Below are 112,970 nucleotides of genomic sequence, written 5' to 3'. Positions count from 1 at the left end.
ATCGTATCCTGGTGATGGAGCACGGCCGCGTCGCGCAACTGGCCAGCCCACGGGAGATCTACCAGAAACCGGCCAATGCGTTCGTCGCCGGTTTTGTCGGCAACCTCAATGCCTTTGCTGTTACCTCGCGAACAGCCCATGGCCTGAAAGTCTGCGGCGGCGAGTTGCCGTGGCAGGCCGCCGACGTGCCCAACACGGTGTACTGCCGCCCCGAACACTTGCGGGTGATGGAGAGCGAAGGGCACTTGCACGGCCATCTACTGGCGCAGTTTTTCCAGGGCGCCCAAAGCCGCTTGCTGGTAGACGTGGGCGGCCCGCAACCGCTGCTGGTGGACAGCAGCGACAACCACTTGTACGCCGTCGGCGCGCCGATCGCCCTGGCGATTGCGCCGCACATGTTGTTCACCCTGAATGCGTGAGAGTTTGCTTGTGAATCGTCCGTTTCTTGTTGCGCAAATCAGCGACCTGCACCTTAAAGCCGGCCAGCGCCTGACGTATGGGGTGGTCGATACCTTGGGCGCGCTGCGCCGTGCCGTCGACCATTTGAACGCCAGCCAACCCCGGCCCGATATCGTGGTGGTCAGCGGTGACCTGGTGGACTTCGGTCGCGCCGATGAATACGCCGTGCTGCACCCCGAGCTCGCGCGCCTGCACATGCCGTGCTACCTGGTGCCCGGCAACCACGACACACGCGGTCCGTTGCTTGAGGCATTCCGTGATCACGCTTATTTGCCGTCGTCGGCAGAGGGGCCGTTGGACTGGGTGGTGGACGAGCATCCGCTGCGCTTGATCGGCCTGGACTCGACTATCCCCGGTGGGCATGGCGGCCAGCTAATGGACAGCCAATTGCACTGGTTGGACGAGCAACTGGTACGCCGCCCGGACGCGCCGACGTTGCTGATCCTGCACCATCCGCCGTTTATCAGCGGCATCGGCCATATGGACCGCGAACCCTTTATCAATGCCGCCGCACTGGAGCGCGTCGTGGCGCGCCACCCGCAAGTGGAACGCCTGCTGTGCGGGCACCTGCACCGGCCGATGCAACGACGCTTTGGCGGCAGCTTGAGTTGTGTGTGCCCCGGCACCTCCCATCAGATTGTGCTGGACCTGCAAGACGCCGCGCCCGCGCATTTCAACCTGGAACCGGCGGGGTACTTGTTGCACCGCTGGGATGCGCAACACGGCTTGATCAGCCACAACGGCGTGTTCGGGGATTACCCGGGGCCGTATCCGTTTTATGACGCTCATGGATTGATTGACTGAGGTTTACGGAGGTTTCACTTCACTCAACCAGCTGACTAAGCAACTGAGTAATCGAGCAACTAGGCAACTGAATAACCGTTAACGCCGCGGCCAACTTCACATTTGGCCGACGGCATCCTGCTGCCCATTTTTTGCGCCCGGAACTTGGATTCCGCGCCGGAGTTCGTCCTGATGAAAGCCACGTTGAATGTATTAAGTGTATTGACCGGCAGCCTGGGTATTGCTCTGAGCCCCTTGGCGTCTGCTGACTTTTTGAGCGACAGCAAAGCCAACTTGAGCATGCGTAACTTCTACTTCAATAACGACAACCGCGACGGCACGGCGGCACCGTCGAAGACCGAAGAGTGGGGCCAGGCCTTTATCCTCAACTACCAGTCGGGCTTCACCGACGGCACCGTCGGCTTTGGCCTGGACGCCATCGGCATGCTCGGCGTGACCCTCGACAGCAGCGCCGCGCGCCATGTCGGCAGCTCGATGATCCCCACCGAAGACGGCAAGGCCACGGATAACTGGGCCCGTGGCGGCGCGACCGCCAAGGCACGCTTTGCCAAGACCGAAGCGCGCTACGGCTACCTGCGCCCGAACCTGCCGATCCTGGTGAGCAACGACGGCCGCCTGTTGCCGCAGTCGTTCGAAGGCGGGCAAGTCACCAGCAAGGACATCGACAACCTGACCCTGGTCGGCGGTCAGCTTGAGCACACCACCGGTCGCGGTTCCAGCGACCGCAGTGGCCTGGCCGCGGCGGGCGGTACCCAGGAAAGCAATAAATTCACCTACGCCGGCGCGGACTACCAACTGACCAAGGACCTGATGGTCCAGTACTACTACGCCAATCTCGAAGACTATTACCAGCAACACTTCGCCGGGTTGATCCACGTATTGCCGTTGGGCGAATACGGCTCATTGAAAACCGACCTGCGCTACTTCAAGACCAGCTCCGACGGCAAAAACAGCAGTGCTGCCGGCCGTGCCGAGGGCTACAAGCTGGGCGGCTATACCAAGAACGGCAACGGTGAAATCGACAACAACACCTGGAGCGCCGCGTTCATCTACTCCCTGGGCCCGCACGCGATCACCGCCGGCTACCAGCAAGTTTCGGACGACAGCAACTTCGCCCAACTCAACCAGGGCGGCCTGGTGAACAAAGGGGAGGGCGGTGCCAGCCTGTACCTCTACACCGACCGTACCGTGCAGACCTTCATCCAGGCCGGCGAACGCACTGCCTTTGCCCAGTACGCCTACGACTTCGCGTCGCTGGGTGTACCCGGCCTGAAGGCCTCGGTGATGTACCTGAAGGGCGACCACATTCTTACCGCCAGCGGCAACGACGCCAGCGAGTGGGAGCGGGACATCTCGTTGGATTACGTGGTGCAGAGCGGCACGTTCAAGAACGTCGGGTTCGGCTGGCGTAACGGCGTGTCACGCAGTGAAGTGGCGCGGGACCAGGACCAGAATCGGGTGTTTGTGAGTTATTCGATTCCGTTGATGTAGTACAGCTGAGCGCCTCACCTCTGTAGACGCGAGTGGGCGCTCAGTGATCGTGCATGCGTTGCGGTGTCATCGCTGATCTGATGAAAACCGCAGCGCAGATAAAATGCTGCGGCTTCGGGTGTATCGGTAGATAAGCGCACATCGTGGAATTTCAGCGTGGCGTAATCCAGCAGTGCTTGAACCAAGGCCTTACCCACGTCTCGCCCTCGCATTTGGGGAGTCACGTATACCCGGCGCAGCCGGCCCACGGTTGAGCCGGCGTAGGGATCACGGGAAACGCCGCCGACTGCAATCAGTTGCTCCTGGTAAAACACGCCCAAAAGGTACTCGCCCGGTTGTTCGAACCGATTGGCGCCTGTTTCCCACTCTGTGATCAGGCGCGTGAGGAACTTGAACCCTTCGGCAATGGCTTGCGCTTCCAGCGTGTGGATCTCGTCTGGGAGTTCTTCCAGTCTACGTATCGAAGGGGCTTCGCTGGAGGGCTTCATAGGGACTCTTTGTGTGGGCACTGAGCGTTCGACCTCATAGCTGATTGCGCCCCAAAGACAACAGCCTTGGGTAATGACATCCCTGTAGGGACCTATCCGAAATAGCGTGGCGGGCACTGTACCTGTGGCGAGGGAGGCGTGCTCAAACCACCCGGTTCCTGCCCGCGGCCTTGGCCTCATACAAACACATGTCCGCGCGTTTGAGCAGTGCCAGGGAGTCACGGTCCGAAGGCTCGGCCACGCCCACGCCGATGCTCACGGTCAGACGGCCCACGGCTGGAAACACTGCCGCCTCGACGGCCGCGCGGATTTTTTCGGCGACCACGTCGGGGCTGTCCGGCGCTTCGACTTCCGGCAGCAGCACGGCGAATTCTTCCCCGCCATAACGCGCCACAAAGTCAGTGGCGCGCGTCGTACTTTCTATCAGCGCGGCGAGTTGGCACAGCACATCATCGCCAATGGCGTGGCCGTAGGTGTCGTTGACGCGCTTGAAGTAATCGGCATCGATCAGCAGCAGGGCGAAGGTGCGGCTGGTGCGTTGGAACAGCAGGCTGTTCTCGGCGAGTTTTTCATCGAAGCGGCGACGGTTGAACACGCCGGTGAGGGCATCGTGGGTGGCCAGTTTCAGCAGTTCGGCGTTGGCCTGGGTGAGGTCGGCGGTGCGTTGGGCGACAGTGGCTTCCAGGGAGGCGTTGGCTTCCTGCAGCTGGCGTTCCTTGGCCAGCAGCGCTTGGGTCATGCCGGTGAGCGAACGGCCCAGTTGGGCGATTTCCAGTACCGAGTGCTCCTGGGGAAACACTGCGCCGGGCTGGTGCTCCTGGACTTGCTTGGCGGATTTGGCCAGTTGTTCGATAGGGCGACTGAGGGAGGAGGCCAGGTAATACGCCGCGACCATAAACGCCACGGCGGCGAGTACACCGAGTATCAGCAGTTTGTAGAGCAGCGTGCGCGCCGGTTGCAGGGCCACATCCAACGGCTGGCGCACCATGATGTACCAAGTCATTTTTGCGTTGGAGGGGCTGGGCACCGCGACCGAAGCGGTCACAAAACCGTCCGCCGTGGACCAGCCGGAAGGCGTGACCAGCTTGTCTTTAGGCATCTGCTCGCCGGCCAGCAGTTCGGGATAAAGCACCTTGCCGTCGAAGTCGACAATCAGCGCCTCGATATCAGGGATGGCGTCCTTCTGCATCACTGCCGAATCGACGATTTGCGTCACCCAGCGCCAGTGCGCATGGGCCCCCAGCACGCCGATGGTCTCGCCCTTGGCGTTACGGATAGGCTCGGCGAAATCAATAAAACGCAACAGCTCGCCGTTGGCCGCCCCTGGCAGCAACTTGGCCAGCAGCACCGCCTCATGGGGATCGCCGGTGTACTCGCCAAGCAGACCGGCCTGGAACCATGGGCGCTGGCTGACAGATTGATTCACCAGCAGCCCATTCACCGCCTGGCGCACACGGCCGTCGGCATCGGCGACGCCCATCCACGCGTACTCGGCGCGAGACTGGGTACGCAGCTCCATCAGCGTGAGGATGTCCGGCTCGTTCAAGTCACCCTTGCGAAACAGCGGCGCTTTGCTGAGCAGGGTCACTTCCAGCTGACGCTCGCGCAGTTGCACGGCCAACAGCGCAGCGGTGGAGCGCGCTGTGCTCAACAAAGCAACGCCGCTGGCCTGCTTCATCTGCCCAGTTGCGATGTGCCCCACATAAAAGCCCACGCTCAGCAAGGTGAGCAGGGATAAACCGGCAAACCATAAGGTCAGGTGACTGCGCAGGCTGGCTTTGATCATGGGTGCTCATTTGAATGTATTGTTTGCGAGCATAGTACCCGCAATGAATGAGTGCCGTGTCGGCTAAAGGCAAGCTTCAACATGAGCGAAACTTGTGCTGATCTAAAATAGAATGAGTTTGTCTCACCATGATCAATTCCCGACAATGACTGCCATACATAACGACATTGGAGTTGTAAGTCATGGCTGTCGCTCATTCCCTGGGATTTCCGCGCATTGGACGCGATCGTGAACTGAAAAAAGCGCAGGAAGCGTTCTGGAAGGGTGAGCTCGACGAGGACGGCCTGCGCGCCGTTGGCCGTGACCTGCGCAAGACCCATTGGGCGTTGCAGAAACAGGCCGGTATTGAGTTGCTGCCCGCTGGCGATTTCGCCTGGTACGACCAGGTGCTGACTCACTCGCTGATGTTCGGCGTGATCCCTGAGCGCTTTCGCCCGGCGGATGGCAAGGCCACCCTGCAAACCCTGTTCGGTATGGCGCGGGGTGTCAGCGACAACTGCTGCGGCGGTGCCCACGCCCAGGAAATGACCAAGTGGTTCGATACCAACTACCACTACTTGGTGCCTGAATTCAGCGTCGACCAGCAGTTCCATCTGGGCTGGGATCAACTCTTCGAAGAAGTGCAGGAAGCTCTCGAGCTGGGCCACAACGTCAAGCCGGTGGTGATTGGCCCGTTGACGTACCTGTGGCTGGGCAAGGCCAAGGGCGGCGACTTCGACAAGCTTGATCTGCTGGAGCGCCTGCTGCCGTTGTATGGCCAGATCTTCCAACGCCTGGCGGACCTGGGCGTGGAATGGGTACAGATCGACGAGCCGATCCTGGTGCTCGACCTGCCACAAGAGTGGAAAAACGCTTTCGAACGCGCCTATAACCTGATCCAGCGCGACCCACTGAAAAAGCTAGTGGCGACCTACTTCGGTGGTCTGGAAGAGAACCTCGGCCTGGCCGCGAACCTGCCAGTGGATGGCCTGCACATCGACCTGATACGGGCGCCGGAACAGTACCCGACCATCCTCGACCGGCTGCCGGCGTACAAGGTGCTGTCCCTGGGGGTAGTGAACGGACGCAACGTCTGGCGCTGCGACCTGGAAAACGCCCTGGCGATCTTGCAGCATGCTCATGAAAAACTCGGTGATCGCCTTTGGGTGGCGCCGTCCTGCTCGCTGCTGCACAGCCCGGTGGACCTGGGCCGTGAAGACAAGCTGGATGCCGAGTTGAAAAGCTGGCTGGCCTTCGCTGTGCAGAAGTGCGCCGAAGTAGCGGTGCTGGCCCAGGCGGTCAACCAACCTGAAGCGCCCAACGTGCTTGCTGCTCTGACGCACAGCCGCACCGTGCAGGCCGCACGCGCTGCTTCGCCAAGAATCCACAAACCGGCCGTCCAGGCACGTGTTGCCGCTATTACTGCCAAGGACAGCCAGCGCCACTCGCTGTTTGCCCAGCGTATCGAGCAACAGCGCGCTGGCCTCAAACTGCCGTTGTTCCCGACCACCACCATCGGTTCGTTCCCGCAAACAGCCTCGATTCGCCTGGCGCGCCAGTCATACAAGGCTGGCAAGTTGAGCGAGGCCGAATACGTCGAAGCGATGCACAGCGAAATCAGGCACGCCGTCGAAGTGCAGGAAAACCTCGGCCTGGATGTGCTGGTGCATGGTGAAGCTGAACGTAACGACATGGTCGAGTACTTCGCCGAGCAACTGGATGGCTACGTGTTCACGCGCTTCGGCTGGGTCCAGAGCTACGGTTCGCGTTGCGTGAAACCAGCCGTCATTTTCGGCGACCTGAGCCGTCCGAAGGCGATGACCGTGGAGTGGATCCGCTATGCCCAAGGCCTGACCCACAAGGTCATGAAAGGCATGCTGACCGGTCCGGTGACCATGCTGATGTGGTCGTTCCCCCGCGAAGACGTGAGCCGTGAAGTGCAGGCCCGCCAATTGGCCTTGGCGATTCGTGATGAAGTGCTGGATTTGGAAACCGCTGGCATCAAGATCGTGCAGATCGACGAAGCCGCGTTTCGCGAAGGCCTGCCGTTGCGCCAGGCACAGTGGCAGCACTACCTGGATTGGGCCACCGAAGTGTTCCGCCTGTGCGCCTCTGGCGTGCGTGACGACACCCAGATCCATACCCACATGTGCTACAGCGAGTTCAACGATGTGATCGAGTCCATCGCAGCGATGGATGCCGATGTGATCACCATCGAAACCTCACGTTCGGACATGGAGTTGCTGGACGCGTTTGAAGCCTTCGCCTACCCGAATGACATCGGCCCGGGAGTCTACGATATCCACTCGCCACGGGTGCCCGATGCATCGGAAATGGCTAACCTGCTGCGCAAGGCAGCCAAGCGGATCCCGGCCGAGCGGTTGTGGGTGAACCCGGATTGCGGTTTGAAGACGCGTGGCTGGCCGGAGACTGAGGCGGCGCTGATTCATATGGTCACTGCGGCGCGTCAACTGCGAGCGGAATTGGCGTAACGCGGTTAAAAATGTGGGGCGAGGTTTGCTTTCGATGGCGGTTTGTTGGTGTGCGTATCCGTTTCTGCGGTAACGGCGGCTATGGGTTCCGCTCTTACAGCGGGTCACTTTTTGAAGAGCGCAAAAAGTAACCAAAAACGCTTCGCCCCAACACTCGGCACCTCGCCTAGGCTCGGTGTGCCCTCACTCCGGCTTGAATCCGTGGGCCGCCGCGATGGGCCATCCATGGCCCAGCGCGGCTAACCCGGCGTCCTGCCGGGTTACCCACGGATTCAAGCCTGCGTTCGGCCAGCGTGTTTGACGGGGCGCCTAAGATCAAGATCACAATCAAAAGCGCAGATCAAAAGACCGCTGACTTCGTCAGCGAAAAGGATGTAAGGGCCAGAGCAAAAGCAGAGCAAAAGCAGGACAGCAGGCTAGGACCTATCTGCCTGATCTATGGAGATCAAACTGTGGGAGGGGGCTTGCTCCCGATGGCAGTGGAACAGTCACAGCTGCATCAACTGACACACCCTCATCGGGAGCAAGCCCCCTCCCACAGTTGGACGGAGTTCGGCTTAAGAATCCGGTCGCCGTAAGGGCGAAAGCATAAGCCGCCGTTATCGCAGCAACGGATATGTGCTCAGCCAGCATCCTGACTCGGAGATATCGAAGTCAGGGCCTGTAGCATCGCCACAATGCCCCTCCCACAATTGAATCTACGCTCAGAGGTATTTGAGCCACGCCAGATCCCGTCGACGCGCCTTCAGCCCGGCAAACCAGCGCACTGGCACGTAAAGCACCAGCGGCAGCAACAGAGCCGCCAGCCATATGGCACCGATGCTATCGAACCCGAAGTAGTTGCCATGGTTGAGGCCGAACGCCGCCACACACGCTAAATACAGCACTTTCAGCACGTACAGGTGCAGCAGGTAAAAGAACATCGGCGCTGCACCAAACACGGCCAATACTCCGATCCAACGTTTATGCCCCGCGCGCTCAAACGCCAACAGCAACAACAGTCCAATCCCCAAGGTCAACGCCAGGAACAACAACGAAGGCGGGTACTTGGTCACGTTGAAAAAGCTCATCACCGTTTGCACGCCGCTCTCGTACGTCTGCCAAGGCTTCTCGCCGTAGCTGTTGACCGCACGCAACATCACAAACCCCATCAACGAACCCGCACCGGCCAGCAACAGTTGGCGCTGGCGCGCTGCAGGCACGGTGGCATTGGCGAACCACGGACCGATGCTGTAGCCCAGTGCAATCACACCGATCCACGGCAACACCGGATAGGTAGTGCGCAAGCGCAGGTCGGCGGACACGTCGATCCAACTGCGTTCATGCAGGATTGCCCACAGATTCCGCAGCGCCGAACCTGGAGCAAAGTGCACGCCATCCAGCAGGTTGTGCCCGCCGATGATCACCAGCGCCACGATGATCAGCAGCGGGCGCGGCAGCCACACGAGGGCGGCGAGGGCGATCATGCTGATGCCAATCGCCCAGATTACTTGCATGTAGATCACGCTCGGTGGGAGCTGGAAGGTCCAGGCAAAGTTGACCAGGGTGAATTCCAGCACCACCAGGAACAACCCGCGCTTGAACAGGAACGCCGACACATCGCGGCGGCCCTGGTATTTCTGGCCGTACAAAAACGCGGATAACCCCGTGAGCAAGACAAACACCGGCGCACACAGGTGGGCGAGGGTGCGGCTGATAAACAGCGCAGGTTCGGTGTTGTCGATGCTCATCGGGTCGCCGACCTGACGGTGCAGCAGGAAGGTTTCGCGAACGTGGTCGAGCAGCATGAACAGGATCACCAGGCCGCGCAGGGCGTCGATGGAGAGCAGGCGTTGACGGAGGGGAACAGCATCGGTCATGGGTGTGGTCGCAGGGCTGGGTGGAAAGTGGATGTTATCCTATAACATTAAATTGCACATTGCTGAGGTCCGTCGCCCAGACTAGAATGCGATCAATTCTTAATTACTCCGTGGCCTTGATGCCGGTGACTCGCATGTCGTCCCCCCTCAACCTGCCTATTCAGGCGCTGTACTGCGAACACCACGGATGGTTGTACCGCTGGCTCGACCGCAAACTGGGCAATGCCAGCGATGCGGCCGACCTGGCTCACGACACCTTCGTGCGGTTGCTGAGTCGCCAGAGCTGCGCCGGTTTTGGCAGCGAGCCACGGGCGTTGCTCACTCATATTGCTAAGGGCCTGATGATCGACAGTTGGCGTCGTCAGGAGGTCGAACGCGCCTACCTGGAAACCATCGCCCACTTGCCCGAGCAGCAAGTGCCATCGCCGGAAACCCGCTGGCTGATTCTCGAAGCGCTGTACCGTATCGAAGCCATGCTGCGCGACTTGCCCGAGATAACCCGCCAGGCGTTCCTGATGTCGCAGCTCGATGGCCTGACGTACCAGCAGATTGCCGATGAGTTGAAGGTGTCGCTGGTGTCGGTCAAACGCTATATGCGCGATGCTTTCCTCGCCTGCCTGAGCGTGGCATGAAACCGTCGATTGACCCGCTGATCCTGGGCGAAGCCGCCGACTGGATGGTGCAGTTGCAGTCCGGCAGCGCGACTGACGAAGACCACCGCGCCATCGCCCAATGGCAAGGCCGCAGCGCCCAGCACGCGCAGGCCTGGCAGCGTGCGCAGGCGATTCTGGGGGACTTCAACAGCGTGCCGAGTGCGATTGCCGGCGACACCCTCAAGCGTATCGGCCGCAAAAAATCCCTTGGCCGGCGCCAGGCATTGGGGTTGTTGCTGCTGGCAGGTCCGGCGACGTGGCTGGCCTTGCAGCAAAAGCCCTGGGAGTCGTGGGCGGCCGACCAGCGCACCGCCATCGGCGAGCAACGCACTTTGACCTTGCCTGACGGTACGCGCCTGCTGATCAACACCGCCAGCTCGTTGAATATCGGCTTCACCGATCAGGTACGGCGCATTGAACTGCTGCAAGGCGAAGTGATGATCACCACCGCCAAGGACCCTGCACCAAGCCATCGTCCGTTTATCGTACAAACCCGCCACGGCACCGCCCGTGCGCTGGGCACGCACTTCAGCGTGCGTGTCGGTGAGCACATTAGCCGCGTGGCCGTGATCGAAGGCGCGGTGGAGATGCTGCCTACCCACGCCGAGCGTGGGTTGATCCTCAAGGCCGGTGAGCAGAGCGCATTTGGCAACGACAGCGTGGCGGCGGTTGGGCCGCTGGATGTCAGCGCCATGACCTGGGAGAACGGCATGCTGCTGGCCCAGCATATGCGCCTGGCGGATTTGCTCGACGAACTGGGGCGCTACCGTGCCGGCGTGTTGCGTTGCCACCCCGGCGTGGCGGGGTTGACCGTTTCCGGCGCATTCCCCCTGCGTGATACCGATGCCAGCCTGCGCCTGTTGCAGGAAACCCTGCCGGTGACCGTCAGCCGCTTGACCGGCTACTGGGTCACCGTCGAGCCGCGTTGAAATTTCTTTCAGATTCGCTGATACCTTTTTCGTTGTCGTCCGGTGTAGGGGAGAACCCTCAACGTTGCACCGCGCCGACAGGAACGCCCATGAACGCCAGACTGCACCTCTTTTGCCCCCGTCCCCTCAAGGCGCTGAGCCTGGCTGTTGCGCTTGCCACTCTCGCACCGCTGCACAGCGCCATGGCAGCAGAGACAGTCGCGGGCGCCGCGCGCAGCTATGCCCTCGCGCCGGGGCCCTTGGGCAATGTGTTGGCGCAGTTCGCGGCGTTATCCGGTGTGCCGCTGTCGTTTGATTCCGCGCTGCTCAATGACCAACAGAGTCCGGGCCTGCAAGGCAGCTACACTGCGCAATCGGGTTTCATGCAACTGCTCCAGGGCAGCGGCTACACCGTGCAAAGCACCGGCAGCGGCGGTTACACCGTGGTGCCCGAGGCCACTGGCGACGTGCTGCAACTGGGCGCCACCACCATCAGCGCCGAAACGAGTGGGGCAGAGGTGGACACCTATGGCGGTGGCCAGGTAGCGCGTTCGGCGCGCCTGGGGGTGTTGGGCAATCGCTCGATCAATGACGTGCCGTTCAGCGTGGTCAGCTACACCTCCAAAACCATCGCCGACCAGCAGGCGCGCACCGTGGGTGACGTGTTGCTCAACGACGCGTCGGTGCGCCAGTCCTCCGGGTTCGGTAACTTCTCCCAAGTGTTTACCATCCGCGGCCTGCCACTGAACACCGATGACATTGCTTTCAACGGCCTCTATGGCGTGCTGCCCCGGCAGATCGTCACCACCGAGGCCCTGGAGCGTGTGGAGTTGTTCAAAGGCCCCAACGCCTTCGTCAACGGCGTATCGCCGGCGGGCAGCGGGATTGGCGGCAGCGTCAACCTGGTGCCCAAGCGCGCCGAAGACACCGCGACCCGCAGCATCAGCCTCGACACCACCACCGACGGCCAGGCCGGTGGGCACCTCGACCTGGGCCAGCGCTTTGGCGAAGACAACCGTTTCGGTGCGCGGGTCAACCTGGCCAAACACGGCGGTGACACGGCCATCGAGGATGAATTCAAAAGCTCACAACTGATCGCCATCGCCCTGGATTACCGTGGCGAGCGCCTGCGCATGTCGACCGATTTCGGCTACCAGAAAGAGCGCATCAACAGCGGCCGCTCGGTGGTCTACCCCACAGGTACCCAAGTGCCGAAGGCGCCATCGGCGAAGCATAACTACGCCCAGGATTGGAGCTGGTCGGAGTTGGAAGACACCTACGGCATGTTCAATGCCGAGTACGACCTCAATGACAACTGGACGGCTTACGTGGGCGGCGGCGCCAAGCACACGCGGGAGAATGGTCAGTATTCGTCGTTGTATGTGGGCAACAACGGTGCCGGGCAAGTGGGCTTTTTGTATTCGCCCCATGATGAGGACAACAAGAGTGCCATGGCCGGTTTGAACGGGCACTTCAGCACTGGGCCGGTGACCCATCAGATGAACGTCGGTCTGTCGGGAGTCTGGGGCGAACAGCGTTCGGCGTTTGAAGCGATCCTTCGGGGCAATCGCAAGCCCGGCGATCTGTACAACCCGACCCAGATAGCGCGCCCGACCGTCACCTATTTCGGCAGCGATGTGCACGACCCACGCATCGTTGGCAAAAACCGCATCAAGAGTGCTGCGGTGTCCGACACCTTTGGCTTTATCGACGATCGCGTATTGCTGACGTTGGGCGTGCGCCGCCAGACCATCGAAGTGGACGCCTGGAACACCACCACCGGCGTGCGCAGTGCCAACTATGCCGAGTCGATCACCACGCCGGTTTATGGCCTGGTGGTCAAGCCTTGGGAGCATGTGGCGTTCTACGCCAACCGTATCGAAGGCTTGGCCCAAGGTCCGACGGCGCCGCTGACCAACGTCACCAACCCCGGCGAAGTCTTTGCGCCCAACCGCAGCAAACAGACCGAAGCCGGGGTCAAGTTCGATTGGGACAGCTATGGCGCTACCCTCGGTGTCTACCGCATCGAACAGCCGAACAGTGCGACCAACACCAACGCCAATGGCACCAATACCTTCAGCGTCGACGGTCAGCAGATCAACAAAGGTGTGGAACTCAACGTCTTCGGCGAACCCCTCGACGGCCTGCGCGTGCTGGCCGGTGCGACCTGGATGAACACCGAGTTGAAGAACACCGCCAACGGCCTCACCGACGGCAACCGCGCCGCCGGTGTGCCGCGTTTTCAGTTCAACGTGGGCGCCGATTGGGACATTCCGGGCATCCAGGGCGCTGCGGTTAACGCACGGCTGCTGCGCACCGGCGGCGAGTACGTCAACGCTGACAACACACTCAGCATTCCGGCCTGGACCCGTGTTGACCTCGGTGCGCGTTATGGCTTCAAGGCCGACGACAAGTTCATCACCTTGCGCGCCAACGTCGAGAATATCGCGAACAAGGCGTACTGGGCGTCGGCGTCGACCGCCAATAACTACCTGACCCAGGGCGAGCCACGGACGGTGAAGCTATCGGCAACGGTGGACTTCTAAAGGGTAAACACGGTCCACTGTCGAGCGTGTTGGGGGGGCGCCAGACGCCAGGCGCCCACCCAAAACCGATCTATAAAGGACGTGTAGGCACCCACCGGCAGCCCTACACGGGCGAGGTCGATATTCAGGCGTTTTAAGCAGTATTCCCGCCAGGAATGCCCCCATAAAAACCCTGCATTGTCTTTATCCGCGCACATCTCGTAGCGTGAGGGCTCATTCAAGGAGATTGCCCATGAGCCAGAGCCCGTTGCGCCTTTACGTTGATTCGCTGTTCACCAGCCCCTACGCGATGTCGGTGTTCGTCACCCTGCGGGAAAAGGGCCTGGCCTTCGACCTGGTTACCCTGGACCTGGATGCCGCGCAAAACCAGACCGCCGATTTCGCCCGGCTGTCTGTGACCCAACGGGTGCCAACCCTGGTGGAAGGTGACTTTGCGTTGTCGGAATCTTCGGCGATCACCGAGTATCTGGAAGAGGCCTACCCTGGGACAGCGGTGTACCCCGCCGATCCAAAGCAGCGGGCGAGGGCGCGGCAGGTACAGGCGTGGTTGCGCAGTGATTTGCTGCCAATTCGTCAGGAGCGTTCCACGCTGGTGGTGTTCTACGGCCAGCAGATGCCGCCGTTGTCACCCGTGGCCGAAGCGGCCGCCAAGCGGTTGATCACTGGGGCGCAGGCGTTGTTGGCGGGTAACCCGACGAACCTGTTCGGTGAGTGGTCGATTGCTGATGTGGATCTGGCGATCATGCTCAACCGCCTGATCCTCAACGGCGACCGCGTACCGGCTGAGTTGGTGGCGTATGCCCAGCGTCAGTGGCAGCGGCCGTCGGTGCAGGAATGGGTCAATCAGCAACGTCCTGCGCTGTAGCGTTTGCGGTGATGTGTTCCACACGCCGATCCAGGTCTTCCCAATCGGCCATGCCCAGCACCCGCGTGGTGTTCAAGCCGCGCAGGTAACCGCGCAGTTGTTGGGCGCTGGCACAGACTTGGTCGGTGTCGGCGTTGATGTCCTGCAGCACGGTTTCATAGTCGACCAGGTAATCGGCGACCCGCTCGCGAAATTCCGGCAAGACGGCTTCACGGATGCGGTCGAAGGTTTTCTGGTGGGGCTTCATGGCGGCTCCTTATCGGTTTTATCGCAACACTATCGCTTCAGATAATAGTCACCATCACGCAACGCAAGTTCTGTTTTCGCACGGAAAGCGCAAAATCCCTTCATCGAGACGCTGTTCAAGGAAATGCGCGATGAGGACGATTATTCAGCTTGGTCTAATGATTCTGATGCTGGGTACGGTGGCAGTGAGCAGCGCGGCCATCGCCGGCGAACTGCGTACAGGCCATTTGCTACCCATCGCCGGTAGCGTAAACTCCCTGCAGCACACGCAGTCAGTAGGTGTGTTGTTGAGCGACAATACTCGCGACAACCTCAGCTATCTGGAACGCTACCACGATATGGCCTTGAATGGCGCCAAGGATGCCCTCGACGGGCGTATACGCCAGGCGTTCGTCAACAGCTCCGACCCGGAGTTGGCCATTGATTGGTTGATGAGTTCGCTGCAGGGCGCCTTTTTGTCGGTGACCGTCTACGACAACCTGGATGCCTTGGTGCAGGCTCATCCCGATGTAGTGGTGATGCTCGATACCCATAATCAACTGCTCACCCAGCGTAACGATCAGGTCGAGGCGCGCTTTATTGCGCGGTTCTATGACGCCGACCTGCAATACATCGCCAAGGCCGAAGGCTCGGTGCACAAACAGGTGCCGTCGGTGTGGGTCCGTGACAAGGACGCGCCGGAAATTGCCGCGCAGATCGAGCAGCAGCGGGATGTGCAGTTGGATGCTTTGAAGCAGTTTGATGCGTCGCTCAAGGCGCTGGTACGTGCCGGTTGATGTGAACGTTTATATTCAATATCAGGATTTTTTCATGCGCTCTTTTTTTGTACCGGCTACGGCTCTGTTGATGGCCGGCTGTGTCTCTGCCCCAAACACTCCAACCTTGACCCTGCAAACCAGCAAAGGCACTGACGCCTATTTCCAATGCGTCTTGCCCAAGCTGGAAAAACACGGGATTACGTCGACCGTGACCCAGAACTCGCGCCACGCCCGCGCGGTGTTGACCAGCAAGATTGCGGCCGACGATGTGCTGGAAGCGTACAAGGCTGGAGAGGGCGCCAAGGTGTTCCTGTATGAGCGCAAGCCGCTGGCGTCGGCGTTAACGCCGTCGCGACTGGAGTTGGCGGCGCAGGAATGTAAGTAGCACACACATCCAATGTGGGAGGGCGCTTTCTGTGGTGAGCAGGCTTGCCCTGCGCTGGTCTGCGAAGCAGCCCCTCCCCACAGGTTGATGTGTACTCGACCTAGGCTTTGGCTTCGTTGCTGAAACTGTTGACGGTCTTGACCAGCCCTTGAGCCGCCAACTCCACCAATTCACCGCCTTTCTCCACCGTCGCCAGCGCCGGGTCCGAGCCCATGCGTCCATCGGGGAAGCGTGCACGGAAGTCCAGGGCTTCGCGGATCGGACCAATGTTGGCGATCTGCGGCGAATAGTCGGCCGACTTGATCGAGTCCGGATACGCCCACTGCGTCACCGCGATCTCTGACGGCGTGGCATGACTGCCGTGGCCTACCGGGAATTGGCGGTGGGCCAGGTCACTGACGCCTTCCAGGTCCCACCAGTTCACCAGCTTCAGGGCGAAGCCGGCGGGTCGACGGGCAAAACTGGCTTCGGCGTACAGCTCGGAAAACGCCGCCTCGATGGTTGCGATATTCCCGCCATGGCCGTTGAGGAACAGGATCTTGTCGAAACCATGCCCGGCCAGCGAACGCACCCAATCGCCAATCGCGGCGATAAAGGTGGAAGGGCGCAAGGAAATGGTGCCGGGGAAACCCAGGTGATGCTGGGCCATACCGATATTGAAGGTCGGCCCGATCAGGATGTCGGCGTTTTTTTGCGCCTCAACGGCGATGATTTCCGGACACATCCAGTCGGTGCCCAGCAGACCGGTCGGGCCGTGCTGCTCGTTGGAGCCGATGGGGATCACCACCGTGCGACTGCGCTCCAGAAACTGCCCGATCTCGATCCAGGTCGATTGGTGTAGAAGCATTGAACGCTCTCTTTTATCTGTGGGGACAGGCTAACCGCCACGGATTGTACGACTACTTGCCACCTGTTGGGGTTTGCAATTGAGGTACGTCGAGGACTTCAACCAGCGCTGGTCGGGGTACCACGAAAACATAAACTGCCCGTCCTTGAGTTTATCCACCACCTGGCGCGCCACCTGCGGGCGCACCGCCGGGCAACCCTGGCTGCGGCCGATACGGCCTTCGCGCTTGCTCCACAGCGGGCTTACGTAGTCGGCGGCGTGAATCACGATGGCGCGATCACGGGCCTGGTCATTGAACCCCGGCTCCAAGCCATCCATGCGCAGCGAGTAACCGTGGGTGCCCAGGTAACTTTCCTGGGTGCGGAACAGGCCCAGGCTGGATTGATGGCTACCTTCGGTGTTGGAGAACTGGGTGGCGAAGTTCTCCCCGGACTTTGCGCCGTGGGCCACCAGATCGCGCAGCACCAGGGTTTTCTTGCGCAGGTCGAAGATCCACAGCCGACGGGCGGTCGACGGCTGAGAATAGTCAATCACGGCCAGGCGCTCGGAGCGTTCCTCGCCATTGCTGACTGCGCACTGCATCGCGCTCAGGGCACTTTTCAGCACAGTGGGATTGAGTTCTGGAGCCGAGCGCGCCAGGCTGCTATACAAGGAAGGAGGGTTGCCATTGGCGGCGAGCGCAGAATTGCTCAATACAGCCAAACTCAAGGCGATCCCCAGGCGATACATAAAAGTCAGCATCTACAGTACATCTCCCCCACTGTGGATTGGAGCCAAGCCATTGTTCAAAAAACACGCATGTTACTTGAGCATTTGCCTGCTCGTTGCACCATTGGTCGCCACAGCGGATGCGCTGCCGGTGGAACCGCTGCCGGTCACGACCCCCGCGCCGGTGGACCTGGCCCCGTTGCAACAAGCCCTGGCGCAGTTGCCCAGTGTTTGCCCAGGCCTGGCGCCGCAGATCGACGCGCCAGCCCTTGCGCGCCTGCAAGCGTTCTATCAGCAGCAAGGCGATGCACCGTTATGGTCGGACGAGACGCGCCGCCAAGCACTCCAAACGCAATTGCTGATGCTCGCCGACGATGGCCTGGATCCCACCCACTATAGTCTGCCCGCGCCGCACGCCACGCAAAACGTACTGTGCAGCGATATCGACAGCAGCCAACACTACCTGCAAGCCCTCCAGGACTTGCACTTCGGCCGGCTGCAGCAATCGCGCTTCGAACCGCTGTGGCATTCCCAGCCTCCCACCCGCGATCCCAACACCGACGTGCTGGCCTTTGCCGCCATCGGCTTGAATGACATGGCGCAAGCGTTCGACCAGGCCCGCCCCAGCGCAGATTTGTACCGCAGCCTGCGCAATGCCTATTCCACGGTGCGCCAGCAGCCATTGCCCCATTGGGAGGCGGTTGGCAGCGGCCCGTTGTTGCGTCCCGGCATGGAAGACCCACGCGTTCCGGAACTGGCGCGCCGGCTCTACAGCGGTGGTTATCTGCCCAGCGAACCGAAGGGCGTCGGCAAGCAATACCGTCCTGAGTTAGTCACGGCGGTGAAGGCTTTCCAGGTCAGCCACTCCTTGCAATCGGACGGTGTGATCGGCGCCGGCACCGTGGCCGAACTCAACATCAGCCCGGCCATGCGCCGCGAGCAACTGCGCATCAACCTTGAACGCTTCCGCTGGCTGGCCCAGGACCTGGAGCCCGAAGGCGTGCTGGTCAACGTCGCCGCCGCGCAATTGAGCGTGTACCAGAGCGGCATCCCGGTGTGGCAAACCCGCCTGCAAGTGGGCCGCGCCGAACGCCAGACGCCGCTGCTCAAATCCCGCATTACCCGGCTGACGCTCAACCCCACCTGGACAATCCCGCCGACCATCATGCGCGAGGATAAACTCCCGGCCATCCGCCTGAACCCTGAATACCTGCGCCAGCAAAACCTGCAAGTGCTCGACGCCGAAGGCCACCCGCTGGCGCCCGAGCAGATCGACTGGGCGCGCCCCGGCAATATCCTGCTGCGCCAGGAAGCTGGGCCGCGCAACCCGTTGGGCAAGATCGTGATGCGCTTTCCCAACCCGTATTCGGTATACCTGCACGACACCCCGAGCCAGCCGCTGTTCACCAAAGGCCCTCGCGCATTCAGCTCCGGTTGCGTGCGGGTGGAACAACCGTTGTTGCTGCGCGATCTGCTGGTCAGCCCGGCCGAACGGGCGCGCACCGATGAACTGCTGGCCACTGGCGTGACCCATGAATTCAGGCTGTCCACACCGGTGCCAGTGTTGCTCGGTTACTGGACGGTTGAAGTCGACCGCCAGGGTGGGTTGGTCTACGCGCCGGATATTTACGCGCGGGACCTGGTGTTGATGAAGGCGATGGGCAGCGTGCTCTAGACCCCGCTCAGTGCTCTTTCTGTGGTGAGCGGGCTTGTCCCGCGCTGGGCTGCGCAGCAGCCTCAAAACCTGCCACAACCCCAGCGTTTTGTGCCGTTTCAGGGGACCAGGTGCGATCAAACAGTGGCGCCAGCGCCACCTGATGACTGATGCCAATCACTGTGCATTCAGGCAATTGCTCACGCACCAGCACCAATAGGGCATGCGCACTGGCCTCGTCGAGCTGATTGGTCGCTTCATCCAGGTACAACGTGTCCGGCGCATACAGCAGCGCGCGCGCCAGACCGATGCGCTGTTGTTCACCGCCCGACAGTTCCCGCGCCCATTCACGTTGTTCGTCCAGGCGATTTACCAACCCTGGCAACCCCACCTGTAGCAGCACGGCAACCAAGCGCACGCCACTCGGCACTTCAACCGCAGGGTAAGCCAGCAACTGACGCAGCGGCATGCTCGGCAGATAAGGCTTCTGCGGCAGCAAAAGGCTGCGCCCTGGCGGCAATTGCCAGCCGCCCCGGCAATACGGCCAGATGCCCTGCAAGGTGCGCAGCAACGTGGATTTGCCGATACCACTGCGGCCGGCAATCAACAGCCACTCCCCCTGAGCCACTTGTACTGACACATCGCCCAGCAGCAGGCCCGCGTCAGGGCGCAGTACATCCAGGCCGCTGACGCACAGGCAGTCGCCAATCACCGGTGCCTGGGCCTGGCAGCGGCTGGCGGCGATGGCGTGTTCAAACTGCCCCAGCCGTTCCACCGCCGAACTCCAGCGCATCAACTTCGGGTACAGCTTGATAAACCAACTGAGGGAGCCTTGCACCGCGCCAAACGCGCTGCGGATCTGCATCAACCCGCCTAACGTGATGGTCTTGGCCAGAAACGCGGGCAGGGCGGCAAACACCGGAATGATCAGGCTGACCCGTTCATAGCTGACGGTAAACAGGCTGAGGTTACGCTCGCGGCCCATCAGTTGCCGCCAGTTGTGCGCAATCGCCTGGAAACGCTCAGCCAGGTGCGCGCGCTCCACCGCCTCGCCCCGGTACAGGGCGATCTGTTCGGCGTGTTCACGCTTGCGCAGCAGGCTGGCACGAAAGTCAGCTTCATAGTGCTGGCGGTCCACGTTCAGGCGGTGCAGCGGACGGCCGACCCAGTGGGTGATCAAGCTGCCGGCCAGGGTGTAAAGCACCACAATCCACACCAGGTAGCCCGACAGTGTGATGCTGTATTCGCCGACGCTGAACGTCTGCACCCCCGACAGTTGCCAGAGAATGCTCATGAAAGCACCGACCTGGGCCATGTTGATGATGAACGAAGCCACCAACTCCACACTCAGGTCGGCAACGATATCCACGTCCTCGCTGATGCGCTGGTCGGGGTTGTCCGGCTCGCCGTTCAGGCCCAGGCGGTAGAAGGCCTGGTCAGCGAGCCAGGCATGGGTGAACTGCTCGGTCATGGCCTGGCGCCAACGCAGCACCAAGGCTTTGCGCACCCAGTCCAGGGCGACGACGATCAGCACATAGGCGCCGAGGTAAATCACGTAGCGGCCCATCAGCGCGTACAGCGCAGGCGTGTCGAATGCGCCGAGGGTGTCGTAGAAGCTTTTGCTCCAGGCGTTGATCAAGACATTGATCTGTACGATCAACAGGCCCATGCCGATGATGCTGACCAGCATCAGCCAGCCCAGCCACTGCGAGCCCTGGCGCCAGAACGGCGCGGCCAGGCGGTAGAACGTACGCAGGCTCTTCAAGGGGCATCCACCTTTGGCAGGACGCGCAGCAGCACTTGGTTATTCGCCGGGAACAACTGGCTGGCCAAGGGTTTGAGCAATTCCAGGCGCAGGCCGTCCGGCAAACGGGTCTGGCGGCTCAGGTAGCGCGGGTCTTGCCATTGGCGTTCGCTGAGCAACAGGCGGCGCCATTGGGTGGTGGGATCGAGCAAGCGCTTTCGCTCCTGACGGCGCAGTTCCATGCGTTCGTCAGTGACCCATTTCGCATCCACCGAACGGCCTAACTGCGCCAGAGTCTGCTGGGCCAGCGCCCACAGTTCGTCGGCGCGTTGGGGGTCGCAGGTGAAGCTCAACTGGCTTTCGATGCGCTGGGTGTCGGGGTTCAGTTCGCTGTCGAAGCGCAGGCGGTAGACGCCGGACGCCTCGCCACGCAGGCGTTGCTTGAGCTGCTGGTTGGCCAGTTCACGCAGGGCTGCGACACGGGCCGCCGCTTCGGGCGTCCATGGCTGTTCGCTGAAGCTGTTGGCTTCGAGTACCACGCGAGGTTCCAGGGCTACGGCGATGTCGGCGCGGCGTTGACCGGGTTTTTGCAGGGCAGGGCTGCTGGGTTGGGCAACGCCGCGCGGGATATTGGCCAGTTGCTCGACCACGGCTTTTGCCAGGTGCGCCGGATCCATGTCCGCCATCAGGTAGTAGGTGACCGGGGCCTGCTTGAGCTGCTGCCAGTCCTCATTCAGGGTGCTTGATTGCAATGCCTCCAAGGCGTGTTGATCCGGGGCTTGCCAGGTGTCGACGCCGTAGCGCAGTTCACGTCGGGCGGCGGCGATGGCGTCGGGTCGGGTGCTCACGCGGGTCAGCAGATCATCGCGAGCAGCGCTGAACAGTTCGTCATCGATCGGCGCGCCCACCTGGCTCTGGCGATAGCTTTGCAGCAGTGTGGTCAGGGCGACAATCGAGGCGTTTGAGCGGGCGCTTAATTGCAGGCGCGTAGCACTTTGTTCAAGGCTCAAGGTTGCCTTGTGCTGTTTACGCCACGCCTCCAATCCTGGCGCGCCACTCTGGTTGCCCAGTTGCGCCGCCATTTGCAGGCGCCAGGCGGGTACGTCGCGGCGCTCGTAACCGGCGGACGATTCGGCTTGCAGTCGCCATTGGCCGTCTTCGGCATTGCGGCGCAGCCAGACCAGGCGATCACCGTTGCTCAGTTGCCAGTGCTCGACCTGTTCAGCGGTAAAGCTGCGTTTGCCCAGCACCGAACCGGGTGCACCAGCCGATGGCAGTGTGAAGGTGGCAGCAGGCGGTGCCACCGGCGGGGCCGACTGCGGCGCTGCCAGTGATGAGTGGGCAATGGACGCGCGCAACTGTTGCACATCGTCCACCGTCGGCAGGCGCACCACACGGTTGCCCGGCGCGGTGAATTGCAGCACTTGGTCGGGGCTGTTCAGCCAACGGTTCAGGCGGGCATTGAGGGCTGCGAGGTCGATGGTGTCCAGCGCGTTAAGCGTGCGCTGGGCGATCTGATGCGGCGCGACGACGGGGCGGTTCTGCACGGCGGCATCGTTGAGCGAGGTCACCCATTGCTCGAAGGTGCGCGACTCATCCTTGGCCAGCATGGCGTCTGCCAATAAGCGGATTTTGCTCCGTTCCCGGTCCAGATCCTGCGCAGTCAACCCGTGTTGGCGCACACGCTCCAACTCGGTCAGCAGCTGCCTCAGGGCATCGTCATGATGAGCACCGTCAACACCGGCCGCGACGCCCAGTACGCTGGAATACTCGCCGATCAAGGTCTTCTGCGCCGTAAGGCTGCGCACGCCGGTTTGCAGGGGTTGGCGGCGTAACTGGGTCAACAGCGCCGACAGGGCCATGCGGTCGACCAAACGCTCGCGGCTGGCCTCGGCCGTGATGCCACGGCTGTCCGGTTCGTGCAGGCGAAACAGCAGGGACACTTGGTTGCTGCCGGTTTGCGGGTCTTGCAGGCGGAAGATTTTGAGCTGGTTATCGAGAGGCAGTTCGCGGTGTTCACGTTCCGGTAGTGCCTTGGCGGCCGGGGCGCCGAAGGCCTGTTGGATCTGCTGCGTCAACTGCTGTGGCTCGAAGTCGCCGACCACCGACAACACCATGTTATTGGGTACGTACCAACGCTGTTGAAAGCGCTGCAAGGCACCGAGCGACGCTTCGCGGATCGCCGTTTCATTGCCGATGGTGCGGTGTTGTGGGTAACGCGAACCCACCCGTTGAGTGGCCGCGCGTTGGTCATTCATGCGTTGGGCCACGCCAAGGCCGCCGCGCCATTCTTCGATGACGATGGGGCGTTCGCGCTCAAGGTCTGCGGCGTTGTAATCACCCGCGAACACCAGTTGCGCAAGCTTTTCCAAGGCTATCGGTGTTTGCGTGGTACCGGCCATGGGGCTGAGCAGGTACTGGGTGCGGTCATAGCTGGTCATGGCGTTGTAGTTGCGGCCCTGCACCCAACCCAACGCGGTCATCTGCGCACGCAGGTCGCTGGCTTGGCCCGCGCGGCTGCGGAAGGTCAGGTGTTCGAGCATATGGGCCACGCCCACCTGGTCGTCGTCTTCATCCACCGAGCCGGCGCGCACGGTCAGGCGCAGGTCCAGGCGGCCGGTTTGGGTGCTGTCCTGCACCAAGCGGTATTCCAAGCCATTGGCCAGTTGGCCGCGCACCACCTGGGGCGCCCACGGCAGCGGTTCTTGGGTGACGGGCGATGCGCAGGCGCACAGCAGCAGTGGGCCGAGCAGGCCTGCAAGTAACTTATTCATCAAGGGTTCCAGGCTAATCAGGTGGCTGGTTAGAAGCGGTAGCCGACTTCGAGCCAATATTGGCGGCCGACTTCATAGGTGACGGTCGAGCTGCCACTGCCGACGATCTCGTTGACGTGGTCGGTGACGTTGGTGATGTCCACCGCGGCGAACAGCGCCTGCTCCTTGCCCGTGGGGATTTCCCAACTGATGCGCATGTCCCACGTGGGGGCGGCCTTGACAGTCGCGGCGTCGTACACCGCCAGGTCATCGCCGTCGACGGTCACGGTTTTACTGGTGCTGACGATCTGTTCGTAGGGGCCGCGATAGCGCAGGAAGTTACTGACGGTGAGGTTCCACTGCGGGATCTCGGTGATGGTGGTCAGGCGGGCTGTCCAGGGGCGATTGAAGTCGCTGGCAGGCAGGTCGCTATAGGCCATGCGCTTGCCGTCGTAGATCACGTCAGCATCGGCGAATTCATCGGCGTCGATACCTGACTCGTAAGTGCCGTAGGCGTCTTTGGTGCGTGACCAGTCAAAGGCTGCTTGCACGCTGGTGCGGGTGCCTTGCCAATTGAATTCCCCTTTGGGGGTGATGGTCAGGCTGATGTTATCGCTCTCGCTGGAAGCTTGGTTGGTGTAGGTGTAGTAGATGCTGTCATAGCCGGCTTGTGCTCCCAGGCCCAGCACGCGAGAGGAGGCCTTGACGATTTTGTCCTTGCCTTCGCGGTGCACGTACTTGAGGCGAAAGTCGGTGTCGAGCCAAACCTGATCAAGCCCCAGGGTCCATTCGTCATCGTAGGGCACCTTGAGGTCGGTCAGCTTGTTCAGGTTTTCCACTTGAGTGGAACGCCACGCGCCGTCTTGGGTGGTGCGGGTGTAGAGCGTGTTAAAACCCTGGCGACCGTCGGCCAGGCGGTATTTGAAGAGGTTGCGGCCGTAGTAGCGGTTGACGCCGAATACCAGCACGGTACTGCGGTCACCGAAGAAGTCGTAGTCACCGGCAAAACGTGGGGCCAGGTTCTGTTGTTGCATGTAGTCGTCGCCTTCCAGGCGTAACCCCGGACGCAGGCCGAGCTTGCCGATCTGCATCGCGTCTTCGACGAACACTGCGTATTTGTTTTCCGTCAGGTCGATCTTGCCGGCGCCGTACTCCAGGCGCGTACCCGCCCACTGGCGGGTGGACCCGTTGAGCAGCGTACCGATGGAACACAGGTTGTCGTTGTTGGCGCAGGTGGCAATGCTGTCGCGCTTGTTGATGGTGGCGGAGGTGGCCATTTTTTCCCGCTCCCAGGTCGCTTGGGTGCGGGTCAGTTGCAGACCGGTGACCACTTTGTGTTCGGTGCCCGCCCAGTTGAAGGCCTGCCAGTCAGCCTTGAGTTTGTAGTCGATGCTGCTCTGGGTCTGGTCCAGGTTGCCATAGGCACCCTCGCCACTACGGGAGTTGGTAGTTTCCGGGCGACCCCAGTCTTTGGTCGTGGAGTAGAACCAGGCGATCGCGTCATTGGATTCGGAGCGGCGCGAGCTGTTGAGGTCGCTGACCGCCAGCGTGTGCGACCAGCGCGCCGTGTCGCCTTCCCATACGGCTTTGACCGAGCCCTGCCAGCCGCCGTTGATGTTGGTGAAATCAGCGTTGCGGTAGTTTTCGCGGAAATAGGTGTTTTCCTGGGGCGCCTGGATAAATGAACCGTCGAGGCTGAGCCTGTCGTTGACGTTCCAGTAGGACTTGACCATGTAGTTGTCGAGTTGACGCGTCTGGTCCCGAGTGTTCTCGCCGGTGGGGCTGTTGTAGCCCCCGGTGTAGGTGTTCAACGGAATGACCGAGCGCTTTTGCGAGAAGCTCAGGATGCCGCCGAAGTCTTCGGTCAGGTGGCCTTCGAGTCTGCCGCGCAGCGTCGTCTTCTCGAACTCGGGCTGGTATTGCTCGTTGGATGCGTTGTCGAAGTTAGCTTGGTCTTTTTCGGTGATGTGGTAACTCGTCCACGCCGACCGGCTCATGGAATAGGAGAATTTACCGTGCAGCGCCTGCGTGGGCCGACGGGTGATAGCGTCGACTACACCACCGTTGAATCCCCCATATTCGGCGGGCACGTTGCTGTCGTAGACCGTCACTTCCTGCAGCAGGTCGGCGTCCAGGGCGATGCCGTGGGAGCGACTCGGTGCTGCATCGAACTGACGGGTTTCGCCGTAGCCGTGGGCGCCGGGGTCGAGGTCGTTGTTGATCGAGATACCGTCGATCATGAAGTTGTTCTGGTAGAACTTGGCACCGTTGATGCTGATGTCCGCCGGGTCGATTTCTCCGGGGGTCTTGGAACTCTGCTGCGCACCGCTGAACTGCACGCTGGGGTGCATTTGCAGCAGCGTGGTGATGTCGCCATTGGCGCCGGGGAAGGCCTGGATCGCCTTTTGATCAATAACGGTGGCGCCCTGGAACGAGTTTTCCTGGGTGAAACCCAGCACCACCGTGCTGTCCAGCATTAAGGGTTCACCGGCAGCGGCATTGGGCAGGCGATGGAATACCAGCGCGCCATCCTGATAGCCCCAGCCGATGCCGGTCCCTTGTAACAGGTAAGCGAGGGCAGCGTCGTTGCTCATGTCGCCATTCACACCGGGGGAACTCACGCCCTTGAGCAGCTGCGGGTCAACGCTCACTTGCTTGCCGCTCTGTAGGCCGAAGGCGATCAAGGCGCCGGCCAGCGGCTGCGGCGGGATGTTGAACACGTGGCCCGAGGCGGGCGCATCGGGTTGCGCCAGGGCCAGCGGCAGCGGGCCAAATGCGCAGCAAAGCCCGAGCACGCTGGCGGCAGCACCTTTTTTCAGGCGCAGCGGCCACGTGCCCGGCGTACCGAACGGGTGAAGGGTGTGTGTCATGCAAAGATCCCCGCGCCGGCACAAAAAACCGGCCAGTCAATGAATACGAATAAATCTCAATTGCTGCGCGCGGGACAGAAGACGGGACAGCGCGGGGGATTTTCAGAAAAAAGCTGAATTATTTTTAAATGCCGGGAAATTACTTGCTCAACACCAGCAGCCACGGGCTGTAGGCGCTGACTTTTGCGCCGTAGGGTTGCAGCACGGCCTGCAGCGCCGCCTTGGGTTTGCGCAGGTCGTAAACCCCCGTGACCCGCTGCGCACCCAGTTGCTTATCGCGCAGCACAATGATGGCGGGTGTATAGCGGCGCAGTTGTTCCAGTACCTCGTTGATCGGCAGGTCATCGGCAATCAACTGGCCCTGACGCCAGGAAGCAGCCTGGCTGGGGGAAAAACTGCCGAGTTCGGCGCGCCCGGCGCGCAAGGTGAGGCGTTGCCCCGGCACCAGGCTGGCGAGGGTGCGGCGGGCTTGCGCATCGGTGACATTGACCGAGCCTTGTTGCACGGCGACGCTCGGATCATCCGGCGTGGCATTGACGTTGAACGCGGTGCCGGTCACGGTCACGCGCAATGTCGTGGTCAATACATGAAAGGGTTTGCTCTTGTCCGGCGTCACCTTGAAAAACGCCTGGCCGGTCAGCAATCGCACATCGCGGTGATTGTCGGCGATGTCGACGGCAATCGCCGAATGGCTGTCGAGTTGCACCACGCTGCCGTCACTGAGGGTGATGTCGCGGGTTTCCCCAGCGCCGGTGCGGTAATCGGCTTGCCAGCGCAGCAGCAGGCTCGGCGCCAACGCCACCACCAGACACGCCGCGATGGCAGCGGCGACCCAGCGTCGAACCCGGCGCGGGCGGGCGGTGTAACGCTGCAGTGGCGCTGCGGGCTGTGGCCAATGTTCTGCGCTGACCGGCGCTACATGCCCAGTCAACTGCCATACGCGTTCAGCCTTGCGATAGGCCTTGGCATTGGCCTCGCTGGCTGCGCACCAATCGGCCACTTGCCCACGCAGGTCCGCATCCAGCGGGGCCTGTTGCACGCGCATCAGCCAGTCCAGGGCCTGGTCGCGGCGGGCGTTGGCGCTATCCTCGGTGGGCATGAATGGCGTATCTCCGCAGGCAAAAAACGGCGGGCAGGATCCCATGGATTCGCCCTTCACCGCAAAAGACGCATCAGCAGAGTTTTTTTTCAGAAAAGTGTCGGTGCGCTCAGTCATCGTCCACCTCCAGGCAGTCCATGCAGTGGCGCAGCGCGTCGTGAACCAGTTGATGCACCAATGCAGTCGACACCCCCAAAGCGGCGGCTACCTGTTGCAACGTGAACCCGCCCAGCCGATGCATTTCAAAAGCGCGGCGGGTTCGCTCGGGCAATTGGGCCAAGGCGCGGGAGATGGCTTCCAGTTCATTCTGGCTGCTCACTTCACGCTCAGGGGAGGCGCTGCTGGAGGGCAAGTCGTTGAGCAATTCGTCGCCACCGGGCTGCACCCGCTCGGTGGCGGTGCGGCGCGTCAGGTCCAGGGCAAGGTTGCGCACGATGCGGTACAGGTAGCTGGCCGGGTGGCGGATATCGGCCTGCTCATCCTGGCCGCTGAAACGCAACCAGGCTTCCTGCACCACGTCCTCGGCGCGCGCGCGGCAGCCCACGATGGGCGTGGCATAGTCCAGCAGCGCGGCCCGGTGGGTCAGGTAAAGCTGGAGTTTTTCATCCGCCAAGAGAGTCAGCTGCCTGCGCGCGACTGTGCCGCGTGGCACAGACTGGGAAGTGAGAGGGCGCGGAGTTTAGCGGTGGTTGATAATGGTTATCAACAACTTGATCGCTTTTGTTGCGCGGCAATCAACGGCGCAAGTGCTTGAGGAGCTTTTCAACAGCCTGTGCCGCATCGATCTGGGCGGTGTCGACCGTCAATGGCGCGTCATCCCAAGGTTCGTATTCATGAACCAAGACCGACTGCCAGCTCGGCGCAATTAGCCCTGGAATATCGCTCTCACGGCTTTCGACGCGGCGTTGGTGCTCGCGTGTATCAGAGCAAACGATTTGGATATCGACCAACGCCACCCCCGCCTTTGCGGCAGTTGCTCGCCACGCCGCGCGGCTTTCCTGCACCGGGTTCACGCAGTCGGCGACCACCGTATGCCTCAACTGCAAGTTGCTCAAGCCCAGAGCGTTCGCCACGCCATAGCCGCTGGCGCCCGGCACCACAGCTGCATCGCGAAGCGCTTGCTCGATGACATCGATGCGCAGGTAAACCGCATTGAACCGGCGTGCCAGTTCGCGGGCAATCGTGGTCTTGCCGGTGCCGGGCAAGCCGCTGAAGACGATAAGCATGGTTCGGTCCTTCGATAGGTCACAGGGGCGGGTTCAGGGTATCCTCCACTTCCTCCACAGGTCGACCCCAGGACACTCCATGCCCTTGCAGTTCGTAAAAATGCACGCCCATGGCGATGACTTCATCATCGTCGACCGCCGTGGCCTGGACGACCCGATCACCCCACAGATCGCCCGCCGCCTGGGTAATCGCCACACTGGCATCGGCTTCAATCAACTGGCCGTGGTGCTTGATTGCGAAGATGCCGTCGCGCGTATCAAGTTCTGGAACCCCAACGGCACAGCGCTGCAAACCTGCGGGAGCGCCACCCGAGGCGTGGCCGACCGTTTGATGCATGAAATCGGCGGCGATTCGGTTGTGCTGCGCACTGACCGTGGCCTGCTGACCTGCGTGCGCGAGTCGGGGCGGCGGGTGTCGGTGAACATGGGCGAGCCGTCGTTGGACTGGGCATCAGTGCCGCTGGCCGAGGCCATGGATACGGGCACCTTGCCGATCGACGGCAGCCCGGCGGCGTGCAGCATGGGCAATCCCCATTGCACGTTTTTTGTCGACGACATCAACGCCATCGATGTGGCGGCAATAGGCCCGGCGTTGGAACTTCATCCGATGTTCCCGGCCAGGACCAATGTGCATTTTGTGCAGGTGCTGGACCGTGGGCATATCCGCCTGCGCATCTGGGAGCGTGGCGGTGGCGTGCCGTTGGGTTCCGGTTCGTGCTGTTGCGGGGCGGTGGTCAATGGCATCCGGCGCGGCTTGCTGGATGCCACGGTGCAGGTGCAGTGCGATGGCGGCACGGTCACCGTGCACTGGGCGGGTGAGGGCGGCGTGGTGTTGACCGGCAGTGTCGAGCCGATCATGCAGGGCAGTGTCTATCTGTCCTGAAACTTCACCGTAAACGTGGTGCCGGCGTTGGCGCAGGAACTCACCGCCACATCGCCGCCATGCACTTTGGCCAGCTCGCGCACGATATACAGCCCCAGGCCCACACTGCGTACGTCACTGCCCTGGTCGGTGCCGCGGGTCATGGGCTCGAACAGCCCGGTTAGCAAGGCTTCGGGAATCGCCGGGCCGTGGTTGTGCACAGCGACTTCACACGCGCCATCACCCAGGTTCGAGGTGATGGTGATGGGCAGCAGCGGATCGCCATAAGCCACGCTGTTGGCCACCAGATTACCGATGATCTGCTGCACACGGTCTGCGTCCAGACACGCGCCGCCACTGCCTTTGGCCTGATGCTCCAACGTCGCTTTGGGGAATGCCACACGCAGCTCGTCCACCGTGCGATGAATCACGTCATGCAGGTCCAGCGGCGCCGCCTTGATGCTGATGCCCTGGCCGACCCGGGCCTGGGTGAAGTCCAACAGGTCGGCAATCATGCGTTGGGCGCGTTCGGATGATTGGCCGATATGCCCAAGTAGCTGGCGTTCTTTGGCGGTGCGCTCGCCACGGTTGAGAAAGTCCGACGCCATGCGGATCGCCGTAAGGGGGTTTTTCAGGTCATGGCTGACAATCGCAACCATCTGCTCGGCAAACAGTGCGCGGCGCTGGGCAATGGCGTAGGCCTCGCTCAGTTCGGCCTGTGCCTGGTGCAGCGCCAGTTCGGTAGCGGTCTTTTCCTGCAGTAGCGCTTCGGCCAGGTTGCGGGCGTTGAGCAACTCGCGCTCGTACTTGTCCCGGTCGGTGGTGCCGAACAACGCCAGGTCGTGCACTACAGCGCCGGCCTGTTCGCGTTTGTTGCCGTTGAGCAGCACGGTCACCTTGTGCCCGTCGTGGTGCAGCATGTCCAACTTCACTTCGGTGACGCTGCCGTGCATGCGCAGCATCGGCGCCAGGTGGGTCTGGTGGAAGATCCGCCCGCCTATGGTCAGCAGGTCCTGGAAGCGATGGCCGCACAACTCGGCATTGCTGAACCCCAACCAATCACTGAAGCGCGCGTTGGCTTGCAGGATCGTGCCGTCTTCCGAGGTGACGGCCAGGGCGCAGGCGGCGCTGTCGAACAGCTCAGTGGGCACGGGAAACCGCCCAAGGCGCGAGGAATGTGTCCATGGCCGCCGCGCAGGCTTGCGGCGCGCTCATGTGGGGGCAGTGGCCGACGTTAGCCACCAGGCAATAGGTGCTGTTGGGCAACACGCGGTGCAGGTATTCGCCCACGGCCACGGGGGCAATCAGGTCGTCGCTCGATTGCAGGATCAACACCGGGGTGGTCAGGCCGATCACGTCCTGGCGGTTGTCGGACATGAAGGTGACGCGCGCGAATTGCTTGGCGATGTCCGGTTCGGTGCGGCAGAAACTGTCGGTCAGTTCGTCACTCAGCGCTGGTTGCCCAGGCGCGCCCATGATCACCGGAGCCATGGCGCTGGACCAACCGAGGTAGTTGCTGTCGAGGGTGTCGAGCAGGTCGTCGATATCACTGCGCTTGAAGCCGCCTACGTAGTCATCGATATCGATATAGCGCGGTGAGGGACCGATCATCACATGGGCAGCGACACGGCCGGGGCTCAGGCGATCGGCGAGGGTGCCGATCATCGCGCTGACCGAGTGCCCCACCAGAATCACCGGGCCTTCGGCATAGGCGTCGATGATCTCGTTGAGGTCGCGGGCGTAGCCTTCCAGCACGTTGTATTTGGTCTTGTCGAAGGCGCTCAGGTCAGACAGACCCGCGCCCACCAAGTCATACATCACCACGCGAAAGCGGTCTTCAAACTGCGGTGCCAAGTATTTCCACATGGCCTGGTTGCAGCCGAATCCATGGGAAAACACCAGGGTCGAAGCCCCACGGCCCATCACAGTAACGTTGTTGCGGTGGCGTAGGTCCATGTGGGTCCCGAAATTATGGCGTATTGCTATATACGCGGCAGTTTAGATAGTCATCGGCGTGGGGTCACGCGTTATAGCGCTGATAAGGTAAAGTCGGCGCCTTCAGGAAGAAACTTCAGGTAACAAACATGATGCGGTGGTTACGGCAATCTCTCTCGATTCTGCTGGTAGTGGTGTTCACCAGCCCGTTAATCAGCGCCCAGGCTGACACCTCGCCGATTGGCATCGCCCTTGACCAGCGGGTGATCGACCTCACCAACACCCTCGACACCAGCACCACCACTCGTCTGAAAGAGCAGCTCGCCGCCCTCGAACAACGCAAAGGCGCCCAGGTGGCCGTGTTGCTGGTGCCCTCAACTGGCGAGGCGAGCATCGAGGATTACGCCAACCAACTGTTCCGCGCCTGGAAACTGGGGCGCAAGGACGTCAACGACGGCATCCTGCTGGTGGTGGCCAAGGCTGATCGCAAGGTGCGTATCGAAGTGGGCTACGGCCTGGAAGGCACCGTCACCGACCTGTTGGCCCACCGCATCATTGAGGAGCACATCACGCCGGCGTTTCGTCGGGGCGACTACGCGGGCGGCATCAGCCAAGGCGTGGACGATCTGGTCGTGCTGGTGGACGGCGGAGAGTTGCCTCAGGTGACAGGCCCCGGCGTTGCGCCCGAGGCCATCGCGGTGTTGCTCGCGTTTATCGTTGGTGCGATTGGCGGCGTGCTGATGGCCGCGCGCAAGCTGGGTTGGCGTGGGGCGTTAATCGCCACGGCAGCCGTCACCGTGTTGCTGGCGGTGTTCACCGGTGGTCGGGAATGGCCGGTGTATCTGCTGGTATTGCCGCTGAGCATCCTGATTGGCGGCGCCACCTTCGGCGCATTGTGGCTGGCGCGCACGGCGTTCTACTGCGTGATGGGGGTGCTGGCCTATGTCGTCGGTGTGGTGATAGCCAACCGGTTTGTAGAAGTCAGTTATGTCCATTGGCTGGTGTGGCCGTTTGGCGGGGCGTTAGTGCTGGGCTTATACCTTGGGTTGTACTTCGTCATCAAAGCATCCTGGAAAAAGAGCCCGCGCTTTTTCCTCCTGCGTGCGTTGGCGGTCACGGCTGTCTACGTTGCCGCAGGGATGCTGCTGGGGCACGGTTACCAGGGCTGGATCGTGGCGATCCCCGTGGCCTCCTTCGTGGCGTTTATTGTGTTTGTGCAGAGCATTGCCAGTTCCGGGGCGGGTTCGAGCCGGAGCTCCGGTTCAAGCTCCAGCTCTAGTGGCTCCAGCTCTAGCTCCAGCTCCAGTGGCTCCGGCTCCAGCAATTCCTCGGGGGGCGGCGGTTCCAGTGGCGGCGGCGGGGCTTCGGGGAGTTGGTAAGCCTGACGAGGCCCTGACCGTTACAGCTGTTTAGAGAGAAAAACGCGGCTGCTGCCTTGGGGCGCGCAGGGTATTTCCCCAAACCGCACCCATCCATTTTTCTCGTAAAACCCCGGCGCCTGAAAGCTGATGGTGTACAGCACCGCATTCAGGCAGCCCCGACGCCGAGCTTCGTCTTCAAAAGCTTTCAGCAACTGGCTGCCGAGGCCCGTGCCACGCAGGGAGTCGGGCAGGTGAAACAGGTCAAGGAAGGCCATGCCGAACGCTGTTCTACCCGTAATGCCTCCCAAGACTTCCTGGGTGTGCGGGTCTCTGATCAACACCGTCAAAGGGCGCCGGTCATGGTAACCGGCGGCCTGTTCGTTGAAGGCGGCCAGGCCGCTACTCAGGATACGCTCGGCGTCGGGGTTGGGTTGGTCGCTGATTTCAATCTGAGCATGCTGCATCGCGATGGCGTCCTTGTTGTGCCTAACCTTGGCGCTGGCCCGTGGTTCAGTTGGGCGAGGCGTCTGATGAGTGTTCGGGTGATGCTTGTCCTGTTTTGTTTCCAGAGGGCGTTGCAGTGTCTGTTGCCGGCGCCGACTTCCTGGGTGTGCGAATCGCGTTGCTGCTTTGAGTGAGCACACAGTAGTCGGAATGTTCCGGCCACTCCTTGAGCGTTTTGTTGATCAGGCGGGTTGGGCACAAAAGCAGCACATCGCCGAAGGAAAACAGTGGGAATGCCGATACCACCGGTTGTCCACGCAAGGTCTCGACATTGCCCCACACTGCGCTGTCGAAATCTTCCTTGGCGTAGGTTTTCGTCAGCAGGAACCTGGCCTCGACCACGGTGTGCGCGTCCATGACACGTGCTGCCGCGTAAACGATTGTCGCAGGGCTCCCCGGCGAAATACCAATCACCATGCTCCCGGTAATGAGCACTGCCAGCAGGCACAGGCCCAGGCGCTTGAACAGGTCAGCCTTGCTGACATAGAACACCACCACGGGCGTTAGCGTGACGCTGGCGGCGAACATCGAGATGAACATCAACTGCCTGACGGCTTCAGGCGTGTCCTCGCCCGTATAGGCTTTCAGTACAAGGCTGGCAGGAAACACCGCGGAAATCACTGTACTGACCAGCAACAATGCCACCATCAACATGAACCAGCAGCGTAGGGACCAGCTATTGGCATTGCTGGGGCTCGCCATGGTTGCGCATGTGTCGACCGCGACCCTGAATGTCTTGGTTGCCAGCAGGGTGCCTAGTGACACAACGAGCCAGAGCAGTGTCCAGCCGAGTTTTTCCCCGTCACTCAATGCAGGTCCTTCAAAGATCTGCCACAGCAATAGCAGGATGCCTGTCAGCACAGGCAGCAGAAGCAGCCCCACCAACCGGTTCTGCAGAGAGGTGATGTCATTGAACAAGGACACCGTGAGCCCGAACAGTACTGTGGTTGAGAGCAGAATCAGCAGATATACCCCAAGCATGCCGATCACTGTTGCCAACCAGGGGATCAGCGCGGACTTTGCCTCAATCGCGGCAGCCATCACATCCGGCCGGCCAATCGCAGTGGCATAGGTCGACAGCGTATAAAACCCCAGCAAGGTGCCCAGCCCGGCGAAAATAACGCTAAGGGGCGCCCAGTAGGTCAGGACCCGTTTGAGGTTTTTTTTCAGGGCTTGTTGAAAGGTCAGCGGTCTTGCGTGAATCACGTCGTGGTTCCTTCACGGGTGGTCGATGGGCAGGGTTCAAGGATGGCTGAGGCGCATCACCATCTCATGCCACGCCATCCCGCCGTGATCCGAAGGCGAAGGCCGAACATAGGTGTAACCCAGTCGCGCATACAACGGCACATGCCGCTCTTTGCACATCAGGTGAATGGTTCGTTTGCCTAGCGTCTTCATGCGCTGCACAAACTCGCTCATCAACACCGTGGAATAGCCGTTGCCCTGATGCGCTGGGTCGACCACCACCGACATGATCACCACATTCGGCGCCTCGGGTGCATGCCCCACCAACTCCTTGAATGCCTCGTCCGACATCACCACTTCATGGGCGCAGCCACTGTTGATAAATCCCACCACCTCGCCATCGGCTTCAAGAATCAGGAAGCCTTGCGGGTACAACGCAATGCGCGTGGCGATCTTCTCCAGGGTCGCGGCTTCGTCGCCTTCGTAGGCAGTGATTTCTATCTCAAAGCAACGGGCAGCGTCGGCGGGGAGGGCGTTGCGCAGGGTGAGGGCGGGCATGCAGGTTCCTGGGGCATTGATTGAAAGGCCACATGATAGATACAAACCCGCCAAGTGGCACAGTCTACGGTGTATGTCGCGACATCCTGACTGTTGCACTGCCCCCAGCATCGCGCCACTTGATCGCGCTAATATAAAAAACCACGTCTGGCTCCAAGGTATCGATCAGGTCTTGAAGTCACCAACACGCATGAAGGAAGGACCCTGTGCTGGAAATAAAACGCGCCACCCCCGAAGACGCCAACGCCGCTTTTGACATCCGCCGCGAAGCCATCTGCAGCCAATGCATCGGTGCCTACACCGCTGAGCAAATGGCGCTCTGGACTCGCGGCAGTGCCGACGATGGTTACAGCACGTTGATGGAAAAACCGTTTTACCTCGGCTGGGTAAACGATGAACCGGTCGCCACCGGCATGCTCGACCTCGACAACAATGAAGTGGGCGCGTTGTTTGTACTGCCGCAGTTCACCGGGCGTGGGTACGGCAAGGCGATGCTGGATCATCTTGAGGCGCTTGCGCGGGAACTGGAGTTAGCAGAGGTGGTGCTGGATGCGACGTTGAATGCGGCGAGTTTCTATCGGGCATGCGGCTACGTGGGGGAGCAGCCGGCGATCTACCGCTCGCCGTCGGGGCTGGAGTTGGCGTGTATACCGATGACTAAGCGGATTGAATGAGCAGCGCTGCCCAATGAGGGGCTTACTGGCGATAGCGGTGGTTCAGGCAACAAGGCTCTCGACACTGTCCTTGCCCCTCATCAGGTACGGAAGGCCGCGCGCAGCCGCTCTATAACCGCGTCAACCGAATCCCCATGAACCTGCGGCGGCACCCGACTTTCCCCAAATTCGCGCCACACAAACAGCGTCAACTCGGCGCCGTCGGTCTGCGCCTGCGCATGGCCGGGCGCGGCAAAGCTATGCAGCAATCGATAACGCTCATCCCGCCAGAACGCATCTTCCACCCAGTCATACACCGGGATGAAATGAAAATGCAGCGGGAACCCTGGCATATGCCCGTAGCGGCTGATGTACAGCCACTTGGGTTCGAGTTGCGCCTCCATGACCCGCTGGGTCCTGGCCAGTAACCCACCCAGTTCGGCCAGTGCGGCTTCCGGCATGTCGGCCAGGGAATGAATACGCGCCTTGGCGCCCAGCATCAGGTAGCCCGGCAGTTTTGACGCCAGGTGATGGTTGAGCTGCCAGTGCTCGGTCTCAAGCAGGATGTAAGCAGGGTCGATCTGCATCAGCGTGCATCCACGGGAACAAGACCGGCAGGATAACAAGCGTCGCCGCCTGTATCCCACAAAAGCATGGGATCTGTGTCTGTCGCCTACCGTTGCAGGCCGATAGCCTCCCTCCACCATCACTCACGACTGAGCCCCCCATGAACCTCACCGCTGTCCCCTTTGGCACCACCGACTGGTCCGCCATCGACCCCGTCGTTTACCCCGGCGTTACCGGCCATGCGCTGTGGCGCACCTGCCATTTCGGAAACACTCGTGTACGCATGGTGGAGTACACCCCCGGCTACCTGGCCGATCACTGGTGCAAACGCGGGCATGTGTTGTTGTGCCTGGAAGGCGAGTTGGACACAGAGTTGGAAGACGGCCGTCAGTTCACGCTGACGGCCGGGATGAGTTACCAGGTAGGTAATGACATGGAAGCGCATCGCTCATCGACGAGCGTTGGGGCGAAGCTGTTTATCGTGGATTGATGCAGCACGGTCAGTGCATCTTGCTGTGGTCCATATGGCTATGGTCCACACCATCCAAACCACGTGCTGGCGCGGTCACTTCGACGGTCTGCTGTTCACCCTTGGCGTTTTCCACCGTCAGGGTCAGCGGTACTTGGTCGCCTTCCTTGATCTGCCCGGTCAGGCCCATCAGCATCACGTGGTAGCCATTCGGGTCGAGTGTGACGGCCTTGCCTGCGGGCAAGGCCACTGCGTCTACCGGGCCCATGCGCATGACGTCGTCTTTCATGCTCATTTCATGGATCTGCACGTCCTTTGCCACCGGCGATGCCACACGCAGTAACTTGCTGTCGCTGTCGGCCGTGACGGTCATGAACGCGCCGCTGGACGGCTGGCCCTGCACCGTGGCGCGCACCCAGGCGTCGGTCACTTGCACTTGGGCGCTGGCGTGGGCGGCGAAACCCAAGAGGGCGAGGCCGAAGGTGAAGCGCTTGAGGTGTTGAACGGCAGTCATTAGCAGACCTCCATGACGGTGAGCAGGTCTTCTGCGCACTCTTTTGCGGTAAGGGATGCTTGCAGGCCCAGGCGCAGGTTGCCGCGCGTGTCGAAGACGAAACTGGTGGCCGTGTGGGACAGCGTGTAGGTGTCGCCGGCGGGGATCTTTTCATAAAAGATCCCGAACTCCTTGGCGGCCACGGCGATTTCTTCGGGGGTGCCGTACAGCGCTTCGAAGCTCGGATCGAAGGCCTTGACGTACTTGTCGAGAATCTCCGGTGTGTCGCGTTCCGGGTCGAGGGTGATAAAGATCACCTGCATGATCTCGCCGTCGCGGCCCATCAGCTTCTTGGCTTGGGCGGCGCGGGCGAGGGTGGTCGGGCACACGGCCGGGCACTGGGTGAAGCCGAAGAACACCACCGGCATCAGGCCACGGTAGGAGCTGAGGGTGACGGTGTCGCCCTCGGTGTTCTTGAGCTTGAAGGTGCGGCCCATGATCTTGTCGCTCAAGTCCTTGCCGTACTTGAAGTTCAACCTGGGGCTGTTGTCACAACCGGTCAGCAGGCCCAGACCCAGCAGGCCCATGCCGGTCAGGACCTTGCGGCGGGTGAATAACGTACTCATCAACTGTGCATCCTGTGAAACGCCTGCATTGCTCTGGATCTACACATCAGGCTTTGAAAAGGAGTAAACGAGGAGGGCGCCAAGTCTACCAACCCTGGCGATGGCACGTAATCTGCGACGTTCTGCCACAGGGGGCCGCCGTATTTCATCCCTGTGCGGCTTCGGTGGTAGAGTCGCCGCCATGAAATCGAGCCACCCCGACCGTTCGCCAATTGTCTGGACCCTGTACTTCTGCGTACTGATGAACCTGTTCGTGTGCGGTTTGGGCCATGGCCAGATGATGGGCCAGCAGCTCAACGGGATCGGCGGCGCGTTCTGTTCGGTGGACGCTAAGCAGGCGCCACTTTCCGACAAAGGGTTGGGCACCCCGTCTTCCAGCAACATCTCGAACTACTTTGCCTGCCCGGTGTGCGCCTCGCTGACGGTCGCCCTGGTGTTCCTGATTGGACTGGCGTGGCTGTTGGGCCTCGGACAAACCCCGCGCCCGGCCCGTGAACAACGCAACAAGGCGCCGCCGCGCCATGCCTGGCCCTCGGCCAATCCCCGCGCTTCCCCCGCATTCTGACGTGTGCCTTGGGCTTCCTGTGACCAGGAGGCGTTCTATCGTCACGACTGTGAGTGCATTTCATGAACCAACAATTGCCTGCAGGCGCCAGTCGCCTGGTCAGCAAGGTGTCCCGTCGCCTGCGCGCGGAACCGGCGCGGGCTGAATACCCGAGTAACTCCCGCTGCTTCGTGCACCTGGATGCACGCCTTTTGCCCTACTGGCACACCCTGTTCGATATCTGCCCAGCCCTGCTCAAGCTCGACCCGCCCGAGGGCTTGAACCTGTTCCGCAGCTTTATGACCTGGGCCTATCGCAACCAGCCCGCGCAGGATTGGACCTACCACCTGAATGTGTGCCGCTGGTTGCTGAGCTCGACGTATCGCCAGCACATCGACGATGAGCCCATCGAAGCGTTCATGGCGGCCGCCGCAGCGTGTTGGGTCAACACCGATACCAGCCACGCGCAGGGGGTAGTCCTGGCCTGGCAATCGATGACGGTGTTCGATTGCAAGCAAGCGATGTTCGCCGACGCTGCACCCTCAGCCTTGCCACCCTCGCCATGGGATTTCGCCTGGTGCCCGTTGAATGCCCAAGGACGCTTCAACGACTGGTTGCCTGTGCCTTGATCGGTATCAAGGCGCGTGCGTATTGCGTTGGCACCAAATGGTGCAGCACATCGCAGCGTCGGTGGCGTGGCCCGGAACAGCGCTCGCTGACTGACAGGCTGCGCTGCCGATTACGGTTGAGCTGTCAGCTGCCGGTGCGCGGTTTTTGCTGACGGTCTTTGTCTCTATCGTCGCGGTCATCAGCCTTGGGAGTTTTGTCCGGCTGTTTGACGGTGTCCTGGCTTTTTTTGCCGCTGTCGGCCGGGCTGCTCGGGTACGTGCCGGGTGGCAGCGCGGAGCCTGCAGCCCCATCACCTGCAACAGCATTGGCTGCAGGTGTCGGGTTGTCGCCGAAAGCGGCGAGGGCGGGTTGGCCTGAAAGAGCCGTCAGGCAGAGTGCAAGCACGATCCTTTGTCTATTCGTCATGATTCAATCCTCTTGATTCATCGAACACACCCGTGGACTTGTCCACGGGTCGACGGGTGCGTCACGCAGCCATTGGCTTGTCCGCCATCGCCTTCTTATGCGCGGCCTTCATGGCTTGCATTTGTTCACCCAGTTCTTCCAGTAGAGCTTTGCCCAGCAGTTTCTTCGCTTGAGGAAACATCTCGGTTTCCTCTTCTTCAATGTGGTGTTCCAGCAGTTCCTTGACCACCTTCACCCGACCGGAAAACTCGGTGGTGGACGGCTCCGTCTGCTTCAGGTCAGGCAGCACCAGCGAGTCGACGGTGCGATGCTCTTCCTTGGCTTCGTGGTACATGATGTCCTGCTCCTTGCCGCCGGCTTTTCGGAACGCCGGGTACAGAATCTCTTCTTCAAGCTTGGTGTGCAGGCTGATTTCCATTTCGAGTTTAGCCAGCAACTCTGTGCGCTTTTTAACCCCGCGTTCGGTGGATTCGCTCAGTTGGGTCAACAATGCTTTAACACGTTCATGGTCGGCTTTGAGCAGGTCGATGGCATTCATGATGAAACCTCACAGTCAGGGTACGGGCGCGTCGAGGTGCGCGCGTTGTCTGGTAGGAAATTGCATAAGTCAGACCATCCTGGATGATCGGTTAAACGTCATTCGAATCAATAAGTTGAGATTGATTTTAGAAAACCTGTGTCGTGCAGCTTGCATGGTCGGTCCCCAACCAGGTTGCATTAAACCCGCTTCTACCTGCGCACTGGACAGACGGAGGTGGCTCGGCATGTGCCGCAACCATTGGGCGAGAGCGCCCTGGCGTAATTTCGATGGAACCCTTGGGGGGAATGCTTGACCTAACCCATAGACCTCAGGAGGTGAATCATGGAAATAAATTATGTCTGGATCGGTTTGGCGGTGGTTCTGCTGCTCTTGGAATTGTGGGCAATTAACGTCGTATTGCGCAGTACCGGTGGCTGGGAGACCAAGGGGCTGTGGCTGGTGATCCTGATCTTTGTGCCGTTGCTGGGCCTGATTGCGTGGGCGATGTTCGGGCCCAAACGCGAGATGCCGGAACACCGCAAGAGCTGACGCCTAAGGCCGTTAGCAAACAGGCGCCCTATGGGCGCCTGTTTACGTTCAGGTGCCGGATATCAGCCAGCCAGCGCCTTGGCAATCGCCTCATTGAATGCCGGCAAATCGTCGGGTGTACGGGAGGTGATCAAGGTCCAGCCATTGGCGTTGCATTGCTTGACCTCGGCGTCGACCCAACCGGCAGCGCCGGCGTTTTCCAGGTCGATGCGGACGCTTTTGTAGGAGGTCAACGTCTTGCCTTTGATTACGCCCGCGTCGATCAGCGTCCACGGCCCATGACAAATGGCCGCAATGGTTTTGCCGTCGGCGGCGAAGTCCTTGATCAAGCGCAGCGCCGCTGCGTCCTGGCGCAGGGTGTCGGCGTTCACGGTACCGCCGGGGATCACCAGCGCATCAAAATCGCTGCTCTGCACATCCGACAGTTGCACCTCGGATTCCACGGTCCTGTCCTTTTCGGTATCACCGACAAACGTTTGGGTGCTGCCGCCCTTGCTGGAAGCGTGGGTCACCGTCGCGCCAAAACCGCGCAGCGCTTCCAGGGGCTTGAGCAACTCGTCGCGCTCGATGCCGGTGTTGGAGGTGATGATGAGGATTTTCTTTCCGTTGAGTTGCGAGGTCATGGTCGAGTGTCTCCTGGGTGAAGGGGGTTAATGGTCGTGTCTGGCCTGTCGCTTCCTGGCCATTTCAGCTTCGCCGATACCTGACTGTTGAGGGCGCGCGTGGGCAAAAGGTTTAAATTTTTTTGCGCCGATTTCTACGCTGAAATTTCCTTGAACTATCGAAATACCCAGGGCTCTGCTTCACACAGGACGCGATTTTTTGTGCTCCCTTAATTGCTTGGAGAGATACCGTGGCCGCTCCCATAACTGCCGTTAAAACACCTGACCGTATGAGCTCGCAAGAGGCACGGAAAAGTGCAGACTCAGCCGCCACGGCTGATCGCAAGCGGGGTCAATAAGCATGGCGCGCGCGATTACCGCTGCTGAATTGGGGATCGAACTCAAGCCTGAGGACGACAGCGGTTTGTTCAAGTGGTTTATCGCCAGTTTCCTGATGGGCAAGCGAATCCAGGCACCCATTGCCGCACAGGCATACAGGGTGATTGTGGAGCAGCAGGGGCGCGACACTGCCCGCAAGTTGCAGCACTGTACGTCGCGAGAGTTGGTGGCAATGCTGGGGCGTGCCCATTACGTTCGCTACGACGAATCTACTGCGCAGCGGCTGCTGGACCTCAGCGCGAAGCTGAACGCCGATTACGGGGGAAAGATCACTCACGTACGTCGCGCCAGTGCAGACCGCAAGGCGTTTGAGAACCGCTTGGCCGAGTTCGATGGCGTAGGCCCCAAGACCATCGAGATTTTCATGCGCGATGCGGCGGCGGTGCTTTTTTGACGGGATTGTTGTACGTCGGCTGTGCGGGCTGGAGCTTGCCGCGTGAGCACTGGCCGGCGTTCAGCGACGCGGGCACGCATTTGCAGCGCTACGCGTCGCGCTTTAACGCGGTGGAGATCAACAGCTCGTTCTATCGTCCATACCTGCCGAAAACGTACGCACGTTGGGGCAAATCCGTGCCGTCTGCGTTTCGTTTTTCGGTGAAAGTGCCCAAGCGTATTACCCACGAGTTGGGCCTGCAGCGTTGTGAAGCTGCGCTGGATGAGTTTCTCGAACAGTGCGCGCCACTGCGTGAACACTTGGGCTGCCTGCTGGTGCAACTGCCTCCCTCATTGAGCTATGAGCCCTCCAGTGCCAGCGCCTTTTTCATGGCTGTTCGCCGATGTTTTGCCGGCAATGTGGTGCTTGAGCCGCGCCACGCCAGTTGGCTGGCAGCTGAGGCGATGTTGCAGGATTTGCACATAGGACGGGTGGCAGTCGACCCACCCGTGATCGACGCCACGCCCACCTGCGCGGGATGGCAAGGCGTGCGCTATTGGCGCCTGCACGGATCACCGCGCATCTATCACAGCGCCTATGGCCCGGAGCGTGTACTCGGGTTCGCAAGGCACCTGAGCCGGTCTGCTGCAGATGGCATTCCTACCTGGTGCATTTTCGACAACACCGCCAGCGGCCATGCGGTGGCTGATGCCTTGTACCTACTCGACCTCAACCCGCAACACTTCCAACCCTAGCTGCTCGTACGCCTCCACACTCGGCACATGCCACTCGGTAATCAACGTGTGAATCCGGCTGCACGGCGCCACCACAAACGGCTCCACCGCGCCGAGTTTGTCCGCCATGGTCACCGCGACCACCTGGGAAGCGCTGTCGAGCAAGGCTTGCTTGACCGCGACTTCATCAAAGTGCAGCGAGCTGATGCCTACTTGCGGATGCAATGCGCATACGCCGGTAAACAACAGGTCGGCCTTGATGCTCTGGATCAGGCGTACGGCTTCGTGGCCGCCGGTGGACAGCGTGGCCGGGTTGAGTTGGCCGCCGGCCAGAATCACGGTCACATTGGGATGGTCGGCCAAGGCAATGGCGATCATCGGTGAGGTTGTGACCACCGTCAGCCGGATTGCGCGCGGCAATGACTGGGCGATCTGCAGCGTGGTCGAGCCGGAATCGAACAGCACAATCTGGCCGTCTTCCACCCTCTGTGCGGCCAACTGCGCGAGTTGGCGTTTGGCGTCATTGGTCTCGCCGACCCGGGTGAAAAAATCTTTGCCTGTGTCCTTGGGCCGAGGCAGGGCGCCGCCGTGTACGCGCTGCAACAGGCCGGCGGCGGCGAGTTCGCCGAGGTCACGACGGATGGTGTCCTGAGACACCGCAAAGTGTTCCACCAGTTCCGAGGCGGTGACTTTGCCGTCGCGCTCCAGCAGCAACAGAATCTTCTGTTTGCGAAGGGAAGGCAGGTCGATGGCTTGATGAGTGTCGTGCATGTTTTTGCGCTTTTTTGCGGGTTTGTGCGAGATTAGTCGCCCGTAGATATAAACGCAATCACTGGTTGAGCGACCGTGGTGCGGCTACTCTCTGCGCTCAGTTCAGGGAGAGGTGACCTAGATGTCGTTGATCACAACCATCGAAGATTTACGCAAGCTGGCGCAAAAACGTGTCCCAAGGATGTTCTACGATTATGCCGATTCCGGCTCCTGGACTGAGAGCACCTACCGGGCGAATGAAAGCGATTTTGCCCGGATCAAATTCCGCCAGCGGGTGGCGCGCAACATTGATGAGCGCTCGATCCGCACCGCTATGATCGGCCAGGACATGGCCATGCCCGTGGCCCTGGCTCCCACCGGCCTGGCGGGTATGCAGCATGCCGATGGCGAGATTCTCACCGCCCGCGCTGCCGCCAGGTTCGGCCTGCGCTACACCTTGTCGACCATGAGCATCTGCTCCCTTGAAGACATCGCCGAACAGGTGGGCCAGCCGTTCTGGTTCCAACTGTATGTGATGCGTGACCGTGGCTTCGTCGAGCAACTGATCGAACGCGCCAAGGCCGCTGGCGTGGATGCGCTGGTGCTGACCCTGGACTTGCAGATCCTGGGGCAACGGCACAAGGACCTGATCAACGGCCTGTCTGCGCCGCCCAAACTGACCCTGCCGAATATCCTCAATATGGCGACCAAACCGCGTTGGGTGATGGGCATGCTCGGCACCCAGCGTCGTGGGTTCGGCAACATTGTCGGGCACGTGAAAGGCGTGGCGGACATGAGTTCGCTGTCGTCGTGGACCGCCCAGCAATTCGACCCGCGCCTGAGCTGGGACGATGTGGCGTGGATCAAGAAATGCTGGGGCGGCAAGTTGATCATCAAGGGCATCCTCGATGTCGAAGACGCGCGCCTGGCGGCTGATTCCGGTGCGGATGCCTTGGTGGTGAGCAACCACGGTGGCCGTCAGTTGGACGGCGCGCCGTCGAGCATCAGCCAGTTGCCGGCGATTGTCGACGCGGTAGGCGAGCGTATCGAGGTGTGGCTCGATGGCGGTATTCGTTCCGGCCAGGACGTACTCAAGGCGATGGCGCTCGGCGCTAAAGGCACCATGATCGGTCGTGCGCATTTGTATGGTTTGGGTGCGATGGGTGAGGCGGGCGTGACCAAGGCACTTGACATCATCGCCCGTGAATTGGACGTGTCGATGGCGCTGTGTGGCTATAACGATATACGCGATGTGAACCGTGAGATTTTGCTGCCGGGGACCTTTCCCGAAAGCATTGTTTGAGCAAAAAAATCGTAAAAATACGAAAAGAGTTGTCCACGAAAACCGTGGGTATCTCTGTGGATAACTTTGCAAGACCCCGGCGGGTATGGCGATTTAGCCCGCGGTCAATATTTGATCAACTTTCAGCGAGGCCCAGTATGGGCAGGGTTTGCGCTTGACAGCCAAGCGCGAACCCAGTGCCGAAAAGCTGTTTTATGACTCGCCCTTGCGCTCCGCGGAGTGCGTGACAACGTGGGCGGGCATCTTGGCCTGCATCAAGTTGTCGAGAGCCTGGCGATAACTGCGACCGGCCAGACTCATGCTGTTGTTATGGCTGGCGCCGGGCACCAGCAACAGCCGCTTGGGTTCCTGGGCAGCTTCAAACAATTGCTGGCTGAAGCGTGGCGGCACGTAGCGGTCGTCGAGGCCATGCACCACCAGCAACGGCATATGGATGTCGGCAATCTTGTCGATGGAATCAAACTTTTGCGACAGCAACCAGCGCACCGGCAACGACGTGTTGGCCACCGCCGTCGCCACGTCTGCCAGGGAGGTAAAGGTGGATTCGATCACCAGGCCGCGCACCGGCCGAGGCGTTTGCTTGCCCAGTTCGGCAGCCAGGTCGATGGCGACCGCGCCACCGAGGGAATGCCCGTAGATCAGGCGCTTGCTCGGGTCGGGTTGCAGCACTTGGAAACGTTCCCAGGCGATACGCGCATCTTCGTACACGGTGGTTTCCGACGGCAGCTCGCCGCGGCTTTGGCCAACGCCGCGATAGTCGATGGCCAGAACCGAATAGCCGAGGGCATGCAATTGCTCGATGCGGAACAATTGCCCGGTGAGGTTCCAACGTACCCCATGCAGGTAGAGGATCGCTGGCGCGTCCTTTTTGTCCGCCGGGTACCACCAACCATGAATGTTCTGCCCCGACTTAAAACTGGCGGGCTTGAGTTCAAATTCCTGCACCGCCTTGGGCAAGCCGCTGTACCAACTGGCGGTGCCCGGTTCGATGCGAAACACCAGTTCGCGCTCCTTGTGTTGCAGCACGCTGCACCCTACCGGCAGGCCGACGATCAACAACGCCATGCACAGCAGGGGCAACCAGCGCAGGCTCAGGCGCGATAGAAAACGAGAGGGCATGAAGATTCCTGAACAAAGATGAAGCTGGGGTTTTACCAGATGGCCTACACAGGCAGGTATAAATTCGACGGCCGCCCACGGCGATTGCTTGCAAAGTGTTACAGCATTGAACAACCCGTACACCGGTTGTTAGGGTAGGCGGCCGAACAGGAGAGCAAGCACATGGATTTCACAGGTAAAACCGCCATCGTCACCGGCGGTGCGCGTGGGTTGGGACTCAGTTATGCACGGGCACTGGCCCTGGGCGGTGCCCGGGTGGTGATCAGCGATATCGGCGCCGACAAGGTGGGCGCCGGCAACGATGCCTCGGTGGTCCAGGCGGCGGCAGAAGCCTTGCAGGCCGAAGGGCTCGCGGTGATCGGACATGGCGGTGACTTGTCCACCAACGAGGGCTGTCAGCAACTGGTTGCGTACGCCATCGAGGCATTCGGTCAACTCGATATCCTTATTCACAACGCCGGTTGGGTGGGTTACCAGAACATCCAAGACCTGGATGCCGCGTTCCTGCAGCGGGCCATGGACATCAACCTCTACGCGCCACTTTGGCTGTGCAAGCACGCGTGGCCGCACCTTCTGCGCTCAACCGCGCCACGGATTATCCTCACCACGTCCGACCGCGCCATGTACGCACAATACGAGCAGACCGGCCTGGTGGCCTACAGCGCTGGCAAGATGGCGCAACTGGGGATCATGAACGCGCTGAGCCATGAGGGCGCCGAGGCCGGCATCCGGGTCAATGCGATCTCGCCGGTGGCCAAGACGCGGATGTGGGGCGTGACCGAGGAACCTGACGAACTCAAGCCGGATTGGGTAACCCCGGGGGTATTGTTTCTCGCCTCCACGCTGTGCGAGGAAACGGGCTACATCCTGCGGGCCAGCAACGGTCAATTCACCGCAACGCGCTTCACTGAGAATCCCGGGGTGGACTACCCGCGCAACCTGGCGCGGATCAACGCCGGCAGTGCTGAAGAAGTCGCGGCCGCGTGGCCTCGCATCAAACAAGCGTGAACCCCCGATTACTCCTTGGAACAAAGAGCCCGACCATGGACAACAGCCCCGTTCGCATCACCGCCGAAGAGACCCTCTCGGACAACTGGTACCTGCTGAAAAAATACAGCTTCGACCTGCGTCGTCGCGACGGCAGTTGGCAAGCTCAGACCCGCGAGGTGTACGACCGAGGCAATGGCGCGACCATCCTGCTGTACAACCGCGCGCAACGCACCGTGTTGCTGATTCGCCAGTTCCGCATGCCCACCTTCGTCAATGACTACCACGGTTACCTGATCGAAGCGGCGGCGGGCTTGCTGGACAATGCCAGCCCCGAGGAGCGCATTCGCCTGGAAGCCGAGGAAGAGACCGGTTATCGCGTGGGGCAGGTTGAGAAGGTCTACACGGCGTTCATGAGCCCAGGCTCGGTCACTGAGCGGATTCACTTTTTTATCGGCGAATACCAGCCGGGGGATCGGGTCAGTGGTGGCGGTGGCCTGGAAGAGGAGGGCGAGGACATCGAGGTGCTGGAACTGGGCTTCGAGCAGGCCCTGGCGATGGTGCAGAGCGGCGAGATCGCCGACGGCAAGACCATCATGCTGCTGCAGCACCTGGAGTTGCGTATGTTGAAAGAAGGCTGGTGACTTAAACAGCACGTACATCCAATTTTCCCACCCCCCATCCGCGGCAAACTCCCCTCATCGCTGACATTTCAAGGCAGAGGGGCACACCATGGACCCAGCACCACAGACGGGACCCGACGAAGTCGTCACCCTGGTCGTCAAACACTTGATCAAGCAAGGCCAGGAAGCCAACTACGAAGCCTGGCTGCGCCGCATCGTGCGCATCGCCGGCGAGCGCCCAGGGCACTTGGGTGTCGACGTGGTGCGCAGCAAACAGAACAACCTGGCGCTATTCACTTGCGTATTGCGCTACCGCTCCACCGACGACCTGGAAACCTGGCTCGACTCCCCCGAGCGTAAAACCCTGATTGTCGAAGCCTCGCCGATGCTGGCCGATGGCGACAAGACCGAGATCGGTGCGGTCAACGAATTCTGGTTCGCGCCCCTGGCCGACAGCGCCGCCAAGCCGCCGCGCTGGAAACAGGCGGTCGTCAGCCTGTTTGTGATTTTGCCGCAGACCTTGCTGTTGCCGTTTATCTGGGGGCCCATCCTGCGTCTGCACCCGTTCCTGTCCAACTACGTGGTCTCCACCTTCCTGGTCACTCTGACCATCGTGCTGCTGGTGGTGTACCTGCTGATGCCGGCGGCTACCCGCCTGTTCGCACCCTGGCTTGAAGCCTCTGTAAAGGAAACCCTATGAACGCCGATCTGATTCTGTTCAATGGCCAGTTCCACACCGTGGACCGTGAAAACCCGCGCGCAACCGCCGTCGCCATCAGCCAGGGTCGCTTTGTCGCCGTCGGCACCGATGGCGAGGCCATGGCCCTGCGTGGCAGCGGCACCCAGGTCATCGACCTCAAGGGCCGCACCGTGATTCCCGGCCTCAATGACTCCCACCTGCACCTGATCCGTGGCGGGCTGAACTACAACCTCGAACTACGCTGGGAAGGCGTGCCGTCCCTGGCCGATGCACTGCGCATGCTCAAGGACCAGGCCGACCGCACGCCCACGCCGCAATGGGTGCGCGTGGTGGGCGGCTGGAACGAATTCCAGTTCGCCGAAAAACGCATGCCGACCCTGGAAGAACTCAACCAGGCCGCGCCGGACACGCCGGTGTTTGTGCTGCACCTGTATGACCGCGCCTTGCTCAACCGCGCCGCGTTGCGCGTGGCCGGCTACACCAAAGACACGCCGAACCCGCCGGGCGGCGAGATCGTGCGCGACAGCAACGGCAACCCCACCGGCATGCTGGTGGCGCGGCCCAACGCGATGATTCTGTATTCGACCCTGGCCAAGGGCCCGAAACTGCCGCTGGAATACCAAGTCAACTCCACGCGCCAGTTCATGCGTGAACTCAATCGCCTGGGCCTCACCAGCGCCATCGACGCCGGCGGTGGTTTCCAGAACTACCCCGATGACTACGCGGTGATCGAGCAACTGGCCAAGGACGAACAGCTGACGGTACGCATCGCCTACAACCTGTTCACCCAGAAGCCCAAGGAAGAACTCAGCGACTTCAAGAACTGGACCGGCAGCGTCACCCTGCACCAGGGCGATGACTACCTGCGCCATAATGGCGCCGGCGAGATGCTGGTGTTCTCGGCGGCGGACTTTGAAGACTTCCTGGAGCCGCGCCCGGATCTGCCCCTGACCATGGAGCAGGAGCTGGAACCGGTGGTGCGCCACCTGGTGGAACAACGCTGGCCGTTCCGCTTGCATGCCACCTATGACGAGTCCATCTCGCGCATGCTCGACGTGTTCGAAAAGGTCAACCGCGAAATCCCGTTCAATGGGCTGCCGTGGTTCTTCGACCACGCCGAGACCATCACCCCGAAAAATATCGAGCGCGTTCGAGCCCTCGGCGGCGGCATTGCGATCCAGGACCGCATGGCGTTCCAGGGTGAGTATTTTGTCGAGCGCTACGGTGCCAAGGCTGCCGAAGCCACGCCGCCGATCAAGCGCATGCTCGCCGAAGGCGTGCCGGTAGGGGCGGGCACCGACGCCACGCGGGTGTCGAGCTACAACCCTTGGACCTCGCTGTACTGGATGGTCAGCGGCCGTACCGTCGGCGGCCTGGAACTGCACGCCGAAGGTCTGCCGCGCCTCACCGCGCTGGAGCTGTTCACCCATGGCAGCGCCTGGTTCTCGTCCGAGCAGGGCAAGAAAGGCCAGATCAAGGTCGGCCAATTGGCGGACGTCGCCGCGCTGTCAGCGGACTTCTTCAGTGTCGATGAAGAAGCCATCAAGTGGATCGAGTCAGTGCTCACCGTGGTGGGCGGCAAGGTCGTGTACGGCGCCGGCGACTTCGAAGACTACGCACCGCCGCGCGTGCCGGTGCTGCCGGACTGGTCGCCGGTGGTCAAGGTGCCGGGTCACTGGCGTCCAAATTCGCCTTTGCAAGCTCAAGTACACCAATGCAGCGGCCCGTGCGGCGTGCATTCCCACAGCCATGAGAAAGCCCGTCTTTCCAGCGTGCCGGTCAGCGACTTCCAGGGTTTCTGGGGTGCGTTCGGCTGCTCGTGTTTTGCCTTTTAAACCCCCCAAGGAGTTAACCCATGACTTACAAGCGCTTGAACAAAGATGACGCCGTCGTACTGTTGGTCGACCACCAGACGGGCCTGATCTCCCTGGTACAGGATTTCTCCCCCAACGAATTCAAGAACAACGTGCTGGCCCTGGCCGACGTGGCGAAGTTCTTCAACCTGCCGACCATCCTGACCACCAGTTTTGAAGGCGGTCCTAACGGCCCGCTGGTGCCAGAACTCAAGGCACTGTTCCCGGACGCGCCGTACATCGCCCGTCCTGGCCAGATCAACGCCTGGGACAACGAAGATTTCGTCAAGGCGGTCAAGGCCACCGGCCGCAAGCAGATCATCATTGCCGGTGTAGTGACGGACGTGTGCGTAGCGTTCCCGACCCTGTGTGCCCTCGCTGAAGGCTTCGAAGTGTTCGTCGTCACCGATGCTTCCGGGACCTTCAATGAAACCGTGCAACAAGCCGCCTGGGCGCGCATGACCGCCGCCGGCGCCCAGCTGGTGAACTGGTTCTCCGTGGCCTGCGAGCTGCAAGTGGACTGGCGCAACGACATGGAAGGCCTGGCCAACCTGCTGTCGCCGCGCATCCCCAACTACCGCAACCTGATGAACAGCTACTCGGCGTTTACTGCCAAGTAACCGGTTTTCAAGCCTGTAGGTGATCAATGTGGGAGGGGGCTTGCCCCCGATAGCGGTGCCTCAGTCAAAGCTATTGAGACTGACACACCGCAATCGGGAGCAAGCCCCCTCCCACATTTGATTTGTGGTGTTGCGACCATCCAGTTATAAATCAGCCCATCGTCCACCGAGAAGCGACAATGAACCCCTTCGAAGACATGCGCCTGTTTTGCCAGGTCATGGAATCCGGCAGCTTCACCGCTGCCGCCGAACAATTGGGCCTGTCCAAGCAATTCGTCAGCCGCCGCCTGATCCAGCTGGAAGATCGCCTCGGCGTGCGCCTGCTCAACCGCTCGACGCGCCGGCTGGATGTCACGCCCCTGGGCCAGAGCTACTACGAATCCGCCTTGCGCCTGCTCGGTGAAGTCGAGCAAGTGGAGCAGGGCATCGCCGGCCAGAACAGCGAACCGCGCGGCACCATTCGCCTGAGTGCGCCGTTGTCGTTTGCCATGGCGCACCTGGGTTGCCTGTTACCGTTGTTTTTGCAGCGCCATCCCCAAGTGTCGGTGGAGGTCGACCTCAGCGATCGCCCCGTGGACCTGATCGGCGAAGGCTACGACCTGGTGTTGCGCATCGGCACCCTGGAAGACTCCACCCTGATCGCCCGCCGTATCGCCAGCATCCAGCGGGTGTATTGCGCCAGCCCCGACTACCTGGCTCTGCGCGGCACACCCTTGCAACCCGATGATCTGGCTCAACACGACTGCCTGCCTTATGGCCATGGCCGTCAAGTGCAATGGCGCTTCAAGGGCAAGGTGCAGGCGCTGAATGTCAGCGGTCGCATGCGCGTGAATAACGGTGAGCTGTTGCGTGACACCGCCATCGCCGGGCTGGGCGTCACTTACCTGCCGACCTTTATCGTTGGCGACGCGTTGAAGGACGGTCGCCTGATCACCATTCTCGACGACTTCGCCCCCGAAGCCCTGACCTTGTCGGCGGTCTATCCCCAACATCGGCAAAGCTCGCGGCCGGTGCAGGCGTTGGTGGAGTTCCTGCGCGAGCGCCTGGCTAGCGGCTGTTGAACAACTGGCGGATCAGGTTCGGGGTGCTGCCAGTCCAGCGCTTGAATGAGCGTCGAAAGTTCGCCGCATCATTGAAGTTCAGGTACGCCGCCACTTCATCATTGCTGTAGCCCTTGACCTGGTACAGGTGCAGCGCCACCTGTTTGCGTACCCGGTCCACTTGCTGCTGAAAGCCGGTGTGGTGTTTGTGCAGTTTGCGCTTGAGGGTCGCCGGACTCATGGCGAAGGCCTGGGCCGCCTGTTCCAGGCTCGGCGGTTGGCGCACCTGCTCGCGCAAATAGTCGTAGAGGCAATCGAGAAAACTGCCGGCAAAGCCCAAATGTTCGATCTGTTCGCGAGCCTGCTGGCGCGCGACCTGGCCGGCGGTAGCCGAAGCCCCGGGCCAGGCGCGGGTGAGGTGTTCGCGGGGGATGCACATCATGTCCAGCGGGCGCTCGAAGCGCGTCTCTTCGCCCAGATGCACCCAATACTGCTCGACATAACGCGGCTCGGCATGGCTGAAACTGCACACCCACGGCAGACGCTCGCCGCTGAGCCATTGGCTCATGGCAACCAGCGACGTCATGCTCGCTTCCAGCAGAAACCGCCACTGCTCGCCAGCGCCGCAACTGTCCAGCCAATACAGGTAGGCGTGGTGCTCATCCAGCTCCACTTGCAGGGTGACCAACGGGCTGAGCAGCACCTGTTGCTGAATAAGGATCTCCAACGCCTGATGCAGATTCTGTGCATGGCCCAAGGTATGGCTGGCTGCGCCGTAATAGCCGGGCAGCAAGCGCTGGCCCAACAGAAAACTGCTGTCGTCGGCATCCAGCAGCTTTCGACTGTTACCGATCAGTGCCAGGAACTGCTGCGGGCTCAAGCGCGCCGTTCCGGCCAGGATATCCTCGTGGAACAGCCCGGTGCCGCGCAGCAAACGATGGCTGTCGATGTCACGGGACAAGGCCAGGTCAATCAGCGTGGCGGGTTGGTTGTGCCCTGGGATGAAGCGGCTGTCGGCCTCATACCAGTTGGTTTTCACCGCCATCTCAGGCGCTTTTCGCGAGAGGTTGCTTGGCCCTGGCCAACGCCAGGTTCAGGCGCTTGAGCAAGTCCTGAGGCGGCTCGTCCAGGGCCATTACTACCGCTGTGGTCGCCGCCAGTTGCAGGCGTTCGCCCTGTTGCCGGGTTTTGTGGGCCAGGCCATGTACCGCTTGCTGCAACTCCAGCGCGAGCTCTTTGGCCTGGCGCTCGCCGGTGTTGGGCAGCAGCACCACAAAGCGGTCACCGGCCAGTCGACAAAGCAAGTCCTGGCGGCGCAGATTGAGCAATAACAAATGGCTGAGGGCCTGGAGCACGGCGTCACCTTCGGCATGCCCGTAGGCCTGGTTAATGGCGGCGAAGTTGTCCAGGTCCAGTGCCAGCAGTGACAGCGGTTGTTGCTGTTCGCGGCTGTCGTGCAGGCTGTCGGCCAATTGGCGCTTGAGGTAGTCGGCACCGGCCAGGGGCGTGAGTTTGTCGAACAGGCGGTGCTCGCGAAACAGCCGTTCGCGCTTTTCCATCTGCGCGCTGATCGCCAGTTGTTCGCGGTGCCAGTGGTAGATGCCGATGGTCAGCAGAATCATGCCCACCGGCATCGGGCCTGATTCCAGCCAGTGGTCCCAGGTGATGCTGTCGGGCAGGCGGATAAACTCATCGAGGCTGTCGATCCACCACGAAAAGAAGATGCACGACAGCCCCAGCGCCAGGTAATTGGTGACGCGCCCGGCGGGGCGGCTTTTAAGCACCAGGCCCAGCCACACCAGGGCGAGCAGGGCGGAACCGCCTTCGCCGAAAATATCCAGCCAGACCCACTCGCTGACGCTTTTCAACTCGCCGCAGGCCAGGTGCAGGATCAGCCCGGCGTTGGCGGCAATGAGCAAGAGCGCGAGTTTCCAGCGATGAGGTTTTAGCACGGAAAACATGGCCGCGGGTCCTTGGGCGAATGAGCGATGGGCGCCAGCACAGCAGATGGATGTGACGGTTGGATGACGGCGGGGAGGGTCGAATCAGCTCAGCTCAAACGCACTGGAGATCAGAAAATGTGGGATGGGGCTTGCTCCCGATGGCGGTGTATCAGTCAACAGATAGGCCGGCTGACCCACCGCTATCGGGGGCAAGCCCCCTCCCACAGGGGATCTCCACAGGTCATATCAGCTCATTCCACGTCTGGGTTCGGGCAAAACCCCCGGTTTACGGGGCTTCGCGCCAACTCCTGTCACAGAACGGTAATCCCCCACCCCTAGCTTGCCCTCCCAGTTGCCGGGCCATTTGCCTGGCGCCAACGGATTCTTGGGGAGGATTTCATGTACAAGCGCACCGGGCTCGTCAGCTTCACGCTCACCGCCTTGGCCCTGGCGATTGCCAGCGAACGGTTGAGCGCCGCCGAGGCCACTACCACCGAGCATGTCGAAGTGGTCGGCCAGGCCGCTGCCATCGACCAAGCGCTTAAAGAGCAGCGCAGCTCTGACAGCATCAAAAGCGTGGTGCATGCTGACGGCGTGGCCCAGTTGCCGGATGAAAACGTCGCAGAAGCGGTGCAGCGTTTGCCCGGCATCAGCGTCGAGCGCGATCAGGGCGAAGGGCGATTTGTCAGCGTGCGTGGCCTCGGTCCGGACCTCAACAGCGTAACCATCAACGGCACCCTGGTGCCCGCCCCGGAAAGCGCGCGCCGCGCCGTGGCCCTCGATGTGCTGCCGTCAGAACTGGTGCAGTCGCTGTCGGTGATCAAGACCCTCACCCCGGACATGGACGCTAACTCCCTAGGTGGCACCGTCGACGTGCAGAGCCTGTCGGCCTTCGACCACAAAGGCCTGTTCTACACCGGCAGCACCGAAGCCAGTTACGACAAGAATACGAGTCAGACCAGCCCCAAATTCTCCGGCGCGGCGAGCAACCGCTTCAGCCTCGGCGACGGCATCGACAACTTTGGCGTAGCCGCAGCCCTAAGCTGGCAGAAGCGTGATTTTGGCTCGGACAACGTCGAAACCGGCGGTGCCTGGGACTTCACCGACGGCGCCAAACTCAACGAATTCGAACAGCGCGATTACGACATCAGCCGCGAACGCGCCGGCGGTGGACTGAACTTCGACTACAAGCCCGATGACCTCAGCAGCTACTACCTGCGCACCCTCTACAGCCGCTACAAAGACACCGAAACCCGCAACTCCACCAGCATTGAATTTGCCGACCCCCAAGCCGCTGGTGAACTGGGCGACGCTGAAGCCAAGCGCAAGCTGAAGAACCGTGAGGAAACCCAGGAAATCCAGTCCTACGTGTTCGGCGGCGAGCGCATGCTTGGCCTGTGGACCCTCAGCGGTCAGGCCGGCTACAGCCAATCGAGCGAAGACAGCCCGGCGCACATCGCCGGAGCCACCTTCGACGGCGGCGACTTTGCCAACAGCGGTTTCTACGACAAGGACAAGCCACGGCCGATCATCGGTGCCGGTTTCTACGACCCAAGCAACTTCACGCTCGACAAAGTTGATTGGGAAAAACAGAACACCAAGGACACCGAGAAAAACCTGCGCCTGGACCTGGCCCGCGACTACGACCTGAGCGGCTATGCGGCCCAGGTCAAATTCGGTGGCAAGGTGAGTCGCCGTAATAAGGACAATGACCTGGAGGCCTGGGTCTATAAGGACTTCGACACCCTTGGCTACACCGCCGACCAGCTCAACCTGACCCAGTTCCAGAAGGGCAGTGTCGACTATCGCCTGGGCAACTACGGGCCAGGCATCAGCGCCAGCGGCATCAAGCAACTGATCGGCAGCCTCAATGCGGCGGACTTTTATGACGAGACCGAGTCCCGGGTCAACGACTTCACCATTCGCGAAGACATCAACGCCGGCTACCTGATGAACACCATCGACATCGACGACTGGCGCTTTATCGCCGGCCTGCGCTACGAAGGCACCGAGTTCGAAGCCAAGGGTACCGGCGCCACCGATGGCGTGTTCACTGCCACCGAGACCAAGCGCCAGTATCACCACTGGCTGCCGGGCCTGCATGCGCGCTACCAGATCGACAAAAACACCCAGGTGCGCGCGGCCTGGACCAAGTCCGTGGTGCGCCCGACCTTCGGCCAACTGGCGCCGGGTTTTGTGATCGACGATGACGAAGCCACCTTTGGCAACCCGGACCTCAAGCCCCTGGAATCGAGCAACCTCGACCTTGGCATCGAGCACTTCATGGGCCGCGCCGGCACCGTCTCAGCGTTCGTGTTTTACAAAGACATCAAGAACTTCGTCTACAACACCGACGTGGCCGGCACCGGCGCCTGGACCAACTTCTCCGAGGCCCACACCTACGCCAACGGCGACAGCGCCAAGCTCTATGGCCTGGAACTGGCCTACTCGCAGAAATTCGACTGGCTGCCCGCGCCCTGGAACGGTCTGCTGATCGGCGCCAACAGCACCTTCAGCCGCTCCAGCGCGGATATCGAAGGCTTCGACGCCGCCAGCGGCACGAACCGCAAACGCAACATCAGCCTGCCGAACCAATCGGACACCGTCGGCAACCTGATGCTCGGTTGGGAAGACGATAAGCTCAGCCTGCGCCTGTCGGCCAACTACAAATCGGCCTACCTGTATGAACTGGCCTCGATCAACGACAAGGCCCACGACCTCCATGTGGACGCGCAGACCTTCGTCGATTTCAGCGCGCGCTACTCGCTGACCAAGAACCTGCAAGTCAGCTTCGAGGCCCAGAACCTCACCGATGAGTCGTACTTCGTCTACACCGGCCACCGCAGCTACAACGGCCAATACGAAGAGTACGGCCCGACCTACAAGCTCGGCCTGACCTTCACCCATTTCTAACTCACACCTCGATTCCAATGTGGGAGGGCGTTTGCTCCCGATAGCGGTGGTTCAGTGAATACATCTGCTGACTGACACACCCTCATCGGGAGCAAGACCCCTCCCACATGGGAACTCCATTGTTTTCGAAGGATTTGTTTGTACATGAGAATCTCCACGTTGTACTTGCTGATATCGGTGTTGACCTGCACTCATGCACTGGCTGCCGACCTGACCCTGACGCCTTGGGCGACATCCCTGAACGCCGAAGCAGTGGCTTTCCTCCCCAGCACCCCCGAGCGCCTGGCCGCCAGCACCCGCGACGGCCTGCAACTGCTCGACGCCAAAGGCACTGAACTGACCCGGTTCAAAGGCAACTTCAGCAGCCTCGACACCCGCACCGCAGGCGCCCAGGTACTGGTCGCCAGCCTCGACAATGATCGTCAACAAACGCTGTTGATCACCCTCGACGCCGCCAGCAAAACCTGGGGCAAACCGCTGTACCTGCCGGCCCGCGATTACCCGGTGAGCGGCCTGTGCCTGTACCGCGATTCAGCGGCCAACCTGTTTGTGTTTTTGGTGGGTGAGGAGGGCAAGGGCGAGCAATGGTTGGTGGGCAATGGCGCGACGCTGCTGACTGAACCCCAGCGTGTGCGCGGTTTGCCGCTGCCACCATCGGCACAGTTCTGCCAGGTGGACGACGGGACGAATCAACTGATAGTCAATGAAGAAAATGTCGGCTGGTGGGCCTACCCGGCGCACCCGGAAGCGGACGTGAAACGCACCCCGGTGGCGGTGTTCGATAATCCCAAACGTGAAGCCGGTGCGGTTGCCCTGGTGCCGGGTGGTGTGGTCGCGCTCGATCCAAAGACTGCGCAACTTCACCTGTTCCAAAGGACGGGCGAGCGCTGGGTGGAACAGCCGAGCCTGAGCTTGCCTGGCCTGAAAGAACCCGAGCAATTGAGCGTCAACGGCCAACAGCTGCTGGTACGCGACGACGACAGCGGCACGCTCTACCAGGGCAAGCTCAACTGGCAGGCCAAGCCGGTAGCGGCAGATCCTGTACTGCCGGAAGTCGCCGCCGTGCGCCAAACCGACCCAGTCGGCCGCCAGGGCGATGCGGCGGATGATCCGGCGATCTGGATTCACCCCGACACCCCGGCCAAAAGCCGCGTGCTTGGCACCAATAAAAAACAAGGCCTGTTGGCCTATGACCTTGACGGCAAGCTGTTGCAGGAATTGGCGGTCGGACGCCTGAACAACGTCGACGTCCGCCCCAACTTCAAGCTGGGCGCCCAGACCGTGGATCTGGCCGTCGCCAGCAATCGTGATCACAACAGCCTCAGCGTGTTCAGCATCGACCGCCAAAGCGGCGAGTTGCGCGAAGCCGGTGAAGTGCCTACGCCGCTCAAGGAAATCTATGGCATCTGCCTGTATCAGCCCGCCAGCGGCGAGATCTATGCCATCGCCAACGGCAAGGACGGCACCTTCCTGCAATACCGCCTGAGCGCCCCGGATGGCCGTGTGCAAGGTGAGCTGGTGCGCCAGTTCAAGGTCGACAGCCAGCCTGAAGGCTGCGTGGCCGACGACCAGCGCCAGCGCTTGTTTATCGGCGAAGAAGACGTGGGGGTGTGGGCGGTGGACGCTCGTGCCGATCAACCGGCCACCCTCACTAGCGTGATCAAGGTCGGCCCGCAGTTGCACGCGGACGTCGAGGGCCTGGCGCTGTATCAGAGCGACAAACGCGACTATCTGGTGATCTCCAGCCAAGGCAACGACAGCTACCTGGTGGTGGATGCCGAGCCGCCGTTTGCGATTCACGGTGGGTTTCGCGTCGGCCTCAATGCCGCCGCCGGTATCGACGGCGCCTCGGAAACCGATGGCTTGGAGGTCACCGCCATCAACCTGGGCGGGCCTTGGAGCCAAGGCATGCTGGTGGTGCAGGACGGCCGCAAGCGCATGCCCGAGCAAACCCAGAATTTTAAATTCGTACCGTGGGCTGACGTGACCCGTGCGCTGAAATTGCCGTGAACCGTCATCACCCCGTCATCACTTTTTAATCGAATAGGACATCACCATGCACGCGACGATGGAACATATGACGATCTGGGGCCTTATCAGTGACGCCAGCCTGTTGGTCAAGGCGGTCATGATCACCTTGCTGCTGGCGTCGTTGCTCAGCTGGTACCTGATCATCCAGCGCGGCAGCGTACTGCGCCGCCTGGAGCGCCAGTTGAATGGCTTCGTGCAGCGCTTTCGCGCAGCGTCGGACTTGCAACCGCTGTACCGCGAAACCGTGCAGGCGGGCGAGGGCGGGATTGCGCCGATCTTTATTGCCGGCGTCCAGGAATACCAGCACCTGCACAGCCATGACCCTGCGGTGCTCGAAGGTGTTGAGCGGGCCTTGCAGGTGGCGATCACCGAGCAGGAAATCGAACTGGAAAAGGGCCTGCAATTTCTCGCGACCGTGGGTTCGGTCAGCCCGTACATCGGTTTGTTTGGCACGGTGTGGGGGATCATGAATTCCTTTATCGGTTTGTCCCAAGTGCAACAGGCCACGTTGTCGACAGTGGCGCCGGGCATTGCCGAAGCGCTGATCGCCACAGCCATCGGCCTGTTTGCAGCCATCCCGGCGGTGATCGCCTATAACCGCTTCGCGGCGCGTGGCCAGACGCTGCTCACCCGTTACTACGCGTTTGGCAATGAGCTGCAAGTGCGCCTGCACCGCACCCTGCGCGGTGCGCCGATCAACCTGGCCGTGGCCGCCTGAAAGGAGCAACTCCCATGTTAGTCAGGCCGCAACGCAAGCACGGGCCCAAGGCCGAAATGAACGTGGTGCCGTATATCGACGTGATGCTGGTGCTGCTGGTGATCTTCATGGTCACCGCGCCAATGCTGACCCAGGGCGTGAAGATCGAGCTGCCCAAGGTCGCCGCCGAGGCGCTGGCCACCGATACCCGCCAGCAGATCCTGACGCTGTCGGTAAAGGCCGATGGCGGCTACTACTGGAACCTCGGCGGCGAGCTCGACACCCAGCACCAGACCGACAGTGCCGTGAGCCTGGACGAAATGGGCGCCAAGGTCATGCAGGTGGTAGCGGCACGCAGCGACACCCAGGTGTACATCCGCGCCGACGACAACGCCGGCTACGGACGTGTGGTTGCAGCTATGGCGGTGTTGCAAAAAGGCGGTGTCAGCAACCTGGGGCTGGTGACCGAGGCCCCGCAATGACGGCGATGATCATGCACAGTCCGACGCTTGTGATGGAACCCAGGGATACCTCCGGCGTGTGGCGAAACAGCTTCGCCGCCAGCCTGGCGGTGGCGCTGCACGTGGGCGTGTTGGCGGCGTTGATGGTGGGCTGGTCGACGGAAAAACCGGTGGTGGAGGCACCTCGGGTGATGCACACGCAGTTGGTCATGCTGCCGCCTGCGCCGGTGGCAGTACCAGAACCGGTGGTTGCTGCACCGGCACCTGCGCCGCCGGAGCCGGTGGTGATTCCGGTACCAGTGAAACCTGCGGTCGACCCCCGAATCCAGGCGCAAAAACTGGAGAAAGCCGCCCTGGCGCGTAAACGCGTCGAAGAAAAGAAAATCGAGCAACAACAGGAACGCCTGGCCACCGAACAACGCACCCGCGAGCTGGAACTACAGCGCCAGGCCCAGGAGCGATTGGCTGCGGAAAAAGCCCGCGTCGCCACACCTGCGCCTGCAGCGGCACCGGCCTTTGACAGCCGCCAATACCAGCCTCTGAGCAAGGAAGCGCCGGATTACCCAGAGCGTGCTTTGGACAAGAACATCGAAGGCGATTGCACCCTGGAGTACAGCGTCAACACCCAAGGCCGCGTGGAAAATCCCAAGGTGTTGGACGGCTGCCACCCGTTGTTCATGCGTCCTTCACTGGCGGCGGCGAACACCTTCCGCTATCAGCCAAGGATCGTTGATGGCAAGGCTGTTGTGGTGCCGGCTGTGCGGAATACCTTTCACTACCGCATCAAATGATCCGTTCGGTTGGCAATGCTGCTGTTGTGGTGAGCTTGGTTCACCGCAGGTGGTGTTTAGTTGACCAGGATGTTGGATGGGATCGAGTGCATATCCGTTGCTGCGGTAACGGCCGCCTATGGTTCCGCTCTTACAGCGGGTCACTTTTGTAAAGGCACAAAAGTAACCAAAAGGCCTTCGCCCCACCACTCGGCACCTCGCTTAGGCTCGGTGTGTCCGTAATCCGACATTGATTTGGGGGGCCGCCGCCACGCGCCATCCATGGCGCAGGGCGGCTAAACCGGCATCCCTGCCGGTTTACCCCCCAAATCAATGTCGAATTCCGGCCATCGTGGTTGACGGGGCGATTTCAGATCAAAAGCAAGGCCGCGGCGGCCTTAGAGCCGACCGGGTTCTCAGCTCCAACTCCGTCCAAATGTGGGAGGGGGCTTGCTCCCGATGAGGGGGTGTCAGTTGATGCAGCTGTGACTGACCCGCTGCTATCGGGAGCAAGCCCCCTCCCACAGTTTGATCTCCATAGATCAGACAGATAGGTCCTAGCCTGCTGTCCTGCTTTTGCTCTGTTTTTGCTCTGTTTTTGCTCTGTTTTTGCTCTGTTTTTGATCTGTTTTTGATCTGTTTTTGATCTGCTTTTGATTTGGCTCTTACATCCTTTTCGCTGAAGAAGTCAGCGGTCTTTTGATCTGCGCTTTTGATTTTGATCCTAGGCGCCCCGTCAAACACGCTGGCCGAACGCAGGCTTGAATCCGTGGGTAACCCGGCAGGACGCCGGGTTAGCCGCGCTGGGCCATGGATGGCCCATCGCGGCGGCCCACGGATTCAAGCCGGAGTGCGGGCACACCGAGCCTAGGCGAGGTGCCGAGTGTTGGGGCAAGAGCCCTTTGGTTACTTTGGGGCTTTTCCAAAGTGACCCGCCGTAAGGGCGGAACCAATACCCGGCGTGACCGCAGAAACGGATATGTACACCAAAAAACCGCAATCCAAACAACCCCCACCTTCAAACGGCATCACCCATTAGCCAGATTCACCAATTCCACACCCAAAACATACCGCTCCAGGTTCGCCAAAAACGTATCAGCAATCTCATTACGGCTATCGGTCGATATCGCCGACGTATGCGGCGACAACCTCACCCTCGGATGCGTATACAACGGGTGCCCATCCGGCAACGGTTCCGGCTCGGTCACGTCGAGCGATGCCAGGCCGATTTGCCCGTTATCCAGCGCTTCCAGCAGCGCCTCCTGATCCACCAACCCCCCGCGCGCAATGTTGATCAAATGCAGCCCCGGCTTGGCGCTGCCCAACACGTCCCGATCGACGATATGGCGCGTAGCCTCGGTCAGCGGTGCCGCCAGCACCAGGTGGTCGGCGCGGGCGAACAGGTCGTGGATGTCCCTGGCCGCCTCGACCCCGTCGATCCCGAACGGTGTCGGGCTTTGGCGCAGCGCAACCACCTTGATTCCCAACGCGTGGGCCTTCTGCGCCAGGCGTTCGCCAATCGCACCAAAGCCGAGAATGCCCAATGTGGTGCCCTTGAGCGGACGCAGCGGGGTGAAATTCCACTGTGAATCCTTCACCCAGATATCCGGTAAATGCTTGGACGCGGCAAAGATCGCCGCCAGGGCGAACTCGGCCAGGTTGTCGGCGGCGCTGCCCCGGGAGGTGGTCACCGGCGGGCCGTTGAACAGCCATTGCGGGTAGAAGTCGATGCCCGATGAGACCAAATGCACCCATTGCGCGCCATAGGGCCAGCCTGGCGGCGGGGTATCCGGGGCGGTGTAGCCGCGCACGTTGATCGGACGCAGCAACAGGATATTCGCCTGGGGCGGCAGGTCGCTTGGCACGCCCACCGGAACGCCGATCACCTGGGCTTCGGGGTGGACCGTGCGCAGGCGAGCGCGGATCACGTCGTTGTAGTCTTCGTCCAACTGGCTGGCAATAATCACGTGAGTCATGCGCGTTCCTTCTGGCGTTGGGCGAACACGGCTTTACCGACGCCTTGCAGTACCGCATCGTTCTGCGGGGTATGTACGCGACTGCACAGCACATCGCGGTAGTGGCGTTGCAGCGGGCTATGGCGCGACAGGCCAGGGTTGCCGGAAGCCTCAATGGCCAGTTCCACCGCGCGAATAGCGTTGTGGGTGACCAGGTACTTCAACTGTGCGGCGTTGGAGGCCGGGGTGTGGCCGTCGGCGGCGGCGTCGAGCAGGCTGCGGTTGGCGAACAGCAGGGTGTCGATATGCCCGACGGTTTCCTGAAAGCGCGGCAAGGTCGACAACGCCGCACCGAGGTTGGACGGCGTGCGTTCTTCCAGCCAGTTCACCAGCCAGTCCCGCGCGGCCTGGGCCACGGCGTCGTACACCGACGAGAGCAGCACCGACATCCACAGGAAACCCTCCGCATCCAACTCCGGCTGCGGTGCGCTCCAAGGGCTGACACTGACGGCGTGGTCCAGCGGCACCAGCACGTTGTCGAGCACCACTTCATGGCTGCAGGTGGCGCGCATGCCGAGGTGGTCCCAGGTGTCGATGATGCTCACGCCGGGGCTGTCCTTGGGCACCAGCCAGGCGCCCACCAGCGGGTCGGCGTCGTCACTGCGCGCCCACACGCTGAACCAGCTCAGGCCATGGCTGCCGGTGGAGTAGATCTTGCGCCCGCTGATGCGCCAGCCTTCGGCAGTGCGCACCGCAGTGGTTGCCGGCAGGCCGCCACGGGCCGGGGTGCCGAGGTCGGGCTCGACGCGCAGGGCGTTGATCAGCGCACCGTTACGCACTGCGTCTTCGGCGACTTTCACGCGCAGGTGCTGGGGCCAGGTTTTGCTGTCTTGCAGGCGTGTGTGTTGCAGGTATTGCATCACCAGGATCAGCGCGGTGGACGGCTCGCCCTTGGCAATCGCACTGATCGCCTTGCGCGCCTGAGGCAGGCTGGCACCGCCGCCGCCCAGGGTCTTGGGCACGGTGAGGGCGACCAGGCCGTGTTCATGCAATAGCTGGAAGTTGGGGTGGGGGAAGGCGCCACTGTCATCGTACTGCGGCGCGGTACTGGCCAGCTCGGCGGTGAGGCGTTCGAGCAAGGCTTCAAAATTGGCAACTTCCACGGAGCGTAGAGACGGTTGGGTCATAAGAATGTACTCGGTCAAAAATATGGGCGGGGCGGCGCGACGATTCGACTTGCCCCTCCCACAGAGGATTTTTGGCTTAGATGGCGAGGCGCACAGGCTGTTGGCCCAACAAGCGCTCCACCACCTGTACCACCGGCTCGGCTTCGGTACGTACCAGCCAATCCGGGCTAACGTCTACGAACGCGACCGTGCCGTCCTGGGCAATCACCACGACGGTCGGTTGGGGCAACTCCCAGGTCCCCGTACCGGTGGTTTCACCGATGTGATTGCCCTTGGCCAATGCCGCGTTACGCGAGGCTTCATCGAAGCTGTAGAGAATCCCCAAGCGCCGCCCGAGGTTGTTATCCGGGTCGCTGGCGACCAGCAGTTGCAGCGCGTGGTGGGTCTTGATTTCCACCAGGCGTTCCGGCACTTGCGGGCTGATCGCTACCAGCGGTACACCCAATTCGCGCAGGCGTGGGTACAGCTGGCGCTCGTAATAGGGCAGGGCGATGTTGCACGCCGGGCAGCCGGCAAAGCGGAAGAAGATCAGCACCGCCGGGCCGTCTGCCAACAGCAGCTCGCGGTTGAGTTCGCCGCCTTCGACGTTGAGCAAGGTAAACGGGTCGAGCTCATCACCGACCTGCACGTAGTCGTCTACCCGCGCTTCATCCACCAGGCGCTGGCGCTGGTCGATATTGACTTGCAACGCCGCCGGGGCCCAAGTCGCTACACGCTCGGCGTGCAGCGCCGCCAACTGACGGTTAAGGGATTCGCTCATGCCAATGCCTCCTGCGGCGCTTGCACCTCGACGCTGTAGCGGTTGACCGGTACGTCCAGGCCCAGGTTGTCGCGCAGGGTCTGGCCGGTGTATTCGGTGCGGAACAGGCCGCGCTGTTGCAGCACCGGCACCACCAGTTCGGTGAAGTACTGCAAGCCATCCGGCAGCACCGAGTTGACGATGAAGCCATCGCTGGCACCGCGCTCGAACCAGGTCTGGATCGCATCAGCGACTTGCTCAGGGGTGCCGACAAAATCACGCTTTGGCCGCGAGAACCGCAGGGCCACTTCACGCAGCGTGAGGCCTTCGTCCTTGGCCAGTTGCTTGATGCGATCGGAGCCGCCTTTCTGGCTGTTGGAGCCCAAGTCGCCGAGTTCCGGGAAGGGTTCGTCCAGGGGGTATTTACTGAAATCGTGGTCGTTGAACGGGCGGCCGAGGGCGACGATGGCGTCTTCCACGGTGACCAGCTCCACGGCCTGCTGGTAGCGGCTTTCCACTTCGGCCTCGTCGCGGCCGACAATCGGGCGGATGCCCGGCAGGATCGACAGGCTGTCGGCGTCACGGCCAAAGCCTTTGGCGCGGCGTTTGAGGTCCTGGGAGTAGGCCAGGCCTTCTTCGATGCTTTCCACATGCACAAAAATCGCATCGGAATGTTCGGCGGCAAAGTTACGCCCGTCTTCCGAGGTGCCGGCCTGGAAAATTGCGGGCTGGCCCTGGCGCGAACGCGCAATGTTCAGCGGGCCTTTGACCGAGAAAAACTCGCCCTTGTGGTTCAACGCGTGAAGCTTGTCCGGGGTGAAAAACTCGCCGCTTTGCTTGTTGTAGGCAAAGGCGTCGTCCTCCCAGGAATCCCACAGGCCCTTGACCACGTTCAGGTGTTCCTTGGCGATGCGGTAGCGCACGGCATGGGGCGGGTGCTCGGCCTTGCCGAAGTTATCGGCGGTGCCGCTGAGCCACGAGGTGACCACGTTCCATCCGGCGCGGCCGCCGCTGATATGGTCCAGAGACGCGAACTGACGCGCCACTTGGTAGGGCTCGGTGTAGCTGACGGTCACGGTGGCGACCAGGCCGATATGGGTGGTCAATGCCGCGAGGGCTGACAAGATCGTCAGCGGCTCGAAACGGTTGAGGTAATGGGGGCTGGATTTGGCGTGTATATGCAGGCTATCGGCGATGAACACAAAGTCGAATTTGGCGGCTTCGGCCAGTTCAGTCTGCTGCTTGTAGAAGCCGAAATTCGTACTGGCATTCGGTTGTGCCTGCGGGTGGCGCCATTCGCCCCAGCCGTGGCCGACACCGTGGACCATGGCACCCAGTTTTAAATGGCGTGGTTTTAGTTGACGTGGCTGGCTCATGTTCTGTTCCTTCAGCGCGAGACTTGGTTGTTGGGGGCACGCTTGGCGTTAAAGCTTTTGTCGAAGCCCTGTGACACGTCGATGTGTTTGGTCAGCAGGCCTTCTTTTTGGTAGGTGTCGGCGGTGGTTTGCAGGCCACTGATCACGCTGTCATCGATCAACACCGGGCTCAGACGGGTTTCCTTGGCCACGGCCACATGCACGGCCAGTGGCAGGCCGGTGATTTTGGTCTGGGCGGCGGCGTATTCGTTGGGGTGCGTATTGGCCCAGGCGTAGGCGCGATCGACGCGCGCGACAAAGTCGTCCAGCTGCGTGCGCTTGTCGGCAATGGCCTGGCTGGTGGCCGCGAGGTACAGGTGGTTGCTCAACAGCGTGTGGCCACTGGCGATGATTCGCGCCTGGCTTTGGGAGGTCACCACGGTGGTGTAAGGGTCCCAGGTCGCCCAGGCATCGGCGGTGCCGTTATCCAACACCAAGCGGGATTCGGCGGGCAACAAGAAGATGAACTGCACATCCTGGCTGGTCAGACCCGCGCTGGCCAACGCCTTGATCGCCAGGTAATGCCCGATGGAGCCACGCCCGGTGACGATTTTCTTACCCTTGAGGTCGGCGGCCGTCTTGATCGGCGAGTCCTTGGGTACCAGCAGCGCGGTGGTGTTGCGCCCTTCGGCGTGGATGATGCTGACCACTTTTAAGGAAGCCCCGGCGCCCAGCGCGAACACGTAAGGCGCATCGCCCAAGGCACCGACATCCACCGCGCCGGCATTCAGGGCTTCGCCCAGGGGCGAGGCGGAGGGGAACTCCGACCACTGGATGGCATAGGGCACGTCTTTGGTTTCGCCGGACACTTCCAGCAGCGTCTTGATCGTCGATTTCTGATTGGCCACCCGCAGTGGTTGCAGGTCGGCGGCGTGGGCGCTGGTGGCCAGGCCAAGGGCCAGGGCAGTACCCAGGAACAGGCGCTTGAAGGGGGTGGTAAAGACCATGGGATAGAGGCTCCAGGCAGATCAAAAAAGGTGTGGGTTACCTCCGCCTGGAAAGGGGTCGGTGAAGCCTGCCCCCATTCAGAGGCAGGTGTGTTGGATGATCAGATCACGTAGAACCCATGGGTCCCATCACGGGCCAACTGGGCAACCAAACCGAACTCCCAATCCAGATATGCCTGCATGGCTTCCTTGGGGTTGTCGGTGCCTTCGTACGGACGGCGGTAGCGGTCGATCCGTGGTGAGGCCAGGTGGGTTTCGCCTTCCTCCAGGGGCAATTTCGCGTTGATCCAGCCTGCCGTGCCGTCTTGCAGCAGGAACACTTGCTTGCCGGTGATGGCTTCAACTTCGGCCACCGCCAGGCGCGCCAGTTGGCTGCTGCCGCAGGTCAGCACGTAGCGCTCGGCGGTCGGCACTTTGGCGAGGGCCTGTGGCAGTTGCGCGCGCAGGGCCCACCAGGCGCCGGGGATGTGGCGTTTGACGTAGTTGGCGCTGGCGGTGAAGTCCAGCACCACGGTGTCGCCGTGGGCCAGCCAGTCGGCGAGGGTGTGGGGGCTGATCAGTTCGGCTTGGGGCGGCGTGGGCACCGGGGCGACCCAGACGCCTTTTTCGCTGAAGTGCGCCGCTTGCAGGTCGTCCAGCACGTGCACGTCCCAGCCCAGTTGGGCGAGCCAGGACGCGGACATGTTGGCGCGCACGCCGTCGTCATCCGCCAGCACCAGGCGTGCGCCGCGTACGCTGGCCACGTGATCGGTTTCCTGGACCAATTGGCCGCCGGGGGTGGAGCGCGCGCCGGGCAGGTGACCGGCTTCGAATTCTTCCGGGTTGCGCACATCGAACAGGTAGGTGGTGCGAGTGGTTTCCTGCTGCCAGGCGTGCAGATCGTCCAGGGTGGCACGGCCGACGCGGGCCTTGTCGGCGACGCGGCGTGCCTCGATGGCGGCGACCTGGCGATGTTCTTCCGAGGTCGGGGCAAAGCGTCGCGCCTGGCCGTGGGCGAGTGTTTGCCCGGCCAGGGTCCAGCCGATGGTGCCATTGCGCAGTGCGGATACCGGGTTGGCCACGCCCGCATTGATCAGCGACTGGGTACCGATGATGCTGCGGGTGCGTCCGGCGCAGTTGACGATAATGCGCGTGGCCGGATCCGGCGCCAGTTCACGGGCGCGCAGCACCAGTTCGGCACCGGGCACGCTGATGCTGGTGGGAATGCTCATGGTTTGGTATTCGTCGAAGCGGCGGGCGTCGAGCACCACCACGTCGGCGTGGCTGTCGAGCAGGGCCTGCACTTCTTCGGCGGCCAGGGACGGCGTGTGACGCTCGCTCTCTACCAGTTCGCCAAAGGCTTTGCTCGGCACGTTCACGTCAATAAACAGCTCGCCACCGGCGCTGCGCCAGCCATTGAGGCCCCCTTCGAGCAGGCTGACCTGGGTGTAGCCCAACGCAATCAGGCGCTCGGCGGCGCGGCTGGCCAGACCTTCGCCGTTGTCGTAGACGGTGACCTGGGTATCACGCCGTGGAATGCGCGAATACACCTCCAGCTCCAGCTTGGACAGCGGGATATTCGCCGCGAACAGCGGGTGGGATTCAGCAAACGGCGCTTCTTCGCGCACGTCGATCAGGGCGACTTCTGCATGGTCCAACAGGGCCTGGCGAATCTGGGCGAAATTGCGGGTCGGTACGGTGCTCATAGGGCAGGGCTCTTTTCTTTGGACAAATCCCAGATGTTCGGGAGGAAGGCGTTGGAATAACCGGAGATAAACAGTTTCTCGCTGCCGTCGGGCTGGTACACCGCACGGCGTACCGCACCGATATTGGCGCCGTACACGTGAATGCTGATGGACACTTGGTCGCTGTGGGCGTTGCTGACCTGATGAATGTCGCCGACCTTGGGCGATACGGCTTCGACCTGGCCCGGCACCAGCTTAATAGGCTTGCCTTCGGCGACCAGGCTGCCGTCGGGGGCGCGTTCAAATCCTTGGGAAAACTCCGCGCCGCGCAACATGCCGATCAGCCCCCACACCCGGTGGTCATGAATCGGCGTGGTCTGCCCCGGACCCCAGACAAAACTGACGACGCTGAAGCGCTGGCGCGAATCGGCGTGCAGCAAAAATTGCTGGTAGCGCTCGGGGTTGGGTTGGGCGAATTCGTCGGGGAGCCAGTCATCATGGCTGACCAGTTGCGCGAGCAGCTTGCCGCCACGGTGCAACAGGTCGCCTTCGCGCGGATTGCCGTCGATCAGTTCCGCCAGGGCGCCAATGAAGGCTCTGAGTCTCTCGGGGTGTCGGGCCTGGGTCATGGCAATTCCATCAGTCGGTGTTGATGGGTTTATCTAAGCATAATGTTTATAGTTAATATGCTATTTTTTAATGATTAGCTTATAGCTGAAGGTAATTTAGAACCGGCGTGTATAGCGTTAGACGTTATCGATCACAGCGTGGGCTATTCAGATAACGTTCCTGCAACTATGCTTCGCGGACATCTTAATGACTGTTCTCTATGTGCGGCCCAAATGAAAATTGACGATATCGATGCCTTTGTCGAAGTGATTCGTTGCCAGTCCATCAGCCATGCCGCCGAGTCGTTGCAACTGACCCAGCCGGCCATTACTCGCCGCGTGCAGAACTTCGAGCAGGCGCTGGGGGTGGAGCTGTTTGACCGCAATACCAAGCCCCTCAAACCGACGTTGATCGGTACCCGCGTGTATGAACAATGCCGGTTGATCCTGCGCGAGATGGATGCCTTGCGTGAGCTGGTAGCCACCGACGCACCCCCCTCCGGCGTACTGCGCCTGGGCGTGCCGCAGACCATCGGCGATGTAGTGCTGCTGGACGCGCTGAAGCTGCTGCGCACTGAGTACCCCGAACTGCGCGCCCAGGTCGCGACCGGATGGGGCAGCCAGTTGGTCGGCAAGATTGAACGGGGCGAACTGGACGCGGCGGCGGCGTTGTTCCCGGCAGGCAAGATCTTCCCGGATAACATCGTTGGCGAGTCTATCGGCAAGATGGAGTTGGTGGTGGTGTGCGCCAAGGCGCAGTTGCCGAAAAAACCCTGCAAGCTGGCGGATGTGTACCAGAACGGGTGGATTCTTAACCCGGATGGCTGCGGGTTCCGTGCCGGGTTGCAACGCACTTTGTCCGATCAGGGCTTGGCGCTGCGGGTCAACCTGGAAACCTTCGGCACTGAATTGCAATTGGGTCTGGTCGCCGATGGCCTGGGCTTGGGCCTGGTGCCGCGTCCCTTGCTGGAGCGCAGCGCTCACCGCGAACAATTGGCGGTAATGCCGCTCAAGGACTTCAAACCGGTGATGGACCTTTGGCTCATCTACCCGCATTTCCTCGGCAACCTGCAAGGGCCGGTGGATGCGTTTGGCAAATGGGTGGCGGCGTCGTTGCACAAGATTCGGGATGCGGCTTGATATGAAAAAAAATAATAATTAGCTTAGATTAAAATGTGCTTTTTATTATTTTTGAGCATCCCCTAGGCTTGCCTGGAAGTCCTTAAGGCCATCCAGGAAGTTTTGCCATGAGCAGCGTCACCTCGATTTCCAGCGTCTCCAACAACGTTCGTCAACGCGTCACGCCAGAAGAGTGGGAAGTGCGCGTGAAACTGGCCGCCGCCTACCGCCTGGCGGCCTTGTACAAGTGGACCGATCACATTTACACCCACTTCTCCGCCCGTGTACCGGGCCCGGAGGAGCATTTCCTGATCAATGCCTTCGGCCTGTTGTTCGATGAAATCAACGCCTCCAACCTGGTCAAGGTCGACCTCGACGGCACGATCGTCGACGACCCCACCGGTCTGGGTATCAACTACGCCGGCTACGTGATCCACAGCGCCATCCACGGCGCGCGCCATGACTTGCAAGCGGTGCTGCACACCCATACTCGCGATGGCATTGCGGTGTCCGCGCAGAAGGACGGCTTGTTGCCGATTTCCCAACACTCCATCGCCTTTTCCGGGCGAGTGGCCTACCACGGCTATGAAGGCATCGCCCTCGACCTGGACGAGCGTGAGCGGTTGGTGGCGGATCTGGGCGACAAGAGCGTGATGATCCTGCGCAACCACGGGCTGTTGACGGCGGGTATCAGCGTCGAACATGCCTTCCAGCAGCTGCAAGGGTTGGAGCGTGCGTGCAATATTCAGATCGCGGCGCAAGCGGCGGGGAATGCTGAGCTGGTCTTTCCGCCACAGGAGGTAGTGGCGAAGGTTGAAGAACAGGCCAAGGCGCATAGCAGCGGCGAGGGGCCGGGCGTGGCGCGGCATTGGAATGCGCTGATTCGGCAGTTGGAACGCAGCGATACCGACTACAAGAACTGATCCTGAGCTTAATGAAGATAGGCAGGTGGGAGAGGGCGAGTCGAATCATCGCACCGCCCCTCCCACATTGGTTTTGCCGTGTTCTGGCTTACGCGACCTGTTTGGCCTGCTCGCGTTCTGCAATCAGTTGGCGGGTGAGGGGGATCAACCGCTTGCCGTAGTCGATCGCATCATTGAGCGGATCAAACCCACGGATCAGGAAGGTGGTGATGCCAAGGTCGTAGTAATCCACCAGCGCTTCAGCCACTTGTTCGGCGGTGCCCACCAACGAGGTTGAGTTCCCTTGGGCGCCCAGCAACCCCGCAATCCCCGTCCACAAACGCTTGTCCAGCCGGGAACCCTGTGCCGCCGCTGCGAGTAGGCGACGCGAGCCTTCATTCGGCGGTTCACGCCGCACAAATCCATTCTTCTCTGCCAACTCGGTGGCCTGTTGCAAGATGCTGTCAGCGCGTGCCCACGCCAGCTCTTCGGTCTCGGCGAGGATCGGTCGCAGCGACAGGCTGAAGCGAATCGTGCGTCCATGCTTGGCTGCTTCGGCCCGGACCTGAGTCACGATCTCGCGCACTTGCTCGTAGGTTTCGCCCCACAGTGCGTACACGTCGGCATGTTTGCCCGCCACTTCAATCGCGGCCTGGGAAGACCCTCCGAAGTACAGTGGGATATGCGGTTGCTGCGGCGACTTCACGGTGGAGTGCGCGCCTTCGACCTGGTAGTAGGTGCCGGTGAAATCGAAGGGCTGTTCGCTGGTCCATTCCTGTCGCACCACACTCAGGTATTCGTCGGTCCGTGCGTAGCGTTCGTCCTTGCCGATATGGCTGCCATCGGCGCGCAGTTCGCGGTCGTCGCCACCGGTGATGATATGCACGGCGGTGCGCCCGCCGTTGAACACATCCAACGTGGCGAACTGGCGCGCGGCGAGGGTGGGTTGTGCAAACCCGGGGCGGTGGGCGATCAGGAATTGCAGTTTGCGGGTGACGCTGGCGGCATGGGAGGCGATCAGCGTGCTGTCCGGGCTGTTGGAGTGGAAGGCCACCAGGGCGCGGTCGAAGCCAGCCTCTTCGTGGGCGCGGGCCACGGTTTCCACGTAGTCCGGTTGCAGGGTCGGGCCGCTGCGTGGATGAATTTCGGATGCATGGTGGCCGCCGATATAGCCGATGAATTCGATGCTCATGGTCTGTCCTTGTCGAGTAGGGAGTGTGTACCTCCGCCGGGCAGGGGGTCGGTCATGCTCGTCCAAGGTAGGGGCCGCGACGGCCGCTGTAAAATGCCGTTTGGTTCTAACCTAATTATTAAAAAATAGAATTATTTTGTGGTTTTATATCAGTAAATAGCATTATCTGAGTCGGCAGTGATGCAAGCCCAAATGTTTGCGAGTTGAGTGCACTTTCCAATAGGCGAAAAAAAACCGGCTGATCAGGCCGGTTTGGGGGTGCCCTCGAACAGGGCGGGTTATGCGTGGTTTTCCATCAGACGATCCGAGCCACCTTCAGCTACGCGGTTTTCCATCAGACGATCCGAGCCACCTTCAGCTACGCGGTTTTCCATCAGACGGTCCGAGCCACCTTCAGCTACGCGGTTTTCCATCAGACGGTCCGAGCCACCTTCAGCTACGCGGTTTTCCATCAGACGATCCGAACCACCTTCAGCTACGCGGTTTTCCAGAAGACGATCCGAGCCACCTTCGGCAACACGGTTTTCGATCAGTCGATCCGAACCGCTTTCAGCAACACGGTTTTCGATCAGGCGATCTGCACCGCCTTCAGCAACTACAGGGTGGGCAAATGCGTTTGCAGCGAGTACCGAGAAAGCGAGGCTAAGCAAGATTTGGCGTTTCATGATGGTGTGCTCCGAGTGTTTTAGTTTGGGTGTTGCCTGGTATGGGTTTGATGTTACGCGTTGCATTTTTTAAGAGAACTTCATTGCGCTGATGGTGACTATCGATGCCAGCGATGGACCGTTTGCAACGGCCATCGCCCGGCTGATCAAGGCATTTGCGGCAGTTCCTGAGGTCGCAGGTCGAACACCAGCACCTCGGCGTCCTGACCTTGACTCACGTGGATGCGCTGCTCATCACGCACTCGAGCACCGTCACCTTCCTGCAAGCGCTGGCCGTTGATCTCCACGCTGCCCCGGGCCACATGGATGTACACGTGGCGATCCGGCGGCAGGTCAAGGGTTGTGGCTTCGTCACCGTTGAACAGCCCGGCGTACACCCTGGCGTCCTGGCGTACGCTCAGGGAACCGTCGGCGCCGTCCGGCGAGATGATCAACTGCAGGCGCCCACGCTTTTGTGCCTCGCTGAAGTGCTCCTGTTGATAGCGCGGTTCGGCACCGGCCACGGCGGGCACGATCCAGATTTGCAGGAAATGCACCCCACGGTTTTGGCTGTGGTTGAACTCGCTGTGGGCCACGCCGCTGCCGGCGCTCATCAATTGCACATCGCCAGGGCGGATCACCGAGCCAGTGCCCAGGGTGTCCTTGTGCTCCAGGGCGCCTTCGAGCACATAAGAGAAAATCTCCATGTCACGGTGCGGGTGCTGGCCGAAGCCTTTGCCGGCGGCGACGCGATCATCGTTGATCACCAGAAGGTCGGAAAAACCCTGCTCGTTGGGGTTCCAGTAGTTGGCGAACGAGAAGGTGTGGAACGACTTCAACCAACCGTGATTGGCGGCGCCGCGTTCGGAAGCTTTGCGAAGGGTCAGCATGGTGGTGTCCTCAAGTGGGCGCTGGCTGCGAGATGCAGGGCGCTTGCGTTGAGAAGAAGGTTACTGGTTACTGAAATATTCATTAAGAAGCTGAAATCTGAATAACTGTCCCTCTCAGATTGACAGTGAAAGGCATGCCATAATGCCTCCCGCTTTCTTCCCCTCGATGGATGCCTTCTGTATGAAAACCGTGGCCATGGCGCTGTTCCCGGACTTCCTCTTGCTCGACATGGCCGGGCCGCTTGAAGTGTTTTCCATCGCCAACCGCTACCTGCCGGCGGCGGCGCATTATCAGATCCTTACTGTTGGTACCGAACCAGGCCCACTGCGCGCATCCAACGGCGTAATGGTGCAGACCGACCTGTTGCTGGAGCAGGCCGACGGTGCCTATGACCTCTTGCTGGTGCCCGGTGGCCCCGGTGCCTACAACGAATGCCATCCGGCGCTGCTGCCCTGGCTAAAAGCAGCGGCGCCACGGGCACGGCGCTTTGGCTCGATCTGCACGGGCGCCTTTGTGCTCGGGCACGCCGGGCTGTTGGACGAGCACCGCGTGACCACTCACTGGCATTACACCGAGCGGCTGATCAAGGCGTTCCCCAACGCCATCGTCGAGACCGACCGTATCTATCTGCAGGACGGGCGGTTGATTACCTCGGGCGGGGTCACGGCCGGTATCGACCTGGCGTTGTCCATCGTTGCACAGGACCATGGCAAGCAGGTGGCGGTGGATGTGGCCAAGGTGCTGTTGGTGGTGATGAAACGCCAGGGCGGCCAGGCCCAATTCAGCCCGATGACCGCGGCCGTGGCGCCCCAGGAAACCGCGATTACCCGCGTGCAGAACCATGTTCTCGCGCACCTGGAGCAGCCGTTCACCATCGAGTCCATGGCCGAGTTGGCCGGCATGAGTGCGCGCCACTTTGCCCGGTTGTTTGCCAAGGATGTGCAGATGACGCCCATGGCCTTCCTGCAAGGCGCGCGCATCGACCGTGCTCGGCAATTGCTGGAAACCACCGATCTGCCGCTCAAGACCGTGGCGTTCCACGCAGGCTTTGGCAGCGTGCGGCACATGCGCTTTTTATTCAGTGAAAAGCTCGGTCTCAACCCTACCCAATACCGACAGCAGTTCAGTTAACGACAGGATGTCCGTCTCGCACACCCGATTGTCCGTATCGCTCCCCGTGCCAGCATTGTCCTGTCATGGGTAGCTGGCAAGAATAGCGTCGAGCCCACGGAAAAGGATGCGCGAACGCCCAAGGCCGGGTGTTTCAGCGCGATTGCAGACATGAACGACCCTCAGGCGATTGACGCGGATAGCACGGTGCGCTTCGGTGCCTATGCCTTTCACCGGCAGCAGCGACTGGTCAGCAAGGCGGGTTGGCCGGTGCCGTTGGGCGGGCGGGCGCTGGATATCCTCGCGATGCTGCTGGAAGCGCCTGGGCAATTTTTCAGCAAGGCCACCCTGATCGAGCGGGTCTGGCCGAATAGCGTGGTGGAAGAGAACAACCTGCGGGTGCACATCGCCGCGCTGCGCCGTGCCCTCGACGGGCAACGGTTTATCCTCAATGACCTCCAGCGCGGCTACTGCTTCGCTGCGCCCGTGCAAGGCGTGGCCGCAGCGGTGCTGCCTAGGCACAACCTGGCCACGCGGCTCAGCCCGGTGATTGGCCGTGATGAACTGCTGGGCGTGCTGGTACGGCGTTTGTCCGGGCAGCGGCTGATGACCCTCACCGGATGCGCCGGCGTGGGCAAGAGCACCTTGGCCCTGGCCCTGGCCGAGCGCGTGTTGCCGCGCTACCGCGACGGTGTGTGGTGGGTCGACCTGGCCACCGTCGAGGCGCCGCTGATGATGCTGCGCCACCTGGCCACGGTCCTGCATCTCGAGCCCAGCGGCAGCGCCACTGAACTGTGCCGTCAATTGGCTTCCCGACAATTATTGCTGGTACTTGATGGCGCCGATCTGCTGCTTGGCGCCTGTCGACATCTGCTGCGTGTGCTTAGCGAACACGCGCCCCGGATCAGTGTGCTCGTCAGTAGCCGTGAAGCCTTGCGTGCCCCGGGCGAATGGGTGTTGCGCGTGCCCCAGTTGGCGCTTCCAGCTCCGTCGGTGTTGGGCAGCGTTGAACAGGCGATGGTGAGTCCGGCGGTGCAGTTGTTTGTTGCACGGGTGCGTGCCAGCCAGCAGGGGTTTGTGTTGCGGCCCCAGGACTTGGCACCGCTGCGTGATATCTGCCGGCGCCTCGACGGTATTCCTCTGGCTCTCGAACTGGCCGCCGCCCAAGTGGACGCCCTTGGCGTCCGTGGTGTGCAGGCGCAAGTGTGCAGGGGCTTGCAGATCCTCACGCGGGGGCGCCGCACAGCGGTTGAGCGCCACCAATCCCTCAGCGCCGCACTGGATTGGACCTACCAGCGCTTGAGCTTGCCGGAACGCTGGCTGTTCCTGCAGATGAGCCTGTTCAAAATGGCGGTGACTTTGCCCACCTTGAGTGAGCTGGTGGTCGGCACGGAGCTGGAGCATGCCGACCTGTCTTACTTGTTGAGTCGGCTGGTCGACACCTCACTGCTGAACCTTGAGCCCGGCCCAGGTTATCCGCGCTATCGCCTGCTCAACAGTGTGCGCAGCTACGCCTTGGCACTTCTGCGCGACCCGCAGCAGGTAGCACGCTTGCAACAGGGCTATGGGCATTACCTGGGGCCGTTTTCAGGCCGGCCGTTTGTCTTGCAACTCGTCGAGCAGGCGGCGCACGCGGATTAGATCCTGGGTGGCGAAGCCTTCGGTAAACCGCTCATAGACTGAACCCAGCAGGTCGCGCGCGGCCTGCACACGAGCTTGCTTGTGCCACAGCCGCGCCAAGCTGTCTGCGCATCGTAACTCCCAGGCCAGCGCGCCTTGCTGGTGCGCCAGGCCCAGGGCTTCGAGCAACAGGCTTTCGGCTGATTGGGCATCGGGCATGGCCTCGGCGCGCACGCGCAGAATCTCCGGTGTGCACCAGCCGGCCGCACCGCTTCGGGCGCGTTCGAACAGGGCGTCATCCACTGCGATGGCGTTGAAGGTCACCAGGATGTCCTCGACCAGGCCCAACCCTTGTACTTCGGCAATCTGCGCCGTGCCTTCGTAGCATTGCGCCCAGGTGTGGAACAACTGCACTGAATGTTTTTGCGCCTGCTGCAACAGCAGGTCCAAATGATCGCGGGCCGCAAGCGTATCGCCGTTGTACTGAGCGATCACCACCCCAGCCAGGGCCAGGGTGTAGCAGATCGACGTGCCGTGGTTGATCTGCAACGCCAGCGCCAGTGCCTGGCTTGCAGTGCGCCACGCGCGTTCAGGGAAACCGCGCAGCCACAGGATGCGCGCGAGGATGGTCAGCGAAGCCACGCTTTGGTCGTACTGCACGCCAAAGCCATGGGTAAACCGGTTGAGATGGCCGCTCTGGGCCATGCGCTGGATCACCTGTTCGGCATTGTGCTGCGCCAGCACCTGATTGCCGGCGAAGTGCTGCGCCAGTACTCGCAGGCGTTGGGCGCTGAGGGCCAGCAACGACTCGGTGTGTGGCCCCAACTGGTCGAAATGCAGGCTTTGCTTCAACGCCTCACGGTAGTTGCCGCTGCACAGGCTGACCGCCATTTGCCCCGACACTGCACGCAGTTGGCCGGGCAGGTTTTTGTCAGCTTCGGCCAGGCGTCGTGCGCAGGCAAAGGCGTCTATGGTCTGCGGCGTACTGCCCTGGGCGTGATAGGAGAAACTGCCGAAGGCCAACTGCAATGCCATGTGCAAGCGCTGGCTCGGCGCACTCGATTGCCCCAGTCGCGCCAGGGCCTTGCTCACGTAGAGGCCGTGTTCGCGCAGCAGCGACAGCTCCTGCCACAACGGCATGGCGCTGACGGTGAGGCGAATGCCCAGCACGTGCACACCCTGGTCGCCCAGGCCCCAGTCGAGGGCGGCACGGATGTCTTCGCGCAGCGGGGCATAGCGGTCGATCCACGGCTGGGTAGCGATCTGCTCCCAATCTTCCTGCGCCTGGTCCATCAGCGCCAGGCAGCGGTTGGCGTGGTGTTCACGGGTGGTATCAAGCTCGTCGGCGACACTGAGTTTTTCCAGGGCGTAGGTGCGGGTGATGTCCAGCAGGCGGTAGACCATCTCGTCATCGCCGGGCTCCACATTGAGCAAGGATTTGGCGACCAGTTGAGTGATCGAGCCCAGCACCTCGGTCGGTGCGATCTGTTCTCCGGCAATCACCGCCGCCGCGCTGGCCAGGCTGAAACCACCCCGGAACACGGCGAGACGGCGCAGGCAGATTTGCTCGCACGTCGTGAGCAGGTCGAAGCTCCAATCCAGGGTCGCGCGCAAGGTTTGATGCCGGGGCAGGGCACTGCGCCGGCCACGGGTGAGCAGGCGGAAATTGTCTTCCATCTGCACCAGCAACCCCGGCAGGCCGAAGCGCTCGATCTGCGCCGCCACCAATTCGATTGCCAGGGGAATACCGTCCAGGCGCTGGCAGATATCAATCGCCAGGGGCAGTTCGGCTTCGCTCAGTTCGAAGCTGTCCTGATGGGACATGGCGCGTTCGATCAGCAGTTGCAGGGCAGGATAGCCCAGGGCCTGGGCGCGGTTGCCGGTGGCGGGTGGGCAGGCCAGGGGTTCCAGGCGTTGCACCGATTCGCCTTCGGCGCGCAATGCTTCGCGGCTGGTGGCCAGGATGTGCAGTTTTGGGGCATGGCGCAGCAGGGTTTCGCTGATCAGCGCAATGTCGTCCAGCAAGTGCTCGCAGTTGTCGATCACCAGCAGCACCTGGCGCTCTTGCAGGCGGCGCGCGAAGGTGGCCAGCGGTTCGTGCTCGGTGTGGGTCAGGTCGAGCAGGGCGGCGAGGTTGGGCAGGATCATCGACGGCGCGCTGAGGGGCGCCAGGTCCAGCAGGCGGATACCGTCGCGGTAATGGCCGATCAGCAATTCCGCCACGCGCAACGCCACGGTGGTCTTGCCGATGCCGCCGGCGCCCGTCAGGGTGATAAAGCGTTGTTCGGGCAGGTGCTGCACCAGGCTGTCGATCAGCGCCTGGCGGCCGAGCATGCGGGTGCGGCGCAGCGGCAGGTTGTGGCAGGGGCGTTGGGGCGTGCCTTCTGTGGGTAGGCTCATCGGCTCGATGCTCAGTGGCGCAACAAAACTGTAGCCACGCTGGGCCACCGTAACGATATAGCGCTGCCCGGCCTGGCCATCGCCCAGCGCCTTGCGCAACGCCGCTATATGCACCCGCAGGTTGCCGTCCTCTACCACGCTTTTGGGCCAGACCCGAGCGATCAGCTCCTGCTTGCTCACCACATTACCGGCCTGCTCCAGCAGGATCAGCAGGATATCCACGGCCCGCCGCCCCAGGCGCAACGGACGACCAGCCTCCAGCACCAGGCGCTGGTGGGGATGGATACGGTACGGCCCGAAGTGCACGGCCTGATCGCGTTGGTCACTCATGGGTGGCCATGCTCTGGAGAAAGTAAGCGGCCAGCATATTCCAGGTGCTTGCAGACCACTAGGCAGCGATCTCTTGAGGCTTGTGACGCAGTTGGTGGTTTCGCCAGGTCATCGGATTGACACCCTCGCTGCGGGTGAACATATGGCAGAAATGTGCCTGGTCGCAGAACCCGCATTCCAAGCTGATCTGCGTCAGGCTCAGGGAAGACTGAGTGATCAGTTCCTTGGCCCGCTGGATGCGTTGCAGGCGTATCCATTCCTGGGGCGACAGCCCGGTGGTGCACTTGAATGCACGGGAGAAATGGCTGCGCGACAGCGCGCAGGCCTGGGCCAGGTCGGCAATCGCCAGGCTTTCGCCGAGGTTGGCGAGGATCAATTGCTTGGCGATACGCTCGCGCCGGGGGCATAGGCCGCCGGTAGCGGATAAGCGAGGAGCGCAGTGCTCAGTTCGGGCCATGACGGATATCCGCAGTCGATGGGAGCGTTCCCGGTGAATGGATGCAGTGTAGATGGCGTCAATCTTGTTGCCGTACCGTCTGGCTGACGAGTTAATCGTTGTTAATTTCGTCAGGTGCAGTCACGGAAAAGACAGCACAGACATGCAATCAACCCCTTGTTTTGCGTGCTTAGCTGGCAGTCTGCTAACCGTTTGGATACCGCCATGAACCGCAATGACCTGCGTCGCGTCGACATGAACCTGCTGGTGATTTTCGAAGCGTTGATGTTCGAGAAGAACCTGACCCGGGTCGCCGAAAAACTCTTCATGGGCCAACCGGCGGTAAGTGCGGCCTTAGGCCGGCTGCGCGACCTGTTCGACGACCCGTTGCTGCTGCGCAACGGGCGGGGCATGGAGCCCACGCCGCGCGCCCTGGCGATACTCAAGGAGCTGCAACCGGCTATGGACACCATTTCCGGCGCGGTCAGCCGCGCCAAGGATTTCGACCCTTCCACCAGCTGTGCGGTGTTCCGTATCGGCCTGTCCGACGACGCCGAATTTGGCTTGTTTCCGCCGTTGCTCAGTCAGCTTCGCGAAGAAGCCCCCGGCATCATCGTGGTGGTACGCCGCGCCAATTACTTGCTGATGTCCGCGCTGCTGGCCAGTGGCGAGATTTCGGTGGGGGTGAGCTACACCACTGAACTGCCGGCGAATGCCAAGCGCAAGAAACTGCGGGATATCCCGTGCAAGGTATTGCGTGGGGATGACGGGGTGGCGCCGCTGACGCTGGATGATTATTGCGAACGGCCCCATGCGATGGTGTCGTTCTCCGGGGATTTAAGCGGCAACATCGATTTGGACTTGGCCCGTATCGGCCGCGCGCGGCGGGTGGTGCTGGCGGTGCCGCAATTCAGCGGGTTGCGGGCGTTGTTGGCGGGAACGCAGATCATTGCGACGGTACCGGATTATGCGGCGTGTGCGTTGACCGAGGGCACCACGTTACGGGCAGAGGATCCGCCGTTTGCGATTGATGCGGCGGAGTTGTCGATGGTGTGGAGTGGGGTGCATGACAATGATCCGGCGGAGCGTTGGTTGAGATTGAGGATTGCCGAGCATATGGCGGGGGGAGTTGGTTGATTGAGTGCATATCCGTTGCTGCGGTAACGGCCGCCTATGGTTCCGCTCTTACAGCGGGTCACTTTTGTAAAGGCCGGAATGCCAGCCATCGTGGTTGACGGGGCGATTTCAGATCAAAAGCAAGAGCGCGGCGGCCTTAGAGGCGACCGGGTTCTTAAGCCGAACGCATTCCAAATGTGGGAGGGGGCTTGCTCCCGATGAGGGTGTGTCAGTTGATGCAGCTGTGACTGACCCACCCTCATCGGGAGCAAGCCCCCTCCCACAGTTTGATCTCCATAGATCAGACAGATAGGTCCTAGCCTGCTGTCCTGCTTTTGCTCTGCTTTTGCTCTGCTTTTGCTCTGCTTTTGCTCTGCTTTTGCTCTGCTTTTGCTCTGCTTTTGCTCTGCTTTTGCTCTGCTTTTGCTCTGCTTTTGCTCTGCTTTTGCTCTGCTTTTGCTCTGCTTTTGATGTGCTTTTGATCTGGCTCTTACATCCTTTTCGCTGACGAAGTCAGCGGTCTTTTGATCTGCGCTTTTGATCTTGATCTCAGGCGCCCCGTCAAACACGCTGGCCGAACGCAGGCTTGAATCCGTGGGTAACCCGGCAGGACGCCGGGTTAGCCGCGCTGGGCCATGGATGGCCCATCGCGGCGGCCCACGGATTCAAGCCGGAGTGCGGGCACACCGAGCCTAGGCGAGGTGCCGAGTGTTGGGGCGAGAGCCTTTTGCTTACTTTTGGGCTCTTCCAAAAGTGAGCCGCTGTAAGAGCGGAACCATAAGTAGCCGTTACCTAACCAACGGATATGTACTCAACTCAACCCCCCACCCCCCGACTACCGGCTCTTGTAAGAAATTTCCCATAAGAGTACAAATGTACTCCATGACGACCCTGACTCCCCGCCGCACCGCCATCCTGACCTTCATCCGCGACCGTATCGCGCAACAAGGCCAGCCCCCCAGCCTCGCCGAGATTGCCGAGGCGTTCGGCTTTGCCTCCCGCAGCGTCGCGCGCAAACACGTGGTGGCCCTGACCGAAGCCGGCTTCATTGAGGTCAACCCCAACCAGGCTCGCGGTATTCGCCTGCTCAACCAACCCATGCGTCCGGAGTGGCTGGACGTGCCCGTGCTCGGCCGAGTCGCCGCCGGCCTGCCCATCGGTGCTGACGCCGAAGTGCACAGTCGCCTGCAACTCGACCCAAGCACCTTCGCGAAAACCCCCGACTACCTGCTGCGGGTGCAGGGCGATTCGATGATCGAAGACGGCATCCTTGACGGCGATCTGGTAGGCGTACGCCGCAGTGCCGAGGCCTTGAACGGGCAGATCGTGGTGGCGCGCCTGGATGGCGAAGTCACCATCAAGCGTTTCGAACGCAGTGGCGACCGCGTGCGCCTGCTGCCGCGCAACCCCGCGTATCAACCTATTGTGGTGGGCCCTGATCAGGACCTGGCCATCGAAGGGGTGTTCTGCGGCCTGGTGAGGCAAGGCTGATGGGCGCCGTCGTTGCCCTGGACGCGCTGTTCAATGGCGGCCGCGTCTGGAAAGGCCGGCCGGCCGCGCCTCCCGCCAGTGTGCACCCCACCGGGCTGGCCGCGCTGGATGCGGTGCTGCCCAGCGGCGGCTGGCCTGAATCGGCTTTGAGTGAAATCCTCATGGCCAAGGAGGGCATCGGCGAACTGCAACTGGTGCTGCCCACCCTGGCGCGCCTGTCAAAGGCGGGGGAGCGCATTGTGTTGGTGGCGCCGCCGTATACGCCGTATCCCCATGCCTGGCAGAACGCCGGGGTGGATGTACGCCAGCTTTCAGTGATCCAGGCCGAGGAACGTGATGCGCTGTGGGCCGTGGAGCAGTGCCTGCGCTCCGGCAGTTGCGGCGCGGTGCTGTGCTGGCCGCGCAAGGCCGATGACCGGGCGCTGCGGCGCTTGCAGGTGGCAGCAGAAACCGGCCAGACCCTGGCGTTTGCCTGGCGCGCCTTGAGTGAGGGGGTCAATTCATCGCCTGCTGCCCTGCGTTTGGCGGTCGATGCGAAACCCGCCCAAGTACGAGTGATCAAGTGCCGTGGCGGTTTGGCCCATCCGGCGCCGATTGCGTTGGCGGGGCACTGAGGTTGCTATGCGCTGGGTGTGTATTGTCTTCCCGCAATTGGCGCTGGATGGGGTGCAGCGTGTGCACCCCGAGCCCGACCAACCCCTCGCACTGCTGGCCGGTACGCCACAGCGGCGCGTACTGCAAACCGTCAACGACGCCGCCCGCGCCTTGGGCCTGCGTCCAGGCCTTTCACTGACGGCGGCCCATGCCCTGGCCAAGACTTTTGCCAGCGCCGAATACGACCCCGTGGAAATCGAACGCTGGCAGCAGTTCCTGGCAGCCTGGGCCTATCGCTTCAGTTCCCAGGTCAGTGTGCATTACCCGCGTGCGTTGCTGTTTGAGATCGAATCGAGCCTGGGCCTGTTCGGTCCCTGGCCGCAGTTCGAAGCGCGCTTGCGCAAAGAATTGACCGAGCTGGGCTTTCGTCACCGCATCGTCGCCGCGCCCAACCCGGCGGCGGCGCGGGTGCTGGCCAATATTTACGACGGTCTGGCCATCGACGATGAGGCATTGATGCAGGCCCTCGCACCACTGCCCATCGACCGCGCCGGCCTTGAGCCTCAGGCCGCTACCGCCTTGTCGCGCATGGGCCTGCGCACCCTGTCCCAGGTGCAGGCCTTGCCCCGGCACACCCTGGCACGGCGCTTTGATGCCGGCCTGCTCAAGCACCTGGATGCCTTGACCGGGCAACGCCCGCTGGCCCTTGGGTTTTACCAGCCGCCGGACCAGTTCGATGTGCGCATCGAATTGAATTTCGACGTGCAGTCCCACCAGGCGCTGCTGTTTCCACTGCGGCGCTTGACCGGTGATTTATCCGCCTTTCTCTGCGGACGCGACAGTGGCGTGCAGCGTTTTGACCTGCACCTGGAGCACGCCCAGTTGCCCGACAGTGTAATCAAGGTCGGCCTGCTCAGCGCCGAGCGCGAACCGGCGATGCTGTTCGAGCTGGCCCGTGGGCGCCTGGAGCAAGTGCAAGTCACCGCGCCGGTGCGCGGTTTTCGCCTGGTGGCCCAGGACTTGCCGGTGTTTGTGCCGCAGCGCCAGGACCTGTTCGACGACCGCCCGCAACAGACCCTGCCCTGGGAGCAATTGCGCGAACGCCTGCGCGCGCGCCTTGGAGATGAGGCGGTACAAGGCCTGCGGTTTCATGCCGACCATCGCCCCGAGTGCGCTTGGCAAGCAACGGCCGACAGTCGCACATGCCCGACCTTGAACAAGGTGCACCGCCCCGGTTGGCTGCTCAGGGAACCCACCTTGCTGACCGAGCAAGGTGTGCAGATTCTGATGGGCCCGGAACGTATCGAATCCGGCTGGTGGGACGGCGCCGATATCCGCCGTGACTATTACCTGATCCAGACCCGCGCCGGTCAGCAAGGCTGGGCCTACCGCAGCGTGGGGCAGGGCGATGGTTTGTGGCTGCAAGGCTGGTTTGCATGAACTACGCCGAGCTGCATTGCCTGTCCAATTTCAGTTTTCAGCGCGGCGCGTCCACCGCGCTGGAGTTGTTCGAGCGCGCCAAGCGTCAGGGCTACAGCGCCTTGGCGATCACTGATGAATGCACGTTGTCAGGCATCGTGCGTGCGTGGCAGGCGGCGAAGGCGGTGGAGTTACCGCTGATTATCGGCAGCGAAGTGCGCATCGAAAACGGCCCGAAACTGGTGCTGCTGGTAGAAAACCTCAGCGGTTACCAGCACCTGTGCCGCCTGATCACCCTGGCCAGGCGGCGTGCGGAAAAAGGCAGTTATCGCCTGCTGCACGAAGACTTCGACGCACCGCTCAACGGCCTGTTGGCGCTATGGGTCGCCGACGACAGCGACACCCAGGCCTCGATCCAATGGCTGCGCCGCACGTTTGCCGAGCGCCTGTGGCTGGCGGTGCACCTGCATTGCGGTCAGGACGATGCGCGGCATCTGGAGCAGCGCCTGCACCTGGCCGCCAACCTGAATATCCCGGCGGTGGCCTGTGGTGATGTGCACATGCACGCACGCGGTCGACGCGCCCTGCAAGACACCATGACCGCCATCCGCCATCACGTCCCGGTGGCCGAAGCCGGCACACGTCTGCACCCCAATGGCGAGCGGCATCTGCGCGGCCTTGATGCCCTGGGCACGCTGTACCCCCATGCCTTGCTCGATGAAACCCTGGTCATCGCCCGCCGTTGCACCTTCGACCTCGGCCAGTTGCGTTATCACTACCCGCGCGAATTGGTGCCCGAGGGGCATGACGCCGAATCCTGGCTGCGCGCCGTCACCGAAGAAGGCATCGCCCTGCGTTGGCCTCACGGAATCGACGCCAAGACCATGCAGCAGATCAATCACGAACTGACATTGATCAGCAAGCTGGGTTACGAAAGTTATTTCCTCACCGTGCACGATATTGTGCGCTTCGCCCGCAGCCGTTCGATCCTGTGCCAGGGCCGCGGGTCGGCGGCCAACTCGGCGGTGTGTTTTGCGTTGGGCATTACCGAGATCAACCCGAGCCTGACGAATATGCTGTTTGAGCGCTTCCTGTCAGAGGAGCGCAACGAGCCACCGGATATCGACGTGGACTTCGAGCACGAACGCCGCGAAGAAGTGCTGCAGTACGTTTTCCAGCGCTACGGCCGCACCCGCGCGGCGCTGACGGCGGTGGTCAGCAGCTACCACGCCGCCGGTGCGGTGCGCGATGTGGCCAAGGCCCTTGGGTTGCCGCCGGACCAGATCAACGCCCTGGCCGACTGCTGCGGGCGCTGGAGTGATGATGCGCCTCCGCTGGAACGCCTGCGTGAAGGCGGCTTCGACCCGGACAGCCCGATCCTGCGCCGTGTGCTCACGCTCACCCAGCAACTGATCGGTTTTCCCCGGCACCTGTCCCAACATCCCGGCGGTTTCGTGATTTCCGAATACCCGCTGGACACTCTGGTGCCGGTGGAAAACGCGGCCATGGCCGAGCGCACCATTATCCAATGGGACAAGGACGATCTGGATGCCGTGGGCCTGCTCAAGGTGGATATCCTCGCCTTGGGCATGCTCAGTGCGATTCGCCGCTGTTTCGATTTGCTGCGCCGCCACCGCAACCTCGACCTGGCCCTGGCGACGATCCCCAAGGAAGACCCGGCCACCTACGCGATGATCAGCAAGGCCGACACCATTGGCGTATTTCAGATCGAGTCGCGGGCGCAGATGTCGATGCTGCCCCGGCTCAAGCCGCAGACGTTTTATGACCTTGTGATCGAGGTCGCTATTGTGCGACCCGGTCCGATCCAGGGAGGGATGGTGCATCCGTATCTGCGACGACGTAACAAGGAAGAAAAAACCACCTACCCGTCACCGGAACTTGAAAGCGTATTGAAGCGCACCCTGGGCATTCCGCTGTTCCAGGAGCAAGTGATGCAGATCGCCATGGTCGCCGCCGACTACAGCCCTGGCGAGGCCGACCAGTTGCGCCGCTCCATGGCCGCGTGGAAACGTCACGGCGGCCTGGAACCCCATCAGGACCGCTTGCGCACCGGCATGCTGAAAAACGGCTACACCGAGGAATTTGCCGCGCAGATTTTCGAGCAGATCAAGGGCTTTGGCAGCTATGGCTTTCCTGAGTCCCATGCGGCCAGTTTCGCCTTGCTGACTTACGCCAGTTGCTGGCTCAAATGCCACGAGCCGGCGGCCTTCGCCTGCGCGTTGATCAACAGCTGGCCTATGGGTTTCTACAGCCCGGACCAGATACTGCAGGACGCACGGCGCCATCACTTGCAGATTCGCCCGGTGGATGTGCAGGCCAGCGACTGGGATTGCAGCCTGGAACCCATTGACGGTCAGCAACCGGCGATCCGTATGGGCTTGCGCATGATCGCGGGGTTTCGTGAAGAGGAGGGTCGGCGCATCGAGGCCGCCCGCCCTGGCACAGGTTTCAGCGACATTGCCGATCTGGACCAGCGCGCCGGTCTGGACGCCCGTGCCCAGGCGTTGCTGGCCGACGCCGGCGCCCTGCGTGCCCTGGCTGGAAACCGGCACCAAGCCCGCTGGGACGTGGCGGGGGTGCACAAACAATTGGGGCTGTTCGCCGGGCTGCCCAGCCCCGACGAAGCCGTGGTCGCTTTACCCGCACCGACGGTCGGCGAGGACTTGCAGGCTGATTACGCCACCGTCGGCACCACTCTCGGCCCGCACCCGCTGGCGTTGTTGCGCGATGAGCTGCGCAAGCGGCGTTGTCGCAGCTCCCGCGAGCTGATGGCGGTGGAGCATGGGCGTAATGTGAGTGTCGCGGGGTTGGTCACGGGGCGGCAACGTCCGGGCACGGCCAGCGGTGTGACCTTTGTCACCTTGGAAGATGAGTTCGGCAATCTCAATGTGGTGGTTTGGCGCGACCTGGCCGAACGTCAGCGCCAGGCGCTGGTGGGGTCGCGCTTGCTCAAGGTAGACGGGCGCTGGGAGGCGGTCGGCGAGGTGCGCCATCTGATCGCCGGGCGGCTCACCGACCTCACGCCGTTGCTGGAAGGCATGTCTGTGCGCAGCCGGGATTTCCACTGAGGTGACCCCAAATTAATACCAGATGAAACCATCTGCTCCGTGTAAGCTCCAAAAATGGCGACTGTCTTCTCTTTTGCACTGAGCCGAACGATGCAATTTTTATCCAACCCCCACGGCTGTGAAGGTTGGGCCGGTGAAATGGCCCAGCGCATTCGCGCCTTCGATTGGTCGACCACGGACCTCGGTCCCATTAACCAGTGGTCCACCAGCCTGGTCTGTAACGTGCAGATGATGCTCGCATCGCCGATGCCGATGGTGATGTTGTGGGGGCGGGCCGGGTACATGATTTACAACGACAGTTACTCGGTCTTTGCCGGCGGCCGCCACCCGTCTTTGCTGGGGGCTCCGGTGGAGTTGGGTTGGCCGGAGGTGGCGGATTTCAATCGCCATGTGGTGGACACCTGTCTGGCCGGCGGCACTCTGTCCTTCAACAACAAAGACCTGGTGCTGCTGCGCAATGGCCAGCCGGAAACCGTGTGGCTGGATTTGTATTACAGCCCCGTCGCCGGCGACAACCAGCAACCGGCCGGCGTGTTGGCGATTGTGGTCGATACCACCGAACTGGTGAAGTCCGAACAGGTGCGCCAGGAACTCACCCATAACCTCGAACAACGGGTGGCCGCTGAAGTGCAGGCGCGCTCCAGTGCCGAGGACCAGTTGCGCCAATCGCAAAAACTCGAAGCCATCGGCGGCCTCACCGGCGGCGTGGCCCACGACTTCAATAACCTGTTGCAAGTGATCGCCGGCAATCTGCACTTGCTGGCCCGCCATGAGCCAGACAATGCCCAGGTGCAGCGCCGCGTCAACGCGGCCATCGCGGCAGTGGAGCGCGGGGCCAAGCTGTCGGCGCAACTGCTGGCCTTTGCCCGCCGCCAGCCGTTGTCGCCGGCGGTGTACAACCCGCAACGCATCTATGCCGGCCTTGGCGAACTGTTGCAGCGCGCACTGGGAGAAACCATTCATATCGATGTGCAGTTACCCCAGGACTCCTGGAGCATCAACGTCGACCGTAACCAGTTGGAAAATGCGTTGCTCAACCTGGCGATCAATGCCCGCGACGCCATGAAAGGTGAGGGGGTGATCCGCATCAGCGGCGAAAACATCATCCTTAACCCCGGCGATTGCATTGGTAAAAGCGTCAGTCCTGGAGAATATGTGCGCCTGGCGGTCACCGACACCGGGGTGGGCATGCCACCTGGGATCCAGGCCAGGGTGTTCGAACCGTTCTTCACCACCAAGCGCGACGGTCACGGTACCGGCCTGGGCTTGAGCATGGTGTTCGGCTTTGTGCGTCAAAGTGGCGGGCATGTCGAGGTCAGCAGCGAAGAAGGCCAGGGCACCGTGGTGCAGTTGTACTTCCCGCGCAGCCTGGGCGAGGAGTGCCTTGAAGCGTCAGACGAGCCCGTTGCGTCCGTAGGCGGCCAGGAAACGATCCTGGTGGTCGAAGACAATGAAGGCGTGCGCCTGACGGTGGTGGACGTGCTCGAACAGTCGGGCTACACCGTGATCACCGCCGAGGACGGCGACCAGGCCATGTCGAAGCTCAAAGCTGGCCTGCAACCCGAGTTGATTTTTACCGACGTGGTCATGCCCGGCCGCCTTAAAAGCACCGACCTGGCCGCCTGGGCCCGTGCACAAACCCCGCCCGTGCCGGTGCTGTTCACTTCTGGTCACACCCGCGACATCCTCTCCAGCAACCACCTGCTGAGCCCCGACATTCATCTGCTGAGCAAGCCCTACAGCCCCGAAGCCCTGACGCTACGGGTGCGCAGCGTGCTCACCGCACGATAAGGTTGACCATGACTTCACAGCGCAACATCCCTGCGATCACTGCCCAACACCCAGGCTTTGTCAGGGTGCGCGGCGCCCGCGAGCACAACTTGCAAAACGTCGACGTGGATATTCCCCGGGATGCCCTGGTGGTGTTTACCGGCGTGTCGGGTTCGGGCAAGTCGTCCCTGGCGTTTTCCACGGTGTATGCCGAGGCCCAGCGGCGCTACTTCGAATCGGTGGCGCCTTACGCGCGGCGCCTGATCGACCAGGTTGGCGTGCCCGACGTGGACAGCATCGAAGGCCTGCCGCCCGCCGTGGCCCTGCAACAGCAGCGTGGCACGCCCAGCGCGCGATCTTCGGTGGGCAGCGTCACCACGTTATCGAGCCTGATCCGCATGCTCTATTCCCGCGCCGGCAGCTACCCTGCGGGGCAAGCGATGCTGTATGCCGAGGACTTTTCGCCGAACCTGCCCCAGGGTGCGTGCCCGCAATGTCATGGCCTGGGCCGCGTGTATGAAGTGACCGAGGCGCTGATGGTGCCCGACCCTTCGCTGAGCATTCGCCAGCGCGCGGTGGCCTCCTGGCCGTTGGCGTGGCAGGGCCAGAACCTGCGCGATATTCTGGTGACCTTGGGCTATGACGTGGATATCCCATGGCGCGACCTGCCGAAAAAGCAGCGCGACTGGATCCTGTTCACCGAAGAAACCCCCACTGTGCCGGTGTATGCAGGTTTCACCCCGGAGCAAACCCGCGAGGCGTTGAAGCGCAAGCTGGAGCCTAGTTACCAGGGCACGTTCAGCGGCGCGCGGCGCTACATCCTGCACACCTTCAGCCACACCCAAAGCGCGCTGATGAAAAAGCGCGTGTCGCAGTTCATGCAGGGCAGCGCCTGCCCGCTGTGTGAAGGCAAGCGGCTGACCAAGGCGGCGCTCTCGGTGAAGTTTGCCGGGGTGGATATTGGCGAGTTGTCGCAGCTGTCGTTGTCGCAGCTGGCCGAACTGCTGCGGCCGGTGGCGGCGGGGCAGGACACGATGAAGCTCTCGGTGGAGAAGCGCCTGGCTGCGCAGCGTATCGCCCAGGACTTGCTGGAGCGGGTCAGCACCTTGATCGAATTGGGCCTGGGCTATCTGTCCCTGGAGCGCAGCACACCGACCTTGTCGTCCGGGGAGTTGCAACGTTTACGCTTGGCCACGCAATTGGGCTCGCAATTGTTTGGAGTGATCTATGTGCTGGATGAGCCTTCGGCGGGCTTGCATCCGGCGGATGGCGAGGCTTTGTTCACCGCGCTTGAGCGCTTGAAGGCCGCCGGTAATTCGTTGTTTGTGGTGGAGCACGACTTGGAAACCATGCGCCGCGCCGACTGGTTGATCGACGTAGGCCCGGCCGCTGGCGAGCATGGCGGGCAAGTGCTGTACAGCGGGCCACCTGCTGGGTTGGCTGACGTAGAGGCGTCGCAGACCCGTGAGTATTTGTTCGCCGAGCGGCGTACATCAAATCCCTCTCGCCGCGAACCCAGTGGTTGGTTGAAGTTGGAGGGCGTGACGCGCAATAACCTCAATGGTCTGAACGTGGATTTTCCCTTGGGCTGCTTCACCTCAGTGACCGGCATTTCCGGCTCGGGCAAGTCCAGCCTGGTCAGCCAGGCGCTGCTGGAATTGGTGGGCAGTGGCCTTGGGCGTGTGGTGGAGAACGACGAAGAGCCGAGCCTGGAAGATGAGACGCCGCAAACCAGTGGCGGGCGCATCAGCGCCGGGCTGGAACAGATCCGACGCCTGGTGCAGGTGGATCAGAAACCCATCGGCCGTACGCCACGTTCCAACCTGGCGACCTACACCGGGCTGTTCGACAACGTGCGCAAACTGTTCACCGCCACGCCTGCGGCAAAGAAGCGCCATTACGATGCGGGCCAGTTCTCCTTCAACGTCGCCAAAGGCCGTTGCCCGAACTGCGAGGGCGAAGGCTTTGTCAGCGTCGAGTTGTTGTTTATGCCGAGTGTGTACGCACCCTGTCCGACCTGCCATGGCGCGCGCTACAACCCCGAGACCTTGGCGATCAAATGGCAAGGCTTGAGCATCGCTCAGGTGCTCGGGCTGACCGTCGAGCAGGCAGTCGAGGTCTTTGCCGAGCAGCCAGGGGTACTGCGCTCGTTGCAGGTGCTGCGGGATATCGGCCTGGGTTATCTGCGACTGGGTCAACCGGCTACCGAACTGTCCGGGGGTGAAGCGCAGCGGATCAAATTGGCCACCGAGCTGCAACGCAATGCCCGTGGGTCGACCTTGTATGTGTTGGATGAGCCAACGACCGGGCTGCATCCACGGGATGTGGATCGCCTGCTCAGCCAGCTCAATCACTTGGTGGATGCAGGGCATACGGTGGTGGTGGTCGAGCATGAAATGCGTGTGGTGGCCCAGAGTGACTGGGTGATCGATATCGGTCCGGGGGCAGGGGATTCGGGCGGGCAAGTGGTAGCCAGCGGTACGCCGCAAAAAGTTGCCAAGAGCAAGAAAAGCCGGACTGCGCCATTCCTGGCCCGAGCGTTGAACTAACAGTTAAACAGGTCCACATGTGGGAGGGGGCTTGCCCCCGATAGCGGTGGGTCAGTCACCCCATCAAGTGCCTGACAGATAGCTATCGGGGGCAAGCCCCCTCCCACAGAGTGATCAGTGTCTGGTCAGTTGGATTTGTGCCTTGGCCTGCTTCACCACATGTTCCACCGTAAACCCAAACTTCTCCTGCAACTTCGCCAACGGCGCCGAAGCCCCGAAGCTGTTCATCACCACCTTGGCGCCGGTTTGCCCGACATAGCGGTCCCACCCCAAAGGTCCAGCCTGTTCCATCACTACGCGCGCCGTCACCGCCGGCGGCAACACACTGTCGCGATAGGCCTGGTCCTGTTCTTCAAACAACTCCCAGCTCGGCATCGAGACGACTTGTGCGGCAATCCCTTCGCCCTTGAGCTGTTCATAGGCCGCCACCGCCAGGCTGACTTCGCTGCCGGTACCGATCAAAATTACCTGGGGTTTATCCGCCCCCGCCAACACATAAGCGCCTTTGGCTGCACCGGTCGCCGCTGCGTATTGCGTGCGATCCAGAGTCGGCAGCGGCTGGCGTGACAGCACCACACAGCTCGGCCGATGGGTTTGCGCCAGCGCAACTTTCCACAGCTCCAGGGTTTCGTTGGCGTCGCCAGGGCGAAGGGTCAGCAACCCTGGCGTGGCGCGCAACTGCGTCAGGTGCTCAATGGGCTGGTGCGTCGGCCCATCTTCACCCACGCCGATGGAGTCGTGGGTAAACACGAACACCACCGGCAACTCCATGATCGCCGCCAGACGGATCGGCGGTTTCATGTAGTCGCTGAACACCAGGAAGGTCGAGGTGTACGGCCGCAAATACGACAGCGCCATGCCATTGGCGATGGCGCCCATGGCGTGTTCGCGAATACCGAAATGCAGGTTGCGCCCGCTGTAGTCATCAGCGCTGAAGCGCCCGGCACCGTCGAAGGTGAGGTTGGTCTTGGTCGAAGGCGACAAGTCCGCCGAGCCGCCGAGCAGCCAGGGGATTTGCTGGGCAAAGGCATTCAGTACTTCGCCACCCGCCGCGCGGCTGGCGACGCCCTTGGCATCGGCGGCAAAGTCGGGCAGGTCAGCCTGCCAGTGCTCGGGCATCTCCCCGGCGCGCATCCGCCGTAGTTCATCGGCCAATTGAGGGTCGAGACGGGCCAGGGTCTGGTTCCATTGCTGGTAGAGCGGTTCGGCGCGGGCGTGCAGCGCGTCGCGCAAGAGCGTGCGCGCCTCATCGGGCACCAGGAAGCTGGAATCCTGAGGCCAACCATACGCAGCTTTGGTCAGGCGGATTTCGTCATCACCCAACGGCTCGCCATGGGCGGCGGCGGTGTTGTGCTTGTGGGGCGAACCGTAGCCGATCACGCTGTCGACCACGATCAGCGTCGGCGCGCCGGTATTCGCCTGGAAGGTCTCCAGGGCTGCGCTCAGTGCCTGCAAGTCGTTAGCATCGGTGACGTGCAAGGTGTGCCAGCCATAGGCCTGGAAACGCTTGATCACGTCTTCGCTGAAGGCAAGCTCAGTGTGGCCTTCGATGCTGATGGTGTTGTTGTCGTAGATCCAGCACAGGTTATCCAGCTTCAAATGGCCGGCCATCGACGCCGCTTCGCTGCTAATGCCCTCCATCATGTCGCCGTCGCCACACAGGGTGTAGACGTTGTAATCGAACAGCACCTGGCCGTCATGGTTAAAGCGCTCAGCCAGCCAACGCTCGGCCATCGCCATGCCCACGCTGTTGGCGCAGCCCTGGCCAAGGGGGCCTGTGGTGGTTTCCACGCCTGTGGTCATGCGGTATTCCGGATGCCCCGGCGTCTTGGAGTCGGCCTGACGGAATTGCTTGATATCGTCCAGGCTGATCGCCGGGTGCCCGGTGCGCTTGCCATGGGCATCAATCTCTTTCACACCGGCCAAGTGCAGCAGCGAATACAACAGCATGGATGCATGCCCCACTGACAACACAAATCGGTCACGGTTGGGCCAGTCGGGATGCTCGGGGTGATAGCGCAGAAACCGGCTCCACAGCGTGTATCCCACCGGCGCCAGGCCCATGGGCGTGCCCGGATGGCCGGAGTTGGCCTTCTGCACGGCGTCCATCGCCAGGGTGCGCAGGGTGTTGATGCATAGGGTGTCGACAGTGGTTGCGGCGTTAGTCATGAAACCGGTCTCCCTCAAGTGACGATCTACTGTGGAGGGCCGGGCGCCGCGAAGGTTTGATCCCATTGCCGTTGCCGCGACGAACGGGGACGTATTGACTTCAAACATGACAAGACCCTTTGCAATGGTCTAGCTTCAAGGGCGTAGGCCATTGATCAACTTGCGGAGGTACGTCATGCCAGTGAAACACGACCTGTATCAGGATTTGGGTTTGAGCAAGGAAGTCGTTCACGAACGCAGGGCGAGCGATAAACGGCTGGACTCGCTGCTCACCCAATACGACGCTGCCGACGGCGAGGTGCTCCGGGCGGAATCAGAAAAGGCCGACGACACGGTGGTGGAGGTGTTGAAGAAGAAACGCCTGCTGATCAAGGACGAAATCGCAGGGCGCCTCGACGCCTGAAACGCGGCAAGGTTTGTTCAGATTTGACTGAGGGACATCGTGGGAATCACTCCTTATGATGCGCCCCGTCCGCCCGGCTCTGGGGACGTTTTGCAGCGCAAGGATTGTGCTGTTGAGCTGGGTGGACTCCTTCAGAATCGATTGGGGATTGTGCCAAATTTGAAGTGGCGGCGATTTTCATGTCGTAAGCAAGGACGGCGATTAACATACCCGCCGTCATGAAAATAAGTGTTAACGATAGAGTCGATATTTTTTGTTCGTTGAAAAGCACGCCAATAGTTAGTAGGGCGATAGGTAGGGTGAACTGTATAAGTCCGGTAAGGGCCAAGGGCATTTTTCCTGTGGCGAAAGAAAACATTAGCAAAGGTATGATAGAGATTAATCCTGCGAGCCAGATTAGCCCGCTTGATCGGTCGGAAAGTTCGCCAGGTAAAATGATGGGTAAGTCGAATAGCCAGATGACGAGCGCTAAACCGGCGGTCAGGAAAGTAGTTTCTAGGAATAAGCCATTCAAAGCGTCTACTGGGGTGGCTTTTTTTAGGTATGTGTACGAGCCCCAAGTGGTAGCGATTAATAAATAAATCCAGTGATTTAAGGTATTGCTAAAGGCGATGAGCAATACAATTGCGATGAATGAAATTGAGATTGCCAGAATTTTCGTGTGCGTGATTCGCTCTCTGTAAATTGAAATGCCTAATACAATGGCGATAAACGGGGCTAGCAGATATCCCAAGCCGCTTTCCAAGACATTGCCGTTAATTGAGGCGCTTATAAAAGTCAGCCAGTTGACGGCGACAAGCAAAGATGCGGCGCAGTGAATGAGGATTGATCGCGGTGTCAGGTTTTTTATTTGATTGACTTTTCGGGGTGTGAATATAAAAAATGAAAGCGCGGCGGTAGATAATATGATCCTGTAGGTGAGTACTGTTAATGGCGGAATCTCTTCAAGTGCTTTCCAATAAAGGGAAGATGCCGCCAAGATTAAATTTGCGGAACCAGAAATAAGTATTGCCATGCAGAGCGCTGCTCGAGAGGGTTGTAGTGGTCGCATGACTTTTATTCTGGTCGATGAGGGAAATCAATGTTTCCCGCCTGGGATGAATGAAGAAAGCTATTCCATTGTCAATAATCTTTGTAGGTAAAACACAGCGCTAGTTGACGTTGTCTTGACCTTCTCTGTTCGACACGATTGCTGTTGTTAGTCAGCGTCGTACCGAATTGGATTTATTACAAACTGCGAACTTCCTAAAATAATGTAGGGGGTTTCCGCTACCGGTAGTTTGTAAGGGCGTGAAAGACCCCTCTGCGCCCGTGACTATCGCGGCGCAAGGATGTGCTATTGGGCCGGGTGGACGCTGTCTTTCAAGCCAGCAGCGCTTCAGTGCACGCATCGATCGAGCGCTGTTGGGTCTCGCTGTACAGCTGCAATTCATCGATGGTCCTGCGCCCCAACGCCTTTTCGAATTCCGCCTGGTTTGAATTGGCGGCGTAGTGACTCTGTGCCGCATCCCCCAAATTCGACTGGAAAATCCCCGCCGCACTCACCGGCAGAAAATCCTCATACACCAACGGCTCTACATCCACATGACCGGCGGCGATCAGTGCTTGCAATGTGCGTGGTTGATCGGCGTGGCCGCGTGCCGCCAGGCCTTGTTCCGTGGCGAAGTAGCGGAAGTACGCCAGGCCTTGTTCGCGCATCTGCCCGTGGTTGTCGGGGAAGGCCTGGAAGTGTTGTTCCATCAAGTGCATGTAGCGCGCGGCGTTGGATTCGTTGGGGAACGCGCCCAGTTCGTCGCGGGCGGCGTTCAGCAGTTGGTCGTAGAGGGCGCGGCCTTTGGGCGTGAGGGCGACGCCACGCTGTTCGATTTCACCGAAGCGGGCGCTGTGGCTGCCTTGGGCGTCGGTGAAGGCGATGGCTTCGTCGAGGGCCTTGAAGCTGGTCTGGCGCAGCAGGATCGGGCACTGGCGGCGCGGTGGGCCTTCGATCACGGCCTTGGGGGTTATGCCCTTGGCGGGCATGGCGGTCTGTACCTGATCAATGTCCAGGGTGCGCGGGGTGAGGTGGTTGATGTGCGGCCCCTTGAAGGCCACCACATCGGCGATCAGGCGGTGCTGGTCACTGAGTTGCTGGTACTGCGCGGCGGTAACGGTGGCGGTGTGGTGCCAGCGGAAGGTTTCCAGGGCCTGGCGGATGAATTCGGCGGCCTCGTCGGCATTGAGGCCGCCGTTTGTTTCCGCTTTTGCGATAAGCGCCAGGGCGCCAGGGGTGAAGATCGAGCGCTTTGCCAATGCAGTTTCGGCGAAGGCGCGAAGTTCGGCATTCTCGATCAATTCCAGGCGCAGCAGGGAGGTGAACACCCGAAACGGGCTGGCTTGCAGCGCGTGTTCATGCACCGCGCGAAATGCTGTGGAATGCACCGGCACGCCGGCTGGCGTGAGGTCGTAGTAGCCCACGGGCTGCATGCCCATCACCGCAAACAGGCGGCTGATTGTGGCCAATTCCGCTGCTGTGCCCAAGCGAATGGCGCCGTGGCGTTCCATGTCCAGACGCTGGATTTCGCCGGTGCGTTGCAGCTGTTGCGCCAGGCTCGGTTCGCTGTCGAGCACGCGGCTATTGGTCTCGGCCACCAACTCCATCAGCGCGCCATACAGGGGAACTTCATCTCGGTACATATCGGACATGGCCTTGGAAAACCCCTTGCGGATCTCGTCTGGGCTGACATGTGCGGTACTGGGCATAGAAAAATTCCTGATGACGGTGGAGAGGGTGATGGTCTTTTACTGGATTTTGTTGGGCCCCAGGTGCGCTTGCAAACGAAGATTCCTCTGGACTTCATTCTGCAAATGAATGAACGGCATTCTCTTCCAAGTCTTCATGTGCACGCGGGTGTGGATGGGTTCTACACTGCTCCTCACCTTGTCGGCGATGGAGGACCCAATGACGGCCACGCCCGTAACGCAAACGATTGAAGGCCAACGCCTGGCCACTGAAGACGCCGAGCGCTGGCGCGAATGGGGCCCATACCTGAGTGAACGCCAATGGGGCACCGTGCGTGAAGACTACAGCGCCGATGGCGATGCCTGGCGCTACTTTCCCCATGAACACGCGCGCAGCCGCGCCTACCGTTGGGGTGAGGACGGCCTGGCCGGTTTCAGCGACAAGGCGCAACGCTGGTGCCTCGGGCTGGCGCTGTGGAACGAGCGCGATGCGATCCTCAAGGAGCGGTTGTTCGGTCTCAACAACGCCGAGGGTAACCATGGCGAGGACGTCAAGGAACTGTACTTTTTCGTCGATGGCGTACCGAGTCATGCCTACATGCGCATGCTCTACAAATACCCCCATGCCGCCTTTCCCTATGCTGACCTGATCACCGAGAACGCCCGTCGCGGGCTGGGTGATGCCGAGTATGAAATCCTCGATACCGGCGTGTTTGAGGACAACCGCTATTGCGATGTCAGCGTCGAGTACGCCAAGCAGCAGCCTGACGATATTTTCATGCGGGTCACGGTGCATAACCGCTCGGAGCAGCCGACGCGTTTGCAGGTAATGCCTCAACTGTGGGCGCGTAACGACTGGAGCTGGACCTTTGATGCGCCCAAGCCGCAGTTGCGGCTGGACGGCGAGCAGGTGTTGGCCCGTCATCATGAATTGCCGGATCGTTATCTGAGTGCCTGGGGCCAGGATGGCTTGGAATGGTTGTTCTGCGAAAACGAAAGCAATGTCGTCAAGCTGGACGGGCAGCTGGCACCGGGCCCGTTCAAGGATGGCATCAACGATTACGTGGTCAGTGGCGCTCAATCGGCGATTCGCCGGGACACCGGTACCAAGGTTGCCGCGCGGTTCATCCTTGAACTGGCAGGGCAGGAAAGCAAAACCTTGTACCTGCGCTTTGCCCCCGTGGATGCGCCCGCGGCCAACGCCCGTAAGTTGTTCGAGCAACGTCGTCAGGAAGCCGATGACTTCTATGCGGCCCTGCAACAGGGCATTGGCGATGCGGACGCTCGCAATGTGCAGCGCCAAGCCCTGGCTGGCTTGTTGTGGTCCAAGCAGCTCTACTATTTCGACGTGAACCAATGGCTCGATGGTGACCCAGCCCAGCCCGCGCCGCCGACTGAGCGCCTGCATATCCGCAATACCCATTGGCGGCACTTGTCCAACTTCGACATCCTTTCCATGCCCGACACCTGGGAATACCCGTGGTATGCCTCGTGGGACCAGGGCTTTCAGGCAGTGGCGATGGCGCTGATCGATCCGGGTTACGCCAAGCAACAGTTGCTGCTGCTGGTGAAGGATCGCTTCATGCATCCCAACGGCCAACTGCCGGCTTATGAATGGCGCTTCGATGATGCGAACCCGCCGGTGCATGCCTGGGCCAGTTGGCGGGTGTACCAGCAGGACAAGGCGTTGACCGGTGTAGGCGACATGGATTTTCTAGAGCGGATTTTCCATAAGCTGCTGCTGAATTTTTCCTGGTGGGTCAACCGCAAGGACGCCGAGGGCCGCAACCTGTTCCAGGGCGGTTTTCTCGGGCTGGATAACATTGCTTTGTTTGACCGTTCGGCGGCATTGCCGCCGGGGTATCAGTTGGACCAGGCCGACGGCACCGCTTGGGTTGCCGCGTATGCCCTGGACCTGATGCGCATCGCCCTGGAACTGGCCAGGCGCAATGCCGTGTACGTGGATATTGCGGTGAAGTTTTTCGAACATTTCCTGTATATCGCCGGTGCCATTAACCGGGTCGATGACAGTGCCGAAGGTTTGTGGGATGAGCAGGACCTGTTCTTCTACGACGTGCTGCACAGCCCCGATGGGCAGAACGAGCCGGTACGTTTGCGCTCCATCGTCGGCCTGATGCCGTTGTTCGCCGTGCTGGTGCTGGAGCAGCGCGAGCATGAAGGCCTGGAGGGTTTGCGCGAACGGTTGCTGGGCTTTATGAAACACCGGCCGGACTTGGCTAAATTGGTCTCGCGCTGGAACGAGCCGGGGCAGGGCAATCGCTTGTTGCTGGCGTTGTTGCGGGGCGAACGCACAAAGGACCTGCTTCGGCGCATGTTGGAGGACAGTGAGTTCCTCTCTGCGTTTGGCGTGCGCTCGCTGTCCAAAGCCTTCGCCGAGCAGCCCCTGGCGCTGAAGATGAACGGCGACACCCTCAGCGCGCGTTACCAGCCTGGCGAGTCCGACTCACGATTGTATGGCGGCAACTCGAATTGGCGTGGGCCCGTGTGGATGCCTGTCAACTACATGCTGATTGAATCGCTGCGTGAATTTCATCGGTACTACGCGGATAACTTCTCGGTGGAGTACCCAGCGGGCAGCGGGTATCTGTCATCCCTGGAGGAAGTGGCTGAAGGCCTCAGTCAGCGGCTGACCGGGCTGTTTCTAAGGGATGACAATGGATGTAGGCCATCGATGGCGGGGTATTCGCAGTTGGAAGCGGACCCGCTCAGCCGTGATCTGGTGTTGTTCCATGAGTATTTTCACGGGGAAACCGGGCGCGGGTTGGGGGCGTCCCATCAGACGGGGTGGAGTGCGTTGGTGGCGTTGCTGCTGCAACCGAAGGTCTGAGTTGCACTGCTGAGCTGCCGCCTCGGACCTTGATTGATCCCAGGTTAGTTGGCAAAAAAAATCCCGCCTGGAGAGGCGGGATCGAGATGCAAGCTTGCCTGTGAATCAGGAAGGGAACAGCTCACTCAGTTTCATCGCCAGCATCATGTCGCCTTCAGTGCGCAGTTTGCCGCCCATGAAGGCCTGCATGCCGTCAGTCGAACCGTCGACGATGCCTTCCAGGGTCGCGCTGTCCATGACCAGGGTCACTTGTGCGTCCGGGTTTTCACCTTCATGCAGTTCGCAGGTTTTGTCTTTGACGACCAGGGAAAAGTTCTTGGTGTCATCGATACGGAAACCGAATACCAGGTCCAAGCCGTCGGCAGCGCTTGGGTTGAATTTGGCTTTCATTGCTTCTACAGCTTTGGCTACGTCAGTCATGGTTTCGATCCTTTTGGGTGGAGTCCAGTGACCTTGGGGTCACGGTTGGCCGCACTTCATCGGAAGGTGATGAGTTGCGGCGCCTTCAACAGTTGCAAGTGGCTATGACTGTTGAAGGAAGCCAGTGCCACCTCGCGACCGCGGAATTTCAGCTGGTTGAGCGAGGTGTTAACAATTTGCCAGTTCAGTTCGAAAGCCTGTGTAGCAGGCATTCGGGTAATCAGGTGGAGCAGGGCGGTGATGGTGCCGCCGGAGGTGAACACGGCGATTTTCTGTGTGTTGTCTGCGGCATCGAGAATGCGTTGCAAGCCACCCTGAACGCGCTCGACAAACCCCAGCCAGCTTTCCAGTCCCGGCGTGTCATAAGTGCCGGCCAACCAGCGTTCGATGATCAGGGCGAAGATGCGTTGGAATTCGCTGCGGTTCTGCGCGGCATTGCGCAGGATGTCCAGGGCGTCGGGTTCGGTGGTGAGCAGGTCGGGGAGCAGGGCGCGGATGATAGCTTCAGCATCGAATTCGTTGAAGGCGCTGTCGGTTTCCAAGACCGGAACCGGCAGGCCAAGGGCGCGGTATTGATCGAAGGCAGCCGTGGCGGTGTGCTGCTGACGGCGCAGATCGCCTGCCACGCAGCGGTCGAACACGATGCCCATGTCCGCCAGGTGGCGACCGAGCACTTGTGCCTGCTCCACACCAACGGGCGACAGGACGTCATAGTCGTCTGCACCGAAGGAGGCCTGGCCATGTCGAATCAGATAGATGCTGCCCACGTCCGTTTTCCCGGTACGTTGAAAGTCTGGCGAGGTTATGGGGATGCCAGGGAGCTGTCAATGAAAAAACATACGCTTGTTTTAAAAGCTCCTTAGAGGCCTTGGCTGCCGACGGTTTGATCACTGGCCCGAATGCGGTGCCATCGGTATGCTTGGGCAATCCGCGCCTGGCGCACTGCTCTTGTAAATGCACTTGTAAGGAGTCACATGGATTTTTTGGCCGAATATGCCAGCTTCCTGGCGAAGACTGTCACCCTGGTGGTCGCTATTCTGATGGTACTGATCAGCTTCGCCGCACTGCGCAGTAAAGGTCGTCGCAAATCCGCCGGCCAACTGCAGGTCAGCAAGCTCAATGATTTCTACAAGGGCCTGCGCGAGCGCCTGGAGTCGAGCCTGCTCGACAAGGACCAGCTCAAAGTCCTGCGCAAGTCCGAAAGCAAAACTGAAAAGAAGAACAGCAAGAAAAAACCCGAGGCCAAGCCACGGGTGTTCGTGCTGGATTTCGACGGTGACATCAAGGCCTCGGCGACCGAGAGCCTGCGCCATGAAATCACCGCATTGCTGAGCTTGGCCACGCCCAAGGACGAAGTGGTGCTGCGTCTGGAAAGTGGTGGTGGCATGGTGCACAGCTACGGCTTGGCCTCGTCACAATTGGCGCGTATCCGCCAGGCTGGCGTGCCATTGACCGTGTGCATCGACAAGGTCGCGGCCAGCGGCGGTTACATGATGGCGTGCATCGGCGAGAAGATCATCAGCGCGCCGTTTGCCATCCTGGGCTCCATCGGCGTCGTGGCGCAGTTGCCCAACGTCAATCGCCTGCTCAAAAAACACGATATCGACTTTGAAGTGCTGACCGCCGGCGAATACAAACGCACCCTCACCGTGTTTGGCGAAAACACCGAAAAGGGCCGCGAGAAGTTTCAGGAAGACCTGGATATCACTCATCAACTGTTCAAGAACTTCGTGTCGCGGTATCGCCCGCAGTTGGCGATTGATGACGTGGCCACGGGTGAAGTGTGGCTCGGCGTTGCAGCCCTCGACAAACAGTTGGTCGACGAGCTGCAAACCAGCGACGAATACCTGGCCACCAAGGCCAAGACCGCCGAGGTGTTCCACCTGCACTATGCCGAGCGCAAAAGCCTGCAAGAGCGCGTGGGCCTGGCGGCCAGCGGTTCGGTGGACCGGGTGCTGCTGACCTGGTGGAGCCGGTTGACCCAGCAGCGGTTCTGGTAACCCCACCTTCAGAATGCATGGGGTCCCCTGTGGGAGGGAGCAAGCCACCTCCCACAGGGGCATGGGTTTCAAAGACAGGTTTTGTAATAGTTTTGCGTTGTGGGAAACTTGCTTTTCGCCTGTAGGATTCAAGTCCTTTTTGTTATTTCAGGATTTGCATGAACACCCTCTCGGAGCCCCCCAGTCGTCTTTCCCCAAGACATCCGCTGCTGCCGTTCCCGCTGAAACATCCCGTATTCCGACTGCTAACCTTGTTCCGGTCCACTGACCGCGCTTTGCCGTGTCCGGCATTCTGAAACCTAGATAGAGATTTATATAAATGGAATGGTTAGCGGATCCAACGGCCTGGCTCGGCCTGTTGACCTTGATTGTGCTGGAACTGGTGCTGGGTATCGACAACCTGGTGTTTATCGCGATCCTGGCGGACAAGTTGCCACCGGAGCAGCGTGACCGTGCGCGGTTGATCGGTTTGTCCCTGGCATTGCTGATGCGCCTTGGCCTGCTGGCGAGTATTTCGTGGTTGGTGACCCTTACCCAGCCGCTGTTCGAGGTGTTCGACAAGAGTTTCTCCGGCCGTGACCTGATCATGCTGTTCGGTGGTGTATTCCTGCTGTTCAAGGCCACCATGGAATTGCACGAGCGCCTTGAAGGGCATGTGGCTCAGCGCACGGGCAACGTGGCGTATGCGATGTTCTGGCCGATCGTGGCGCAGATCGTGGTGCTTGATGCGGTGTTCTCCCTGGATGCGGTGATTACCGCCGTGGGCATGGTGGATGAACTGGCGGTGATGATGATCGCGGTGATCATTTCCATCGGCCTGATGATCGTGGCGAGCAAGCCGCTGACGCGCTTCGTGAACGCCCACCCCACAGTGATCATGCTGTGCCTGGGCTTCCTGATGATGATTGGTTTTGCGCTGACCGCCGAAGGCCTGGGTTTCCATATTCCGAAGGGTTACCTGTACGCAGCCATTGGCTTCTCGATCCTGATCGAAGTGTTCAACCAGATTGCCCGCGCCCGTCGCAAGAAATCGGCGCAGGGCGTGTTGCCGGTGCGCGAGCGTACTGCCCATGCGGTGATGCGCTTGCTCGGCGGTCGCAGCCTGGCGGTAGAAGAGGTGGGCGAAGACGTGGCCGACTTGCTGGGCGAGACAGATGCCAATCAGGGCCCGCTGTTTGATCGACGTGAACGCGTGATGATCAGTGGCGTGCTGCAACTGGCCGAGCGGCCGATTCGTACCTTGATGACGCCGCGGGCCAAGGTCGACTTTATCGACCTGGCGGACGATGCCGACACGATTCGCCTGAAATTGATGCATTCGTCCTACTCTCGCCTGCCGTTGATCCGCAACGGCGTGGTGGATGAGCCGTTGGGCTTCGTGCATAAAAAGGAACTGCTCAAGGAATACCTGGCCGGCAACGAGCCGAACCTGGAGCACCTGGCGCGTCGAGCGATCAACCTGCTGGAGAGTTTTTCGATCCTCAACGCCCTGGAACAGATGCGTCAGGAATCGACCCACATCGCCTTTGTGATCAACGAATTCGGCGACTTCATGGGCGTGTTGAGCATGACCGACATTCTCGAGTCCATCGCCGGTGAATTGCCGGATGCCAGTGAGATCGAAGGGCCGGATATTGTCGAAGAGGGCGATGGCTTCCGTGCCAATGGCGCCTTGAACCTGACCCAGATTCGTCAGCGTACCGGCTTCAAGGTTGTCGCGACGGAGGATTACCAGACTCTGGCCGGGTTGGTGATGAGCCTGCTCGACCGCCTGCCCGTGGTGGGCGATAGCCTGGAGCATGAGGGCTGGCGCCTGACGGTGGCTGCGGTCGAGGAGCGGCGGGTGACGCAGGTGGTTTTGCACGCTTGTGGGGGGCATAGAGCATGAATGCGTTTTCGATCGTCTGCACTTGTTCGTCCTCGGGGCCGAACCCTCTGAACGTCTGCATCAGTGTGCCGTTGAGATAAATCAGCAGCGTTGGGGTACCCGTAACCTTCGGGTGCCTCGGGGTTTTCGCGCAATCAAGTACCAGGCTCACCACTGAGCGGTACTTGCGGGCAATCCTCTGGAACAGCGGCCCGGAGATCGCGCAGCCCGGGCAGTGATCTGAGACAAACAGCAGGAATACCGGCCGCGACGTGCTCAGTACGCGCTGGTAATCCTCGGCATTGGCAATGGTCGCGGTGGCAATCCCCATGATGATCTCCTTACGAGCGGCGCGGGTTTCTGCCAACGCTAAGCTCGAGGGTCATCGTCGTCTACTGTCAACCTTCACAGGTCCGCGTCACGCTCCAGGCGTTCGCGGGCCTTGCGTGCCTGGTTCGCGCACTTGCGGTATTCCTCATTGTCACTGGACGCTTTGGCGCGGCGATAGCCATGGTGGTTTTGGCTGCTGTAATTGATGTCGAAGGCTTCTTTGAGCTTGCGCAATTCTTCTTTGCATTCGCGGCGGTCGTTGTTGGCCGACGCGCTGCCGGCGGCCAGAAACGAAAGCAGTACCAGGGTGAGACTGAGCTTCATCGCAATGCAGTCCTTGTCGTTGGGTGTGTGCCAAAGGCTAGCCCAGCACAGGGATTTTTCCATGGGGCGGGCGCACCGTCGGGGTGCGCGGTAACGGGGCGGTGACGCACGCCAATGGCGCTGTGATCCCCTGTGAGGCCTTGGGTAGCAATCTGAATCCGGATGCTGGCGCAACGCCGCATCTTACGCCTCGCGTTATCTATCTGATTACCAAGGACTTTACCCAGGCCGTAGTTTTCGCTAAGCGCGTATGGCACACTTTCTGCTGTCTATTCCGTTGTTACATACTAAGTTCCGGTATAGCGGAATACACAACTTCTGGAGTGCTTGTCATGCATCACCGACCTTCCGTGTTCAAAGCGTGTGTTTTTCTCTTCGCCGCATCGGCTTCCCTCGCAGGCGTTGTGCAGGCGGCGGACAGCAAGCTCGATAACGTGCTCAAACGTGGGCATTTGATCGTGGGTACAGGCAGTACCAATGCGCCGTGGCACTTCCAGGGAGCGGATGGCAAGTTGCAGGGGTTTGATATCGACATCGGCCGCATCGTGGCCAAAGGTTTGTTCAACGATCCGAGCAAGGTCGAGTTTGTGGTGCAGTCGTCTGACGCGCGCATTCCCAACCTGCTGACGGACAAAGTCGACATGAGCTGCCAGTTCATCACCGTCACCGCCAGCCGTGCACAGCAGGTGGCGTTCACCCTGCCTTATTACCGCGAAGGCGTGGGCCTGTTGCTGCCGAACAACAGCAAGTACAAAGAGATTGAAGACCTGCAGGCGGCGGGCGATGGCGTCACCGTGGCCGTGCTGCAAAACGTGTATGCCGAAGAACTGGTGCACCAGGCGCTGCCCAAGGCCAAGGTCGACCAGTACGACAGCGTCGACCTGATGTACCAGGCCGTGAATTCCGGTCGCGCCGATGCCGCCGCCACCGACCAATCCTCGGTCAAATACCTGATGGTGCAGAACCCCGGCCGCTACCGCAGCCCGGCTTACGCCTGGAGCCCGCAAACCTACGCGTGCGCGGTCAAACGTGGTGATCAGGACTGGCTGAACTTCGTCAACACTGCCCTGCATGAAGCCATGACCGGTGTGGAATTCCCAACCTACAAAGCCTCGTTCAAGCAGTGGTTCGGTGTCGACCTGCCAGAACCGGCGATTGGTTTCCCTGTTGAATTCAAGTGATCCGGAACAACCGGGGTGCCTGCCAAGGCGCCCCAACTAGGTACTGTCGACCATGAACTATCAGTTGAACTTTGCCGCCGTGTGGCGCGATTTCGACACCTTGCTGGCGGGGCTCGGTCTTGGCCTGCAACTGGCATTGCTGTCGATCGCCATCGGCTGCGTGATCGGCCTGTTGATGGCGTTTGCCATGCTGTCCAAACATCGTGCGCTGCGCATCTTCGCCTCGGTGTATGTGACAGTGATTCGCAACACGCCGATCCTGGTGCTGATCCTGTTGATCTACTTCGCCTTGCCCAGCCTGGGTATCCGGCTGGACAAGATCCCCTCGTTCATCATCACGCTGTCGTTGTACGCCGGTGCCTACCTGACCGAAGTGTTCCGCGCCGGTCTGTTGAATATTCCCAAGGGGCTGCGTGAAGCCGGATTGGCGATTGGCCTCGGCGAGTGGCGTATCCGTGCGTATATCACCGTGCCGGTGATGTTGCGCAATGTGCTGCCGGCGCTCTCGAACAACTTTATCTCGCTGTTCAAGGACACCTCGCTCGCCGCTGCGATTGCGGTGCCCGAGCTGACCTATTACGCCCGCAAGATCAACGTCGAAAGCTACCGGGTGATTGAAACCTGGCTGGTCACGACCGCGCTCTACGTGGCTGCCTGTTACCTCATTGCCATGTTGCTCCGCTACCTGGAACAGCGTCTGGCGATCCGTCGTTAAGGAGGGTTTTTATGTACGAATCCCCCAGTTGGCTACACGAGTTGTGGGTCGCCCGAGAGACCCTCTGGGCCGGCTTTCAGACCAGCATCTACTGCTCGGCGCTGGCGATTGTCTTTGGCACCCTGATCGGCATCTTCGCCGGGTTGGTGCTGACCTACGGCAAATTCTGGATGCGTGCGCCGTTTCGCCTGTATGTGGATTTGATCCGCGGTACACCGGTGTTCGTGTTGGTGTTGGCGTGTTTTTACATGCTGCCGGCGCTCGGCTGGCAGATCAGCGCGTTCCAGGCCGGTGCCGTCGGGCTCACGCTGTTCTGCGGCTCCCATGTGTCGGAAATCGTGCGCGGCGCACTGCAAGCCATTCCCCGTGGGCAACTGGAAGCGGGCAAGGCGATTGGCCTTACGTTCTACCAGTCCCTGGCCTACGTGCTGTTGCCCCAGGCATTGCGGCAGATCCTGCCGACCTGGGTCAATTCCTCCACGGAGATCGTCAAGGCCTCGACCTTGCTCTCGGTGATCGGCGTGGCCGAGTTGCTGCTCAGTACCCAGCAAGTCATCGCACGTACTTTCATGACCCTGGAGTTCTACCTGTTCGCCGGGTTTATGTTCTTTGTCATCAACTACGCCATCGAGTTATTCGGGCGCTACATTGAAAAGCGGGTGGCCTTGCCATGAACCAACCTCAAACAACCGAGCCGCTGCTGAACATTCGCGGCCTGCGCAAACAATACGGCGATGTGGAAGTGCTCAAAGGCGTCGACCTGTCTATGCAGCGCGGCAACGTAGTGACCTTGATCGGTTCCAGCGGCTCGGGCAAGACCACGCTGCTGCGTTGCGTCAACCTGCTGGAAGAGTTCCAGGGCGGCCAGATCACCCTGGACGGCGAATCCATCGGCTACAGCGACATTGGCGGCAAGCGCGTGCGCCACCCCGAACGCGTCATCGCCCAGCACCGGGCGATGACCGGCATGGCGTTCCAGCAGTTCAACCTGTTTCCGCACCTGACCGCCTTGCAGAACGTCACCCTGGGCCTGCTCAAGGTCAAGAAGATGGGCAAGGATGAAGCCGTGGCTTTGGCGGAAAAATGGCTGGACCGCGTAGGACTTTTAGAGCGCCGCAATCATTTCCCCGGCCAGTTGTCCGGCGGCCAGCAACAGCGTGTCGCGATTGCCCGTGCGATTGCGATGAACCCCAGCTTGATGCTGTTCGACGAAGTCACCTCAGCCCTCGATCCGGAGTTGGTAGGTGAAGTGCTCAGTGTGATCAAAGGCCTGGCGGAAGAGGGCATGACCATGTTGCTGGTCACCCACGAAATGCGCTTTGCCTATGAAGTCTCGGACAAGATCGTATTCATGAACCAGGGGCGGATTGAAGAGCAGGGCTCGTCGAAGGATATCTTCGAGCGGCCTCAATCGCCGCGCCTGGCGGAATTTCTCAAGAACATTCGTTTTTAATCAGGAGCATCGTTTTATGAGCATCACTCGTTACGGAGCCGGCAGTACTGCCGGCGGTGGCCAGCCTCGTCCCTTCGCCCGCGCGGTGGAAGCGGACGGTTGGCTGTACGTCTCGGGCCAAGTGCCTGCGGTGGACGGCGAAATCATCACCGGCGGGATCATCGAACAAACCCGCCAGACCATGCGCAACGTGGTGGCGATCCTCGAAGAAGCCGGCTACGAGCTCAAAGACGTGGTGCGCGTCGGCGTATGGCTGGAAGACCCTCGGGACTTCTGGAGTTTCAACAAGGTCTTCGGCGAATACTTCACACCCGAACATGCCCCGGCGCGGGCCTGTGTACAGGCCAATATGATGGTGGATTGCAAGGTGGAGATTGATTGTGTGGCCTACAAGAAAAAGGGCTAAATTGCCCCACTCTTAAGCACCAGAGATCAAATGTGGGAGGGGGCTTGCCCCCGATAGCGGTGTATCAGTAACAGAGGTGTTGATTGACACGCCGCCATCGGGGGCAAGCCCCCTCCCACAGTGGACCTGCGCCAGCCCTACCATTTCGACCGGACCGAAATTGCCATGACCGAAGACACCATCAAACGCCGCGCCAAAGGCCTGGACCGTGCATTCGACATCCTTGATTTCCTCAAGGAAGTCGGCCAGCCCCTGCGGCCGAATGATATCGCCAGCGGCATTGGCAGCCCCAAGTCCACCGTCTATGAATTGGTCGCATCCTTGCTGGAGCGCCGCATTCTGGAAACCGTGGGCAAGGACGGTCACGTCTACCTCGGTCGCCAGTTGTACTTCCTCGGCCAGGCGCACCTGCGACACTTCGACCTGACTCGCGAGGCCGATCACGCCTTGCAGGAGATCGTCAGCCAGACCCATGAAACCGCGCAGATGTGCCTGCTCAACGGGCGCAAATACACCGTGGCGCTGATGCGCGAAGGCGAGCGGCATTTCCGGATTTCTTCGGACATCGGCGAAAACGCCCCGATCCCCTGGACCGCCTCCGGGCGCCTGCTGCTGGGGCACCTGAGTGACCAGCAAATTGTCGACCTGATCGACCACGATGACTTCATCCTGCCGGACGGCCAGCGTCTGCCGCTGGAAACGTTCCTCGCGCAAATCCGTCAGGCTACCCTCGATGGGTTCTTTTCCTTCGACAGTGTGGCCGACACCTTTACCCATTGCTTTGCCGCCCCGGTGCGGGACGCGCAAGGCATCAGCATTGCGACCCTGTGCATCGTCGCCCCTCGGGCCGATGCGCAAAAAAACTACAACGACTATCGCCGGGTGTTGATCGACAGCGCCAATCACCTGGCGCGTCGCATCAACGAATAGGAGCTTTACATGTCTGCCATCAACGCCGTTGAAAAAGGCGCCGCCGCCGTCGGCGCCCACCTGGTCCGAGACGTCAGCCTGCCGGCCCTGGTGCTGCACCGCGACGCCCTGGAACACAACATCCGTTGGATGCAGGAGTTTGTCAGCAACAGCGGCGCCGAACTCGCGCCCCATGGCAAGACCAGCATGATGCCGGCACTGTTCCAGCGTCAGATCGCCCAGGGCGCCTGGGGTATTACCCTGGCCAACGCCGTGCAGACCCGCGCCGCCTATGCCGGAGGTGTGCGCCGTGTGTTGATGGCCAACCAACTGGTGGGCGCGCCGAACATGGCGTTGATCGCCGACCTGCTGGCGGACAAGGATTTTGACTTCCACTGCATGGTCGACCACCCGGACAACGTCGCCGACCTGGGTCTGTTCTTCGCTGCCCGTGGCCTGCGCCTGAACGTGATGATCGAGTACGGCGTGGTTGGCGGCCGTTGCGGTTGCCGCAGCGAGCAGGAAGTGCGCGACCTGGCCAAGGCGATCAAGGCCCAGCCGGCCCTGGCCCTCACCGGTATTGAAGGCTACGAAGGCGTGATCCATGGCGAGCACGCCGTCAGCGGCATCCGCGACTTCGCCGCCAGCCTGGTGCGCCTGGCGGTGGACTTGCAGAACAACGGTTCTTTCGACTTGGCCAAGCCGATCGTCACAGCGTCGGGTTCGGCGTGGTACGACCTGATCGCCGAATCCTTTGAAGCGCAGAACGCCGCCGGCCGCTTCCTCAGCGTATTGCGCCCCGGCAGTTATGTGGCCCACGACCATGGCATCTACAAAGAAGCTCAATGCTGCGTACTCGACCGCCGCAGCGACCTCAGTGAAGGCCTGCGCCCGGCCCTGGAAGTCTGGGCTCATGTGCAGTCGTTGCCTGAGCCCGGTTTTGCGGTGATCGCCCTCGGTAAGCGCGACGTGGCCTACGACGCCGGGTTGCCGGTGCCACTCAAGCGCTACAAGGCCGGTATTGTGCCGGCGCAAGGCGATGATGTGAGCGCGTGCAAGGTCACGGCCGTGATGGACCAGCATGCGTTCATGGTTGTGGCACCTGGGGTTGAACTGCGCATTGGCGACATCATTTCCTTTGGCACTTCCCATCCTTGCCTGACGTTTGACAAGTGGCAGGTGGGTTGCCTGGTGGATGAACAGTTGCAGGTGATCGAGTCCCTGCATACCAGCTTCTAGATCGCGTCGCTCCTATCGGGGGCAAGCCCCCTCCCACATTTGAAATGTGTTCACACATCAAAGTATGGGAGGGGGCTTGCCCCCGATGAGGCCATCAGCCCCCCCCCCGAGACAGCAGCCATGACCACCCATCCACGCATCGCCCTCATCGGTGAATGCATGATCGAACTGCAACACCGCGCCGACGGTAGCCTGCAACAAAGCTTCGGCGGCGACACCCTGAACACGGCGGTGTACCTGCGCCGTGAGTTGGGCCCGATCGGCAGCGTCGATTACGTCACCGCCTTGGGCGATGACAGCTTCAGCGACGCCATGTGCCAGCAATGGACCGACGAAGGCCTCGGGCTGGGCTTGGTCCAGCGCCTGCCGGGGCGGTTGCCGGGCTTGTACTGCATTCAGACCGACGCCAACGGCGAGCGTAAATTCCTCTACTGGCGCAACGAAGCCGCGGTGCGCGACTGTTTCACCACGCCGGCCGCCGAGCCCATCCTGGCCGCGTTGCCGGCCTATGACGTGGTCTATTTCAGCGGCATTACCCTGGCGGTGCTGGGGGAGGTTGGGCGCGAGCGTTTGCTGCAAGCGCTGGTTGACGCGCGCCGACGCGGCGCTACGGTGGTGTTCGACAACAACTACCGGCCGCGTTTGTGGGCCAGTGTCGAGGCGGCGCGTGCGGCTTATCGCACGGTCTTGGCCGAGGTGGATATCGCTTTGCTCACCGAGGATGACGAGCGCGCTCTGTTTGGCTATGCCGACAGCGAGCAGGTGTTTGCGGCCTATCCGGCGATTGAGGAAGTGGTGCTCAAACGTGGGGCGGATGCGTGTTTGATCCGCTGCGCGCAGGAGCGCTTTGCGGTGCCGGCGTTGAAGGTCGAGAAGGTGGTGGACACCACGGCGGCGGGGGATTCGTTCAGTGCGGCGTATCTGGCCGGGCGGCTCAAGGGTGATTCGCCGGAGGAGGCTGCGTTGGCGGGGCATCGGTTGGCGAGCCGGGTCATCCAGGTACCGGGGGCGCTTATTCCCAGAGACTAAGTGAGTGGCCGCCTGCGGCGGATCGGGCCCACACGTGACCGCATTTCATCTGGAGGAATGCGATCCCTGTGGGAGGGGGCTTGCCCCCGATAGCGGTCTTAAGTCAAAGCCTCAGTCGCGGTAAAACACCTGCACCAAGTGATACCCAAACTTGCTCTTGATCGGCCCGTGAACCACCTTCACCGGCTTTTTGAAAATCACCGCATCAATCGCCCCGACCATCTGCCCCGGCCGCACTTCACCCAAATCGCCGCCACGTTTGCCCGACGGGCAGGTGGAGTACTTCTTGGCCAACACATCAAAGGCTTCGCCCTTGGCAATGCGCTGCTTGAGTTGTTCGGCTTCTTCACTGGTTTTCACCAGGATATGACGGGCTTGGGCTTTCATTGGTCTCTACCAGGTGTGCGACGGCGCGCGATTATGCCTGAACTCATTCGGCTACGTTTATCATGCTGCGGATTTTAGTCGCCAGCAGGTCGATGGAAAACGGCTTGGCCACCATGTCCATCCCATCTTCCAGGAAGCCCTGGCGCTCGGCGGCTTTTTCGGCGTAGCCGGTCATGAACAGCACCTTCAAGCCCGGGCGATGCTGGCGGGCAATCTCCGCCAGTTGCCGGCCGTTCATGCCCGGCAGGCCGACGTCGGTCACCAGCAGGTCCACGCGCAGATCCGACTCCAGCAGTGGCAACGCGGTGCGTGAATCCGCTGCCTGATGCGCGGTGTAGCCCAATTCATCCAGCACATTCACCACCAGCATGCGCACCGCCGCGTCGTCCTCAACCACCACGACTGCTTCACCGGCCAGTGCCACCGGCACTTCGCCGAGGCTGGCGGGCAGGTTGCTTTCCAGTGCGGTGCCATGCAGGCGTGGCAGGTACAGGCGCACGCAGGTGCCCTGGCCAGGTTCGCTCTGGATCGTGACGTGGCCGCCGGACTGCTGGGCAAACCCGTAAATCATCGACAGCCCCAGGCCGGTGCCCTGGCCGATGGGTTTGGTGGTGAAGAAAGGATCGAATGCTTTGGCGAGGATTTTTGGTGCCATGCCGGTGCCGTTGTCGCACACACCGAGCATCACGTAGTCGCCGGCCTTGACCGGTTCGAGGGTGGTTATGTCGGTGCCGTCCAGGTAGCTGTTGGCGGTTTCAATCAACAATTCGCCGCCGTCGGGCATGGCGTCGCGGGCGTTGATCACCAGGTTGAGCAGGGCGTTTTCCAGCTGGCTGGCGTCGGTGTTGACTGGCCAGATGTCTTGACCCAGTTGCACCTTAAGCGTGATATGCGCGCCTTTGGTGCGCTGGAACAGGTCCTCCAGGGACGCTACTAGCTGATTGGGGTCGGTGGGGCGACGGTCCAGTGACTGGCGCCGCGAAAAC

General features: G+C 61.2%; 102 protein-coding genes and 1 pseudogene (2 of these 103 cut by a window edge). 55 read left to right on the top strand and 48 right to left on the bottom strand.

Translation table 11 applies throughout. The annotated features are described in order from the left end of the window. From LRO94_RS16790 to LRO94_RS16780, 3 genes are all read left to right on the top strand, one after another. Window positions 1-419 carry the 3' portion of an ABC transporter ATP-binding protein gene (locus LRO94_RS16790; protein WP_095184482.1) on the top strand. It extends 613 nt beyond the left edge of the window, so only the last 419 of its 1,032 coding nucleotides appear in the window; the start codon falls outside the window, past its left edge; it ends in the stop codon at window positions 417-419. Between the two features lie 10 nt (window positions 420-429). Next, window positions 430-1,263, top strand: a complete 834-nt coding sequence (locus LRO94_RS16785; RefSeq protein WP_179178817.1) for a phosphodiesterase — start codon at window positions 430-432, stop codon at window positions 1,261-1,263. A gap of 171 nt (window positions 1,264-1,434) precedes the next feature. Continuing rightward, the gene (locus LRO94_RS16780; protein ID WP_032890006.1) at window positions 1,435-2,754 is read left to right on the top strand and encodes an OprD family porin; all 1,320 of its coding nucleotides are present in this window, start codon (window positions 1,435-1,437) and stop codon (window positions 2,752-2,754) included. Between the two features lie 14 nt (window positions 2,755-2,768). Here the strand turns inward: LRO94_RS16780 and LRO94_RS16775 are convergent, their stop codons facing one another. After that, a complete protein-coding gene (locus LRO94_RS16775; RefSeq protein WP_032889501.1) occupies window positions 2,769-3,242 on the bottom strand; it encodes a GNAT family N-acetyltransferase in 474 nt (157 codons plus the stop codon). 142 nt (window positions 3,243-3,384) lie between these two features. After that, complete coding sequence (locus LRO94_RS16770; protein ID WP_179178818.1) at window positions 3,385-5,028, bottom strand: sensor domain-containing diguanylate cyclase; 1,644 nt, start codon at window positions 5,026-5,028, stop codon at window positions 3,385-3,387. A gap of 182 nt (window positions 5,029-5,210) precedes the next feature. Here LRO94_RS16770 and metE point away from each other — a divergent pair, with 182 nt between their 5' ends. Continuing rightward, window positions 5,211-7,499 (top strand): 5-methyltetrahydropteroyltriglutamate--homocysteine S-methyltransferase, encoded by a 2,289-nt coding sequence (metE, locus tag LRO94_RS16765; protein WP_179178819.1) that lies wholly within the window; start codon window positions 5,211-5,213, stop codon window positions 7,497-7,499. Window positions 7,500-8,203: 704 nt separating this feature from the next. Here metE and LRO94_RS16760 read toward each other — a convergent pair. Then, entirely contained in the window at window positions 8,204-9,358 is a 1,155-nt protein-coding gene (locus LRO94_RS16760; protein WP_179178820.1) for a DUF1624 domain-containing protein, read from the bottom strand. Window positions 9,359-9,492: 134 nt separating this feature from the next. On the opposite strand from LRO94_RS16760, the gene LRO94_RS16755 reads away from it, so the two are divergent. The 4 genes from LRO94_RS16755 (at window position 9,493) to yfcF (ending at window position 14,330) form a co-directional block, all read left to right on the top strand. Then, window positions 9,493-9,990 carry a sigma-70 family RNA polymerase sigma factor gene (locus tag LRO94_RS16755; protein WP_179178821.1) on the top strand — a complete coding sequence of 166 codons (498 nt, stop codon included), beginning with the start codon at window positions 9,493-9,495 and terminating at the stop codon, window positions 9,988-9,990. Further along, window positions 9,987-10,940, top strand: a complete 954-nt coding sequence (locus tag LRO94_RS16750; RefSeq protein ID WP_179178822.1) for a FecR domain-containing protein — start codon at window positions 9,987-9,989, stop codon at window positions 10,938-10,940. The genes LRO94_RS16755 and LRO94_RS16750 overlap by 4 nt, the downstream gene beginning before the upstream one ends. Window positions 10,941-11,029: 89 nt before the next feature. Next, window positions 11,030-13,465 (top strand): TonB-dependent receptor, encoded by a 2,436-nt coding sequence (locus LRO94_RS16745; protein WP_233896827.1) that lies wholly within the window; start codon window positions 11,030-11,032, stop codon window positions 13,463-13,465. Between the two features lie 232 nt (window positions 13,466-13,697). After that, entirely contained in the window at window positions 13,698-14,330 is a 633-nt protein-coding gene (yfcF, locus tag LRO94_RS16740; protein ID WP_179178823.1) for a glutathione transferase, read from the top strand. Here the strand turns inward: yfcF and LRO94_RS16735 are convergent. Continuing rightward, window positions 14,305-14,577 carry a hypothetical protein gene (locus LRO94_RS16735; protein WP_179178824.1) on the bottom strand — a complete coding sequence of 91 codons (273 nt, stop codon included), beginning with the start codon at window positions 14,575-14,577 and terminating at the stop codon, window positions 14,305-14,307. The two genes, yfcF and LRO94_RS16735, sit on opposite strands and share 26 nt — an antisense overlap. A 130-nt stretch (window positions 14,578-14,707) precedes the next feature. Between LRO94_RS16735 and LRO94_RS16730 the strand changes: the two genes are divergently transcribed. Continuing rightward, complete coding sequence (locus LRO94_RS16730) at window positions 14,708-15,352, top strand: ATPase (RefSeq protein ID WP_179178825.1); 645 nt, start codon at window positions 14,708-14,710, stop codon at window positions 15,350-15,352. Between the two features lie 34 nt (window positions 15,353-15,386). After that, complete coding sequence (locus LRO94_RS16725) at window positions 15,387-15,719, top strand: lipoprotein (RefSeq protein ID WP_032890002.1); 333 nt, start codon at window positions 15,387-15,389, stop codon at window positions 15,717-15,719. Between the two features lie 100 nt (window positions 15,720-15,819). Here the strand turns inward: LRO94_RS16725 and LRO94_RS16720 are convergent, their stop codons facing one another. Both LRO94_RS16720 and LRO94_RS16715 read right to left on the bottom strand, forming a co-directional pair. Beyond that, complete coding sequence (locus tag LRO94_RS16720; protein WP_233896825.1) at window positions 15,820-16,566, bottom strand: creatininase family protein; 747 nt, start codon at window positions 16,564-16,566, stop codon at window positions 15,820-15,822. A gap of 30 nt (window positions 16,567-16,596) precedes the next feature. Next, window positions 16,597-17,307, bottom strand: a complete 711-nt coding sequence (locus LRO94_RS16715) for a murein L,D-transpeptidase catalytic domain family protein (protein ID WP_032889480.1) — start codon at window positions 17,305-17,307, stop codon at window positions 16,597-16,599. A gap of 40 nt (window positions 17,308-17,347) precedes the next feature. On the opposite strand from LRO94_RS16715, the gene LRO94_RS16710 reads away from it, so the two are divergent. Next, window positions 17,348-18,949, top strand: coding sequence for a L,D-transpeptidase family protein (locus LRO94_RS16710; protein WP_099602232.1), 1,602 nt, complete (start codon window positions 17,348-17,350; stop codon window positions 18,947-18,949). Between the two features lie 7 nt (window positions 18,950-18,956). Here LRO94_RS16710 and LRO94_RS16705 read toward each other — a convergent pair whose 3' ends face one another. The 6 genes from LRO94_RS16705 to LRO94_RS16680 all read right to left on the bottom strand — a co-directional run bounded on the left by LRO94_RS16705 (window position 18,957) and on the right by LRO94_RS16680 (window position 28,620). Further along, window positions 18,957-20,693, bottom strand: a complete 1,737-nt coding sequence (locus tag LRO94_RS16705; protein WP_122764145.1) for an ABC transporter ATP-binding protein/permease — start codon at window positions 20,691-20,693, stop codon at window positions 18,957-18,959. Continuing rightward, the gene (locus LRO94_RS16700; RefSeq protein ID WP_179178826.1) at window positions 20,690-23,446 is read right to left on the bottom strand and encodes a M16 family metallopeptidase; all 2,757 of its coding nucleotides are present in this window, start codon (window positions 23,444-23,446) and stop codon (window positions 20,690-20,692) included. Before LRO94_RS16700 ends, LRO94_RS16705 begins: the two co-directional genes overlap by 4 nt. A gap of 29 nt (window positions 23,447-23,475) precedes the next feature. Continuing rightward, window positions 23,476-26,295: a TonB-dependent receptor gene (locus LRO94_RS16695; protein ID WP_099602235.1), complete on the bottom strand. Its 2,820-nt coding sequence runs from the start codon at window positions 26,293-26,295 to the stop codon at window positions 23,476-23,478. A 139-nt stretch (window positions 26,296-26,434) separates the two neighbouring features. Then, window positions 26,435-27,394: a FecR family protein gene (locus LRO94_RS16690; RefSeq protein ID WP_032889996.1), complete on the bottom strand. Its 960-nt coding sequence runs from the start codon at window positions 27,392-27,394 to the stop codon at window positions 26,435-26,437. Window positions 27,395-27,503: 109 nt separating this feature from the next. Next, window positions 27,504-28,007, bottom strand: coding sequence for a sigma-70 family RNA polymerase sigma factor (locus tag LRO94_RS16685; RefSeq protein ID WP_032889474.1), 504 nt, complete (start codon window positions 28,005-28,007; stop codon window positions 27,504-27,506). 121 nt (window positions 28,008-28,128) lie between these two features. Further along, a complete protein-coding gene (locus LRO94_RS16680) occupies window positions 28,129-28,620 on the bottom strand; it encodes an AAA family ATPase (protein ID WP_179178827.1) in 492 nt (163 codons plus the stop codon). Between the two features lie 79 nt (window positions 28,621-28,699). Between LRO94_RS16680 and dapF the strand changes: the two genes are divergently transcribed. After that, the gene (gene dapF / locus LRO94_RS16675) at window positions 28,700-29,503 is read left to right on the top strand and encodes a diaminopimelate epimerase (protein ID WP_122752809.1); all 804 of its coding nucleotides are present in this window, start codon (window positions 28,700-28,702) and stop codon (window positions 29,501-29,503) included. On the opposite strand, the gene LRO94_RS16670 is transcribed toward dapF, so the two are convergent. Both LRO94_RS16670 and LRO94_RS16665 read right to left on the bottom strand, forming a co-directional pair. Then, window positions 29,491-30,633, bottom strand: a complete 1,143-nt coding sequence (locus LRO94_RS16670) for a PAS domain-containing sensor histidine kinase (protein ID WP_095184496.1) — start codon at window positions 30,631-30,633, stop codon at window positions 29,491-29,493. The genes dapF and LRO94_RS16670 overlap by 13 nt on opposite strands. After that, the gene (locus tag LRO94_RS16665; protein WP_099602237.1) at window positions 30,623-31,438 is read right to left on the bottom strand and encodes an alpha/beta fold hydrolase; all 816 of its coding nucleotides are present in this window, start codon (window positions 31,436-31,438) and stop codon (window positions 30,623-30,625) included. The genes LRO94_RS16670 and LRO94_RS16665 overlap by 11 nt, the downstream gene beginning before the upstream one ends. Window positions 31,439-31,566: 128 nt before the next feature. Here LRO94_RS16665 and LRO94_RS16660 point away from each other — a divergent pair, with 128 nt between their 5' ends. After that, on the top strand, window positions 31,567-32,796 hold the full coding sequence (locus tag LRO94_RS16660; protein ID WP_179178828.1) for a TPM domain-containing protein: 1,230 nt from the start codon (window positions 31,567-31,569) through the stop codon (window positions 32,794-32,796). 20 nt (window positions 32,797-32,816) lie between these two features. Here the strand turns inward: LRO94_RS16660 and LRO94_RS16655 are convergent, their stop codons facing one another. The 3 genes from LRO94_RS16655 to LRO94_RS16645 are packed head-to-tail and all read right to left on the bottom strand — an operon-like array spanning window position 32,817 to window position 35,025. Continuing rightward, window positions 32,817-33,242 carry a GNAT family N-acetyltransferase gene (locus tag LRO94_RS16655; RefSeq protein WP_032889463.1) on the bottom strand — a complete coding sequence of 142 codons (426 nt, stop codon included), beginning with the start codon at window positions 33,240-33,242 and terminating at the stop codon, window positions 32,817-32,819. A gap of 46 nt (window positions 33,243-33,288) precedes the next feature. Next, complete coding sequence (locus LRO94_RS16650) at window positions 33,289-34,488, bottom strand: hypothetical protein (RefSeq protein WP_179178829.1); 1,200 nt, start codon at window positions 34,486-34,488, stop codon at window positions 33,289-33,291. Between the two features lie 36 nt (window positions 34,489-34,524). Beyond that, a complete protein-coding gene (locus tag LRO94_RS16645; RefSeq protein WP_179178830.1) occupies window positions 34,525-35,025 on the bottom strand; it encodes a GNAT family N-acetyltransferase in 501 nt (166 codons plus the stop codon). A gap of 206 nt (window positions 35,026-35,231) precedes the next feature. On the opposite strand from LRO94_RS16645, the gene LRO94_RS16640 reads away from it, so the two are divergent. After that, a complete protein-coding gene (locus LRO94_RS16640) occupies window positions 35,232-35,699 on the top strand; it encodes a GNAT family N-acetyltransferase (protein ID WP_179178831.1) in 468 nt (155 codons plus the stop codon). A gap of 80 nt (window positions 35,700-35,779) precedes the next feature. Here the strand turns inward: LRO94_RS16640 and LRO94_RS16635 are convergent, their stop codons facing one another. Then, complete coding sequence (locus LRO94_RS16635; RefSeq protein ID WP_032889455.1) at window positions 35,780-36,265, bottom strand: hydrolase; 486 nt, start codon at window positions 36,263-36,265, stop codon at window positions 35,780-35,782. A 140-nt stretch (window positions 36,266-36,405) separates the two neighbouring features. On the opposite strand from LRO94_RS16635, the gene LRO94_RS16630 reads away from it, so the two are divergent. Then, window positions 36,406-36,735, top strand: coding sequence for a DHCW motif cupin fold protein (locus LRO94_RS16630; protein WP_032889453.1), 330 nt, complete (start codon window positions 36,406-36,408; stop codon window positions 36,733-36,735). A 10-nt stretch (window positions 36,736-36,745) separates the two neighbouring features. On the opposite strand, the gene LRO94_RS16625 is transcribed toward LRO94_RS16630, so the two are convergent. Both LRO94_RS16625 and LRO94_RS16620 read right to left on the bottom strand, forming a co-directional pair. Further along, the gene (locus LRO94_RS16625; protein WP_095184506.1) at window positions 36,746-37,228 is read right to left on the bottom strand and encodes a copper chaperone PCu(A)C; all 483 of its coding nucleotides are present in this window, start codon (window positions 37,226-37,228) and stop codon (window positions 36,746-36,748) included. After that, entirely contained in the window at window positions 37,228-37,833 is a 606-nt protein-coding gene (locus LRO94_RS16620) for an SCO family protein (RefSeq protein WP_032889449.1), read from the bottom strand. Before LRO94_RS16620 ends, LRO94_RS16625 begins: the two co-directional genes overlap by 1 nt. Before the next feature lie 181 nt (window positions 37,834-38,014). Here LRO94_RS16620 and LRO94_RS16615 point away from each other — a divergent pair, with 181 nt between their 5' ends. Together LRO94_RS16615 and LRO94_RS16610 are read left to right on the top strand one after the other, a co-directional pair. Further along, window positions 38,015-38,398 (top strand): DUF2946 domain-containing protein, encoded by a 384-nt coding sequence (locus tag LRO94_RS16615; RefSeq protein ID WP_179178832.1) that lies wholly within the window; start codon window positions 38,015-38,017, stop codon window positions 38,396-38,398. Window positions 38,399-38,460: 62 nt separating this feature from the next. After that, complete coding sequence (locus LRO94_RS16610; RefSeq protein ID WP_179178833.1) at window positions 38,461-39,006, top strand: putative natural product biosynthesis protein; 546 nt, start codon at window positions 38,461-38,463, stop codon at window positions 39,004-39,006. 124 nt (window positions 39,007-39,130) lie between these two features. Here LRO94_RS16610 and LRO94_RS16605 read toward each other — a convergent pair whose 3' ends face one another. Together LRO94_RS16605 and LRO94_RS16600 are read right to left on the bottom strand one after the other, a co-directional pair. Then, on the bottom strand, window positions 39,131-39,412 hold the full coding sequence (locus tag LRO94_RS16605) for a hypothetical protein (protein ID WP_032889443.1): 282 nt from the start codon (window positions 39,410-39,412) through the stop codon (window positions 39,131-39,133). Between the two features lie 61 nt (window positions 39,413-39,473). Continuing rightward, a complete protein-coding gene (locus LRO94_RS16600) occupies window positions 39,474-39,950 on the bottom strand; it encodes a hemerythrin domain-containing protein (RefSeq protein ID WP_032889441.1) in 477 nt (158 codons plus the stop codon). Window positions 39,951-40,274: 324 nt separating this feature from the next. Between LRO94_RS16600 and LRO94_RS16595 the strand changes: the two genes are divergently transcribed. Beyond that, window positions 40,275-40,481: a PLDc N-terminal domain-containing protein gene (locus LRO94_RS16595; RefSeq protein WP_032889439.1), complete on the top strand. Its 207-nt coding sequence runs from the start codon at window positions 40,275-40,277 to the stop codon at window positions 40,479-40,481. A 62-nt stretch (window positions 40,482-40,543) separates the two neighbouring features. Here the strand turns inward: LRO94_RS16595 and LRO94_RS16590 are convergent, their stop codons facing one another. After that, window positions 40,544-41,104, bottom strand: coding sequence for a type 1 glutamine amidotransferase domain-containing protein (locus LRO94_RS16590; protein WP_032889437.1), 561 nt, complete (start codon window positions 41,102-41,104; stop codon window positions 40,544-40,546). A 340-nt stretch (window positions 41,105-41,444) separates the two neighbouring features. On the opposite strand from LRO94_RS16590, the gene LRO94_RS16585 reads away from it, so the two are divergent. Both LRO94_RS16585 and LRO94_RS16580 read left to right on the top strand, forming a co-directional pair. Then, window positions 41,445-41,876 carry a hypothetical protein gene (locus LRO94_RS16585; protein WP_032889435.1) on the top strand — a complete coding sequence of 144 codons (432 nt, stop codon included), beginning with the start codon at window positions 41,445-41,447 and terminating at the stop codon, window positions 41,874-41,876. Then, window positions 41,873-42,610 carry a DUF72 domain-containing protein gene (locus LRO94_RS16580; RefSeq protein ID WP_233896823.1) on the top strand — a complete coding sequence of 246 codons (738 nt, stop codon included), beginning with the start codon at window positions 41,873-41,875 and terminating at the stop codon, window positions 42,608-42,610. The genes LRO94_RS16585 and LRO94_RS16580 overlap by 4 nt, the downstream gene beginning before the upstream one ends. Here LRO94_RS16580 and LRO94_RS16575 read toward each other — a convergent pair. After that, the gene (locus LRO94_RS16575) at window positions 42,575-43,360 is read right to left on the bottom strand and encodes a DeoR/GlpR family DNA-binding transcription regulator (protein WP_032889432.1); all 786 of its coding nucleotides are present in this window, start codon (window positions 43,358-43,360) and stop codon (window positions 42,575-42,577) included. The two genes, LRO94_RS16580 and LRO94_RS16575, sit on opposite strands and share 36 nt — an antisense overlap. Before the next feature lie 121 nt (window positions 43,361-43,481). Between LRO94_RS16575 and LRO94_RS16570 the strand changes: the two genes are divergently transcribed. After that, entirely contained in the window at window positions 43,482-44,642 is a 1,161-nt protein-coding gene (locus LRO94_RS16570; protein WP_032889430.1) for an alpha-hydroxy acid oxidase, read from the top strand. A gap of 192 nt (window positions 44,643-44,834) precedes the next feature. Here the strand turns inward: LRO94_RS16570 and LRO94_RS16565 are convergent, their stop codons facing one another. Further along, window positions 44,835-45,761, bottom strand: a complete 927-nt coding sequence (locus LRO94_RS16565) for an alpha/beta hydrolase (RefSeq protein WP_233896821.1) — start codon at window positions 45,759-45,761, stop codon at window positions 44,835-44,837. 162 nt (window positions 45,762-45,923) lie between these two features. Between LRO94_RS16565 and LRO94_RS16560 the strand changes: the two genes are divergently transcribed. The 6 genes from LRO94_RS16560 to LRO94_RS16535 all read left to right on the top strand — a co-directional run bounded on the left by LRO94_RS16560 (window position 45,924) and on the right by LRO94_RS16535 (window position 51,605). Next, complete coding sequence (locus LRO94_RS16560) at window positions 45,924-46,769, top strand: SDR family NAD(P)-dependent oxidoreductase (RefSeq protein WP_179178834.1); 846 nt, start codon at window positions 45,924-45,926, stop codon at window positions 46,767-46,769. A 35-nt stretch (window positions 46,770-46,804) separates the two neighbouring features. Continuing rightward, on the top strand, window positions 46,805-47,392 hold the full coding sequence (locus LRO94_RS16555; protein WP_179178835.1) for an NUDIX domain-containing protein: 588 nt from the start codon (window positions 46,805-46,807) through the stop codon (window positions 47,390-47,392). 88 nt (window positions 47,393-47,480) lie between these two features. Further along, entirely contained in the window at window positions 47,481-48,071 is a 591-nt protein-coding gene (locus tag LRO94_RS16550; RefSeq protein ID WP_032889421.1) for an antibiotic biosynthesis monooxygenase, read from the top strand. Continuing rightward, window positions 48,068-49,906, top strand: coding sequence for an amidohydrolase (locus LRO94_RS16545; protein ID WP_032889419.1), 1,839 nt, complete (start codon window positions 48,068-48,070; stop codon window positions 49,904-49,906). The genes LRO94_RS16550 and LRO94_RS16545 overlap by 4 nt, the downstream gene beginning before the upstream one ends. 20 nt (window positions 49,907-49,926) lie before the next feature. Then, the gene (gene ycaC, locus LRO94_RS16540; protein WP_032889415.1) at window positions 49,927-50,544 is read left to right on the top strand and encodes an isochorismate family cysteine hydrolase YcaC; all 618 of its coding nucleotides are present in this window, start codon (window positions 49,927-49,929) and stop codon (window positions 50,542-50,544) included. Between the two features lie 179 nt (window positions 50,545-50,723). Beyond that, complete coding sequence (locus tag LRO94_RS16535) at window positions 50,724-51,605, top strand: LysR family transcriptional regulator (RefSeq protein WP_095184514.1); 882 nt, start codon at window positions 50,724-50,726, stop codon at window positions 51,603-51,605. Here the strand turns inward: LRO94_RS16535 and LRO94_RS16530 are convergent. Together LRO94_RS16530 and LRO94_RS16525 are read right to left on the bottom strand one after the other, a co-directional pair. Beyond that, window positions 51,592-52,629 (bottom strand): AraC family transcriptional regulator, encoded by a 1,038-nt coding sequence (locus LRO94_RS16530; protein WP_179178836.1) that lies wholly within the window; start codon window positions 52,627-52,629, stop codon window positions 51,592-51,594. The genes LRO94_RS16535 and LRO94_RS16530 overlap by 14 nt on opposite strands. A gap of 1 nt (window position 52,630) precedes the next feature. Further along, window positions 52,631-53,545 (bottom strand): GGDEF domain-containing protein, encoded by a 915-nt coding sequence (locus LRO94_RS16525; RefSeq protein ID WP_032889407.1) that lies wholly within the window; start codon window positions 53,543-53,545, stop codon window positions 52,631-52,633. Window positions 53,546-53,926: 381 nt separating this feature from the next. On the opposite strand from LRO94_RS16525, the gene LRO94_RS16520 reads away from it, so the two are divergent. From LRO94_RS16520 to LRO94_RS16500, 5 genes are all read left to right on the top strand, one after another. Further along, the gene (locus tag LRO94_RS16520) at window positions 53,927-56,440 is read left to right on the top strand and encodes a TonB-dependent receptor (RefSeq protein ID WP_179178837.1); all 2,514 of its coding nucleotides are present in this window, start codon (window positions 53,927-53,929) and stop codon (window positions 56,438-56,440) included. Window positions 56,441-56,584: 144 nt separating this feature from the next. Next, entirely contained in the window at window positions 56,585-58,450 is a 1,866-nt protein-coding gene (locus LRO94_RS16515) for a phytase (RefSeq protein ID WP_179178838.1), read from the top strand. A gap of 46 nt (window positions 58,451-58,496) precedes the next feature. Beyond that, on the top strand, window positions 58,497-59,189 hold the full coding sequence (gene tolQ, locus LRO94_RS16510; protein WP_032889400.1) for a protein TolQ: 693 nt from the start codon (window positions 58,497-58,499) through the stop codon (window positions 59,187-59,189). Window positions 59,190-59,203: 14 nt separating this feature from the next. Beyond that, the gene (gene tolR, locus LRO94_RS16505) at window positions 59,204-59,650 is read left to right on the top strand and encodes a protein TolR (protein ID WP_032889397.1); all 447 of its coding nucleotides are present in this window, start codon (window positions 59,204-59,206) and stop codon (window positions 59,648-59,650) included. Further along, a complete protein-coding gene (locus tag LRO94_RS16500; RefSeq protein WP_179178839.1) occupies window positions 59,647-60,420 on the top strand; it encodes an energy transducer TonB in 774 nt (257 codons plus the stop codon). The genes tolR and LRO94_RS16500 overlap by 4 nt, the downstream gene beginning before the upstream one ends. Before the next feature lie 1,007 nt (window positions 60,421-61,427). Here LRO94_RS16500 and LRO94_RS16495 read toward each other — a convergent pair. The 7 genes from LRO94_RS16495 to LRO94_RS16465 form a co-directional block, all read right to left on the bottom strand. Then, complete coding sequence (locus tag LRO94_RS16495; RefSeq protein ID WP_032886604.1) at window positions 61,428-62,375, bottom strand: D-isomer specific 2-hydroxyacid dehydrogenase family protein; 948 nt, start codon at window positions 62,373-62,375, stop codon at window positions 61,428-61,430. Then, the gene (locus tag LRO94_RS16490) at window positions 62,372-63,541 is read right to left on the bottom strand and encodes an acyl-CoA dehydrogenase family protein (RefSeq protein ID WP_179178840.1); all 1,170 of its coding nucleotides are present in this window, start codon (window positions 63,539-63,541) and stop codon (window positions 62,372-62,374) included. Before LRO94_RS16490 ends, LRO94_RS16495 begins: the two co-directional genes overlap by 4 nt. Window positions 63,542-63,617: 76 nt before the next feature. After that, complete coding sequence (locus LRO94_RS16485) at window positions 63,618-64,301, bottom strand: peroxiredoxin-like family protein (RefSeq protein WP_095184524.1); 684 nt, start codon at window positions 64,299-64,301, stop codon at window positions 63,618-63,620. Next, window positions 64,298-65,656 carry an LLM class flavin-dependent oxidoreductase gene (locus LRO94_RS16480; protein ID WP_179178841.1) on the bottom strand — a complete coding sequence of 453 codons (1,359 nt, stop codon included), beginning with the start codon at window positions 65,654-65,656 and terminating at the stop codon, window positions 64,298-64,300. The genes LRO94_RS16485 and LRO94_RS16480 overlap by 4 nt, the downstream gene beginning before the upstream one ends. An 11-nt stretch (window positions 65,657-65,667) precedes the next feature. Then, on the bottom strand, window positions 65,668-66,642 hold the full coding sequence (locus tag LRO94_RS16475; RefSeq protein ID WP_179178842.1) for an ABC transporter substrate-binding protein: 975 nt from the start codon (window positions 66,640-66,642) through the stop codon (window positions 65,668-65,670). A 101-nt stretch (window positions 66,643-66,743) separates the two neighbouring features. After that, window positions 66,744-68,327 (bottom strand): rhodanese-related sulfurtransferase, encoded by a 1,584-nt coding sequence (locus tag LRO94_RS16470; protein ID WP_179178843.1) that lies wholly within the window; start codon window positions 68,325-68,327, stop codon window positions 66,744-66,746. Next, window positions 68,324-68,935 carry a cysteine dioxygenase family protein gene (locus tag LRO94_RS16465; RefSeq protein ID WP_032886597.1) on the bottom strand — a complete coding sequence of 204 codons (612 nt, stop codon included), beginning with the start codon at window positions 68,933-68,935 and terminating at the stop codon, window positions 68,324-68,326. The genes LRO94_RS16470 and LRO94_RS16465 overlap by 4 nt, the downstream gene beginning before the upstream one ends. 213 nt (window positions 68,936-69,148) lie before the next feature. Here LRO94_RS16465 and LRO94_RS16460 point away from each other — a divergent pair, with 213 nt between their 5' ends. Both LRO94_RS16460 and LRO94_RS16455 read left to right on the top strand, forming a co-directional pair. Next, window positions 69,149-70,054 (top strand): LysR family transcriptional regulator, encoded by a 906-nt coding sequence (locus LRO94_RS16460; protein ID WP_032886595.1) that lies wholly within the window; start codon window positions 69,149-69,151, stop codon window positions 70,052-70,054. 107 nt (window positions 70,055-70,161) lie between these two features. After that, complete coding sequence (locus LRO94_RS16455) at window positions 70,162-70,956, top strand: class II aldolase/adducin family protein (RefSeq protein ID WP_032886594.1); 795 nt, start codon at window positions 70,162-70,164, stop codon at window positions 70,954-70,956. Between the two features lie 88 nt (window positions 70,957-71,044). Here the strand turns inward: LRO94_RS16455 and LRO94_RS16450 are convergent, their stop codons facing one another. From LRO94_RS16450 to LRO94_RS16440, 3 genes are all read right to left on the bottom strand, one after another. Continuing rightward, the gene (locus tag LRO94_RS16450) at window positions 71,045-72,127 is read right to left on the bottom strand and encodes an LLM class flavin-dependent oxidoreductase (protein WP_032886593.1); all 1,083 of its coding nucleotides are present in this window, start codon (window positions 72,125-72,127) and stop codon (window positions 71,045-71,047) included. Window positions 72,128-72,405: 278 nt separating this feature from the next. Next, window positions 72,406-72,792, bottom strand: a complete 387-nt coding sequence (locus LRO94_RS16445) for a hypothetical protein (RefSeq protein ID WP_179178844.1) — start codon at window positions 72,790-72,792, stop codon at window positions 72,406-72,408. Between the two features lie 146 nt (window positions 72,793-72,938). Continuing rightward, a complete protein-coding gene (locus tag LRO94_RS16440; protein ID WP_099602261.1) occupies window positions 72,939-73,661 on the bottom strand; it encodes a pirin family protein in 723 nt (240 codons plus the stop codon). Between the two features lie 181 nt (window positions 73,662-73,842). Here LRO94_RS16440 and LRO94_RS16435 point away from each other — a divergent pair, with 181 nt between their 5' ends. After that, window positions 73,843-74,793: a GlxA family transcriptional regulator gene (locus tag LRO94_RS16435; protein ID WP_032886590.1), complete on the top strand. Its 951-nt coding sequence runs from the start codon at window positions 73,843-73,845 to the stop codon at window positions 74,791-74,793. A gap of 150 nt (window positions 74,794-74,943) precedes the next feature. Further along, on the top strand, window positions 74,944-76,413 hold the full coding sequence (locus tag LRO94_RS16430; RefSeq protein WP_032886589.1) for a winged helix-turn-helix domain-containing protein: 1,470 nt from the start codon (window positions 74,944-74,946) through the stop codon (window positions 76,411-76,413). Here the strand turns inward: LRO94_RS16430 and LRO94_RS16425 are convergent. Continuing rightward, the gene (locus LRO94_RS16425; RefSeq protein ID WP_179178845.1) at window positions 76,360-79,122 is read right to left on the bottom strand and encodes an ATP-binding protein; all 2,763 of its coding nucleotides are present in this window, start codon (window positions 79,120-79,122) and stop codon (window positions 76,360-76,362) included. The genes LRO94_RS16430 and LRO94_RS16425 overlap by 54 nt on opposite strands. Before the next feature lie 58 nt (window positions 79,123-79,180). After that, window positions 79,181-79,579, bottom strand: a complete 399-nt coding sequence (locus tag LRO94_RS16420) for a helix-turn-helix domain-containing protein (RefSeq protein ID WP_095184531.1) — start codon at window positions 79,577-79,579, stop codon at window positions 79,181-79,183. Between the two features lie 204 nt (window positions 79,580-79,783). Here LRO94_RS16420 and LRO94_RS16415 point away from each other — a divergent pair, with 204 nt between their 5' ends. The 7 genes from LRO94_RS16415 to uvrA all read left to right on the top strand — a co-directional run bounded on the left by LRO94_RS16415 (window position 79,784) and on the right by uvrA (window position 91,586). Beyond that, entirely contained in the window at window positions 79,784-80,695 is a 912-nt protein-coding gene (locus tag LRO94_RS16415) for a LysR family transcriptional regulator (RefSeq protein ID WP_032886585.1), read from the top strand. A gap of 852 nt (window positions 80,696-81,547) precedes the next feature. After that, a complete protein-coding gene (lexA, locus tag LRO94_RS16410; protein ID WP_032886583.1) occupies window positions 81,548-82,165 on the top strand; it encodes a transcriptional repressor LexA in 618 nt (205 codons plus the stop codon). Further along, window positions 82,165-82,779: a translesion DNA synthesis-associated protein ImuA gene (imuA, locus tag LRO94_RS16405; protein WP_095184532.1), complete on the top strand. Its 615-nt coding sequence runs from the start codon at window positions 82,165-82,167 to the stop codon at window positions 82,777-82,779. Before lexA ends, imuA begins: the two co-directional genes overlap by 1 nt. A 7-nt stretch (window positions 82,780-82,786) precedes the next feature. Further along, window positions 82,787-84,199, top strand: a complete 1,413-nt coding sequence (locus LRO94_RS16400) for a Y-family DNA polymerase (protein WP_099602265.1) — start codon at window positions 82,787-82,789, stop codon at window positions 84,197-84,199. After that, on the top strand, window positions 84,175-87,267 hold the full coding sequence (locus LRO94_RS16395) for an error-prone DNA polymerase (RefSeq protein WP_218777326.1): 3,093 nt from the start codon (window positions 84,175-84,177) through the stop codon (window positions 87,265-87,267). The genes LRO94_RS16400 and LRO94_RS16395 overlap by 25 nt, the downstream gene beginning before the upstream one ends. 90 nt (window positions 87,268-87,357) lie before the next feature. Next, window positions 87,358-89,058, top strand: a complete 1,701-nt coding sequence (locus LRO94_RS16390; RefSeq protein ID WP_095184534.1) for an ATP-binding protein — start codon at window positions 87,358-87,360, stop codon at window positions 89,056-89,058. Between the two features lie 8 nt (window positions 89,059-89,066). Further along, complete coding sequence (gene uvrA, locus LRO94_RS16385; RefSeq protein WP_179178847.1) at window positions 89,067-91,586, top strand: excinuclease ABC subunit UvrA; 2,520 nt, start codon at window positions 89,067-89,069, stop codon at window positions 91,584-91,586. Between the two features lie 114 nt (window positions 91,587-91,700). Here uvrA and tkt read toward each other — a convergent pair whose 3' ends face one another. Then, a complete protein-coding gene (gene tkt, locus LRO94_RS16380; protein ID WP_179178848.1) occupies window positions 91,701-93,755 on the bottom strand; it encodes a transketolase in 2,055 nt (684 codons plus the stop codon). Between the two features lie 175 nt (window positions 93,756-93,930). Here tkt and LRO94_RS16375 point away from each other — a divergent pair, with 175 nt between their 5' ends. Then, on the top strand, window positions 93,931-94,158 hold the full coding sequence (locus LRO94_RS16375; protein WP_032886572.1) for a YdcH family protein: 228 nt from the start codon (window positions 93,931-93,933) through the stop codon (window positions 94,156-94,158). Window positions 94,159-94,204: 46 nt separating this feature from the next. Here LRO94_RS16375 and LRO94_RS16370 read toward each other — a convergent pair whose 3' ends face one another. After that, window positions 94,205-95,173, bottom strand: coding sequence for an EamA family transporter (locus LRO94_RS16370; RefSeq protein WP_179178849.1), 969 nt, complete (start codon window positions 95,171-95,173; stop codon window positions 94,205-94,207). 347 nt (window positions 95,174-95,520) lie between these two features. After that, window positions 95,521-96,897, bottom strand: a complete 1,377-nt coding sequence (gene hglS / locus LRO94_RS16365; RefSeq protein ID WP_179178850.1) for a 2-oxoadipate dioxygenase/decarboxylase HglS — start codon at window positions 96,895-96,897, stop codon at window positions 95,521-95,523. Window positions 96,898-97,096: 199 nt separating this feature from the next. On the opposite strand from hglS, the gene LRO94_RS16360 reads away from it, so the two are divergent. After that, window positions 97,097-99,724 carry an MGH1-like glycoside hydrolase domain-containing protein gene (locus LRO94_RS16360; RefSeq protein ID WP_179178851.1) on the top strand — a complete coding sequence of 876 codons (2,628 nt, stop codon included), beginning with the start codon at window positions 97,097-97,099 and terminating at the stop codon, window positions 99,722-99,724. Between the two features lie 105 nt (window positions 99,725-99,829). Here LRO94_RS16360 and LRO94_RS16355 read toward each other — a convergent pair whose 3' ends face one another. Then, complete coding sequence (locus LRO94_RS16355; protein ID WP_032886566.1) at window positions 99,830-100,144, bottom strand: SCP2 sterol-binding domain-containing protein; 315 nt, start codon at window positions 100,142-100,144, stop codon at window positions 99,830-99,832. 56 nt (window positions 100,145-100,200) lie between these two features. After that, complete coding sequence (locus LRO94_RS16350; RefSeq protein ID WP_032886565.1) at window positions 100,201-100,911, bottom strand: histidine phosphatase family protein; 711 nt, start codon at window positions 100,909-100,911, stop codon at window positions 100,201-100,203. 207 nt (window positions 100,912-101,118) lie between these two features. On the opposite strand from LRO94_RS16350, the gene sohB reads away from it, so the two are divergent. Both sohB and LRO94_RS16340 read left to right on the top strand, forming a co-directional pair. Continuing rightward, entirely contained in the window at window positions 101,119-102,144 is a 1,026-nt protein-coding gene (gene sohB / locus LRO94_RS16345; protein ID WP_032886563.1) for a protease SohB, read from the top strand. A gap of 319 nt (window positions 102,145-102,463) precedes the next feature. Next, entirely contained in the window at window positions 102,464-104,032 is a 1,569-nt protein-coding gene (locus tag LRO94_RS16340) for a TerC family protein (protein WP_233896819.1), read from the top strand. 19 nt (window positions 104,033-104,051) lie between these two features. On the opposite strand, the pseudogene LRO94_RS16335 reads toward LRO94_RS16340, so the two are convergent. Together LRO94_RS16335 and LRO94_RS16330 are read right to left on the bottom strand one after the other, a co-directional pair. Beyond that, a pseudogene (locus LRO94_RS16335) lies at window positions 104,052-104,342 on the bottom strand (thioredoxin family protein); the annotation flags it as partial. A gap of 74 nt (window positions 104,343-104,416) precedes the next feature. After that, entirely contained in the window at window positions 104,417-104,665 is a 249-nt protein-coding gene (locus tag LRO94_RS16330) for a hypothetical protein (protein ID WP_032886558.1), read from the bottom strand. 332 nt (window positions 104,666-104,997) lie between these two features. On the opposite strand from LRO94_RS16330, the gene LRO94_RS16325 reads away from it, so the two are divergent. The 8 genes from LRO94_RS16325 to LRO94_RS16290 all read left to right on the top strand — a co-directional run bounded on the left by LRO94_RS16325 (window position 104,998) and on the right by LRO94_RS16290 (window position 111,597). Then, window positions 104,998-105,846 carry a transporter substrate-binding domain-containing protein gene (locus tag LRO94_RS16325; protein WP_032886556.1) on the top strand — a complete coding sequence of 283 codons (849 nt, stop codon included), beginning with the start codon at window positions 104,998-105,000 and terminating at the stop codon, window positions 105,844-105,846. Window positions 105,847-105,898: 52 nt separating this feature from the next. Continuing rightward, window positions 105,899-106,561: an amino acid ABC transporter permease gene (locus LRO94_RS16320; protein WP_065878346.1), complete on the top strand. Its 663-nt coding sequence runs from the start codon at window positions 105,899-105,901 to the stop codon at window positions 106,559-106,561. A gap of 11 nt (window positions 106,562-106,572) precedes the next feature. Continuing rightward, a complete protein-coding gene (locus tag LRO94_RS16315) occupies window positions 106,573-107,235 on the top strand; it encodes an amino acid ABC transporter permease (RefSeq protein ID WP_122680719.1) in 663 nt (220 codons plus the stop codon). After that, entirely contained in the window at window positions 107,232-108,014 is a 783-nt protein-coding gene (locus LRO94_RS16310) for an amino acid ABC transporter ATP-binding protein (protein WP_032886550.1), read from the top strand. Before LRO94_RS16315 ends, LRO94_RS16310 begins: the two co-directional genes overlap by 4 nt. A 16-nt stretch (window positions 108,015-108,030) precedes the next feature. Then, window positions 108,031-108,420, top strand: a complete 390-nt coding sequence (locus tag LRO94_RS16305) for a RidA family protein (RefSeq protein ID WP_010210958.1) — start codon at window positions 108,031-108,033, stop codon at window positions 108,418-108,420. A 165-nt stretch (window positions 108,421-108,585) separates the two neighbouring features. Beyond that, window positions 108,586-109,350 carry an IclR family transcriptional regulator gene (locus LRO94_RS16300; RefSeq protein WP_032886547.1) on the top strand — a complete coding sequence of 255 codons (765 nt, stop codon included), beginning with the start codon at window positions 108,586-108,588 and terminating at the stop codon, window positions 109,348-109,350. A gap of 9 nt (window positions 109,351-109,359) precedes the next feature. Further along, complete coding sequence (locus LRO94_RS16295) at window positions 109,360-110,568, top strand: amino acid deaminase (protein WP_032886545.1); 1,209 nt, start codon at window positions 109,360-109,362, stop codon at window positions 110,566-110,568. 120 nt (window positions 110,569-110,688) lie between these two features. Further along, window positions 110,689-111,597: a sugar kinase gene (locus LRO94_RS16290; protein WP_179178852.1), complete on the top strand. Its 909-nt coding sequence runs from the start codon at window positions 110,689-110,691 to the stop codon at window positions 111,595-111,597. A gap of 111 nt (window positions 111,598-111,708) precedes the next feature. Here the strand turns inward: LRO94_RS16290 and LRO94_RS16285 are convergent, their stop codons facing one another. After that, window positions 111,709-111,984 carry a peptidylprolyl isomerase gene (locus tag LRO94_RS16285; RefSeq protein ID WP_003174397.1) on the bottom strand — a complete coding sequence of 92 codons (276 nt, stop codon included), beginning with the start codon at window positions 111,982-111,984 and terminating at the stop codon, window positions 111,709-111,711. Between the two features lie 43 nt (window positions 111,985-112,027). Beyond that, window positions 112,028-112,970 carry the 3' end of a PAS domain-containing protein gene (locus LRO94_RS16280; RefSeq protein ID WP_032886541.1) on the bottom strand. It continues 1,553 nt past the right edge of the window, so only the last 943 of its 2,496 coding nucleotides appear in the window; its start codon lies beyond the right edge, outside the window; the stop codon is at window positions 112,028-112,030.

This window comes from Pseudomonas sivasensis (assembly GCF_021391435.1).
GTDB lineage: Bacteria > Pseudomonadota > Gammaproteobacteria > Pseudomonadales > Pseudomonadaceae > Aquipseudomonas > Aquipseudomonas sivasensis.
The sequence above is the reverse complement of the archived record's forward strand: the minus strand, read 5'-3'. Positions and strand labels throughout refer to the sequence as shown.

What these genes read in the sequence shown, in the direction of transcription:
- LRO94_RS16780 (WP_032890006.1), top strand. Translation starts at nt 1,435, where the DNA reads ATGAAAGCCACGTTGAATGTATTAAGTGTATTGACCGGCAGCCTGGGT.
- LRO94_RS16775 (WP_032889501.1), bottom strand. Translation starts at nt 3,242, where the DNA reads ATGAAGCCCTCCAGCGAAGCCCCTTCGATACGTAGACTGGAAGAACTC.
- LRO94_RS16770 (WP_179178818.1), bottom strand. Translation starts at nt 5,028, where the DNA reads ATGATCAAAGCCAGCCTGCGCAGTCACCTGACCTTATGGTTTGCCGGT.
- metE (WP_179178819.1), top strand. Translation starts at nt 5,211, where the DNA reads ATGGCTGTCGCTCATTCCCTGGGATTTCCGCGCATTGGACGCGATCGT.
- LRO94_RS16760 (WP_179178820.1), bottom strand. Translation starts at nt 9,358, where the DNA reads ATGACCGATGCTGTTCCCCTCCGTCAACGCCTGCTCTCCATCGACGCC.
- LRO94_RS16755 (WP_179178821.1), top strand. Translation starts at nt 9,493, where the DNA reads ATGTCGTCCCCCCTCAACCTGCCTATTCAGGCGCTGTACTGCGAACAC.
- LRO94_RS16750 (WP_179178822.1), top strand. Translation starts at nt 9,987, where the DNA reads ATGAAACCGTCGATTGACCCGCTGATCCTGGGCGAAGCCGCCGACTGG.
- LRO94_RS16745 (WP_233896827.1), top strand. Translation starts at nt 11,030, where the DNA reads ATGAACGCCAGACTGCACCTCTTTTGCCCCCGTCCCCTCAAGGCGCTG.
- yfcF (WP_179178823.1), top strand. Translation starts at nt 13,698, where the DNA reads ATGAGCCAGAGCCCGTTGCGCCTTTACGTTGATTCGCTGTTCACCAGC.
- LRO94_RS16735 (WP_179178824.1), bottom strand. Translation starts at nt 14,577, where the DNA reads ATGAAGCCCCACCAGAAAACCTTCGACCGCATCCGTGAAGCCGTCTTG.
- LRO94_RS16730 (WP_179178825.1), top strand. Translation starts at nt 14,708, where the DNA reads ATGAGGACGATTATTCAGCTTGGTCTAATGATTCTGATGCTGGGTACG.
- LRO94_RS16725 (WP_032890002.1), top strand. Translation starts at nt 15,387, where the DNA reads ATGCGCTCTTTTTTTGTACCGGCTACGGCTCTGTTGATGGCCGGCTGT.
- LRO94_RS16720 (WP_233896825.1), bottom strand. Translation starts at nt 16,566, where the DNA reads ATGCTTCTACACCAATCGACCTGGATCGAGATCGGGCAGTTTCTGGAG.
- LRO94_RS16715 (WP_032889480.1), bottom strand. Translation starts at nt 17,307, where the DNA reads ATGCTGACTTTTATGTATCGCCTGGGGATCGCCTTGAGTTTGGCTGTA.
- LRO94_RS16700 (WP_179178826.1), bottom strand. Translation starts at nt 23,446, where the DNA reads ATGAATAAGTTACTTGCAGGCCTGCTCGGCCCACTGCTGCTGTGCGCC.
- LRO94_RS16695 (WP_099602235.1), bottom strand. Translation starts at nt 26,295, where the DNA reads ATGACACACACCCTTCACCCGTTCGGTACGCCGGGCACGTGGCCGCTG.
- LRO94_RS16690 (WP_032889996.1), bottom strand. Translation starts at nt 27,394, where the DNA reads ATGCCCACCGAGGATAGCGCCAACGCCCGCCGCGACCAGGCCCTGGAC.
- LRO94_RS16680 (WP_179178827.1), bottom strand. Translation starts at nt 28,620, where the DNA reads ATGCTTATCGTCTTCAGCGGCTTGCCCGGCACCGGCAAGACCACGATT.
- dapF (WP_122752809.1), top strand. Translation starts at nt 28,700, where the DNA reads ATGCCCTTGCAGTTCGTAAAAATGCACGCCCATGGCGATGACTTCATC.
- LRO94_RS16665 (WP_099602237.1), bottom strand. Translation starts at nt 31,438, where the DNA reads ATGGACCTACGCCACCGCAACAACGTTACTGTGATGGGCCGTGGGGCT.
- LRO94_RS16660 (WP_179178828.1), top strand. Translation starts at nt 31,567, where the DNA reads ATGATGCGGTGGTTACGGCAATCTCTCTCGATTCTGCTGGTAGTGGTG.
- LRO94_RS16655 (WP_032889463.1), bottom strand. Translation starts at nt 33,242, where the DNA reads ATGCAGCATGCTCAGATTGAAATCAGCGACCAACCCAACCCCGACGCC.
- LRO94_RS16645 (WP_179178830.1), bottom strand. Translation starts at nt 35,025, where the DNA reads ATGCCCGCCCTCACCCTGCGCAACGCCCTCCCCGCCGACGCTGCCCGT.
- LRO94_RS16635 (WP_032889455.1), bottom strand. Translation starts at nt 36,265, where the DNA reads ATGCAGATCGACCCTGCTTACATCCTGCTTGAGACCGAGCACTGGCAG.
- LRO94_RS16630 (WP_032889453.1), top strand. Translation starts at nt 36,406, where the DNA reads ATGAACCTCACCGCTGTCCCCTTTGGCACCACCGACTGGTCCGCCATC.
- LRO94_RS16625 (WP_095184506.1), bottom strand. Translation starts at nt 37,228, where the DNA reads ATGACTGCCGTTCAACACCTCAAGCGCTTCACCTTCGGCCTCGCCCTC.
- LRO94_RS16620 (WP_032889449.1), bottom strand. Translation starts at nt 37,833, where the DNA reads ATGAGTACGTTATTCACCCGCCGCAAGGTCCTGACCGGCATGGGCCTG.
- LRO94_RS16615 (WP_179178832.1), top strand. Translation starts at nt 38,015, where the DNA reads ATGAAATCGAGCCACCCCGACCGTTCGCCAATTGTCTGGACCCTGTAC.
- LRO94_RS16610 (WP_179178833.1), top strand. Translation starts at nt 38,461, where the DNA reads ATGAACCAACAATTGCCTGCAGGCGCCAGTCGCCTGGTCAGCAAGGTG.
- LRO94_RS16605 (WP_032889443.1), bottom strand. Translation starts at nt 39,412, where the DNA reads ATGACGAATAGACAAAGGATCGTGCTTGCACTCTGCCTGACGGCTCTT.
- LRO94_RS16600 (WP_032889441.1), bottom strand. Translation starts at nt 39,950, where the DNA reads ATGAATGCCATCGACCTGCTCAAAGCCGACCATGAACGTGTTAAAGCA.
- LRO94_RS16595 (WP_032889439.1), top strand. Translation starts at nt 40,275, where the DNA reads ATGGAAATAAATTATGTCTGGATCGGTTTGGCGGTGGTTCTGCTGCTC.
- LRO94_RS16590 (WP_032889437.1), bottom strand. Translation starts at nt 41,104, where the DNA reads ATGACCTCGCAACTCAACGGAAAGAAAATCCTCATCATCACCTCCAAC.
- LRO94_RS16585 (WP_032889435.1), top strand. Translation starts at nt 41,445, where the DNA reads ATGGCGCGCGCGATTACCGCTGCTGAATTGGGGATCGAACTCAAGCCT.
- LRO94_RS16575 (WP_032889432.1), bottom strand. Translation starts at nt 43,360, where the DNA reads ATGCACGACACTCATCAAGCCATCGACCTGCCTTCCCTTCGCAAACAG.
- LRO94_RS16570 (WP_032889430.1), top strand. Translation starts at nt 43,482, where the DNA reads ATGTCGTTGATCACAACCATCGAAGATTTACGCAAGCTGGCGCAAAAA.
- LRO94_RS16565 (WP_233896821.1), bottom strand. Translation starts at nt 45,761, where the DNA reads ATGCCCTCTCGTTTTCTATCGCGCCTGAGCCTGCGCTGGTTGCCCCTG.
- LRO94_RS16560 (WP_179178834.1), top strand. Translation starts at nt 45,924, where the DNA reads ATGGATTTCACAGGTAAAACCGCCATCGTCACCGGCGGTGCGCGTGGG.
- LRO94_RS16555 (WP_179178835.1), top strand. Translation starts at nt 46,805, where the DNA reads ATGGACAACAGCCCCGTTCGCATCACCGCCGAAGAGACCCTCTCGGAC.
- LRO94_RS16550 (WP_032889421.1), top strand. Translation starts at nt 47,481, where the DNA reads ATGGACCCAGCACCACAGACGGGACCCGACGAAGTCGTCACCCTGGTC.
- LRO94_RS16545 (WP_032889419.1), top strand. Translation starts at nt 48,068, where the DNA reads ATGAACGCCGATCTGATTCTGTTCAATGGCCAGTTCCACACCGTGGAC.
- ycaC (WP_032889415.1), top strand. Translation starts at nt 49,927, where the DNA reads ATGACTTACAAGCGCTTGAACAAAGATGACGCCGTCGTACTGTTGGTC.
- LRO94_RS16535 (WP_095184514.1), top strand. Translation starts at nt 50,724, where the DNA reads ATGAACCCCTTCGAAGACATGCGCCTGTTTTGCCAGGTCATGGAATCC.
- LRO94_RS16530 (WP_179178836.1), bottom strand. Translation starts at nt 52,629, where the DNA reads ATGGCGGTGAAAACCAACTGGTATGAGGCCGACAGCCGCTTCATCCCA.
- LRO94_RS16525 (WP_032889407.1), bottom strand. Translation starts at nt 53,545, where the DNA reads ATGTTTTCCGTGCTAAAACCTCATCGCTGGAAACTCGCGCTCTTGCTC.
- LRO94_RS16520 (WP_179178837.1), top strand. Translation starts at nt 53,927, where the DNA reads ATGTACAAGCGCACCGGGCTCGTCAGCTTCACGCTCACCGCCTTGGCC.
- LRO94_RS16515 (WP_179178838.1), top strand. Translation starts at nt 56,585, where the DNA reads ATGAGAATCTCCACGTTGTACTTGCTGATATCGGTGTTGACCTGCACT.
- tolQ (WP_032889400.1), top strand. Translation starts at nt 58,497, where the DNA reads ATGCACGCGACGATGGAACATATGACGATCTGGGGCCTTATCAGTGAC.
- tolR (WP_032889397.1), top strand. Translation starts at nt 59,204, where the DNA reads ATGTTAGTCAGGCCGCAACGCAAGCACGGGCCCAAGGCCGAAATGAAC.
- LRO94_RS16500 (WP_179178839.1), top strand. Translation starts at nt 59,647, where the DNA reads ATGACGGCGATGATCATGCACAGTCCGACGCTTGTGATGGAACCCAGG.
- LRO94_RS16495 (WP_032886604.1), bottom strand. Translation starts at nt 62,375, where the DNA reads ATGACTCACGTGATTATTGCCAGCCAGTTGGACGAAGACTACAACGAC.
- LRO94_RS16490 (WP_179178840.1), bottom strand. Translation starts at nt 63,541, where the DNA reads ATGACCCAACCGTCTCTACGCTCCGTGGAAGTTGCCAATTTTGAAGCC.
- LRO94_RS16485 (WP_095184524.1), bottom strand. Translation starts at nt 64,301, where the DNA reads ATGAGCGAATCCCTTAACCGTCAGTTGGCGGCGCTGCACGCCGAGCGT.
- LRO94_RS16480 (WP_179178841.1), bottom strand. Translation starts at nt 65,656, where the DNA reads ATGAGCCAGCCACGTCAACTAAAACCACGCCATTTAAAACTGGGTGCC.
- LRO94_RS16475 (WP_179178842.1), bottom strand. Translation starts at nt 66,642, where the DNA reads ATGGTCTTTACCACCCCCTTCAAGCGCCTGTTCCTGGGTACTGCCCTG.
- LRO94_RS16470 (WP_179178843.1), bottom strand. Translation starts at nt 68,327, where the DNA reads ATGAGCACCGTACCGACCCGCAATTTCGCCCAGATTCGCCAGGCCCTG.
- LRO94_RS16465 (WP_032886597.1), bottom strand. Translation starts at nt 68,935, where the DNA reads ATGACCCAGGCCCGACACCCCGAGAGACTCAGAGCCTTCATTGGCGCC.
- LRO94_RS16460 (WP_032886595.1), top strand. Translation starts at nt 69,149, where the DNA reads ATGAAAATTGACGATATCGATGCCTTTGTCGAAGTGATTCGTTGCCAG.
- LRO94_RS16455 (WP_032886594.1), top strand. Translation starts at nt 70,162, where the DNA reads ATGAGCAGCGTCACCTCGATTTCCAGCGTCTCCAACAACGTTCGTCAA.
- LRO94_RS16450 (WP_032886593.1), bottom strand. Translation starts at nt 72,127, where the DNA reads ATGAGCATCGAATTCATCGGCTATATCGGCGGCCACCATGCATCCGAA.
- LRO94_RS16445 (WP_179178844.1), bottom strand. Translation starts at nt 72,792, where the DNA reads ATGAAACGCCAAATCTTGCTTAGCCTCGCTTTCTCGGTACTCGCTGCA.
- LRO94_RS16440 (WP_099602261.1), bottom strand. Translation starts at nt 73,661, where the DNA reads ATGCTGACCCTTCGCAAAGCTTCCGAACGCGGCGCCGCCAATCACGGT.
- LRO94_RS16435 (WP_032886590.1), top strand. Translation starts at nt 73,843, where the DNA reads ATGAAAACCGTGGCCATGGCGCTGTTCCCGGACTTCCTCTTGCTCGAC.
- LRO94_RS16430 (WP_032886589.1), top strand. Translation starts at nt 74,944, where the DNA reads ATGAACGACCCTCAGGCGATTGACGCGGATAGCACGGTGCGCTTCGGT.
- LRO94_RS16425 (WP_179178845.1), bottom strand. Translation starts at nt 79,122, where the DNA reads ATGAGTGACCAACGCGATCAGGCCGTGCACTTCGGGCCGTACCGTATC.
- LRO94_RS16420 (WP_095184531.1), bottom strand. Translation starts at nt 79,579, where the DNA reads ATGGCCCGAACTGAGCACTGCGCTCCTCGCTTATCCGCTACCGGCGGC.
- LRO94_RS16415 (WP_032886585.1), top strand. Translation starts at nt 79,784, where the DNA reads ATGAACCGCAATGACCTGCGTCGCGTCGACATGAACCTGCTGGTGATT.
- lexA (WP_032886583.1), top strand. Translation starts at nt 81,548, where the DNA reads ATGTACTCCATGACGACCCTGACTCCCCGCCGCACCGCCATCCTGACC.
- imuA (WP_095184532.1), top strand. Translation starts at nt 82,165, where the DNA reads ATGGGCGCCGTCGTTGCCCTGGACGCGCTGTTCAATGGCGGCCGCGTC.
- LRO94_RS16400 (WP_099602265.1), top strand. Translation starts at nt 82,787, where the DNA reads ATGCGCTGGGTGTGTATTGTCTTCCCGCAATTGGCGCTGGATGGGGTG.
- LRO94_RS16390 (WP_095184534.1), top strand. Translation starts at nt 87,358, where the DNA reads ATGCAATTTTTATCCAACCCCCACGGCTGTGAAGGTTGGGCCGGTGAA.
- uvrA (WP_179178847.1), top strand. Translation starts at nt 89,067, where the DNA reads ATGACTTCACAGCGCAACATCCCTGCGATCACTGCCCAACACCCAGGC.
- tkt (WP_179178848.1), bottom strand. Translation starts at nt 93,755, where the DNA reads ATGACTAACGCCGCAACCACTGTCGACACCCTATGCATCAACACCCTG.
- LRO94_RS16375 (WP_032886572.1), top strand. Translation starts at nt 93,931, where the DNA reads ATGCCAGTGAAACACGACCTGTATCAGGATTTGGGTTTGAGCAAGGAA.
- LRO94_RS16370 (WP_179178849.1), bottom strand. Translation starts at nt 95,173, where the DNA reads ATGGCAATACTTATTTCTGGTTCCGCAAATTTAATCTTGGCGGCATCT.
- hglS (WP_179178850.1), bottom strand. Translation starts at nt 96,897, where the DNA reads ATGCCCAGTACCGCACATGTCAGCCCAGACGAGATCCGCAAGGGGTTT.
- LRO94_RS16360 (WP_179178851.1), top strand. Translation starts at nt 97,097, where the DNA reads ATGACGGCCACGCCCGTAACGCAAACGATTGAAGGCCAACGCCTGGCC.
- LRO94_RS16355 (WP_032886566.1), bottom strand. Translation starts at nt 100,144, where the DNA reads ATGACTGACGTAGCCAAAGCTGTAGAAGCAATGAAAGCCAAATTCAAC.
- sohB (WP_032886563.1), top strand. Translation starts at nt 101,119, where the DNA reads ATGGATTTTTTGGCCGAATATGCCAGCTTCCTGGCGAAGACTGTCACC.
- LRO94_RS16340 (WP_233896819.1), top strand. Translation starts at nt 102,464, where the DNA reads ATGGAATGGTTAGCGGATCCAACGGCCTGGCTCGGCCTGTTGACCTTG.
- LRO94_RS16330 (WP_032886558.1), bottom strand. Translation starts at nt 104,665, where the DNA reads ATGAAGCTCAGTCTCACCCTGGTACTGCTTTCGTTTCTGGCCGCCGGC.
- LRO94_RS16325 (WP_032886556.1), top strand. Translation starts at nt 104,998, where the DNA reads ATGCATCACCGACCTTCCGTGTTCAAAGCGTGTGTTTTTCTCTTCGCC.
- LRO94_RS16320 (WP_065878346.1), top strand. Translation starts at nt 105,899, where the DNA reads ATGAACTATCAGTTGAACTTTGCCGCCGTGTGGCGCGATTTCGACACC.
- LRO94_RS16315 (WP_122680719.1), top strand. Translation starts at nt 106,573, where the DNA reads ATGTACGAATCCCCCAGTTGGCTACACGAGTTGTGGGTCGCCCGAGAG.
- LRO94_RS16310 (WP_032886550.1), top strand. Translation starts at nt 107,232, where the DNA reads ATGAACCAACCTCAAACAACCGAGCCGCTGCTGAACATTCGCGGCCTG.
- LRO94_RS16305 (WP_010210958.1), top strand. Translation starts at nt 108,031, where the DNA reads ATGAGCATCACTCGTTACGGAGCCGGCAGTACTGCCGGCGGTGGCCAG.
- LRO94_RS16300 (WP_032886547.1), top strand. Translation starts at nt 108,586, where the DNA reads ATGACCGAAGACACCATCAAACGCCGCGCCAAAGGCCTGGACCGTGCA.
- LRO94_RS16295 (WP_032886545.1), top strand. Translation starts at nt 109,360, where the DNA reads ATGTCTGCCATCAACGCCGTTGAAAAAGGCGCCGCCGCCGTCGGCGCC.
- LRO94_RS16290 (WP_179178852.1), top strand. Translation starts at nt 110,689, where the DNA reads ATGACCACCCATCCACGCATCGCCCTCATCGGTGAATGCATGATCGAA.
- LRO94_RS16285 (WP_003174397.1), bottom strand. Translation starts at nt 111,984, where the DNA reads ATGAAAGCCCAAGCCCGTCATATCCTGGTGAAAACCAGTGAAGAAGCC.